The organism is Xanthomonas sp. BRIP62415 (genome assembly GCF_003993515.1).
GTDB lineage: Bacteria > Pseudomonadota > Gammaproteobacteria > Xanthomonadales > Xanthomonadaceae > Xanthomonas > Xanthomonas euroxanthea.
The window spans coordinates 627,238-742,580 of sequence record NZ_QEZH01000023.1 but is presented as its reverse complement, the minus strand read 5'-3'; the positions used below and the strand labels follow the sequence as shown (position 1 = coordinate 742,580).

The 115,343-nt window shown below is 65.9% G+C and carries 90 protein-coding genes, 1 other RNA gene, 1 pseudogene and 1 riboswitch (2 of these 93 only partly in view); of the genes and pseudogenes, 40 read left to right on the top strand and 52 right to left on the bottom strand.

The features are described 5' to 3' along the window. Positions 1 to 937 carry the 3' portion of a N(4)-(beta-N-acetylglucosaminyl)-L-asparaginase gene (locus EO141_RS10980; protein WP_104584712.1) on the top strand. It extends 128 nt beyond the left edge of the window, so the window shows 937 of its 1,065 coding nt (coding positions 129-1,065); its start codon lies off the left edge, out of view; it ends in the stop codon at positions 935 to 937. Then, a complete protein-coding gene (locus EO141_RS10975; protein WP_104584622.1) occupies positions 934 to 1,665 on the top strand; it encodes a copper homeostasis protein CutC in 732 nt (243 codons plus the stop codon). Before EO141_RS10980 ends, EO141_RS10975 begins: the two co-directional genes overlap by 4 nt. 560 nt (positions 1,666 to 2,225) lie before the next feature. Here the strand turns inward: EO141_RS10975 and EO141_RS10965 are convergent. After that, positions 2,226 to 3,338 (bottom strand): sialidase family protein, encoded by a 1,113-nt coding sequence (locus EO141_RS10965; protein ID WP_127169182.1) that lies wholly within the window; start codon positions 3,336 to 3,338, stop codon positions 2,226 to 2,228. A 111-nt stretch (positions 3,339 to 3,449) separates the two neighbouring features. Between EO141_RS10965 and EO141_RS10960 the strand changes: the two genes are divergently transcribed. Next, complete coding sequence (locus tag EO141_RS10960; RefSeq protein WP_127169181.1) at positions 3,450 to 4,829, top strand: alpha-L-fucosidase; 1,380 nt, start codon at positions 3,450 to 3,452, stop codon at positions 4,827 to 4,829. A gap of 300 nt (positions 4,830 to 5,129) precedes the next feature. Here EO141_RS10960 and EO141_RS10955 read toward each other — a convergent pair whose 3' ends face one another. From EO141_RS10955 to EO141_RS10910, 10 genes are all read right to left on the bottom strand, one after another. Then, positions 5,130 to 5,345, bottom strand: a complete 216-nt coding sequence (locus tag EO141_RS10955) for a hypothetical protein (RefSeq protein ID WP_104648211.1) — start codon at positions 5,343 to 5,345, stop codon at positions 5,130 to 5,132. A gap of 317 nt (positions 5,346 to 5,662) precedes the next feature. After that, positions 5,663 to 7,507 (bottom strand): beta-galactosidase family protein, encoded by a 1,845-nt coding sequence (locus tag EO141_RS10950; protein ID WP_127169180.1) that lies wholly within the window; start codon positions 7,505 to 7,507, stop codon positions 5,663 to 5,665. A gap of 351 nt (positions 7,508 to 7,858) precedes the next feature. Continuing rightward, positions 7,859 to 10,201 (bottom strand): GH92 family glycosyl hydrolase, encoded by a 2,343-nt coding sequence (locus EO141_RS10945; protein ID WP_127169179.1) that lies wholly within the window; start codon positions 10,199 to 10,201, stop codon positions 7,859 to 7,861. Between the two features lie 136 nt (positions 10,202 to 10,337). Further along, positions 10,338 to 11,789: a glycoside hydrolase family 125 protein gene (locus EO141_RS10940; RefSeq protein ID WP_115677704.1), complete on the bottom strand. Its 1,452-nt coding sequence runs from the start codon at positions 11,787 to 11,789 to the stop codon at positions 10,338 to 10,340. A gap of 439 nt (positions 11,790 to 12,228) precedes the next feature. Next, entirely contained in the window at positions 12,229 to 14,889 is a 2,661-nt protein-coding gene (locus EO141_RS10935) for a glycoside hydrolase family 3 C-terminal domain-containing protein (protein WP_126969638.1), read from the bottom strand. Positions 14,890 to 15,573: 684 nt separating this feature from the next. After that, positions 15,574 to 18,264, bottom strand: coding sequence for a glycoside hydrolase family 2 protein (locus EO141_RS10930; protein ID WP_164739161.1), 2,691 nt, complete (start codon positions 18,262 to 18,264; stop codon positions 15,574 to 15,576). A 21-nt stretch (positions 18,265 to 18,285) separates the two neighbouring features. Further along, positions 18,286 to 20,775 carry a family 20 glycosylhydrolase gene (locus EO141_RS10925; protein ID WP_241236648.1) on the bottom strand — a complete coding sequence of 830 codons (2,490 nt, stop codon included), beginning with the start codon at positions 20,773 to 20,775 and terminating at the stop codon, positions 18,286 to 18,288. Between the two features lie 243 nt (positions 20,776 to 21,018). Next, on the bottom strand, positions 21,019 to 22,074 hold the full coding sequence (locus tag EO141_RS10920; protein ID WP_127169178.1) for a glycosyl hydrolase family 18 protein: 1,056 nt from the start codon (positions 22,072 to 22,074) through the stop codon (positions 21,019 to 21,021). Between the two features lie 14 nt (positions 22,075 to 22,088). Beyond that, entirely contained in the window at positions 22,089 to 23,774 is a 1,686-nt protein-coding gene (locus EO141_RS10915) for an alpha-L-fucosidase (RefSeq protein WP_127169177.1), read from the bottom strand. A gap of 209 nt (positions 23,775 to 23,983) precedes the next feature. Then, entirely contained in the window at positions 23,984 to 26,662 is a 2,679-nt protein-coding gene (locus EO141_RS10910) for a TonB-dependent receptor (protein WP_115677701.1), read from the bottom strand. Between the two features lie 715 nt (positions 26,663 to 27,377). On the opposite strand from EO141_RS10910, the gene EO141_RS10900 reads away from it, so the two are divergent. Beyond that, entirely contained in the window at positions 27,378 to 28,376 is a 999-nt protein-coding gene (locus EO141_RS10900; RefSeq protein ID WP_206514795.1) for a glucokinase family protein, read from the top strand. A 464-nt stretch (positions 28,377 to 28,840) separates the two neighbouring features. Here EO141_RS10900 and EO141_RS10895 read toward each other — a convergent pair whose 3' ends face one another. Together EO141_RS10895 and bioA are read right to left on the bottom strand one after the other, a co-directional pair. After that, complete coding sequence (locus EO141_RS10895; RefSeq protein WP_127169174.1) at positions 28,841 to 29,575, bottom strand: 16S rRNA (uracil(1498)-N(3))-methyltransferase; 735 nt, start codon at positions 29,573 to 29,575, stop codon at positions 28,841 to 28,843. Next, positions 29,566 to 30,984, bottom strand: a complete 1,419-nt coding sequence (bioA, locus tag EO141_RS10890; protein ID WP_127169173.1) for an adenosylmethionine--8-amino-7-oxononanoate transaminase — start codon at positions 30,982 to 30,984, stop codon at positions 29,566 to 29,568. Before bioA ends, EO141_RS10895 begins: the two co-directional genes overlap by 10 nt. Positions 30,985 to 31,025: 41 nt before the next feature. On the opposite strand from bioA, the gene nudE reads away from it, so the two are divergent. The 7 genes from nudE (at position 31,026) to EO141_RS10850 (ending at position 37,316) form a co-directional block, all read left to right on the top strand. Beyond that, complete coding sequence (nudE, locus tag EO141_RS10885) at positions 31,026 to 31,574, top strand: ADP compounds hydrolase NudE (RefSeq protein ID WP_164739160.1); 549 nt, start codon at positions 31,026 to 31,028, stop codon at positions 31,572 to 31,574. Beyond that, positions 31,571 to 32,371: a 3'(2'),5'-bisphosphate nucleotidase CysQ gene (gene cysQ, locus EO141_RS10880; protein ID WP_127169172.1), complete on the top strand. Its 801-nt coding sequence runs from the start codon at positions 31,571 to 31,573 to the stop codon at positions 32,369 to 32,371. Before nudE ends, cysQ begins: the two co-directional genes overlap by 4 nt. A 173-nt stretch (positions 32,372 to 32,544) precedes the next feature. Next, positions 32,545 to 33,504, top strand: a complete 960-nt coding sequence (gene mazG / locus EO141_RS10875; protein WP_343135021.1) for a nucleoside triphosphate pyrophosphohydrolase — start codon at positions 32,545 to 32,547, stop codon at positions 33,502 to 33,504. Next, positions 33,501 to 33,836 carry a YnfA family protein gene (locus EO141_RS10870; protein WP_104648201.1) on the top strand — a complete coding sequence of 112 codons (336 nt, stop codon included), beginning with the start codon at positions 33,501 to 33,503 and terminating at the stop codon, positions 33,834 to 33,836. The genes mazG and EO141_RS10870 overlap by 4 nt, the downstream gene beginning before the upstream one ends. Positions 33,837 to 34,167: 331 nt before the next feature. Beyond that, entirely contained in the window at positions 34,168 to 35,277 is a 1,110-nt protein-coding gene (gene gcvT, locus EO141_RS10865) for a glycine cleavage system aminomethyltransferase GcvT (RefSeq protein ID WP_127169171.1), read from the top strand. A gap of 144 nt (positions 35,278 to 35,421) precedes the next feature. After that, on the top strand, positions 35,422 to 35,817 hold the full coding sequence (gene gcvH / locus EO141_RS10860; RefSeq protein ID WP_104533961.1) for a glycine cleavage system protein GcvH: 396 nt from the start codon (positions 35,422 to 35,424) through the stop codon (positions 35,815 to 35,817). Between the two features lie 1,019 nt (positions 35,818 to 36,836). Then, entirely contained in the window at positions 36,837 to 37,316 is a 480-nt protein-coding gene (locus EO141_RS10850) for a hypothetical protein (RefSeq protein ID WP_039519650.1), read from the top strand. 131 nt (positions 37,317 to 37,447) lie between these two features. Here EO141_RS10850 and EO141_RS10845 read toward each other — a convergent pair. Next, positions 37,448 to 37,543: pseudogene (locus tag EO141_RS10845) on the bottom strand (pyridoxine 5'-phosphate synthase); the annotation flags it as partial. A 484-nt stretch (positions 37,544 to 38,027) separates the two neighbouring features. After that, positions 38,028 to 39,371 carry a serine hydrolase domain-containing protein gene (locus EO141_RS10840; RefSeq protein ID WP_180496716.1) on the bottom strand — a complete coding sequence of 448 codons (1,344 nt, stop codon included), beginning with the start codon at positions 39,369 to 39,371 and terminating at the stop codon, positions 38,028 to 38,030. A 370-nt stretch (positions 39,372 to 39,741) separates the two neighbouring features. On the opposite strand from EO141_RS10840, the gene EO141_RS10835 reads away from it, so the two are divergent. Together EO141_RS10835 and EO141_RS10830 are read left to right on the top strand one after the other, a co-directional pair. Next, positions 39,742 to 41,103: an MFS transporter gene (locus EO141_RS10835; protein WP_119127735.1), complete on the top strand. Its 1,362-nt coding sequence runs from the start codon at positions 39,742 to 39,744 to the stop codon at positions 41,101 to 41,103. Positions 41,104 to 41,644: 541 nt separating this feature from the next. Continuing rightward, on the top strand, positions 41,645 to 41,998 hold the full coding sequence (locus tag EO141_RS10830) for a DUF1304 domain-containing protein (RefSeq protein WP_127169169.1): 354 nt from the start codon (positions 41,645 to 41,647) through the stop codon (positions 41,996 to 41,998). A 246-nt stretch (positions 41,999 to 42,244) separates the two neighbouring features. On the opposite strand, the gene EO141_RS10825 is transcribed toward EO141_RS10830, so the two are convergent. Together EO141_RS10825 and EO141_RS10820 are read right to left on the bottom strand one after the other, a co-directional pair. After that, on the bottom strand, positions 42,245 to 44,719 hold the full coding sequence (locus EO141_RS10825) for an acyl-CoA dehydrogenase (RefSeq protein WP_104582992.1): 2,475 nt from the start codon (positions 44,717 to 44,719) through the stop codon (positions 42,245 to 42,247). After that, complete coding sequence (locus EO141_RS10820; protein WP_164739159.1) at positions 44,716 to 45,639, bottom strand: alpha/beta hydrolase; 924 nt, start codon at positions 45,637 to 45,639, stop codon at positions 44,716 to 44,718. Before EO141_RS10820 ends, EO141_RS10825 begins: the two co-directional genes overlap by 4 nt. Positions 45,640 to 45,776: 137 nt before the next feature. On the opposite strand from EO141_RS10820, the gene EO141_RS10815 reads away from it, so the two are divergent. Then, positions 45,777 to 46,385, top strand: coding sequence for a TetR/AcrR family transcriptional regulator (locus tag EO141_RS10815; RefSeq protein ID WP_104582993.1), 609 nt, complete (start codon positions 45,777 to 45,779; stop codon positions 46,383 to 46,385). Between the two features lie 104 nt (positions 46,386 to 46,489). Here the strand turns inward: EO141_RS10815 and EO141_RS10810 are convergent, their stop codons facing one another. From EO141_RS10810 to EO141_RS10800, 3 genes are all read right to left on the bottom strand, one after another. After that, positions 46,490 to 49,345 carry a TonB-dependent receptor gene (locus EO141_RS10810; protein ID WP_127169168.1) on the bottom strand — a complete coding sequence of 952 codons (2,856 nt, stop codon included), beginning with the start codon at positions 49,343 to 49,345 and terminating at the stop codon, positions 46,490 to 46,492. Between the two features lie 240 nt (positions 49,346 to 49,585). Then, positions 49,586 to 50,422: a hypothetical protein gene (locus EO141_RS10805; protein WP_180497030.1), complete on the bottom strand. Its 837-nt coding sequence runs from the start codon at positions 50,420 to 50,422 to the stop codon at positions 49,586 to 49,588. Positions 50,423 to 50,574: 152 nt separating this feature from the next. Beyond that, complete coding sequence (locus EO141_RS10800) at positions 50,575 to 51,465, bottom strand: Hsp33 family molecular chaperone HslO (protein ID WP_127169167.1); 891 nt, start codon at positions 51,463 to 51,465, stop codon at positions 50,575 to 50,577. A gap of 74 nt (positions 51,466 to 51,539) precedes the next feature. On the opposite strand from EO141_RS10800, the gene mtgA reads away from it, so the two are divergent. The 3 genes from mtgA to EO141_RS10785 are packed head-to-tail and all read left to right on the top strand — an operon-like array spanning position 51,540 to position 53,717. After that, the gene (gene mtgA, locus EO141_RS10795; RefSeq protein WP_119127739.1) at positions 51,540 to 52,280 is read left to right on the top strand and encodes a monofunctional biosynthetic peptidoglycan transglycosylase; all 741 of its coding nucleotides are present in this window, start codon (positions 51,540 to 51,542) and stop codon (positions 52,278 to 52,280) included. 2 nt (positions 52,281 to 52,282) lie between these two features. Beyond that, a complete protein-coding gene (locus EO141_RS10790; protein ID WP_127169230.1) occupies positions 52,283 to 53,329 on the top strand; it encodes a glycosyltransferase family 2 protein in 1,047 nt (348 codons plus the stop codon). Next, positions 53,289 to 53,717 carry a CBS domain-containing protein gene (locus EO141_RS10785; protein ID WP_119127742.1) on the top strand — a complete coding sequence of 143 codons (429 nt, stop codon included), beginning with the start codon at positions 53,289 to 53,291 and terminating at the stop codon, positions 53,715 to 53,717. Before EO141_RS10790 ends, EO141_RS10785 begins: the two co-directional genes overlap by 41 nt. A 641-nt stretch (positions 53,718 to 54,358) precedes the next feature. Here EO141_RS10785 and EO141_RS10775 read toward each other — a convergent pair. The 4 genes from EO141_RS10775 to EO141_RS10760 form a co-directional block, all read right to left on the bottom strand. Next, positions 54,359 to 56,314: an AsmA family protein gene (locus EO141_RS10775; RefSeq protein ID WP_127169166.1), complete on the bottom strand. Its 1,956-nt coding sequence runs from the start codon at positions 56,312 to 56,314 to the stop codon at positions 54,359 to 54,361. A gap of 58 nt (positions 56,315 to 56,372) precedes the next feature. After that, the gene (locus tag EO141_RS10770) at positions 56,373 to 57,017 is read right to left on the bottom strand and encodes a hemolysin III family protein (RefSeq protein WP_104648195.1); all 645 of its coding nucleotides are present in this window, start codon (positions 57,015 to 57,017) and stop codon (positions 56,373 to 56,375) included. 75 nt (positions 57,018 to 57,092) lie between these two features. Then, entirely contained in the window at positions 57,093 to 58,697 is a 1,605-nt protein-coding gene (locus tag EO141_RS10765; protein WP_104583001.1) for a peptide chain release factor 3, read from the bottom strand. A gap of 136 nt (positions 58,698 to 58,833) precedes the next feature. Next, complete coding sequence (locus tag EO141_RS10760) at positions 58,834 to 59,754, bottom strand: M23 family metallopeptidase (RefSeq protein WP_127169165.1); 921 nt, start codon at positions 59,752 to 59,754, stop codon at positions 58,834 to 58,836. A gap of 128 nt (positions 59,755 to 59,882) precedes the next feature. Further along, a riboswitch (SAM riboswitch) is annotated at positions 59,883 to 60,003 on the top strand. A 71-nt stretch (positions 60,004 to 60,074) separates the two neighbouring features. Between EO141_RS10760 and EO141_RS10755 the strand changes: the two genes are divergently transcribed. From EO141_RS10755 to EO141_RS10745, 3 genes are read left to right on the top strand one after another with little or no spacing between them, the layout of a single operon-like run. Then, the gene (locus EO141_RS10755) at positions 60,075 to 61,106 is read left to right on the top strand and encodes a homoserine O-succinyltransferase (protein WP_127169164.1); all 1,032 of its coding nucleotides are present in this window, start codon (positions 60,075 to 60,077) and stop codon (positions 61,104 to 61,106) included. Then, positions 61,103 to 62,320: an O-succinylhomoserine (thiol)-lyase gene (locus EO141_RS10750; protein ID WP_127169163.1), complete on the top strand. Its 1,218-nt coding sequence runs from the start codon at positions 61,103 to 61,105 to the stop codon at positions 62,318 to 62,320. Before EO141_RS10755 ends, EO141_RS10750 begins: the two co-directional genes overlap by 4 nt. Beyond that, entirely contained in the window at positions 62,317 to 63,405 is a 1,089-nt protein-coding gene (locus EO141_RS10745; RefSeq protein WP_164739158.1) for a homoserine dehydrogenase, read from the top strand. The genes EO141_RS10750 and EO141_RS10745 overlap by 4 nt, the downstream gene beginning before the upstream one ends. 201 nt (positions 63,406 to 63,606) lie before the next feature. On the opposite strand, the gene EO141_RS10740 is transcribed toward EO141_RS10745, so the two are convergent. Together EO141_RS10740 and EO141_RS10735 are read right to left on the bottom strand one after the other, a co-directional pair. Further along, positions 63,607 to 64,602: an alpha/beta hydrolase gene (locus EO141_RS10740; protein WP_127169162.1), complete on the bottom strand. Its 996-nt coding sequence runs from the start codon at positions 64,600 to 64,602 to the stop codon at positions 63,607 to 63,609. 113 nt (positions 64,603 to 64,715) lie between these two features. Then, positions 64,716 to 66,098: an L-serine ammonia-lyase gene (locus EO141_RS10735; RefSeq protein WP_127169161.1), complete on the bottom strand. Its 1,383-nt coding sequence runs from the start codon at positions 66,096 to 66,098 to the stop codon at positions 64,716 to 64,718. An 85-nt stretch (positions 66,099 to 66,183) separates the two neighbouring features. Here EO141_RS10735 and EO141_RS10730 point away from each other — a divergent pair, with 85 nt between their 5' ends. Continuing rightward, a complete protein-coding gene (locus EO141_RS10730; protein ID WP_126945002.1) occupies positions 66,184 to 66,417 on the top strand; it encodes a glutaredoxin family protein in 234 nt (77 codons plus the stop codon). Positions 66,418 to 67,103: 686 nt separating this feature from the next. On the opposite strand, the gene EO141_RS10720 is transcribed toward EO141_RS10730, so the two are convergent. The 3 genes from EO141_RS10720 to EO141_RS10710 are packed head-to-tail and all read right to left on the bottom strand — an operon-like array spanning position 67,104 to position 68,913. After that, positions 67,104 to 67,673, bottom strand: coding sequence for a YceI family protein (locus EO141_RS10720; protein ID WP_119127754.1), 570 nt, complete (start codon positions 67,671 to 67,673; stop codon positions 67,104 to 67,106). A gap of 11 nt (positions 67,674 to 67,684) precedes the next feature. Next, positions 67,685 to 68,248, bottom strand: coding sequence for a cytochrome b (locus EO141_RS10715; protein ID WP_126946414.1), 564 nt, complete (start codon positions 68,246 to 68,248; stop codon positions 67,685 to 67,687). Positions 68,249 to 68,250: 2 nt separating this feature from the next. Further along, the gene (locus EO141_RS10710) at positions 68,251 to 68,913 is read right to left on the bottom strand and encodes a YceI family protein (protein ID WP_127169160.1); all 663 of its coding nucleotides are present in this window, start codon (positions 68,911 to 68,913) and stop codon (positions 68,251 to 68,253) included. 96 nt (positions 68,914 to 69,009) lie between these two features. Here EO141_RS10710 and EO141_RS10705 point away from each other — a divergent pair, with 96 nt between their 5' ends. Beyond that, entirely contained in the window at positions 69,010 to 72,585 is a 3,576-nt protein-coding gene (locus EO141_RS10705) for a hybrid sensor histidine kinase/response regulator (protein WP_127169159.1), read from the top strand. 433 nt (positions 72,586 to 73,018) lie between these two features. Beyond that, on the top strand, positions 73,019 to 76,603 hold the full coding sequence (locus tag EO141_RS10700; RefSeq protein ID WP_127169158.1) for an ATP-binding protein: 3,585 nt from the start codon (positions 73,019 to 73,021) through the stop codon (positions 76,601 to 76,603). A 72-nt stretch (positions 76,604 to 76,675) separates the two neighbouring features. Here EO141_RS10700 and mdtD read toward each other — a convergent pair whose 3' ends face one another. Further along, the gene (mdtD, locus tag EO141_RS10695; protein ID WP_104583133.1) at positions 76,676 to 78,097 is read right to left on the bottom strand and encodes a multidrug transporter subunit MdtD; all 1,422 of its coding nucleotides are present in this window, start codon (positions 78,095 to 78,097) and stop codon (positions 76,676 to 76,678) included. A gap of 445 nt (positions 78,098 to 78,542) precedes the next feature. On the opposite strand from mdtD, the gene EO141_RS10690 reads away from it, so the two are divergent. Then, positions 78,543 to 80,075, top strand: coding sequence for an AraC family transcriptional regulator (locus EO141_RS10690; protein ID WP_127169157.1), 1,533 nt, complete (start codon positions 78,543 to 78,545; stop codon positions 80,073 to 80,075). A gap of 124 nt (positions 80,076 to 80,199) precedes the next feature. Here the strand turns inward: EO141_RS10690 and EO141_RS10685 are convergent, their stop codons facing one another. The 17 genes from EO141_RS10685 to EO141_RS10605 all read right to left on the bottom strand — a co-directional run bounded on the left by EO141_RS10685 (position 80,200) and on the right by EO141_RS10605 (position 91,519). Continuing rightward, positions 80,200 to 80,445, bottom strand: coding sequence for a hypothetical protein (locus EO141_RS10685; RefSeq protein WP_127169156.1), 246 nt, complete (start codon positions 80,443 to 80,445; stop codon positions 80,200 to 80,202). Positions 80,446 to 80,636: 191 nt separating this feature from the next. Further along, entirely contained in the window at positions 80,637 to 81,161 is a 525-nt protein-coding gene (locus EO141_RS10680; RefSeq protein WP_127169155.1) for a hypothetical protein, read from the bottom strand. Positions 81,162 to 81,564: 403 nt separating this feature from the next. Continuing rightward, on the bottom strand, positions 81,565 to 82,251 hold the full coding sequence (locus tag EO141_RS10675; protein WP_127169154.1) for a glycoside hydrolase domain-containing protein: 687 nt from the start codon (positions 82,249 to 82,251) through the stop codon (positions 81,565 to 81,567). A 173-nt stretch (positions 82,252 to 82,424) separates the two neighbouring features. Continuing rightward, positions 82,425 to 83,045 (bottom strand): hypothetical protein, encoded by a 621-nt coding sequence (locus tag EO141_RS10670; protein WP_127169153.1) that lies wholly within the window; start codon positions 83,043 to 83,045, stop codon positions 82,425 to 82,427. Continuing rightward, positions 83,042 to 84,112: a hypothetical protein gene (locus tag EO141_RS10665; protein WP_127169152.1), complete on the bottom strand. Its 1,071-nt coding sequence runs from the start codon at positions 84,110 to 84,112 to the stop codon at positions 83,042 to 83,044. The genes EO141_RS10670 and EO141_RS10665 overlap by 4 nt, the downstream gene beginning before the upstream one ends. A gap of 19 nt (positions 84,113 to 84,131) precedes the next feature. After that, the gene (locus EO141_RS10660) at positions 84,132 to 84,479 is read right to left on the bottom strand and encodes a hypothetical protein (RefSeq protein ID WP_011051981.1); all 348 of its coding nucleotides are present in this window, start codon (positions 84,477 to 84,479) and stop codon (positions 84,132 to 84,134) included. 79 nt (positions 84,480 to 84,558) lie between these two features. Continuing rightward, on the bottom strand, positions 84,559 to 85,221 hold the full coding sequence (locus EO141_RS10655; RefSeq protein ID WP_115677673.1) for a RebB family R body protein: 663 nt from the start codon (positions 85,219 to 85,221) through the stop codon (positions 84,559 to 84,561). Continuing rightward, positions 85,218 to 85,463 carry a RebB family R body protein gene (locus EO141_RS10650; protein WP_104583019.1) on the bottom strand — a complete coding sequence of 82 codons (246 nt, stop codon included), beginning with the start codon at positions 85,461 to 85,463 and terminating at the stop codon, positions 85,218 to 85,220. The genes EO141_RS10655 and EO141_RS10650 overlap by 4 nt, the downstream gene beginning before the upstream one ends. A gap of 23 nt (positions 85,464 to 85,486) precedes the next feature. Next, positions 85,487 to 85,822 carry a hypothetical protein gene (locus EO141_RS10645; RefSeq protein WP_127169151.1) on the bottom strand — a complete coding sequence of 112 codons (336 nt, stop codon included), beginning with the start codon at positions 85,820 to 85,822 and terminating at the stop codon, positions 85,487 to 85,489. 106 nt (positions 85,823 to 85,928) lie between these two features. Further along, positions 85,929 to 86,207, bottom strand: a complete 279-nt coding sequence (locus tag EO141_RS10640; RefSeq protein ID WP_011051978.1) for a RebB family R body protein — start codon at positions 86,205 to 86,207, stop codon at positions 85,929 to 85,931. 52 nt (positions 86,208 to 86,259) lie between these two features. Then, complete coding sequence (locus tag EO141_RS10635; protein WP_011051977.1) at positions 86,260 to 86,526, bottom strand: RebB family R body protein; 267 nt, start codon at positions 86,524 to 86,526, stop codon at positions 86,260 to 86,262. A 30-nt stretch (positions 86,527 to 86,556) separates the two neighbouring features. Then, complete coding sequence (locus EO141_RS10630) at positions 86,557 to 86,826, bottom strand: RebB family R body protein (protein ID WP_011051976.1); 270 nt, start codon at positions 86,824 to 86,826, stop codon at positions 86,557 to 86,559. 22 nt (positions 86,827 to 86,848) lie between these two features. Further along, entirely contained in the window at positions 86,849 to 87,142 is a 294-nt protein-coding gene (locus tag EO141_RS10625; RefSeq protein ID WP_011051975.1) for a RebB family R body protein, read from the bottom strand. A 796-nt stretch (positions 87,143 to 87,938) separates the two neighbouring features. Beyond that, entirely contained in the window at positions 87,939 to 89,003 is a 1,065-nt protein-coding gene (gene hemE / locus EO141_RS10620) for a uroporphyrinogen decarboxylase (RefSeq protein ID WP_127169150.1), read from the bottom strand. Positions 89,004 to 89,017: 14 nt separating this feature from the next. Then, positions 89,018 to 89,269, bottom strand: coding sequence for a WGR domain-containing protein (locus EO141_RS10615; protein ID WP_104533988.1), 252 nt, complete (start codon positions 89,267 to 89,269; stop codon positions 89,018 to 89,020). Between the two features lie 598 nt (positions 89,270 to 89,867). Then, the gene (aroB, locus tag EO141_RS10610) at positions 89,868 to 90,980 is read right to left on the bottom strand and encodes a 3-dehydroquinate synthase (protein WP_127169149.1); all 1,113 of its coding nucleotides are present in this window, start codon (positions 90,978 to 90,980) and stop codon (positions 89,868 to 89,870) included. Beyond that, positions 90,977 to 91,519 (bottom strand): shikimate kinase, encoded by a 543-nt coding sequence (locus tag EO141_RS10605; protein ID WP_047129095.1) that lies wholly within the window; start codon positions 91,517 to 91,519, stop codon positions 90,977 to 90,979. The genes aroB and EO141_RS10605 overlap by 4 nt, the downstream gene beginning before the upstream one ends. Before the next feature lie 342 nt (positions 91,520 to 91,861). Here EO141_RS10605 and pdxH point away from each other — a divergent pair, with 342 nt between their 5' ends. The 9 genes from pdxH (at position 91,862) to EO141_RS10560 (ending at position 98,247) form a co-directional block, all read left to right on the top strand. After that, positions 91,862 to 92,461: a pyridoxamine 5'-phosphate oxidase gene (pdxH, locus tag EO141_RS10600; protein WP_104583021.1), complete on the top strand. Its 600-nt coding sequence runs from the start codon at positions 91,862 to 91,864 to the stop codon at positions 92,459 to 92,461. Further along, the gene (aac(6'), locus tag EO141_RS10595; protein WP_127169148.1) at positions 92,458 to 92,928 is read left to right on the top strand and encodes an aminoglycoside 6'-N-acetyltransferase; all 471 of its coding nucleotides are present in this window, start codon (positions 92,458 to 92,460) and stop codon (positions 92,926 to 92,928) included. The genes pdxH and aac(6') overlap by 4 nt, the downstream gene beginning before the upstream one ends. A gap of 140 nt (positions 92,929 to 93,068) precedes the next feature. Further along, complete coding sequence (locus EO141_RS10590) at positions 93,069 to 93,485, top strand: YjfI family protein (RefSeq protein WP_005995044.1); 417 nt, start codon at positions 93,069 to 93,071, stop codon at positions 93,483 to 93,485. A 12-nt stretch (positions 93,486 to 93,497) separates the two neighbouring features. Beyond that, on the top strand, positions 93,498 to 94,268 hold the full coding sequence (locus EO141_RS10585; protein WP_104583023.1) for a PspA/IM30 family protein: 771 nt from the start codon (positions 93,498 to 93,500) through the stop codon (positions 94,266 to 94,268). 25 nt (positions 94,269 to 94,293) lie between these two features. Further along, entirely contained in the window at positions 94,294 to 95,376 is a 1,083-nt protein-coding gene (locus EO141_RS10580; protein WP_127169147.1) for an ion channel, read from the top strand. Beyond that, the gene (locus EO141_RS10575; RefSeq protein WP_164739157.1) at positions 95,373 to 96,050 is read left to right on the top strand and encodes a YjfK family protein; all 678 of its coding nucleotides are present in this window, start codon (positions 95,373 to 95,375) and stop codon (positions 96,048 to 96,050) included. The genes EO141_RS10580 and EO141_RS10575 overlap by 4 nt, the downstream gene beginning before the upstream one ends. A gap of 37 nt (positions 96,051 to 96,087) precedes the next feature. Then, positions 96,088 to 96,492, top strand: a complete 405-nt coding sequence (locus EO141_RS10570) for a DUF350 domain-containing protein (protein ID WP_047126964.1) — start codon at positions 96,088 to 96,090, stop codon at positions 96,490 to 96,492. 11 nt (positions 96,493 to 96,503) lie between these two features. Further along, positions 96,504 to 97,079 (top strand): DUF1190 domain-containing protein, encoded by a 576-nt coding sequence (locus EO141_RS10565; RefSeq protein WP_104583026.1) that lies wholly within the window; start codon positions 96,504 to 96,506, stop codon positions 97,077 to 97,079. A 1-nt stretch (position 97,080) separates the two neighbouring features. After that, the gene (locus EO141_RS10560) at positions 97,081 to 98,247 is read left to right on the top strand and encodes a glutathionylspermidine synthase family protein (RefSeq protein WP_127169146.1); all 1,167 of its coding nucleotides are present in this window, start codon (positions 97,081 to 97,083) and stop codon (positions 98,245 to 98,247) included. Positions 98,248 to 98,805: 558 nt separating this feature from the next. Here the strand turns inward: EO141_RS10560 and EO141_RS10550 are convergent. Further along, entirely contained in the window at positions 98,806 to 100,176 is a 1,371-nt protein-coding gene (locus EO141_RS10550) for an MFS transporter (protein ID WP_127169145.1), read from the bottom strand. A 99-nt stretch (positions 100,177 to 100,275) separates the two neighbouring features. Here EO141_RS10550 and soxR point away from each other — a divergent pair, with 99 nt between their 5' ends. From soxR to EO141_RS10510, 7 genes are all read left to right on the top strand, one after another. Beyond that, positions 100,276 to 100,722, top strand: a complete 447-nt coding sequence (soxR, locus tag EO141_RS10545; protein ID WP_104583137.1) for a redox-sensitive transcriptional activator SoxR — start codon at positions 100,276 to 100,278, stop codon at positions 100,720 to 100,722. Between the two features lie 211 nt (positions 100,723 to 100,933). Further along, complete coding sequence (locus tag EO141_RS10535) at positions 100,934 to 102,925, top strand: M1 family metallopeptidase (protein ID WP_164739156.1); 1,992 nt, start codon at positions 100,934 to 100,936, stop codon at positions 102,923 to 102,925. Positions 102,926 to 103,712: 787 nt separating this feature from the next. Next, entirely contained in the window at positions 103,713 to 106,871 is a 3,159-nt protein-coding gene (locus tag EO141_RS10530) for a TonB-dependent receptor (RefSeq protein ID WP_164739155.1), read from the top strand. A 199-nt stretch (positions 106,872 to 107,070) separates the two neighbouring features. Further along, on the top strand, positions 107,071 to 107,832 hold the full coding sequence (locus EO141_RS10525; RefSeq protein WP_127169144.1) for a SapC family protein: 762 nt from the start codon (positions 107,071 to 107,073) through the stop codon (positions 107,830 to 107,832). Positions 107,833 to 107,836: 4 nt separating this feature from the next. After that, positions 107,837 to 108,874 (top strand): cupin-like domain-containing protein, encoded by a 1,038-nt coding sequence (locus tag EO141_RS10520; RefSeq protein WP_127169143.1) that lies wholly within the window; start codon positions 107,837 to 107,839, stop codon positions 108,872 to 108,874. Between the two features lie 184 nt (positions 108,875 to 109,058). After that, a complete protein-coding gene (locus tag EO141_RS10515) occupies positions 109,059 to 110,576 on the top strand; it encodes a tryptophan halogenase family protein (protein WP_127169142.1) in 1,518 nt (505 codons plus the stop codon). Between the two features lie 217 nt (positions 110,577 to 110,793). Then, a non-coding RNA gene (locus tag EO141_RS10510) (sX9 sRNA) lies at positions 110,794 to 110,864 on the top strand. Between the two features lie 180 nt (positions 110,865 to 111,044). On the opposite strand, the gene EO141_RS10505 is transcribed toward EO141_RS10510, so the two are convergent. The 4 genes from EO141_RS10505 to EO141_RS10490 all read right to left on the bottom strand — a co-directional run. Then, complete coding sequence (locus tag EO141_RS10505; RefSeq protein ID WP_127169141.1) at positions 111,045 to 112,052, bottom strand: MBL fold metallo-hydrolase; 1,008 nt, start codon at positions 112,050 to 112,052, stop codon at positions 111,045 to 111,047. A 242-nt stretch (positions 112,053 to 112,294) separates the two neighbouring features. Further along, positions 112,295 to 112,699, bottom strand: coding sequence for a hypothetical protein (locus EO141_RS10500; protein ID WP_127169140.1), 405 nt, complete (start codon positions 112,697 to 112,699; stop codon positions 112,295 to 112,297). A 227-nt stretch (positions 112,700 to 112,926) separates the two neighbouring features. Next, positions 112,927 to 114,324: a trypsin-like peptidase domain-containing protein gene (locus EO141_RS10495; protein WP_127169139.1), complete on the bottom strand. Its 1,398-nt coding sequence runs from the start codon at positions 114,322 to 114,324 to the stop codon at positions 112,927 to 112,929. A 437-nt stretch (positions 114,325 to 114,761) separates the two neighbouring features. Then, a protein-coding gene (locus tag EO141_RS10490; protein WP_126946355.1) for an APC family permease crosses the window boundary here: on the bottom strand, positions 114,762 to 115,343 show its 3' end. Its footprint extends 804 nt past the window's final position; the window shows 582 of its 1,386 coding nt (coding positions 805-1,386); its start codon lies off the right edge, out of view — the gene reads right to left on this strand; it ends in the stop codon at positions 114,762 to 114,764.

The window sequence follows — 115,343 nt, the reverse complement described above, 5'->3', positions numbered from 1 at the left end:
GCGCGGCGCGGCGCGGGTGATTTCCACCTGGGATTTCGGCATTGCCGCCAACCAGGCAGCCTGGAACATCCTCGGCAATGGCGGTATCGCACTGGATGCGGTGGAAGCGGGCGTGCGCGTGCCCGAAGCGGACCCGAGCAACCCCACGGTCGGCCTGGGCGGCTATCCGGACCGCGACGGGCGGGTGACGCTGGACGCCTGCATCATGGATCACCTGGGCAATTGCGGCGCGGTGGCATCGCTGGAAGACGTGGTGCACGCGATCTCGGTGGCACGCGCGGTGATGGAAAAGACCCCGCATGTGATGCTGGTTGGCGATGGCGCGCGGCAGTTCGCGCTGGAACAGGGCTTTCCGCAGACCAAGCTGCTCACGCCCAGCTCCGAAGCGGCGTGGAAAGAGTGGTTGAAGACCTCCAAGTATTCGCCGGAAGCCAATATCGAAAACCGCGCCTGGCGTGATGCCAAACTTCCGGGCGGCAAGGACAACCACGACACCATCGGCATGCTGGCGCTGGATGCGCACGGCAACCTGTCCGGCGCGTGCACCACCAGCGGCATGGCGTGGAAGATGCACGGCCGGGTCGGCGACAGCCCGATCATCGGTGCAGGCCTGTACGTGGACAACGAGGTAGGCGGCGCGACCTCGACCGGCGTCGGCGAAGAGGTGATCCGCAATGTCGGCAGTTTTGCGGTGGTGGAAATGATGCGCCAGGGCAAGTCGCCGGCCGATGCGTGCCGCGAGGTGGTGATGCGGCTGATCCGGCGCAAGCCCGAACTCACCCGCACCTTGCAGGTCGGATTTCTGGCGATGAACAAGCGCGGCGAGGTGGGGGCGTTCGCGATCCAGAAGGGTTTCAGTTATGCGGTCTGCGATGCGCAGCGGCAGGACCTGCTGGTGCCCGGCGAAAGCCACTACACCACCGAGCCTGCGGCATGAGCGTGTCGGGGCTGGAGGTGGCCGCCGATTCGGTGGGTTCGGCATTGGCGGCGCAGGAAGGTGGTGCGATGCGGGTCGAACTCTGCGGCGGCCTGGACGGCGGCGGGCTGACGCCCTCGTTCGGCACGCTGGCGGTGGTGCGTGAGCGGTTGCAGATTCCGCTGTATGTGTTGATCCGTCCGCGCGTTGGCGATTTCGTCTTCGATGCGGCGGAGGTCGAGGTGATGCGGCGCGATGTGGAGCAGTGCGTGCGGCTGGGCTGCGATGGCGTGGTGTTGGGCGCGCTGGATCCGCATGGGCAGGTCGACATGGGCACGATGCGGGTGTTGATCGCCGCGGCCGGGTCGCTGGGTGTCACCTTCCACCGTGCGATCGACGTCAGCGCCGATCCGGCGCGTGCGCTGGAAGATGCGATCGCGCTGGGGTGCGAGCGCGTGCTGACCTCCGGTGCGCGTGCGAGCGCGCTGGAAGGGATCGACACCATCGCAGCGCTGGTGCAGCAGGCGGGCGACCGTATCAGCATCATGCCGGGTGCGGGCGTGTCCGAAAGCAACGTGCTTGCGCTGCGTAACGGCACGGGGGCGCGCGAGTTCCATGCCTCCTCACGCGGGCCGGTTGCGGCGCAGGTGCATGCGCCGCATGCGTACATCTCCGACCTGGGTGGCGATTACCAGCGTACCGATGTGGCGCGCGTGCGGCGGATTGTGGGGTTGTTGCAGGAGCTGTGAGGCGCTGTGTCCCGATGGTGGAGCATGTGATCCGGGACCTCCTTGCACGCTGTGGCTGGCAATTCCAGGTGAAGTGAAGGCGTAGCATGGGATCTGTAGTTTGGCTGCCAGGTCCTCGACCAATCAGGCTTTGTTGCGTTGAAACGGCGGCAACGCTCAGGAGCATGTTGTGTTGAGCTTAGACGGGGCACTGTGGAAGAAGCGAGCGCAACGCGTTTGATCTGCTGCTTCGTTGCAGGGCCCTTGCCCGCCCACCATCGCGGGACACGCCGCAAGTACGTCCTTGTAGGCTCCGGCGCGGCATCCATGCCGCTCAGGGTCCCGAGACGGTGAGTGGGCAAGGACCAGCTGAAATGGTCGGTGTTCGTGGACAAGCGCAGAAGCGGCGGTCGGCGAGTTGCTTGTGCAGTTCCATCAGTGCACGACCAACGTAGGAGGCGCGATGTCCTTGCCGGTTCCGGGACCCTTGGCGGCATGGATGCCGCCGCAGAGCCTCCAGGGACGGATTAACGGCGCGTGTCCCGTATGTGATGAGGGCGCCGTGCCCTCGACCGTTCGATCTACTGCGCACTTTCCGGCAATGACTGCGGCGATCTCGTGTCATCTGCCTCGCTGCCAAGGCGTGTCGGATCCAGGACGACATGCTTGATGCGTTGGCGCTTCCAGGTGTAGCTGATATGGACCAGCCCATCGCGGGTCTGGATCACCGCCGGATAGGAGAACTCGTCCTTTGCGCTGTGTTCCAGCGTGAGGGCGCGTTGCCAGTGCACGCCATCGGTTGATAGCGCCACCGCAAGCGTGCCGCGACCGTCCCACCAGTGCTTGCCGGCGATGCCGGGGTTGTAGACCAGCAGGGCGCGGCCGTCGCGCAGCATCACCGCGTCGGTGCCGGCGTTGGGATTCTCCACGTCCAGCAACTGCATCGGTTGCCAGTGCAGGCTGCCGTCATTGGAGAACGTACTGAACACCTTGTCCTGCTGGCTGCGTCCGAGCACCTGTACACGCCCGTCCGCATGTAGCAGGACGCTGGGCTGGATCGCGCCGATCACCGCCGGATCATTGAGCGGCATGCCGCGTTGCCAATGCGCGCCGTCGTCGTCGCTCCATTCCAGATGCGCGCGCCAGCCACGGTCTTCGCTGCTGCTGGGCGAAAGGATGCGTCCGTTCGGCAATTGCACCGGCTTGTTCTTGATCGGGCCGAGGATGCCGTCGGGCAGGCGCTGCGGTGGCGACCAGTGCGCACCGTCATCATCCGAGGTAATGCGCAGGCCCCACCACTGCCGTGGATTGGGGCCGAGCTTGTAGTACAGCTGCACCGGGCCGGCGCTGGACTGGAACAGCACCGGATTCCAGGCCGGCAACGCAGTGCCATCCGCGCCGGCATGCGCGCCGTCGGCGATGCGTCGCGGCGGCTGCCATTGCCGCACGCCGCGCTGCGCGAGCCAGACACCGACATCGGCCGCCCCCTCGTGCGTGCCGCCGAACCAGGCGGCCAGCAGCGTGCCGGCGCGGGTTTCCAGAAGCGTGGAGGCGTGCGCCTGTGGCGTCGGTGCGGGGTCGGCGATGAACTCGCTGAGCACAATGGGCGAGGGCGGCGGCATGCGCGGTTCGGCGTGGACGGCGAAGGCGGCAAGGCTTGCGACCAGGCAGGTCGACAGACGTGACGGATGCATCGTGGTCCAGTCCTGTGCGGATTTTAAAGATACCTATTTATCATCTATTAAATACCATATGCTCTGGTCATCCCAGGCGGCCGTGGTCGCCGACCACTGCGAGGACCCGCGATGTCATCACACCCGCTCTCCCCGTTGCGCTGGCTGGCCGCCCTCGGCCTGACCGCGCTGACCCTGCCCAGCGCCATTGCGCAGAACTTTGCCGAGGTCAAACCCTCGCCGCAGCAGGTGGCCTGGCAGGATCTGGAATTCGGCGTGATCGTGCACTTCAATCCCAATACCTGGCTGGACCAGGAGTGGGGTGACGGGACCGCCAGCGCCAAGACCTTCAACCCGACCAATGTGGATCCGGGCCAGTGGGCGCGCGCGGCCAAGTCGGCCGGTGCGAAGTACGTGATCCTGGTGGCCAAGCACCACGACGGGTTTGCGCTGTGGCCCACCGCCGAGAGCAATTATTCGGTCAAGAACAGTCCGTGGATGGGCGGCAAGGGCGACCTGGTCAAGCTCACCAGCGATGCGGTGCGCAAGGAAGGCATGGGCTTTGGCGTGTACCTGTCGCCGTGGGATCGCCACGAGCCCAAATATGCCGATTCCAAGGCCTACGACAAGTTCTACGCTGCGCAGTTGGTGGAGCTGGCCTCGCAATACGGCCCGATCACCGAATGGTGGCTGGACGGCGCCGGCAGCGCCGGTCATGTGTACAACTTCGACAAGTACATGGAAGAACTGCGCACCTACCAGGCCAACGCGATGGTGTTTGCCGACACCGCCTTGTTCGAGTACGGCGACGTGCGCTGGGTGGGCAACGAGGCCGGCTTCATCGAAGGCGAAAACTGGAACGTGATCGATCGCCACGGCTACCTGCGCTGGCGCCCGGTGGAGGTTGATACGCCGCTGCACAAGCTGCAGTGGTTCTGGCATCCCAACAGCGACCAGACGCTCAAGAGTGTCGACGAGCTGGTGGAGATCTGGGAAAAGAGCGTCGGCCTGGGCGGTCAGCTGGTGCTGGGTCTCGCGCCGGACAAGCGCGGCCTGTTGCCGGAAGCCGACGTCGCACGCCTGCAGGAACTTGGCCAGGCGCTGCAGGCGCGCTACGGCGCAGACAGGAATCTGGTGGCCGGCAACATCAGGAAGACCGACGGCATCGACGCGGCAGTGGACGGCGATCGCGAGACGTTCTGGAGTGCGCCGGCCGGTTCGCATAGCGCGGTGCTGGAGCTGCAGTTCAAGCAGCCGGTGACCTTCGACAGTGCGCTGAGCATGGAGTGGATCAACGACGGCCAGCTGGTGCAGAAATACGCGGTGGAAGCCTGGCAGGACGGCAAGTGGGTGCCGCTGGCGAAGGCGCAGGCGATCGGGCGGATGAAGATCGATCACTTCGCGCCGGTGACCGCATCGCGGGTGCGCCTGAATATCCAGTCCAGTGCGGATGCGGTGCATATCCGCGAGTTCCAGTTGTTCAATACCGGCAAGGGTGCGGCGACGCGCTGAGCGCGGTTGATCGGGTTGTAGGCGCTGGGCAAACGTGCCGATGGCCCGGACCGGCTCCCGACCGGGAGCCGGTTGGCGATGCGTTGACGGGTGGCATCGCACAGCGGTTGCGCGCAGCCACGGTGCGCCGGCGACGCAGATTGCGCACTGGTGTCGCAAGGACTCAGTCGTACGCGCGCAGGCGGTTATCGAGATGACACGCTGTGCAGTGTCTGCATGGGCGACGCGCAGCGCTCGATGCATTCACGTGATCCGGGCCGCTGGCACCGCAGACATGCTGTCGCCGGCGCGCGGCTGGGCTCAGGCGGCGCTGTCGTCGCGTTCCTGTGGCGGCAGCAGGATCTGCGGCTGCCTGGCCGAGTGGGTCTGGCTCAGGAAGGTCATCAGGTGCGCCGCTTCGGTGCTGCCGATCGGCTGGCCGGGGGCGGGCTTGCTGTGGACGTGTTCGGCAAACGCGTGCTGGGTCTGCTCCGGAACCGCGGAGACAGGGTCTTGCGTAACGGTGGACGACGACATGAAACGCTCCTGGAACTCACGAACTGACCGTCGCCCGATGGAACGACGGGAATGCGCCACTGCCTTCCACAACGGCGTGAGCCGGTGATCTTGCCTGGAATGCGATCAGTCCGATACCGCACAGGTAGCAGACCCTATGCGGGCAGTTGACCTCCAGATAGCGGCGGGCGCGCGGTAGTCTGAAGGCCGGCCAGCCCCGGGAGCGCCAGGCGGGGTGCCTGGCGGTTGGTTTGGCCCATCGGCGGACACGCACAGGCGGCCTGCATTGCCAAGCCGGCGGGTGCGCGAGCGTCAGCCGCCGGCCATCCGTCTGCCCTCTACTCCTTCGGCGTGATCCACACCTGCTGCTGCAGGCCGCGCACGCCGGGCTTGGCGGTGCTGTCCAGGTCGAACACCACCACGGTGTTGTCGCCCTTGCGCTGGAACGGGGCCGGGAAATACAACGCCCGCTGCGGGCCGATGGCCCAGTGGCGGCCCAGGTTGACGCCGTTGGCCCAGGTCACGCCCTTGCCGAAGGCGCGCATGTCCAGGTAGGTGTCGGCCGGTGTGCCGATGCGCAGCGTGCCGCGATGGAAGGCGGGGCCTGCGACGGCGTTGCGGGTCCAGCCGCGGATGCTGTCGGGCGAGCGCATCGGCAACGGGAAGGCCTGCCAGCCGGTGAGCTGCCGGTTGTCCAGCAGCACCGGGTCGACCAGCCCGGCGCGGCCGTCGGCCATGCGTGGCCCGTAGTTGATGCGGCCGCTGTTTTCGACCAGGACATCCAGTGTGTGCTGGCCTGCAGGAATATCCACATCGGTGGAGACCTGCTGCAGCCGGCGTTCGACACTGCCGACCGGCTTCTGATCGACATACACCCGCGCGACATCGCGCACCTCGCCCAGGTACAGCGGCCCCTTGCGCGGGCCGGTGACGGTGGTGCGGTAGAGGATGTAGCCGTAGTCCTGGCCGAAGTGCTCCATCGGCTGCGGGGTGTCGATGGCGATCGGTGCGGGCAGGTTGTCCCACAGCGAGGCGGATTCGCGCAGCGGCGTTTCCGGCAGGGCCGCCGTGTCGATCGGTGCCGGCAGTGCCGGCGGCTGCACGCCGGTGACCCGGGCGATGGCCTCGCGCATCAGCGCGAACTTGGGCGTGGGGCGGCCGGCTTCGTCCAGGATGGCGTCGTAGTCGTAGCTGGTGGTCTGCGGCGCGTAATGGTCGCTGGGGTTGCCCTGGAAATTGGCACCATTCATGAAGCCGAAACTGGTGCCGCCGATGAACATGTAGAGATTGGCCGAGTGGCCCTGGCGCAGGATCCACTCCAGCTCTTCGGTCTGTTGCTTGGCATCGGTGCTGGCATGCGGCTTGCCCCAGTGATCGAACCAGCCGGCCCAGTATTCGCCGACCATGCGCGGTTGCCCGGGGCGGAACTTGATCAGTTTGTCGAACGCACTCTTGGCCTCGCCGGGTGCGAAGTTCACCACCGCCAGGGTGTCCGGCAAGGTGCCGTTGGCGAGCATGTCGGCGCCGTCGGAGGTGAACAGCAAGGCGTCGTCGAAGCCGGCCTTGACGTACATGGCGCGGTTGTCGGCCATGTAGGCATGGTCGTCGTCGTAGGAGCCGTACTCGTTCTCGACCTGCACGGCGATGATCGGCCCACCGTTGTGGTTGAGCAACGGACGCACCTGTTGGGACACCGCATCCAGGTAGGCCTGGCTGGCGGCCAGAAAACGCGGGTCGCGGCTGCGCACGCGGATGTTGTCCTTGCCGAACAACCAGGCCGGGTAGCCGCCGGCTTCCCACTCGGCACAGGTGTAGGGGCCGGGACGCAGGATCACGTTGAGGCCTTGCGCGGCGGCTTCGCGCACGAACGCGGCCACGTCGTTGTTGCCGGAAAAATCGAACCGGCCTTGCTGCGGTTCGACCAGGTTCCAGAACACGTAGGTCTCCACCGTGTTCAGGCCCAGTGCGCGCGCCTTCTGCAGGCGGTCCTTCCAGTAGGCGCGCGGGATGCGCTGGAAATGGATGGCGCCGGAGAGCAGTTGATACGGCTTGCCGTCGCGCACGAACTGCGTGCCTTGCGTGCCGAAGCTGGGCCAGGTGTCGGCGTGGGTGTCGGCGGCACTGGCGGCGGGAAGTGCCAGCGCGAGGGCGAGGACGAGGGGGCTGAGGGTGCTACGCAACATGGGCGATTCCCGGCGGTGACGAGTGACTGGTGACGATGGGGGTGGATTGGTTTTTTGCGTGAGGCCGCTTGCGTGTTGGCCCTCATCCGCCCTTCGGGCACCTTCTCCCGCTCGCGGGAGAAGGAAAAGCAAGCCTCCCGCTTGCGGGAGAAGGAAAAGGCAAGCTTCCCGCTTGCGGGAGAAGGAAAAGGCAAGCCTCCCGCTCGCGGGAGAAGGAAAAGCAAGCCTCCCGCTTGCGGGAGAAGGAAAAAGCAAGCTTCCCGCTTGCGGGAGAAGGAAATACAAACCTCCCGCTGCGGGAAAGGGAAGGGCGGCCTCCCATTGCGATTGGCGCGATGCCGGGCACGTACGCTATGCGAACGACGGCGGCAGATCCTCCTTGTTCGCGCCGAAGGCTGGATTCGGCTTGGCGCCCATCGTGAATTCCAGCGTGCCGCCGACGGCCAGATCGGCATGCCGCATCCAGCTGCGGTTGATCGGTTTGCCGTTCCAGGTCAGCGACTGCACATACACGTTCTGCGCGCTGTTGTTGTTGGCCACGATGCGCAGCCTGCGGCCGTTGCCGACATCCAGTTCTGCGCGCTTGAACAGCGGGCTGCCGAGGACGTAGTTGCCGCTGACCGGGTCCACCGCGTACAACCCGAGCGCGCTGAGCACGAACCAGGCGCTCATCTGCCCGCAATCCTCGTTGCCGGACAGGCCATTGCGCGCATCGTGGTACTGCTCGCGCAGCAGCCGGCGCACCATGGCCTGGGTCTTGTACGGCTGGCCCGCGTAGGCGAACAGATAGGCCACATGGTGGCTGGGCTCGTTGCCGTGCGCGTACTGGCCGACCAGGCCGTCGATATCCGGTGGCGCATCGGCCGGCAGCTCGGAACTGGTGGAAAATAGTTCGTCGAGCTTGGCCACGAAGCCGTCGCGGCCGCCGTACAGGTCCATGTAACCGTACAGGTCGTGCTGGTTGAGGAAGGTGGCCTGCCAGGCGTTGGACTCGGTGAAGTCGCGCCATTTGCTGATGTGGCCCATGCCGCGCGGGTCGAACGGGGTGGCCCAGCTGCCGTCTTCCAGCCGCGCCTGCACGAAGCCGCTGTCGCGATTGAACACGTTGCGGTAGTTGCGCGAGCGCTCGCGCAGTGCGCGTGCATCGCCGGTGGCACCGGCGGCCTGTGCCAGGTGCGCGCAGGCCCAGTCGTCATAGGCGTATTCCAGCGTGCGGCTGACCGCTTCGTCCACCTTGTCGGCGGGGATGTAACCGAGTTTGCGGTAGTCCGCCAGGCCGTGGGTGGTGTCGTCCATCGCGCGCTTGCGGTAGGCCGGCCAGGCGGCTGTGTAGTCGATGCCGGTGAAGCCCTTGGCATGCGCTTCGGCCAGCACCACTGCGGAGTGGTAGCCGATCATGCAGCCGGTTTCCACGCCTTGCAGGGGCCAGATGCCCACGCCGTCCGGGCATTCGTTGGCGCCGCGCACCAGGCACTGCACCAGGTCCGGCACGCGCTCGGGTTGCACCAGGGTGAGCAGCGGGTGCGCGGCGCGGTAGGTATCCCACAGCGAATAGGTGCTGTAGTTGTGATAGCCCTTGGGGGCGGTGTGGATCTGCAGGTCCATGCCGCGGTAACGGCCATCCACGTCGCTGAAGAGGGTGGGCGCGAGCAGGCTGTGATACAGGCCGGTGTAGAAGATGCGGCGTTGCGCATCGTCATCGCTGTCGATGCGCACGCGTGCCAGTTCCTTCTCCCAGGCGGCCACGGCCTGCGCATGCACGCGGGCGAAGTCGAAATCGGGCAGCTCGGCATCCAGGTTGGCCAGCGCATTGTCGGCGCTGACGGCGGAGATGCCGACCTTGACCAGCAGCGGTGCGTCGGATGCATCGGGAAAGTGCAACGCGGCCTTGAGGTGGCTACCGTCGCGGCTGCGCGTGCCGGCAGGCAGCGCTTGATCTTCGTCGTACAGCTGCACGCTGGCGAACGGCCGCGACAGCCGCAGGGCAAAGTAGATGTAGCGCCCCTTGGCCCACTGGTGGACGCGGCGCCCGCCTGTGATGGTCTGTGCATCGACCACGCGCAGCTGCGCATCGCTCACGCGGGTGGGGATGCCGGGCTTGTCCTGCATGCCGTGGCACAGGTCCAGCAGCACGTGCGCCGGCTTGCCCCTGGGGAAGTGGTAACGGTGCAGGCCGGCGCGCGTGGTGGCGGTGAGCTCGGCATGCACGCCGCTGTCCTTGAGCCGCACGCGGTAGTAGCCGGGCGAGGCGGCTTCATCGCTGTGGTCGTAGCGCGAGCGGTAGCCGCTGTCCGGCGCATCGAGTGCGCCCGGCACCAGCTTGACCTCGCCGGTGGCCGGCACCAGCAGGACGTCCAGCATGTCGCCGATGCCGGTGCCGGACAGATGCGTGTGCGAAAAGCCCATGATCGAGCCGTCGGACTCGTGGTAGCCGGAGCACGAATCCCAGACCGCGTTGTAGGTGTCCGGGCTCAGCTGCACCATGCCGAACGGCAGCGTCGCGCCGGGAAAGGTGTGGCCATGGCCGCCGGTGCCGATGAACACATCGACATGGCGCGTGAGCTCGGCGCGGGCGCGCGCATCGGCCGGCAGTGCGTAGTTGCCGGCGCGCGCGCGGGCAAGCCCGGGCAGGCCGGTGCTGCCGAACAGGGCTGCTGCGATGGCGCCTTGGAGAAAACCGCGTCGTGTTGCCATGGTGTGGTCTCTGAATTTGCGGGCCGATGCCGGGGCACCCTCATCCGCCCGTCGGGCACCTTCTCCCGGCGGGAGAAGGGAACATCAAGCGCTGCGCCGCGTCTGCCCGGGATGGCAGCTCGCGCGCTTCGAACCATCAGCTACTGCGCAGCAGCTGGGGTTTGCGTTGGTGCAGGTCGATGATCAGTTCGCCGAACAAGGTGTTGGCCCAGGCGAACCAGTCGCGGGTGAAGGTGCTCGGGTTGTCCTTGTCGAAGGCTTCGTGCATGAAGCCGGTGCCGGCATGGGTGGTCTTCAGCCACTGCAGGCATTGGCGCAACTGTGCATCGTCGTCGCTGACCAGCGCGTACTGGATGATCGACATCGGCCAGATCGTGCCCATGCCGCTGTGCGGGCTGCCGACGCCTTCGGCCGCACGGCCGCGCGAGAAGTACGGATTGCGTTCACTCCAGGCCAGCTGGCGGGTGCGCAGGAACACCGGGTCGGCGCGGTCGCAGCAGCCCAGGTAGGCCAGGCTGAGCAGGCCGGGGGCGTTGGCGTCGTCGATGAACAACTGGTTGCCGTAACCGTCCACTTCGAACGCCCAGTACGCCTGGCCGTCGCTGTCGCGCAGTTGGCCGAACTGGCGCGTTGCCGTTTCCACCTCGTCGGCCAGCGCGGTGCAGTCGGCGGCGAACGCGGCATCGCGATGCAAGGCCGTGCTCATCGTCGCCAGCTGCCGCAGCGAGGCCACCGCGAACAGGTTGGCCGGCACGAACAGCGGATACACGCAGGCATCGTCGGAGGGGCGGAACATCGAGTGGATCATGCCGTTGGGCCGGGTCGGCTGGCCGTAGCCTTCCAGCACCAGCGTTTCGGTCGCCAGCGGCGAGGGCCGCTGGAACACGTAAGGGCCGCGGTTGTCCTTGCGCTGCTGCTCGCGGAAGGTCCTGACCACCACGTGCATTGCCGCGCGCCAGTCGTCGTCGAACGGGGCGGCATCGCCGGTGGCGCGCCAGTATTCGTGCGCGATGCGGATCGGGTAGCACAGCGAATCGATTTCCCACTTGCGCTCGCCCACGCCGGGCTTCATCTCGGTGATGTCGTTGAGCGACCACTTCAGGCGTTGGGTCTGGCCATCGGGCAGGAAGGCGTTGGCATACGGGTCGAGCCGGATGCAGGCGGCCTGGCGCTGGATCAGGCCATGGAACATGCGCCGCAACGCAGGGTCGCGCCTGGCCAGCGGCACGTATGGATGCACCTGGGCGGAGGAGTCGCGCAGCCACATCGCGTGGATGTCGCCGGTGATGACGAAGGTGTCCGGCTTGCCGTTGCGGGTGCCGGTTTCCACCGTGGTGTCCAGCGTGTTGGGGTAGCAGTTCTCGAACAGCCAGGCCAGCTCGGGATCGGCGATGCGCGCCTTGATCTGCACGATCTGCTGCTCGACCGCCTTGCTGACGAAGCGGCGCTGCGGCTTGGGTGGGCGCTTGCTGACGAAGGTGCCGGCGGCCGTGGAGGTGCCGGCCGCAAACGCGGGCAGTGCGCCGGCCAGCAAGCCGGCGCCCGCGCTGGCGCCGAGCAGCTGAAGGATGTCGCGGCGGGTGTGCATGAGCTGGAACTCCCTGGATTTCAGCAAGCGGTCGACGCAGCGGACATCGTTCCATCGGCGGCATCACGTGCCCGGCCGATGATGAGACCTATGCATGACCAATTCCCGATGACCATACAACGTGTGCGCCGAATGTGCATAGTGCGTCCGCACAATTCGGCGCCGTATGCGTGGCCTGCGGCAGTGGTGGTGGTGGCTGGTCCACGTCTATTGCGGTCGTACGACATCGCCTGGCTGCCGTGCAACCACGGTCATCGCGGTGGAAACGTGCGGCGGGATCGGCAGGCCGGCACGGCGCCGACCGGCCTGGTAGCGGAGCCTGCGCGTGCCGCCTCGCCTGATCTCGGGCAATGTCGCCGACCGCAACGTCCTTCCGCTGCCCCATGCAACAGGCGCCGGCCCTCACAGCCGACGCCGTTGCCTGACGCACACCCACCGCTCATTTCGGCAATGGCGAACGCCCCGAGATCGAAAACGCTGCCGCCTCGCCGACCGCGCCGGTACCGGGTTGGCCACCGCCGACAAACAGCGTGTAATCGCCGGCTTCCACCGCACGCTGCCCGCTGCGATCCACATCGCTCAGGGCGCGCGCATCGAGGGTGAAGGTGAGCGTGCGCTGCTCGCCCGGCTGCAGGTGCACACGCTGGAAGCCGACCAGGCTGCGCAACGGCGACTGCGGGCGCTGCGGATATTGCAGATACACCTGCGCCACCTCATCGCCGGCGCGCGTGCCGGTGTTGCGCACGGTGGTGGTCACCTGCAACGGACTGCCAGCTTGCAGGGTTGCAGTGGACAGCTGCGGCGCGCTGTAGGCAAAGCTGGTGTAGCTCAAGCCATAGCCGAACGGAAACAGCGGCTCGCCCTTGAAGTAGCGGTAGGTGCGGCCCTTCATGTCGTAGCTGACGTAGGGCGGCAGGTCCTTGGTGGAGCGATAGAAGGTCACCGGCAGGCGCCCGCCGGGGGTGTCGTCGCCGGCCAGCATGCGTGCGATCGCGGTGCCGCCGGACTGGCCCGGGTACCACGCCGCCACGATCGCGTCGGCATGGGCCTTGGCCCAGTTCAATGCCACCGCGCTGCCGCTCATCAGCACCACCACCAGCGGCTTGCCGGAGGCCTTGGCGCGTTCGAGCAGCGCCTGCTGCGGAGCGGGCAGGGCGATGTCGTTGCGGTCGCCGCCATCGAAGCCGGGCACGTCGATGCGCAGTTCCTCGCCTTCCACATCCGGCGACAGGCCGACGAAAGCCACTACCGCATCGGCCTGCGCCACCGCCTGCTCGGCTTCGGCCAGTTGCGCCGCCGCCGGTGCCAGCCACTCCAGGCGCAGGCCCTGGTCCTGGCCGCGGTGCTCCATTTCCAGACGGATCCTGCGCGGGCGGGTGTCGTCGAAGTGCAGCACGGTTTCCACACTGCGGCCATCGGCGTTGTGCATGCCGGCCGGCACGTGCTTGTCTTCGGCATTGCCGGCGACCACCAGCTTGTCGTCGATGTACAGCCGCACCGGATCGTGGCCGGCGCAATCGAAGCAGCGCGCCACCCGCACCGCCAGCGTGTAGTCGCCCGCGCTCGGCGGCAGCAGCTCGCCGCTCCAGCGCACCGCATAGCGATCGGCCGGCACGCCCTTGGCGGGTGTGACCTGGTCCCAGTTGAAACTCACCACACGGTCCTGCCGCACCACGCGCGCAGCACCGGTCATCTCGACGTTGTCGAAATATTCGCCACGCAATCCCGGCTTGCCGTCGCTGCGCAGCGCGGTTTCCGGAATCATGCCCGGCACGCCGGCGGCCAACGGCGCACCTTGCGCATAGCTCACCTGCTGGGTGCCGAAGCGCTGGCGCAGGCCGAGCAAAGGCGTCACCGGCTCGGAGGAGGTGCCCTGATAGTTGGCTTCCAGCGCCGCCAGGGCATCGGCGTTCGGGCCGATCACCGCCAGCCGCGTGCCGGGTTTCAGCGGTAGCGTGCCGGCATCGTTCTTGAGCAATACGATCGATTCGGCGGCAGCCTTCAGCGCCAACGCGCGGTTGGTCGCGTTGTCGATGTCCTTGGCGCCGAGCCTGGCATACGGATCCTTGCGCGGGGCTTCCAGTTCGCCCAGGCGATAGCGCGCCGCGAACAGGCGCACCAATGACTGGTCGAGCAGGGCTTCGTCCACTTCGCCACGTGCGATGGCCGTGCCCAGGGCGCGATACGCGTAGCCGCAGTTGAGATCGTGCCCGGCCTTGAGCGATGCGGCCGAGGAGCCGGCATTGTCCGGGCGGAAGTAATGGAACTGGGTCATGTCGTCCACCGCATCGCAGTCGGACACCACGAAGCCCCTGAAGCCCCAGTCACCACGTACGCGGCCGTTGAGCAGCCAGTCGGCGGCGCAGGCCGGCGTGCCGTGTAGCGAGTTGTATGCGCACATCACCGAGCCGGCCTGGCCGTCGATCAAGGCGGCGCGGAAGGCGGGCGTGTAGGTCGCCTCCACATCGCGCGGCGACACGTCCACGTCGAAGCTGTGCCGGCCCGGCTCCGGGCCGCTGTGCACGGCGATGTGCTTGGGCGTGGCGATGGTGCGCGGGTGACCGAGGTCCTCGCCCTGCAACCCGCGAATGAAGCCCACCGCCAGTTGCCCGGTGAGGAAGGGATCCTCGCCGTAGGTTTCCATGCCACGGCCCCAGCGCGGGTCGCGGAAGATATTGATGTTGGGCGACCAGATGGTCAGGCCCGCATAGCGCTTGTGGTCCTTGCCCGGGCCACCGGCCTGGTTGAACTTGGCGCGCGCCTCGGTCGAGACCACCGTGCCCACCTGCTGCATCAACGCGGTGTTCCAGCTGGCGGCCAGGCCGATCGCCTGCGGAAACACCGTGGCGTAGCCATTGCGCGCGATGCCGTGCAGGCCTTCGCTCCACCATTCGTAGGCGGGGATGCCCAGGCGCGGAATCGCCGGCGCATCGTTCATCGCCTGCGCGACCTTTTCCTCGCGGCTCATCTGCGCCACCAGCGCGGCGGCGCGCTGCTCCGGCGTGCTGCTGCGGTCGGCGGGCGCGGCGTGCGCGATGCAGGGCAGGCCCAGGCTCAGCCCCAGTGCCATGGCAAGACGCGATACAAACACGGATGACATCGATTCACTCCTGCGCAGCGGCGAGATTCGCCCGGCGTCGTTCTGGTGTTGCCGCAGGGGCTGCGGCGGGTTGAGGATCTGGCGGCGTCATGCGCGCCATCGCCCGTGGTGGATGTTGCTGTTACCGCGGCGGGCCCTCATCCGCCCCTGCGGGGCACCTTCTCCCGCCCGCGGGAGAAGGACAGCCAACGCGGGACGAGGCCGCGCGAGGGAGGAGAGGGGCGCGCCTTGGGAGAGGGCACGCACGGCAGGAGATCACGTCATTTTCCTAAGGTGGATGCGATGCAAGGGTGCGAAGAGTGCGTATGACAGGAAACCAAATCTGCGGGAGACGCCATGCGCGCGAAACGCATCCGCGGAACAAGCGCATGCATGAGCGGACAGCCAGTTCTTCTCCCGCCGGGCGGGAGACGCCATGCGCGCGAAACGCATCCGCGGAACAAGCGCATGCATGAACGGACAGCCAGTGCTTCTCCCGCCGGGCGGGAGACGCCATGCGCGCAAAACGCATGCGCGGAACAAGCGCATACACGAGCGGACAGCGAGTCCTTCTTCCGCCGGGCGGGGGGCGCCCTACGCGTGAGATGCAGACGCGGACCAAGCGCATGCATGGACGGAGATCGCGTCCTTCTCCCGCCTGGCGGGAGAAGGTGCCCGAAGGGCGGATGAGGGCCAGCTCGCCGCTCATTTCGCCGCCGCTGCCTCCGGCGGTTCCGGCGGCGCGCCGGCCAGCGTCGATGCCAGGTCGCGCACCTGCAACGCAGACTGCACCTGCGCCATCGGCAGCTTGCTGGACACGTGCAGCGTCAGCGGTTCGCCCGGCAGCAGGTCGAAGGCGTTATCGGCCACGCTGACGTCCAGGTCGCCGAACGACAGCCACACCTCGCGCGCCAGCGTGTCGCTGGACAGCGTCAGCGCATAGCCATCGCCATCGGCGCGCCACTGGCTGTCGATCTTCGCGGTCGGCAAGGCCAGCTGCTTGGCCGGCGCGAAGAACACCACTTCGCGCGACAGCAGCTTGGCGCCGTCGAACAACTCGAACACCGCGTAAGTGCGCTTGGGATCGGCACTGCCCAGCAATTGCTTGTCGCTGAAGTTGCCCACCTGCAGGCTGCTGAGCGGCTTGACGGTGGCCTTTTCCTCGCGCTTGCTCAGCAGCTTGCCGTCCATGCTCATCACCCGCATGCGCCAGCGGGCCGCCAGCGGAGTGGTGCGGTCGGACACCAGCGACACCTCGGTCTGGCCCTTGTCATTACGCAATGCGGCGATCAGCTCGGGCGCATAGAAGCGGCGGGCGTGGTACTGCAGCGCCTTCCAGCGGCCGTAGTAGTCCACGCTGGACCACGACGCACCCGGCCACACATCGTTGAGCTGCCAGTACAACGAGCCCATCGACTGCGGGCGCGCGGCGCGCAGATGCGAGGCGGCCAGGTTGATGCCCTCGGCCTGCATCAGCTGGCTCAGGTAGACGAAGCTCTCGAAATCCTTGGGCTCGCCGAATTCGCGACGGATGTACAGCATCAGCCGCTTGTTGCCGTTGCCCTTGTCGAACTTCTGATGCACGCGCATCACCGGCGATTCCGGGTCCATGTCGCCGGGCTCGGCGAAGGCACGCACGGTGCGCATGTCCGGGAACGACTGCAGGCCGTATTCGGACATGAAACGCGGGGTGACATTGAGATATTCGGTCACCGGCAGCGCGGGGCCGCCCCAGACCTTCCAGTAATGCATGTCGCCATCGGTGGCCTGGTCGGCGGCGCCATCGAAGTTGGTGCCCGGCGAGGTGGACCAGTACGGCACGTCGCTGTCGTAGGTGGCCACCACCTCGCGGAACACGGTGCCGAACAAGGTGGTCATGCCGCGCTCGATGCGGCTGCGTTCTTCCGGGTCCACCGACTGCTTGAACTTGACCCGGTCGCCCCAGTTTTCCCAGCCGGTCTGCACTTCGTTGTTGCCGCACCACAGCACGATGCTGGGATGGTCGCGCAGGCGCTTGACCTGTTCAATTGCTTCTTGCCGGGTGTTCTCGCGGAACTCCACGTCGTACGGCGGCACTGCGCCGCCGAACATGAAGTCCTGCCAGATCATGATGCCCAGCTCGTCGGCCACCTCGTAGAAACGGTCGTCCTGGTAATGCCCGCCGCCCCACATGCGCAGCATGTTCATGTTGGCATCGCGCGCATCCTGCAAGGTGCTGCGCATGCGCTCGGCAGTAACGCGCGCGGGGAAGGCATCCAGCGGGATCAGGTTGGCGCCCTTGGCGAAGATCGGGATGCCGTTGATCACGATCTCCATGCTCTTGCCCCAGGTGTCCTTTTCGCGGCGCAGCTCCACCGAGCGCAGGCCGGTGACGCGCTTGATCTGCTGGCTGTCGCCATCGGCGTCGCGCACGCTGGCCACGAAGGTGTAGCGGTCCTGCGCGCCGTAGCCGGCCGGAAACCAGCGCTTGGGCTTGGCGATACGCACCGGCAGATTGATGCGGTTCTGGCCCGGGTCGACCACCGCCTGCTGGGTGAATTGCCCAACTTTCTGCCCATCCGGTCCCAGCACATCCAGCGTCACCTGCACCGGCCCGCTGCGGCCGGCCTGCAGTTCCAGCTGCGCCTGCAGCTGCGCAGCGTCCGCGTCCACGCGCTGCTGGGCGATATGCAGCCCCTCCACGCGCACCGCATCCCAGGCTTCCACGCGCACGTCCTTCCAGATGCCGGCGTTGACCATGCGCGGGCCCCAGTCCCAGCCGTAGCTATACGGCGCCTTGCGCACGTAGGTGGAGCTGTGGCGCGATTCGGGCTCGTCGCCGAAGGCCGAATCGTAGGCGCCCGGCAGCGCGTACGGCTGCTTGGCCAGCCACGGCTGGATCTTCTTGATCGGCGAGAACAGCTTGACCTCGAGCACGTTGTCGCCGCGCTTGAGCAGCGGTTTGGCATCCACCCGCCACTGCCGGAACATGTTGTCGGCGCTCAGCAGCGGCTTGCCGTTGAGGGTGACCTCGGCAAAGGTGTCCAGGCCGTCGAACACCAGCTCGACATGCGCGCGCTTGAGCGTGGCCGCGTCCACGTTGAAGCGGGTCTGGTATTGCCAGTCGCTCAGGCCCGCCCACTGGATCTTGCCCTCGTTGTCGCGATAGAACGGGTCCGGCACGATCTTGGCGGCGATCAGATCGGTCTGCACCGCGCCCGGCACCTGCGCCGGCAACCAGGCCGCCGCTTTCGGATACGTCCTGGCCTGTTCCTGGCCCGGCACCAACCGCACCTGCCAGCCGCTGTCCAGGGGCGTTGCCGTGGGCGGAGCCGCCCAGGCCTGCGAGATGGCAAAGGCCAGGGCTAGCCCGAGGCGGGCGGGGGCAGGAATGCAACGATGGCGGGACAGGGGCATGGGTGACTCTCCTTGGATGGATCAGCGCGTGGCGGCGGGGGGCGCCTGCGCGGTGGTTTCAATCAACTGGACGGCGCCGATGGCATACAGCGGGCCGCGAATCGGCGCGGTGAAGCGCAGGCACAGATCGTGGATGCCGGTGCGTGCAGGCAGTGCGGTTTCCAGCGTGAACTGTTCGCCCAGCGCGGCGCTGTTGGGCAATTGCACGCTGGCGACCAGCTCGCCCTCGCAGCCCAGGCGCACTTCCAGCTCGCCGCGGCGCGTCTTGGCCGGGTACTGCACCACCTTGGATTGCTCGTGCGCCAGGCCGAAGTTGTTCGGCAGGCGTGCAGCCTCGATGCGGATCGCGCCGATGCCATCCAGGCGCGCCTGCGGATAGAGACGGCAGGCATGGAACAGGTCGACGTTGTAGACCGGCGTGTCGGCGCCGGTCATCTCCGGCAACAACGGCAGGCGCAGGCCGAGCGCACCGGTCTGCACGCAATCGCGCAGGCCCTGGGTGTCCACGCGCAACAGACCGGCACGCTCGAACGTGCGGCTGCGCGTGGCCGCCAGCGCGGTGCCGCCGGCATCGAAGGCGGTGGCCTTGACCGTGGTCGGCAGCTGGATCGTGAACGGCGCCTCGTAGCGCGGCGATGCCGGCGTGGGATCGCTGCCGTCGGTGGTGTAGTGCAGCGTGCCCGCACCGGCCTGGGTGCCGAGTGCCACCTTGGCCGGGCCACCGGCCAGCACCGGGTTGGGGCCGCCTTCCAATGCGATATCGGCGGCGAAGGCGCCGTCGCTGTAGTCGATGCCCAACGCTTTATAGCGCTGCAGCTGGGCCGGCATGCGCGCCAGGAAATCCTTCCAGTTGCGCGCAGCCGCAGGCGACCAGGTGACTTCGGCCACCGCGGACAGCCGCGGAAACAGCGCGTGGTCGATATGCCACCTGGATGGAATGTACTCGGACCACAATGCGCTCTGCGCGCCGAGGACATGCGTGGCCTGCTCGGCAGTCAGTGTGCTCGGCACCGGGTCGAAGGCGTAGACCTTGGACAACGGCAGCACGGTCAGGCGGCCGTTGGGCTCGTCGCTGCGGGCGGTCTGCAGGTTGTCCAGATACAGCCAGTCGCCCGGCGCCAGCACCACGTCGTGGCCTTGCTTGGCCGCAGTGACCGCACCTTCGGTGCCACGCCACGACATCACCGACGCACTCGCCGGCACGCCGCCTTCCAGAATTTCATCCCAGCCGATCATGCGCCGGCCGTGACTGGTGAGGTAGGCCGCAAGCTGTTCGTTGAACCAGCCCTGCATCGCATGCGCGTCCTTGACCCCCAGCTTGCGCATCTGCGCGCGTACCGCAGGCGAGGCTTCCCATTGATCCTTGACCGCCTCGTCGCCACCGATGTGGATATACGCCGACGGGAACAGGGTCAGCACCTCGTCCAGCACATTGGTGATGAAGCGCAGGCTGCGTTCGCTGGTGTTGAACAGGTACGGATTGACGCCCCAATCCACGCCAACCTGGGTGCGCTGGCCGGGCACGCCGACGTCGTCCGGATACGCCGCCACCGCCGCCTGCGCGTGTCCTGGCATGTCCAGCTCCGGCAGCACGGTGATATGCAGGCGTGCCGCGTAGGCGACGATCTCGCTGATCTGCTGCTGCGTATAGAAACCGCCATAGCGCTCCGGCGTGCCGTGCCGGCCCGCGCCCGGCGGGGTGCGCCAGGCGCCCACCTCGGTGAGCTTGGGATAGCGCTTGATCTCGATGCGCCAGCCCTGGTCGTCGGTGAGGTGCCAGTGCAGCACATTGAGCTTGTGTGCGGCCATTGCATCGAGCACATGCTTGACCGTGGCCACGTCGTGGAAGTGGCGGGCCACATCCAGATGCTGGCCGCGCCAGCCGAAACGCGGCCAGTCGCGGATCGCCACCGCCGGCACGGCGACATCGCCCTTGCGCGCGTCCGGCGTCATCAGTTGCCAGGCGCTGATCGCGCCATAGAACAGGCCCGCGCCATCGCGCGCGGCGATGCGGATGCCGTTGCCATCCACGTCCAGGCTATAGCCTTCCTTGTGCGCCACCGGCGCCTGCGGTGTGCGTTCCAGGCGGATGCTGTGCGGTGACGCCGTGGTTTCGGTGCGCACTTCCAGGGTCAGGCCACGGGTGCGTTGCAACAGGCTGGCCAGTGACTCGGCGCTGCGGCGCACCTCGGCGTTGCCGGTGGGGATGGAGATCACCGTGCCGGTGCCGACGCGGAAGCTGCCATTGCCGCGCCTGGCTTCGGCCGGGGCGGGAATCAGCGGCAGCGGTGCGGTGGTCGCAGGCAATGTCGAGGTGGTGCGGGGGTGGTCCGCAGCCGGCGCGGTCGCCGTCTGGCGCTGGCCACACCCCGCCAACAGCACCGCCGCAAACGTCACTGCAAGCAGGCGCCAGGAACGTGGCCGCGCTGACAGCGGGCGCGACGACACGCTGCCCGGCAACGGCCGCTTGGAGAATGGTGAGCGCAGGTTCGGTGCGGAGTTCGACATCATGCAATCACATCCCGGTGTGGCGGGGGAGACACGGCAGCCACGCACAGTAGCAAAGCCATGCCGGATGACGCAGGGACTGGCGCACGCTTCGTCGGGGTGCGTGCGCTGTTTTGCGGGAACCACGCATCCGCATCGTTCGCTGCAGGACGGGCCCGGGGAGTATGCACATCGGCTTGGGGTGGACGCATTCCGATGCGGACACCGCCCGCGCCCGCCAGGCACTGCAGCAGTGCGATGGCGCGTTTAGCGCTGCGCAGTCGGCAACTCGTCCCACACCTTCGGGTCTTCGGCGCCCAGCACCCAGCAGCTGAAACCTTCCAGGCCGTACTGCTTGACCAGGTCGTAGCGTGCCTTGAAGCTGCGTGCGTCCGGGCGGAACACCCACTCGCGCATGTCGTCGCGGTAGAAGTAGAACCACGATTCCTGCTCGACCGGATCCCACTGCACGGTGGCGTTCTGTTCGATCGCCAGCGGGAAGGATTCGTCGGCATCGATATACGTGGCCGAAATATTCGACGCTTCGGTGCCGTCTTCCTTGACCGGATTACCGGTGTACCAGCGGTAGCCGTAGGTGGCGATGCCAAGCGAGAGCTTGTCCTTCGGCACCTGGGTGATGGCGTAGTCCAGATGCTTCTTCATCCACACCATGCCGTCGACCGGGCCCGGCGTGGTCCAGCGGGTGTGCTGGTCGTAGGTCATGATGCTGACCAGGTCCGCGGCCTGGCCCAACGCCTTCAGGTCGTACGCACCACGCCAGTATTCCCACATCCACTTGGAGAACTGGCCACCTTCGGCATGGCCCGGTGCATTGGGCACCACCGCCACCGACATCTTGAAGCCGGCCTTGTGCAGTGCATCGGCGGTCTGCTTGACCATCAGCGTATAGGCGTCGCGGTCGGTCCAGGCGATGTTCTCGAAATCGAACTGGAAGCCGTAGTACTTGTGCTGCTTGCCGTGGATCAGCAGCGATTCGATCATGCGCTTCTTGGCGGCTTCGTCGTGCATCAGCTTGTGGAAGCCGTCGCGGCCGGTGGTCATCGACAGGATCGGCATTACCCGCAGGTTCTTCTGCTTGGCGATGTCGTACAGGTACATGTTGGGCGTGCCGTTGACCAGGCCGTTCTGGTCAACGCCGTACCAGGTGGGCACCACCACGTCGATCTTGTCGACATTGGTCAGGAACGAGTTGGTCGATTTCTGCGTGTTCATCAGATAGAACAACGCGGTGGGGGTTTTGGCCAAGGCCGGCGCGCAGACCAGCGCCAGCGCCAGCAGGATCCAGGTCAATCGCTTGCTCATGAAAACAGCATCCGTCAGGGAGTGGAGGAAGAAGAAAGATCGATGCGAAACACGTACGCGCTCTCGCCGACCGGCTTGGCCGGCAATTTCAAGTGCAGGCCGTCGGCGCGTTGTTCGAACGGTATCTTTTTGCCGTTGGCCAGCAGCGTCACGCCGCGCACGCCATCGGCGGCGTTGAGCGAGCGGATCACCGCCTGACCACCGGCCGGCCAGCCGAGCTCGATCGCATACAGCGCGCCATCACGTGTGGTGAAGCGGAAATCTTCGGCGGTGTAGGGCTTGGTCTTGACGTCCTGGAAGGTGCCGCCGACCACTTCGGTCGGGCCTTCGCCGTACACGCGCCACGGCTTGCTGTCGTAGATCGCGCCGCCGTTGGTCTTGAGCCACTTGCCGATCGCCAGCAGGATGCCGCGCTCGGTATCGGGGATCGAGCCATCGGCCCGCGGGCCGATGTTGAGCATCAGGTTGCCGTTCTTGGCCACCACGTCGGCCAGCATGTGGATGATGAAGGTCGGCGACTTGTAGGTGTCGTTCTCGATGTAGCCCCACGACGCATTGCTGACCGAGGTATCGGTCTGCCAGTGGGTGGGATGGATGCCGGTGAGCTGGCCGCGCTCGATGTCCAGCGTGCCGGCGCCTTCCGGGAAGGCGCCGAGCTTGTAGTTCACCACCACGCCGCGATCGGCCTCGGTGCGTGCCGCGCCCTGGTTGTAGTAATACGCCAGCATGGTCGGCAGGCTGCTGCGGAAGGTGGGGTGGGCAATCCACCAGTCGAAATAGATCAGGTCCGGCTGATAGGTATCGATCAGCTCGGTGGTGCGCGCCAGCCAGTCATCCAGCCAGGCCTGCGACACCGGCGTCCAGTCGTTGGCCACATCGGCATCGTCCTTGCCCGGCAGGCGTACCTGCGCCGGGCCGTACAGCGCGGCATAGCGCGGGTCGTTGACGTCCGAGTCGAAGGTGCGCCCGCCGTCGAAGAACCAGTTGTGCTCGGCGCGGTGCGAGGACAGGCCGAAGTGCAGCCCCTGCGCGCGGATCGACCTGGACAACTCGCCCAGCAGATCGCGTTTTGGCCCCATCTTGACCGCGGTCCAGTCCGACAACTTGGAGTCGTACAGCGCAAAGCCGTCATGGTGCTCGGCCACCGGCACCACATAGCGGGCGCCGGAGTCACGGAACAGCTTGGCCCAGCCATTGGGGTCGAACTTGGGCGCGGTGAACTTTGGAATCAGATCCTTGTAGCCGGAGCTCGCCTGCGGCCCGTAGGTCGCCACGTGATGGGCGAACTCCTTGGAGCCTTGCAGATACATGTTGCGCGAATACCACTCGCTGCCGAACGCCGGCACCGAGAACACGCCCCAATGAATGAAGATGCCGAACTTGGCATTGTCGTACCACGCCGGCGATTGATAGGCCTTTAGTGCCGCCCAGTCGGGGCGGAACGGGCCTTTGCGCGCGCCCTGTTCGGCTTCGCGTACCAGCCGTTCGCGTTCGGGTGCGTACTTGGCGGTGGCATTGAGCCACTGCTGGTCGATCTGTTCCGGACTGAGCGTGGTGGCGGTCGGCGCGGTGGGCGATTGCGCGTGCAACGACAGCACCGGGCATGCCACCAGCAGAGCGAGCGCGAGCGCACGACTCCTGGGTACAGCTCCGGCGTGGCGGCGGGATGGAGCCGCAAACACGCGGCTATCGGTCGTCATGGGAACTGCACTCCTGTTGAGCAAGACGCGCCGGCAGTGCTGCAGCCGTGCGTGGATGGCAAAAGCGGGACTGGCCATGCTCCCTCAGCGGCGAAGGGGCGTGGCCAGTACCACTGTTTGGTGCATGCAACGACCTGCCGCCGCAGCGCGCAGGGCAAGTCCAAAAAAAGCGCGCCACCGTGGAGGGGCGGTGGCGCGCCGGTGCTACATCAGAACTTGAAGTTCAGCTGGGCCTGATAACCGCGGCCGTTCTTGTAGAACGCCGTGGGGGTATCGCGGGTGTTGCTGAAGACCCGGTAGGTGGAATCGAGCAGGTTGGTCGCGCCGAAGGTGATGCCCATGTAATCGGTGATCTGGTACGAGGCATTCAGATCCAGCTGCTTGTAGGCATCGGCGAAGTCACGCGATTCCAGCCGGCCGATCTGAGTGAAGTACTTGGAGCGATAGCTGTAGTTCACGCGTACCGTCCAGTCGCCATGTTCCCAGTACGGGATCACGTTGTAGGTGTCGCGCGACAGGTAGGGCAGGTTCAAGCCCGAGCTGGAATCGGATTCGGCGAACGTGTAGTTCGCCTGCAGGCCAAAGCCCAGACCGAAAGTCTGCTGGTAGTTGACCGACACGCCCTTGACCTTGGCATCGGACACATTGACCGGCGTGGTGACCTGATACAGACCGGCAATGGCCGGGGGGGCCGGATTCAGCTGCTGGGAAGTGGTGGTGCTGACGATGTAGGAGCTGATGTCGCGGTAGAACACTTCACCGGACAACATGCTGGACGGAGCGAAATACCACTCGGCTGCCAGATCGTAGTTGGTGGATTCGTACGGCTTCAGATCCGGGTTGCCGCCGTTGGCGGTCAGGTCACCGGTACCGCTGTTGATGGTGAAGGTGCCGGCCAGATCGGCGTAGCGCGGACGTGCGATGACCTTGGCCGCCGAGAAGCGCAGCACGGTGTCGTCGGTGATGTCGTAGGCGATGTTGAAGCTCGGCAGTGCCTTGCGATAGTCGTTGGTCTCGGCGACACGGTCGAAGTTAGTGCCGCCGTCGTTGCTCTGCCAGAACTCGGACTTGTCGGTGGTGTCGACCAGGCGCACGCCGACGTTACCGCGCCACTGGCCGGACTCGAAGTTCAACTGCGTATAGACGTTCTGGGTGATTTCCTTGACCTGGAACGAGGCACCGAAATCGGTGCGGTACGGACCCTGCGGCTGCGACAACAGATAGTTGCGCACGGCATTGAGGCTGGCGGTCGGCCAGGTGGTCAGGTCGCCGCTGGCGCCCAGGCCGTCGTACAGGCTGCTGGGCGTGCTGCCCGGGTTGAACTGTGTCAGCGAGACCGCGTCGGTGGAGTTGATGCGGTTGCCGCGCGCGTCCACGCCATTGTTGTGGTTGATGTACTTGTAGCCGAACTGCAGCTTGGTGAACGGGCCCCACTCAAGGTCGCGCGAGGCGTCCCACTGGAAGTACTTTTCCTCGTCCTTGCTCTTCTGGTACGCGATACCGCCGGCTTGCATGATGCCGGTGTTGGTGCCGGGGATGTTCCCCTGCTGGCCCGGTGCCAGGCCTGCGGGATTACCCGGCAACACCCAGTTCGAGGCGCCGCCGTTGTCGTAGTTCACCGCGGTGTTCTGGCCGTCGAAGGCGTAGTTGTAGCCGCCGTCCTGCATCAGGAACTTCATCAGGTATTCGGGGTTCTTGCCACCTGTGGCCTGCGTGCTGCCGACCTGGCTGGTGAACACCCACTTCTCGCCGGACCAGTCGTGACGCAGGTTCAGGCTCTTGGTGGTGACGGTGCTTTCGCGATAGTTCGCATCCAGCTGCGCGTACGGTTGCCCGGCGGCGCCATCGCTGACCGTGGCCGAGGTCACTACGCCGTTTTCCACGTTGGCGCTGGTGATCTTCTGGCGGTCGTCATTACATGCCGGGCACACATACCGCGCCTGGCTGAAGTTGTTGTACTTGCCCTTGATGTACAGGCCGGTCAGGTTGAACTCGTTCTGCTCATTGGGCTTCCACTGCAACGCACCCTGCAGGCCGCTGCGCTCGCGGGTCTGCTGGAAGAACGCGCTGCTGATGCCGGCCGGCACGCGGGCGGTGGCCACATCGCTGCCGTCGCCGGTGATGGTGGCGCTGGCCGGAATGCCTTCGCCGGTGGTGTAGCCGAAGTATTCGATACCGGCGCGCGCCAGGTCCTGCTTGTCATGCGTGGCGGAGATCAACGCGCCGAAGGTCTCGTCGTCGTTCTTCCAGCTCCACAGCGCCGAGCCGCGCGGATTGCCTTCTTCCGAACGGTCGTTGTAGTTGTAGCCGACCGAGCCGCGGATGGTGTTCTTGGGCAGGTCCAGCGGCTTGCGGGTGTGTACGATCACGGTGCCGCCGATCGAGCCTTCGTCGATGCGCGCTTCCGGGGTCTTGTAGACCTCCATCAGGCCGATGATTTCCGGCGACAGCAGGGTGTAGTTGAAGGTACGGCCGCTGGTGTCGGTCGGGTTGCCGCCCCAGTCGCCCGAGGCGATGGTCTGGCCATTGAGCAGCACGCGGTTCAAGGCCGGGTCGGTGCCGTTGATGCTGACCTTTTCGCCTTCGCCGAACTGGCGATCGACGCTGATGCCCGGCAGGTGCGACAGCGATTCGGCGGCGTTGATGTCCGGGAACTTGCCGATGTCTTCGGCGCTGATCGCATCGACGATCGAGTTGGCCGAGCGCTTGACCGACTGGCTCTTCTCCAGCGATGCGCGGTAGCCGGTGACGGTGATGGTGTCCAGCTCAGTGGTCGCCGACGGTGTGGCGGCAGGAGCCTGTTGGTCTTGTCCGGCAGCCATTGCAGAGCCGGAGCAGTACAGAGCGGCGGTGATACAGAGTGCTAACGTCGTGGTGCGGCTGTGCATGGCTAAACCTCGTTGGTTAGTGCTGTGAGCGCGCCGCCTCTGGAAGGCGTCACGCGCTCGGCGTGGCCGGCAAAACAACACGCCCTTACCGATCGCGGTGACCGCACTGGCGCGCGCCATGAGAGGCGGGTCCAGGTGATTCGCGTGGTAGAGGAGGTGTCCCCCGTGTGGTGAAGCGGTGGAGCGGATGCGACTTCAGCGAGCGAACATCGGGTGATGCCCACTCACGAATCTGGAATGCGCCGACGAGGGAGTCGCCCGTTCTTGAGTACCGAACAGTCCATGGCCCCTCCTGCCAGAACCCCGATTTGGATCGAGTCTCGCGTAGCGTTGACAGCGTTGTCAACACATCGTCACAGATCTCTGAAGCTGCTGCGATTGCGCTGCAATGCAGCATTTCCCGGCGATGCCGCGCAGGGTGCCGCCGCGACCGCGCAGCGCAGCAATGCTGTGCCTGCGGTGCGATCGGCTGTTTCTATGTGGAATGGCGCACAGGCCGATACGTCGCCTCGATTTGTGCTGAAATCGTTGCTCGGGATGCAGATTTTCAGTGGATGATGAAATTGGCGGCATCCTGTTCAAATCGTGATCGCCACGGTTGCGTTACAAGGCGATTACTGACAACGTTGTCTATCCGTGACCGTTCGTCGGATAACGGAAGATGACGCCAGCCCGCGACCACTTATCAGGAGAATGCGTGAGCGCAAGCAGTCCAATGGAAGCGGTGGCCTTTCCACGCCCCGAAACCTTCGTTGCCGCAGACGTTGGCGGGACGCATGTACGCCTGGCGCTGGTGTGCGAAGGCGTCGATCCACGCCAACCGGTCACGGTGCTGGACTATCGCAAGTACCGATGCGCCGACTATCCGGGCCTGGCCGAGATCATGGCCGCGTTCTTTGCGGAGCTGGGCTGCGCACCGGTGATGCGCGGCGTCATCGCCAGTGCCGGTTATGCGCTGGAAGACGGCAGCGTGATCACCGCCAATTTGCCGTGGGTACTGTCGCCGGAGCAGATCCGTCGCCAGCTCGGCATGCAGGCGTTGCATCTGGTCAACGATTTCGAAGCGGTGGCGCATGCGGCCAACTACATGACCGGCAATCAGGTCATGCAGTTGTCCGGCCCGCCGCAGGGCGCGCCGGGTCCGGCGCTGATACTCGGTCCCGGCACCGGCCTGGGCGCGGCGTTGTGGATTCCCAATGGCGCCAACCCGGTGGTGTTGCCGACCGAGGCCGGCCACGCCGCGCTTGCGGCAGCCAGCGATCTGGAAGTGGCCCTGCTGCAGGAGCTACGTCGCACGCGCACGCACGTGGCCACCGAGCATCTGCTGTCCGGCCCGGGCCTGTTGAATCTCTACACCGCCCTGGCCGCGCTGCGTGGCGTGCCGGTGGTGCACGCCAGCCCGGCCGACGTCACCACCGCGGCACTGGCTGGCGAGGACATGCTGGCACGCGACGCGCTACAGGCGTTTTGCGGCTTCATGGGGAGCGTGGTCGGCGACATGATGTTGCTCTACGGCGTGCGCAGCGGCGTCTATCTGGCGGGTGGCTTCCTGCCGCAGATCGCCGCGTTCGTGGCCGCAAGCGATTTCGTCGCACGTCTGCTCGACAAGGGCCCGTTGCGTCCGGCGCTGGAGCAGGTGCCGGTCAGCATCGTCGAGCACGGCCAGCTCGGTGTGATCGGCGCGGCCAGCTGGTTCCTGCAGCACGGCCGCTGAGTCCTGCGCATCGCCAGGTGCAGCAAGCCGGCTGCACGGAACCGATCAATTCCGCATTCCCGTAGGAGCGCACCCGGGCGCGACGAGGCGCGCCCGATAACGCCCCGTCGCGCCCAGGTGCGCTCCTACGAGTCAACGGGGGTGCCGGACCGGCACGCGGTGGACGGGGCCTTCAAGACAAGCACGCAGTGGAGGCGGCAATGTCGATCGACTCTGCATTCCCGTAGGAGCGCACCCGGGCGCGACGAGGCATTCCCGATAACACCCCGTCGCGCCCAGGTGCGCTCTTACGAGTCAACGGGTGTGCCGGACCGGCACGCGGTGGACGGGGCTTTCAAGACAAGCACGCAGTGGAGGCGGCAATGTCGATCGACTCCGCATTCCCGTAGGAGCGCACCCGGGCGCGACGAGGCATTCCCGATAACGCCCGGTCGCGCCCAGGTGCGCTCCTACGAGTCAGCGCGCTATAGATCCCCGAACCGCGACTGCAGCGCCGCAATCGCCGCCAGCCCCGCGGTTTCGGTGCGCAAGATGCGCGGTCCCAGTTGCAGGCCGCTGAAACCGGCCTCGGCGAGGGTCGTGCGATCGCGCGGCGACCAGCCGCCTTCCGGGCCGATCGCCACGATCACATGCGGTTGCGTGCCCAGCACCAGGCTGCCCAGGCGATGCTCGCCTTGCGGGTCCAGCGTCAGCCGTAGCGCCTGCGGGTCGCTGGCTCGGGCCGCCTCCTGCAGGCCGTGCGGCGCCGCGATCGTGGGAACGCGTGCACGCCCGGATTGTTCGCAGGCCGACACCACCACGCTGCGCCAATGCGCCAGGCGTTTTTCCATGCGCGCCGGGTCCAGCTTGACCTCGGTGCGCTCGGCGTTGACCGGTACCACCGCCGTCACCCCCAGCTCGGTGGCCTTCTGCAGGATCAGGTCCATCTTCTCGCCGCGCGCGATGCCCTGGATCAGGGTGATCGACAACGGCGATTCGTTGCACAGCGGCTCGACCCGGTCCACCACTGCGCGCGCCTCGCGTTTGCCGGCCAGGGTGATGCGCGCGTGGTAGTCGCTGCCGTCGCCGTTGAACAGGACGCAGGCATCGCCCTCGCGCAGCCGCAGCACGCGCAGCAGGTGATTGGCCGAGGCTTCCGGCAGCGTCAGCTCCTGGTCGCAGTGCAGCGGCAGTGCCACATGGGAACGGGTCAGGCGCATGCAACGGCCTCCTCGATGGCGTGGCGGGTGGTCGCCGCCAACAGCGCAAGTTGCGCGTCGTCCACGCAGTACGGCGGCATCCAGTACAGCACGTCGCCGAGTGGGCGCAGCACCACGCCCTTGTCCAGTGCGGCGCGATAGGCCTTCAGGCCCACCCGTGCCGCAGACGGGAACGGCGTGCGCTTGTCGCCGCCCTGCGTGAGCTCGAAGGCCACGATCATGCCGGCCTGGCGCACGTCCGCCACCGCGGGGTGTTCGCCGATCTGCGCCGCAAGCGCGCTCATGTGCGCGGCGGTGCGCTGGTTGCGTGCAATCACGTCGTCGTCTGCAAAGATCTGCAGGGTCGCCAACGCGGCCGCGCACGCCAGCGGATTGCCGGTGTAGCTATGCGAATGCAGGAACGCGCGCTCGCGCGAGTCGTCCAGGAATGCGTCGTACAACTGCTGCGTGGCCAGTACCGCCGACAACGGCAGGAACCCGCCGGTCAGCCCCTTGGACAGGCACAACAGGTCGGGCATGATTCCGGCCTGTTCGCAGGCGAACAGGCTGCCGGTGCGGCCGAAGCCGGTGGCGATCTCGTCGGCGATCAGGAACGCGCCATGCGCATCGCACAGTTCGCGCGCACGGCGCAGGTAGGCCGGGTGATACATGCGCATGCCGCCTGCGCACTGCACGCGCGGCTCCAGGATCAGTGCGCAGATTTCCCCGGGTGATCGTTCGAACACCCCCTGCAGCGCGTCGGCTGCCTGCAGTGCGTAGTCCTCCGCGCTCTGCCCAGGTTCGGCCAGGTAGGCATCGGGCGAGGGCGCAAAGATCGATTCCAGCAGCAACGGCGCATACACGCGCCGATACAACGGAATGTCGCCGACCGACAGCGCGCCGATGGTCTCGCCGTGGTAGCCGTTTTCCAGCGCGACGAACCGCGTGCGGCGATGCTCGCCGCGGTTGTGGAAATAATGGAAGGCCATCTTCAAGGCCACTTCCACGCCGGCCGAGCCGTTGTCGGCATAGAACACCTTGGACAACGGCGCGCGGCCGGCCTGGCGCGGCGCGATCGCCAGCAGGCGCTCGGCCAGCTGCACGGCGGGCGCATGGGTGAAGCCGGCCAGCATCACCTGCTCCAGTTCGCCAGCCTGGCGCGCGATGGCCGCGCCGATGCGCGGCTCGCTATGGCCGAACAGGTTGGTCCACCAACTGCTGACCGCGTCCAGGTAGTGGCGACCGTCGTGGCCGATCAGCCACGCACCATCGCCACGCGCGATCGGCACCAGTGGCAGTGTGTGCGGGTGTTCGCGCATCTGCGTGCAGGGGTGCCACAGCACCTGAAGATCGCGTTGTCGCCAATGTTCGTCAGCTTGGGAGGCTGCCGGGTCTGCTAGGATTTCGGGTTCATGAACATGTCGATGCATACGCCTATTCTATCGGTCGGCTCCGCCGCTGCGTGCTGCGCATGAGCCCGCGCCTGCCGACCATCCACAAGATCACCGATCTGGGTGACGGGCCGTTCCGTCGCCAGCAGCTGGATCTGGAGTTTTCCAACGGCGAGCGTCGCCTCTACGAGCGCCAACTCAGCCAGGGCCATGGCGCGGTGGTGGTGGTGCCGATGCTGGATGCGCAGACCGTGTTGCTGGTGCGCGAGTACGCCGCCGGCGTGCATCGCTACGAGCTGGGTCTGGTCAAGGGCCGCATCGATGCCGGCGAAACGCCGGAGCAGGCCGCCGACCGCGAACTCAAGGAAGAAGCCGGCTACGGCGCGCGCCAGGTGCAGGTGTTGCGTGCGATGACGCTCGCTCCTACTTATATGAGTCACCAATCCTGGTTGGTGCTGGCGCGCGACCTCTATCCCGAGCGCCTGGTCGGCGACGAGCCGGAAGAGATGGAAGTGGTGCCCTGGCCGATCGCCCGTCTGGACGACTTGATGCTGCGCGACGATTTTTCCGAAGGCCGCTCGCTGGCCGCCTTGTTCATTGCGCGCGAGTGGCTGGAGCGCAATCCATGATCCGCATCCCGATGGAACTGCGCGAAACCGTGATCGCCATTGCCCGCGAGGCGGGGGCGGCGATCATGGATGTCTATGCGCAGGATTTCGCGGTGGAGCTCAAGGACGACGCCAGCCCGTTGACCCAGGCCGACCTGGCCGCCAATCGTGTCATCGTCGACGGCTTGCGCCGGGTCACCCCGGATGTGCCGGTGCTGTCGGAAGAATCCGCGCACGTGGCCTGGGAAGACCGGCAGTTCTGGACCAGCTACTGGCTGGTGGATCCGCTCGACGGGACCCGCGAGTTCGTCAAGCGCAACGGCGAGTTCAGCGTCAACATCGCACTGATCCACATGGGCGCGCCGGTGCTCGGCGTGGTGCAGGCGCCGGTCGATGGCCGGGTCTGGTATGCCGCCCGGGGCGAGAACGCCTACCGCCGCGATGGCGATCGCGACGAGATGCTGCATACGCGCACGCCGGCGGCCATGCCGCTGCGGGTCGCCGCCAGTCGCTCGCATCGCGACGCGCGCACCGCCGCCGCGCTGGAGCGCATGGGCCAGATCGACGTGGTCGCGCAAGGGTCGTCGTTGAAGTTCTGCCGCATCGCCGAGGGCGACCTGGACGTGTATCCGCGCTTCGGCCCCACCTCCGAGTGGGACACCGCGGCCGGCCAGTGCGTGCTGCATGCCGCCGGCGGTGTGCTGCTGGCCGGCGGCACCGGCAAACCGTTCCGTTACAACCGCCGCGACACCTTGCTCAATGGCGATTTCATCGCGCTGGGCGATCCCAATCTGCCGTGGCGCAGCTGGCTGGTGTGAGCAGCGCTGGCGGCCTGCGCGCTCGCCGGATGGTCCGGTGGCGGCGCTTAGTGCCAACGCCGTCATGTCCAGCGCAGTGCTTCCCCATCGCCTGCCATCAGCTGCTACGGCACGTGCCGGCGGCATCGCCTTGGCACGCCACTCAGCTGCACCACACCTATCAGGAAGACACCATGTCCGAGTCCCCGCCGACCGGCGACATCCAGCGCCTGCTGCAACTGATGGCGCGTCTGCGCGATCCTGAGCATGGCTGCCCGTGGGATGTGGCGCAGACCTTCGCCAGCATCGCCCCGTACACCATCGAGGAAGCCTACGAAGTCGCCGACGCCATCGACCGTAACGACCTTGCGGGTCTGCGCGACGAGTTGGGCGACCTGCTGCTGCAAGTAGTCTTCCATTCGCAGATGGCCGCCGAGCAGGGCGCATTCGGATTCGCCGAGGTGGTCGCCACGCTCAGCGACAAGCTGGTGCGCCGCCATCCGCATGTCTTCGCCGAACAGCGCGCCGACGACGCGCAGGCGGTGAGCGCCAACTGGGAGCAGATCAAGCGTGCCGAACGTCGCGCAGCGGGCCATCAGGACGACTCCGCACTCGCCGGCATCGCACGCGGCCTGCCGGAATGGCAGCGCTCCACCAAGCTGCAATCGCGCGCGGCACGGGTCGGCTTCGATTGGCCCGGCCCGGCACCGGTGCTGGAGAAATTGCAGGAAGAAATCGAAGAGCTGCGCGTGGAGTTCGCCCGTGGTGCGGTCGCCGACAACCAGGCACGGCTGGAAGACGAACTCGGCGATGTGTTGTTCGTCTGCGCCAACCTGGCGCGCCATGCCAAGGTCGACGTGGGGGCGGCGCTGCGACATGCCAATCTCAAGTTCGAGCGCCGCTTCCGCGCCATGGAGGCGCAGGCACAGGCGGATGGCACCGCGCTGGCCGCGCTATCGCTGCACGAGCAGGAAGCGCTGTGGCAACAGGTCAAGCGCGGCGAGCGCGGCAGCGCTCCATCCACTCCCGACCAACCGGGCGCCGCGACGCCTGTCACTGCCACGCCGGTGCGCAGCGATCGGGCACCCGACCTCTCGGCGCAGCAACAGGCCGATGTCGACACGCAGGGCCTGGACAGGTCAGGCCGCGCGTGAATTTCGCACCGACCACGCTGCTGCTGTTCGCCGCCACCGCGGTCGCCGAGCTGGTCGGCTGCTACCTTCCTTATCTGTGGCTGCGCAAAGGCGGCAGCATCTGGTTGCTGCTGCCGACGGCATTGAGCCTGGCCATCTTCGTCTGGTTGTTGAGCCTGCATCCCGATGCCAGTGGGCGGGTGTACGCCGCCTATGGCGGGGTCTATATCGCCAGCGCACTGCTGTGGCTGTGGTGGGTGGACGGAGTGACGCCGACGCGTTGGGATCTGCTGGGCGCCGCCTGCTGCCTGCTTGGCATGGCGATCATCATGTTCTCGCCGCGCAGCGCCTGAGTGCGTACGTGCGCCGGCGTCTGCGCGGCGCAAACCACGGCTGCCTGCTCGGTGCGGTGGGACGCAATGAAGACCAGGTGCCCGGGGTGGCGAGCCACCGCGGCACTTGCGTGGCCGCGACCGTAGACGCCGACGGTCGCGCGCGACGGACAGGCGGGCAGGCGGACAACTGCTTCATCGCACGCAATAGGTGGGGGCGTTCAAGGCGTTGGTCACCACGGCCAACCGACAGGGCGCGGCCGCGCACTGCCGCGTACTGCCGCGCGCTGCGCCGTTCCCCCAAGCGCGGCCGGGCGGCGATAATGGACCTCTTTCCCTTGGACCGGTGCGCATGACCCAGAAGACCATCCTCAACGACACCCATCGTGCGCTTGGCGCCAAGATGGTCGACTTCGGCGGTTGGGACATGCCGATCCACTACGGCTCGCAGCTGGACGAGCACCATCAGGTGCGTCGCGACGCCGGCATGTTCGACGTCAGCCACATGACCGTGGTCGACCTGCACGGTCCACGCGTGCGCGCGTTCCTGCGCTACCTGCTCGCCAATTCGGTGGACAAGCTCAAGATCTCCGGCAAGGCGCTGTACACCTGCATGCTCAATCCGCAGGGCGGGGTGATCGACGATCTGATCGTCTACTTCCTGCGCGAGGATTTCTTCCGCCTGGTGGTCAACGCCGCCACCCGCGAAAAGGACCTGAAGTGGATCGGCGAGCAGGCTGCCCGCTTCGAGGTGCGTGTGGAAGAGCGCGGCGACTTTGCGATGATCGCCGTGCAAGGCCCCAACGCACGCGCCAAGGTCATCGCGCTGGTGGATCCGGCCGATACCGCAGCGGCCAGCAAGCTCGGCCGTTTCGCAGCGCTGCAGACGCGCTCGCGCGAGGGCGTGGAGCTGTTCCTGGCGCGTACCGGCTACACCGGCGAAGACGGTTTCGAAATCGTGTTGCCGCAGGAGGCCGCAGTGGGGTTCTGGAACGCGCTGCTCGCGCAGGGCGTCAAGCCGGCCGGCCTGGGCGCACGCGATACCTTGCGCCTGGAAGCCGGCATGAATCTCTACGGCCAGGACATGGACGACACGGTCAGTCCATACGAGGCCGCGCTGGCCTGGACGATCGCCCTGGACGAAGGCCGCGACTTCGTCGGTCGCGCCGTGCTCGAGTCGCAGAAAGCGCAGGGCGCACCGCGTCAGCTGATCGGTGTGGTGATGGATGAGAAGGGCGTGCTGCGGCATGGCCAGACCGTGCTCAGTGCCAGCGGCGAAGGCGAGATCCTGTCCGGCACGTTCTCGCCCACCCTCGGCAAGGCGATCGCATTCGCGCGCGTGCCGGCCGGCAGCATCGACGACTTGCGTGTGGACATCCGTGGCAAGCAGGTGCCGTTGCGCGCGGTGAAGTTTCCGTTCGTGCGCGACGGCCAGGCGCAGCCCGGCGTCCTAGGCGACTGAGTCAAACGCTGCCGGGCAGGTCAACGTCCGGCAGCGTGCAGCATCCATCGCCGCCAATCGGCCGGCACGCGCGTGCACCTGTGTTGTCGTGCGGTCTAAACTAGCCACCTGTCCCCAACCCATCAGTTTCCCCGGAGCACACCCATGAGCGAGATCCCTGGCGACCTCAAGTTCCTCAAATCCCACGAGTGGGCCCGCGTCGAAAGCAGCGGCCGCGTGACCGTCGGCATCTCCGACCATGCGCAGGGCCTGCTGGGCGACTTGGTCTACGTCGAACTGCCGGGCGTCGGCGACACCGTGCAGGTCGGCAATGGCGCAGCGGTGGTGGAGTCGGTCAAGGCCGCCTCGGACGTCTACAGCCCGGTCAGCGGTACCGTCGTCGAGGTCAACAGCGCACTCACCGACAAGCCGGAAACCATCAACGAGGACGCCTACGGCGATGGCTGGATCTTCGTGGTCGAACTCGACGACAAGGAAGAGCTCAACGACCTGCTGTCGCCGGACGACTACGCCGAGCTGCTGGAAGACGACGCGCACTGACCTCGCTTCGCACGTCGCACCAAAAAATCCGGATGGCCGCTCGTTGGAGCGGCCATTTTTTTTGCCTGCGCGGCGGTGGCAGCACGCCGTCCCCGCCTGGCGATGGCGTGCGCGTTGCCGATCGGCGTGCAACCGGCCAGCGACGGCCGTCGATCGCAGTCCAGGTGTTTGTCGATGTTCGACAGCGACGACCTCGCCGGGAACATGCGCACGCCACATCGTCGAGCACGACGCGGCTGTCGCGGTGTCGGATTTCTGGCGTGAGCCAGTCGTGAGGAGAGGGCGTGCAGCCGGTGAAAAACGGTTGCCGCATCGCGTGCATCCAACCTCGGACACGGTGTGCATCGCATGCCGTTGGCAGCGCATGCCGATGCACATACGGGGCGAGAACGGCGCAAGAAGTTTGCGCATTTCTGCTTGTGCGACGCCTTGAGCAAGGTTGGCGGATAAAAAATTTTCAGCTGGCGGACAGGCGGCGCACTCTGCGGCGACCACGCCTGCGCCGCGACGTCGGTGCAGTGGGGAGCATCGCGCTTGTTTGCCTCGCTAAAAAAAAACAGCACAAAAGAAGTGCTTTTTTGAAAACGTCGTTGCACCACTGCATGCGAAGGCCAGCTGCGCGTGCCATCGCGCGGCGTCTTGGGACCACCTCGCTAGGACACATCGCCACCAGCTGTCGAAAAAAAAATGCAAAAGAGTGTTGACAGTAAAAAAAAGCGTGATTAGGTTTCGCCCAGCAGACGTTGCTGCGAAAGAGAGTGAGCAGAATCGACATCAAGCCGACACGCTTGTTCCCGATGTCCACCAAAGCGTTATCCACGGTGGAGTTGGGTCCGCTTCTCTCCAAGAAAGCAGCAGTCGCTCCGATCACGCACCCGCGTCGCTGTCTGATGCGGGTGTTTCTGTATCCGTCCCGTCGCGCATTACCTGCGGACGGTTCCCGACGACGGCGTGCCGTTGCGGGGTTTGCTTCAACTGGGCGTTTCACCTCCATAGTTCACTGACGAGGAGCCAATTACATGGCCACTGCAAAAGCTGCGAAAAAGAAACCCACTGCCAAGAAGGCAGTGAAGAAGACTGCCGCCAAGAAGGCAGTCAAGAAGGTCGCCAAAAAGGCAACCGCCAAGAAGGCAGTGAAGAAGACTGCTGCCAAGAAGGCCGTCAAGAAGACTGCAAAGAAGGCAACCGCCAAGAAGGCAGTGAAGAAGACTGCAAAGAAGGCAACCAAGAAGACTGCCGCCAAGAAGGCAGTGAAGAAGACTGCAAAGAAGGCGACCAAGAAGACTGCTGCCAAGAAGGCCGTCAAGAAGACCGCCAAGAAGGCAGTCAAGAAGACCGCGAAGAAGGCAGTTGCCAAGAAGGCGACCAAGAAGTCCGCCACCAAGAAGACTGCCGCCAAGAAGCCTGCTGTGAAGAAGGTCGCCAAGAAGAAGCCGGCCGTTCGCAAGAAGAAGGCCGCTCCGGTCGCGCTGCCCGCAACCCCGGCGCCGCTGATCTGATCTGCAGTACCCGATCGCCGTAGATATCGAGCTCTCTCCCCGACGCCCAGCGGGGAGGGAGCTTTTTTATTGGCTCCCCCACGGCGGCCATGATCCGGTGAATGTCGATCGCGCGCAGACAGTCGTAGTCGATCGCCATCCAGTACCAGGGTGACCTGCTCGGGCCGCGTGGCACGGCATAACGCCAGCAGACCTGGATAACCGTCCCGCGGTGGCGCAAACGCATTGCGATCGCCACCCAACGCATCGCGCGCTGCTTGGCGGGATGTCAGGCCGGGTAACTGTGCCTATCGCCGCACTGGCGCCACTGGCCATTCTCCACTCGCTACTCGCCACTCGCTTTCCCGGGTCCAGTGCTGCTGGTGGGCTCGGCTGCTGCGCCGCCCACGCAACGGGCCATCGTCTGTCCCGACCGGTAGTGCCGCCATCTCTTGGTGTCGCGCTGATGTGTCGGTCAGTGCGAAGCGGGAGAGATGCACTCGGTCGCATCGCGCGGAGGGTGAGTTGTCCGCTCGCTTCTTGGCTAGCTCCTTTGCGCGCACGCGACAAGGTTGTCCAGGCATGCGTTGGCCATGACCGGTAGCCATGGCGATGGAGCGATGGTTAGCCTGCCGGCCACCGATGTCGAAACACTCGACCCGGTCCCGCTGCGGGCCAGAAACAACACAGGCGGCCGAAGCCGCCTGTGTGCGAGAGCGCAGCAAGCTCCGCTTAGCGCGGCGATGCCACCGACTTGCCGGACGAGGCACCCTTGCCGGCAGGATCGGGACGCTCGGCCAGCATGTTCTCGCTACCGAAGTCGCCATCCACGTCGATATCCAGCCAACGCTTGGCAGGCAGGCCCAGCGCACGGTCCAGGATGGTCGGCAACATGCCGGAGGGCAGGCCGCTCTCGCCGTTCCACATGATCGCGATGCCGAGATCGCGCTCGGGCAGCAGCGCGACCAGGCCGCGGTAGCCCTGCACCGCGCCGGCATGGAAGACGACCTGGTGGCCGGCGTAGTCGAACACGCGCCAGCCCAGCGCGTAGCTGGCAGCGTCCACACGCTCGTGGCGCCAACCCGAGCGCATCTCCCCTGGCGTGGAGATCAGCGGCGCGTGCAGCGTCGCCAGCAGCGGCGCAGGCAGCACGTCGGTGCGGTGGCCGGTGTGCGCGAGCAGCCACTGCGCCATATCGCTGGCGCTGGCATTGACGCCGGCAGCGGGAGCAAGACGGTAGTAGGTCGGCTTGGGCGTCAGTGACACCCAGCCGTTGCGGCTGCGCACGTGCGGGCGCGCCCAGCGCGGGCTGGCCTGGATACCGGCCAGTCCCATGCTCGCATCGTTCATGCCCAGCGGCTTGAAGATGCGGCGCTCCACCGACTGCTCGTAGAAGCTGCCCGATGCAGCGAACACCACATCCCCGACCAGGCTGAAGGCCACGTTCTGGTATGCATAGCAATCGCCCGGGGCGCAGCGCAGCGGCGCGGCAGCCAGCTTGTGGCTGAGCGAGTAGTAGTCGACGTTGGATTCGATATCGTTGTCGTAGGCATTGCGGGTCAGCCCGACGCGGTGGCTGAGCACCTCGGCGACGGTGAGTTGCCGGGTGGCGACGTTATTGCTGAGCTGGAAGCCGGGGACGTAGTCCACCACCTTGCTGTCCCAACGCAGCACACCGTCGTTGACCAGCAACCCGGCCATGGTGCCGGCAAACGCCTTGGATAGCGATGCAAGACGGAACACGGTGTGGGCATCGACCGGCTGCGGGTGATTGACGTCGGTGACGCCGTAGCCGCGCGCGCTGAGCACCTTGCCGCCCTGCACGATGGCCATCGCCATGCCGGGCAGGCGATTGCCGTAGGTCAACTGGTTGGCCATCGATTCGAACGCGGCCACGTCGAAACCGGCCGCCGGGGCAAGCACCTGGCTGGCCGGGAGCGATGCACGGTATTGCAGCGGAGCGGTGGGCGACTGCACGATGGCGGCCGGCTGCAGCGCAGAGGCAGCGGGCGCGGGTGTCTGTGCGGTGGAAGAGAGGGCCAGAGGCAATAACGCCCCGAGCAGCCCGATGGCCAACGGTCGGAACCGTCGGCGCCTGCGCATTTGAGTCATGGTTGTCCCGCCTGTTCCGCTGCCTCCGATGATTCTAGCGCCGCGCTTCGCAATAGCACAAACTGCCGGAAGATGAATGGGCATCATATTGATCCTATTGACGATTTTAGGTTCATAAATCGGCCTGCGCGGCGCCTTTCCAGCGCCACTGGGAGCCCGTGCGGAAGCAACTGCAAGCAGCGTGCCTGCTCCAGCCGCGATCGATTTGCTGCGTCCTGCCCGCTGCTGCTGGTGATGCAGCGCGGCATCGGCTAACTTGCGCGCTTGTTTCGCGGGGTGCTGCCGCTGCCATGTCCTTGCTGTCGCGCCCGTTGATGCGAGCGAGCTTCACCCTATGACCAGTCCATCTTCGCCGCGCTCGGCGGCTGGCCGCTTGAACGCGGCGCTGCGCAGCTCGCCGCCGCTGGCATGGTCGTTCCTGTACTTCTTCTGCCTGCTCAGCGGTTACTACGTGCTGCGCCCGGTGCGCGAGGCGATGAGCGCGTCGGCGGATGTGGAAGCGATCTTCCCCACCGGCATGATCGCCTTCTTCGCCGCGCACGGCATGCCGCTCAAGGACTTCACCCTGCAGGTGCTGTTCACCTGCACCTTCCTGATCATGGTGCTGCTGCAGCCGGTCTACGGCGCGCTGGTCAGCCGCTATCCGCGCCGGGTGTTCCTGCCGGCGGTCTATGGCTTCTTCATCGCGACCCTGCTGCTGTTCTATGTGTTGTTCGACAGTGGCGTGCCCGGGCGCGGCATGGCGTTCTTCTTGTGGGTGACCGTCTTCAACCTGTTTGCGGTGGCGGTGTTCTGGAGCTTCATGGCCGACGTCTTCAGCAATGCCGAAGCGCGCAGCTACTACGGTTATATCGGTGCGGCCGGCACGCTGGGTGCGTTTCTCGGGCCGATCCTCACCCGCACCCTGGTCGAACGCATCGGCATCGCGCATCTGATGCTGGTGTCGGCCGGCTTTCTGGCGGTGTGCGTGGTCTGCGTGCTGCGCCTGCGCTTGTGGGCGGTTGCGCGCGAGCAGCAGCGACAGCTGGGCTCCGGCGAAGTGCCCATGGGCGGCGATGTGCTGGGCGGGCTCAAGTTGATCGTGCGCGAGCCGTTGCTGCGCTGGCTGGCCTTCATGGTGTTGTTCGGTGTGGGCGTCGGCACCTTGCTCTACAACGAGCAGGCGGCGCTGGTACGGCGGCTTTACAGCGACGCGGCGGCGGCCACCGCCTATTACGCGAGCATCGACCTGGCAATCAATGCGCTTACCCTGGTGCTGCAGCTGCTGGTGACGCGCGCGCTGTTGTCGCGTTTCGGCATCGCGCCGGCACTGCTGATTCCGGGCGTGGCGATCACGCTGGGCTATGCCGTGCTGACGGCCTCGCCGTTGCCGATGATGCTTGCGATCGTGCAGGTGATCACCCGCTCCAGCGAGTTCGCCCTCGCCAAGCCGGCGCGCGAGACCTTGTACACGCGGGTGGATCGGCAGTGGCGCTACAAGGCCGGTGCGGCGATCGACACCGTGATCTACCGCGGTGGCGATCTCACCTTCGTCTGGGTGCACAAGCTGGTGTCGGCCTTCGGCTCCAGCGCAGTGTTCGGTGTCGGCCTGCTGGTGGCCTCGTGCATGACCCTGGGCGCGTTCGGCCTGCTGCGCGAGGCGCGCAAACTGCCCGCAGAGCGCGATGCGGAGACTGGCAATCAGGTCTCCGACTAGGAGCGGTCAACACGCGGCCTGGCTGCGGGGCCCTTGCCCGCCCACCCTCGCGGGACACGCCGCAAGTACGTCCTTGTAGGCTCTTACGCGGCATCCATGCCGCGTAAGGTCCCGCGACGGTGGGCGGGCAAGGACCGGTCGAGATGGTCGGTGCGCACAGGCAAGCAGGGCATGAACGGCGTGTCCCGCAACCGGAGAGGGCACTGCGTGCTCGGCTGACTGAGCTTTTGACCTTGGCGGCGGGCTGCACCTAAGCGATGCCGCTGTTTGAACTAGCCGCGTTTGCCTTTGGGCGAGCGTGGCGAGCAGATAGATCAGGTGTAGAGCGCTTGATCTGCACCTTGGCTGCAGCAACTTGTGCCCGCGCAACAACCATCGCAGGACACGCCGCCGATGTCCGCAGCCGCGACGCTCCGATCATGCATGCAGGTCCTGCACATCCCCCGTCTCTTGCCGGCGCGCCGGGTTCCGCCGCCTGTTCCGAGTAGCACGGCCGCAATCGCGGCTATGCTGGCCGCCACATCCACCATGCCGGTCTGCCATGTCCCTGTTCGCCGTCGTCGCCGGTCTGTGTGTCGCTCTGCTGCACGTCTACATCATGGTGTTGGAGATGGTGCTGTGGACGCGGCCGCTGGGCCTGAAGACCTTTCGTAATACCTTCGAGAAGGCCCAGGCCACGCGCGTGCTGGCAGCCAACCAGGGGCTGTACAACGGCTTCCTGGCTGCGGGACTGTTCTGGGGTGCGTTGCAGGCCCGGGCCGATGTGCTTGGCTTCTTTCTGGGCTGTGTCGTCGTGGCAGGCTGCTACGGCGCCTACAGCGTCAACCGTCGCATCTTCGTCGTGCAGGCGTTGCCCGCGCTGATTGCCCTGGCCTTGCTGTGGTTGCCGCGCTGAGGCGGCGTCCCAGCCTTCTGTAGGAGCGGACCTGGCCGCGACGGGGCGTCACCGGTAATGCCTCATCGCGGCCAGGTCCGCTCCTACCTTGGCAGCACGCTGAGGCTGCAGGCGCGGTGAACTGGCCGAAGACCACGGCGACAGGCAGGCAGCCGCGAGATGGTCGGTCTCCACACCAGCCGGTCTCCACACACGACAACGGCGGGCCGAAGCCCGCCGTCGTCTGCTGTCACCTTGCCCCGCGCCTTACGCTGCTTCGCGCGGTTGCTGGGCCTGCGGCTTGTCGTAGTAGCTGGCCGCACGCAACTCGTGCGGCTCGAAGTCGTCCACGGTAATGGTGTCCATCATCATCTCGCGCAACTCTTCCAGCTGCCTGCGCTCGTCGCCGGTGATCACGCCTTCGGCCACTGCCTCGTCCAGCTGTGCGGTGAAACCCAGCGCTTCGATGCCCTTGGTCTTGAGCGCCTTGAGGAACTTGCGCTCCACCGGCTCGGCCAGCACGGCCTTGGCCAGATAGCTGGCGATACGCCCGCCCGGATTGTTGGCACAGGGGGTCAGGAACACGCCCTGGGCCAGGCGGTCGCGCGCTTCGTTCGGCGTCATCAGGATCGATGCCACGCGGTGCCCCAGGCGGTCGCCCGGCGCTTCGGCACGACGGCCCAGCGGGAAGATCAGCAGCCACATCAACCAGCCCACCGGCCGGATCGGGAAGTTGCGCAGCGCCGCCGACAGCGCGGTTTCGATCTTGTGCACGCTGTCATGGAACGCCCATGCCAGCAGCGGCTGATCGGTCGCCGGCGCGCCTTCGTCGTGATAGCGCTTGAGCATCGCGCTGGTCAGGTAGATGTGGCTCAGCACATCGCCCAGCCGGCCGGATAGGGATTCCTTGAACTTGAGCTTGCCGCCGAGCATCAGCATCGACACATCGGCCATCAACGCCAGGTTGGCGGAATAACGATCCAGCTTGCGGAAGAAGCGACGCGTGTACGCATCGCCCGGCGCTGCACCGATGCGTGCGCCGGTCAGCCCGAACCAGAACGAACGCACCGCGTTGGAGATACCGAAGCGGATATGCCCGAACAGGCTCTGGTCGAACGCTTCCAGACCACGGCGCGTATCCGGATCCTGCGCCGCCTGCATTTCCTTCATCACCCACGGATGGCACAGGATCGCGCCCTGGCCGAAGATCAGCAGGCTGCGGGTCATGATGTTGGCGCCTTCCACGGTCACGCCGATCGGCGCCGCCTGCCAGGCACGGCCGGCGAAGTTGCGCGGCCCCAGGATGATGCCCTTGCCGCCGATCACATCCATCATGTCGCTGACCACTTCGCGGCCCATGGTGGTGCAGTGGTACTTGGCGATCGCCGACGGCACCGACGGCACATCGCCACGGTCCACCGCCGCGGCAGTGGCCTGCGACAACGCACTGATCGCATACGCCTTGCCACCGATCCGTGCGAGCGCTTCTTCCACGCCTTCGAAGCGGCCGATCGACAGACCGAACTGCTTGCGAATGCGCGCATACGCACCGGTGACCACCGCGGCGTACTTGCCGCCACCGCTGGCCGTGGAGGGCAGGGTGATCGAGCGGCCCACTGCCAGGCACTCGTTGAGCATGTTCCAGCCCTTGCCGACCATTTCCACGCCGCCAATCAACTGGCTCAGCGGGATGAACACTTCCTCGCCATGGATCGGGCCGTTCTGGAACGGCGAATTGAGCGGGAAATGGCGACGGCCGATTTCCACGCCGGGAGTCTCGCGCGGCAGCAGCGCCAGGGTGATGCCGATGTCCTTCTTGTCGCCGATCAGGCCATCCGGATCGTAGGCGCGGAACGCCAGGCCGATCAGCGAGGCGACCGGCGCCAGGGTGATGTAGCGCTTGTCGAAGGTGAGCTTGACGCCGAGCACGTTGGCGCCGTTCCACTCGCCCTTGCAGACGATGCCGTAGTCGGGGATCGAGGTCGCATCGGAGCCGGCGAACGGGCCGGTCAGGCCGAAGCACGGCACCTCGGCACCCACCGCCAGACGCGGCAGGTAATAGTCCTTCTGTTCCGGCGTGCCGTAATGCAGCAACAGCTCACCCGGCCCGAGCGAGTTGGGCACGCCGACGGTGGAGCTGACCACGCTGGAGATCGAGGACAGCTTCTGGATCACCTTGTGATGCGCCAGCGCACTGAAGCCCAGGCCGCCGTACTGCTTGGGAATGATCATGCCGAAGAACTTGTTCTTCTTGATGTACTCCCACAGCTCCGGCGGCAGGTCGGCGTGGACATGGGTGATCTCCCAGTCGTTGACCATCTTGCACAGCTCTTCGACCGGGCCGTCCAGGAATGCCTGCTCTTCGGCGGTCAATTGCGGCTTGGGGTAGTTGAGCAGCTTCTGCCAATCCGGGTCGCCGGTGAACAGCTCGCCTTCAAAGCCCACCGAGCCGGTTTCCAGTGCGATGCGTTCGGTCTGCGACAACGGCGGCAGTACCTTGCGGAAGAAACCCATCAACGGCGTGGTCAGCAGCGGCTTGCGCAGGAACGGCAACAGCACCGGCGCGGAGACCAGCACCACCAGCACGGCAGCGACGATGGTCGCGGTGAGATTGGCCCCCAGCAACCAGCAGGCCACCAGCACACAGGCGCTCAGCGCAACCCAGGTGGCAAGGCGCATGCGGTGATAGGCAGCGATGCCCGCCGCCAGGATGACGAAGAGAAACGGTGCAACGATGCTCATGGTCTTGCTCCAGTGACATGCTCGGTAATGTTGGACGCTGCGATGGTGCCAACCGGGGGCAGTGCGTCCAGATAATGCAACACGGTTGCGGTAAACGTGGTGTTGTCGTCGCCGGCCAGCATGTGCGTGGCATCGGGCAAATGCACGTGCTGCGCATGCGGCGCGATCGACAGGAATTCGCTGATGGTGTCCGGCGTGACCAGATCGCTGCGCCCGCCGCTGATCAGCAGGAGCGGGCAACGCACCTGCGCGGCGGCGTCCAGCAAAGTCTGCTGCTGTGCGTGCGGGTCCTGGCCTGCCAGCTCATCGACCAGCCGCGGATCCCAATGCCAGTGCCACCTGTTGTCCGCCCGCTGCCTCAGCAAGGCCTGCAGCTGCTCGGCCGTCTTGCGCGGGCGTTGCGGCAGATACGCGGCAATTGCGTCGGCAGCGGCATCCAGCGATGCGAAACCCTCCGGATGCGCGGTCATGAAACGCAGGATGCGCTCCACGCCTGCGGTATCCCAGCGCGGCGTGATGTCGACCAGGACGATCGCGCGAAACAGGCCGGGCCAGCGCGCCTCCGCAAGCAGGCCGAACAAGCCGCCCATTGATGCGGCGACCAGCACCGGCGGCGCGGCCTGCTCGCCCGCCAGCACAATCAAGTCATCGGTGAATTGCGTTGCCGAGTAGGGCAGGCCCACGCCGTTGAAGCCGGAGTCGCCATGACCGCGCGCGTCGTAGGCCAGCGCCCGGTAGCCAGCGTCGGCCAGTCGAGCTGCAGTGCTTTCCCAGGCGTACCGGGTCTGTCCAAACCCATGTGCCAGCAGCACCGTCGCTGCATTGCCCGCGCCTCGCTCCGACACCGCAAGCGAGGTATCGCCAGCAGTGATGCGAATGCTGGACGTACTGTGGGCAAGGCTAGAAGGAGAGGAAACCATACCTCATGGTATGGACCTGCCCAGGCTGCTGTCAATACTGCCTGGTATGGACGGTTAAGCCATTGAATCGTGGCAGTTGTGTGTCCGTTATGTGATGCATACTGCAACTGACGCAAGCGTATGGTTAAATCGCGTCAATGAATGACATCCCCGACCCGAGCCTCACCACGCCCCGCGCCACGTCCGGTCGCGGCAACCGCCTCAGTGCGGACGATTGGGCGCAGGCCGCACTGGACCTGATCGCCGAACAAGGCGTGGGCGCCGTCGCAGTGGAGCCACTGGCACGCCGTCTCGGCGTGACCAAGGGCAGCTTCTATTGGCACTTCCCCTCCCGCGATGCCTTGCTGCAGGCGGCGCTCGAACGCTGGGAGATCTTCGAACAGAAGGAGGTGTTCGGCAGCCTGGAAGACGTGCCGGACCCCAGCGCACGCTTGCGCGCGCTGTTCCAGCTGGTCGCGCACGAAGTCAAACCGCATGTCATCTACAGCGAACTGCTCAAGGCACTCGACCACCCGGCCGTGCGTCCGGTCATCGACCGCGTCTCGCAGCGCCGTCTCGACTACCTGATCGCCTCGTTCCGCCAAGCCGGCCTGAGCCGCACCGACGCCCAACACCGTGCGCGCCTGGCCTACGCCGCCTACGTCGGTTTCCTGCAACTCTCGCTGCAGTTGCAGCAGCCCAAGCAAGCCCGCGAAGACTTCGAAGCCTACGTCGAGCATGTGATCCAGACATTGATTCCGGGCTAGGTTTCGGGCGTACGGCATACGTCGATGTCTGATCGTTGAGCAAAGAAAAACCGCGACTCTTTCGAGCCGCGGTTTTGGTTACGCATTACATAAGCAGCCGATTATCAGAACTTCTGGGTGTAACGCATGTAGTAGAAGCGACCCGGGATTTCGTACTGCGGGTCAAAGCTATTGGCAAATGCCGTGGCAGCCTGCGGCGGATCGCGGTCGAAGGCGTTATTCACGCCGACGGTGACGCGTGCGTTCCACGGAGCCTTCCAGTACGCGGCCAGATCGGTGTAAGTCACGCTGGGAACATGATTGCGCGGCGCTGCACCTGCAGCGGTCACACGATCCGGATCCGAGCATAGCAGTGCCACGTTTGCAGGAGTCGCCACGTTGGCGCCGGTGCAGTTTTCGACCTGCGAGCTGTAGTAGCGCATGGATGCCGAGCCGCCGACGTCGCCCAATTCCCAATTGAGCATCAGGTTGGAGCGGATGCGCCAGTTGTTGTCCTGTGCCGAGCCGCCACGATACAAGCCAACGCGGGTTTCGGGATCCTGCAGCGGCTTCTCAACCACGAACTTGCTCATGTAGGTCGAGTCCCACACAACGCTGAAGCTGCCCCACGCGGTGTCCGGCAAACGATAGCCTACGGTCAGGTCGTAACCTTCAGCCTCGATCTTCGCAATGTTGTTCGGCACTGCCAGCAGATTCGACACTTCGCCAGTTGGCTCGCGCTGGATCAGCGAACAAGCATTGGCGATGCCTGCCAGATAGCAGCTATCCAGGGTCTCCTGCACGGTCTGCGTGTCGATTGCATCTTCGATCTCGATGTTCCACCAGTCCAGCGAGATATCCAGGCCAGTGACCCAGCTCGGGCTGAACACAAAGCCCAAGGTCTTGGACGTCGAAGTTTCCGGCTGCAGGTTGGGGTTACCGCCAGTGGCGGTACGTACCTGCGGGTTGGCCTGCGCATAGGCTGGCACTGCGCCGCACGAACCTGGACGCGTTCCGTTGACGGAGCCATCGCTGAAGGAGCCTGCGCAAGGATCGCGCACGTCTTCGAAGGTATCGCTTACGCCCTGAAACAGCTCATTGATCGACGGTGCGCGGAAGCCTTGCGACCAGTTACCACGGATCATCAAATCAGTGATCGGCTTCCAGCGGAAACCGAACTTGCTGTTGGTGGTGTCGCCGAAGTTGCTGTAGTCCGAATAACGCGTGGCCAGGCTGAAGTCCAGCAACTGGGCGCCCGGCAGGTCAGCCAGCAAAGGCACGGCGAGTTCGAGATAGGCTTCGTCCAGCTTGTAGCCGCCGTTGGTCGCAGTACGTGCGTTGCCGGTGGTGTCGCCAGAGTTGATCAGCGCGTCCGGATCGTCAAAGCCCGACTCTTCACGGTGTTCAGCACCAAAGGAGAATGCAAGCGCACCTCCCTGCAGGTCGAACAGCTCGCCGCCGATGTTGCCGAAATAAGTCTTCTGCTCGTATCCATAGAGGTCATGTGCATTGAAGCCAGCATAACCCAGCATTTCCGGGGTCAACGAGCCCGGGCCGCTCAACATGTTCATCGGCACGCAGCCGTCGATCGTGCTGGCTGCGGTACCGCAGCGCGCTACACCGCCAGCGTCGACGAACGAAGGGCCAAGTGCGTTACGCAGTGCGGAGATATTGAACAGGCCGGTGGTGCGATCGGTCTGGTCATTCTTGCCGTAGAACATGCCGGCTTCCCAGCTGAAGAAACGCTGGCCAACTTCGAAATCACCCTCGAATGCGCCGCTGAACCCGAACGTCTTGACGTTCTGGGTGAAGATGCGACCGCCGGTCTCTTCAGCGCGGTACTGGATGTAGTCGATATCACGGCCGGTGTTGTTGTAGATATTACTTGCCGAAATAACGATATCTGCGCCGTTGGTGCCGGGCGCGGAGCGACCAAGAACGATCGGCATCGGTGCCAGGATCTGGCTCGACTCGCGCTCGTTGTAGGTCACCGTGGTCTTGAAGCGCACATTGTCCGTGATCGACAAGCCAGCGTCGGCGAATACCGACTTGCGCTCCTGCGGGGTTACCAGATAGTTGGCCGGCGCAAAGTTGTAGCTATCGGCTGCAGTGTAGTTGCGCGAGGTGGTACCACCGTCATTGGTGATGGAGAACCCAGGCGTTCCGTTGAAACGTGTTGCACCGAATGTAGGAGCGCCAGTGGTGGGGTCTGGGCCAGTCGAGCCGAAAATACCAAAACGTCCACCCGGAATCGTTGTGCTATTGCCCGTGCCTCGAACTGCACCGAACACCGGGACCGACGAGATTTCGCGATCACCTGCCCAGACTGGCTCTTCCTTGACGTAGCCAACGCCCAACGTGGCGTGCCAACGATCGCCAGTGGAGCCGATCGTGAAGTCGTAGGACTCACGGCTGCCGTCGCCCTTGTCGTACTGACCGAAGTACGCATTCGCTTCGGCGCCATCGAAGTTCTGACGCAAAATAATGTTGACCACGCCGGAGATGGCGTCGGAGCCGTAAATCGTGGAAGCGCCATCCTTCAGGACTTCGATGCGCTCGACGGCAGCAGTCGGAATCGTGTTGAGATCGACCGCGCCGCCCAATCCGGTGCCGCCGACCCAGCGACGGCCATTGACCAGCACCAGAGTGCGATTGGAGCCGAGGTTACGCAGGTTGACGCGGGTTTCGCCGTTGCCGCCATTGTTGACATTGCTGTTGAGCGCCGAACCGCCCGAGCTAATGTTCTGGATCACGTCGCCAATCGAGGTCAAGCCTTGCGATTCGATCTGCTGACGGCTCATGGTGAAGACAGGCTGCGACGTTTCAACGTCGGCGCGCTTGATGCGCGAACCGGTCACCTCGATCTTGTCGAGGTTAGTGGTGCCGCCGGCTTCCTGAGCGATGGCGGTACCGGTACCGCCGACGCCCACGACAAGCGCGAGGACGACTGCATCGCGCAGCTTGTTGGACTTGCAATTCATTAGCTCTCTCTCCAAGTGATCTTGGGTACTGCCAAGGGTTGTTTGCCTGTCGGGGGGTCCGAAGAAGCGGATCCAAAACGTCAGGGTGAACCGATGGTATATGCGTTATGCGAGAAATTAAAGTCCCGTTAACGAAAAAGAAGAAAGGCGTGAAAGGCGGCGTGGGGCACATGGCCAGAACGAAAAAAGCCACCGGCTGCGGGCCGATGGCGTCACGTTAAATCATTTCAAATCAATGACTTAGAGATCTTGCTCGTACCGAACATACGGAATCGTACCGTCGCTGTTGCTCTCGTTGCTCGGCGCAAACGGGTTCTTGCCACGGGAAATCACGTTCTCGGCGCCGACCGTCAACTGGCCGCTCCAGGGGGTACGCCAGGTCAGGCCCAGGCCCAGGCCTTCCCACTTTTCCGGCTGGCCGGGGACATCGACGACGCGGCCGATGACGTTGGCGCTGAAGGCGCCGTAGCCGCCACCGACGCTCAGGGTCTTGCTGTCCCACTGGTCGGCGATCGCCGGCGAAACGTCGGCCAGCGGCACCAGGCGCGCGCGCGCATAGGTCCCGCCGATCGAGACGAAGCCCTCGCGGCCAATGTTCTTCTGCCCGAATACGGTCAGGTCGTTCTGTTCGACGCGGGTCAGCGGTGCCTTGCCAGCGCCGATCAACCAGGCCGGCAGGGTGTCGCGGCCAGTGCCGGCGGTGACGCCGGCGCGGGCGCCAGCGCGGTTGAAGCCCAGCGTGGCCGAGACGCGGCGCGATGCTGCGGCGCTGTCTTCCTCGTCGTCGCCGATGCCTGCAAGCAGACAGTGGCTGGCGAGTCCGTTGATGTTGGTGCCGCGGCTGCTGTTGCAGATCAGGCCCAGCGAATCGCCGGAGGTCAGGCCGAAGGCCGCGTCCAGCGAGTTGCGACCGAAGTGCCAGCGTGCGCCAGCCTTCTGCTCGCCAGTGGGCTCCAGGTACAGAAAGGCTTCGACCTTTCCGCTCCCCTTGTTCCACACCGGCAGGATGGTGCTCTCGCGCAACTGCTGGGATGCCGACTGCGCGTGCGCACCCGTGGCTGCCGCGAGGGCAACCAGCAAAGCGAGCGGAAGGCGAAGAAGGTGTCGCATACCAGAGTTCAGACCCAGGGGCGGTTGTTAAGTTCCCGAGAGCGGGCAATCAGAATGCTAGGGCGTTTATGATTATTTAACAAGTAGCCGCGTTCCCCGGAATGCAGCACCAACGCTATCTATTGCAACCTTTCCGGCGCGTCCAATGACGGCTGCGCCTCGCTGAAAAGTACGTCCAGCGCGGTCAACGGAAAGTGATACTCACGCCCGCAGAACTCGCAGCGGACCTCGACCTCGCCAGTCGCCTCGGCAGCGGCACGCGCCTCGTCTTCGCCGAGGGACTGCAGCATCGAGGCGACCCGCTCGCGCGAACAGGAGCAGCCGAAGCTGAGCGGCTTGCTGCCCAGCAACTGGGTGTCTTCCTCGTGGAACAACCGGTGCAGCAGGTCCTCGCTGGCGACCGAGAGCAGTTCCGGTGCGCCCAGGGTGTCGAACAGGGCGCCGATGCGGGTCCAGCCATCGTTGTCGCCTTCGTCGCCAGGCAACTTTTGCAGCAACAGGCCGGCGGCCTGGTCCGGGCCTGCGGCCAGCAGCAGCCGGGTCGGCAGCTGCTCGGACTGATGGAAATAGGTTTCGAAGGCTTCGGCCAGGTCCGGCGCCTGCATGCCGACCAGGCTCTGGTAGCGCTGTGGTTCACGCGGGTCCAGGCCGGGGTTCTCGATGGTGATCGCCAGCAGCGCGGCCTCGCCCAGTTCGCGCAGGTCCGCGGGCGCATCGGCACCGTCGGCCAGCTGCACGATGCCGCGCAAGGTGCCGGCTGCAGTGCATTCGGCGAACAGGGTGCGCAGGCTCTGGTTGCCGCGCAGTTGCACCGACAGGCGCCCGTCGACCTTGGTGTGTCCGGTGAACAAGGCTGAGGCCACCGCTGCTTCGCCGAGCAACTGGCGGGCGGCGGGCGGGTAGTTGGCCGCCCCCTGGATGTCGTGCCAGGCCTGGGTCAGGCGCACATGGACGCCGCGCACGCCAGCGGCAGGCAGCAGGAAACGGGAAAGCTGATCGTGATCGGTCATGGGGACATCGGACGTAAGGGACGCCGGTTGCCGGATAATGCAACGAGCATCGGAATGAAAGGTCGTAGCGAACAATGGGGACGGATGCATTGGATGGCAAGCAGGTGGCGCCAGCGCGGCGCGCGGGGCGCTGGCTGCGCTGGCTGTTGGCGGCCCCGCTGCTGTTCGCTGCCGCGAGCGTGCTGCAGGTGCTGGTGCTGCGGGTGATCGATCCGCCGGTCAGCAGCATGATGGTGGGGCGCTATCTGGAAGCCTGGGGCGAGGGCGACTGGCGTTTTTCGCTGCACCAGCAATGGCGCGACTACGACAGGATCGCCGCCAGCCTGCCGATTTCGGTGGTGGCTGCGGAGGATCAGCAGTTTCCGCTGCATCACGGCTTCGATCTGCAGGCGATCGAAAAGGCGCGCGACCACAATGCGCGCGGCGGACGCGTGCGCGGGGCCAGCACGATCAGCCAGCAGGTCGCCAAGAACGTGTTCCTGTGGCAGGGCCGCAGTTGGCTGCGCAAGGGCCTGGAGGCCTGGTACACGGTGCTGATCGAGTTGTTGTGGCCGAAGCAGCGCATTCTGGAGATGTATCTCAACGTGGCCGAGTTCGGCGACGGGGTGTACGGCGCGCAGGCCGCTGCCCGGCAGTTCTGGGGCAAGGATGCGGCGGGGCTGTCGCCGGGCGAATCGGCGCGTCTGGCAGCGGTCCTGCCTTCGCCACGCCGCTATGACGCACGTCGTCCCGGCGCCTATGTGCAACGGCGGACGGCGTGGATCCAGCGGCAGGCGCGCCAGCTGGGCGGCCCCGCGTATCTGCAGGCACCATGAGCATGCAGACGTCCGGCCCCGCCCAGCTGCCGTTGGCAGCAGACCGCCTGACGGTGGTGATTGCGGCCTATAACGAGGAGACCAGCATTCCGCAGCTGCATCCGCGCCTGTGCGCGGTGCTGGCGGGCTTGCATGGCGTGCAGACGCATGTGCTGTATGTCGATGATGGCAGCAGCGACGGCACCTGGAGCGTGTTGCAGGCGCTTGCCGATGCCGACCCGCAGGTGAGCGCGGTGCGGCTGTCGCGTAATTTCGGCAAGGAAGTGGCCATTTCTGCCGGCCTGGACCATGTGTTGCCCGGTGCGGTGGTGCTGCTCGATGCCGATGGACAGGACCCGCCGGAGCTGATTCCCGAATTCGTCGCGCTGTGGCGCGCCGGTTACGACAACATCTTCGGCACGCGGATTTTTCGCGAGGGCGAGAGCTGGTTGAAGCGCAGCGCGGCGCATGCGTTCTATCGGGTGATCCGGCAGTTGTCGCGCACGCCGATTCCCGCCGATACCGGGGATTTCAGACTGCTGTCGCCGCGGGTGGTGGAGGCCTTGCAGCAGCTGCGCGAGCGCCACCGTTTCATGAAGGGGCTGTTTGGCTGGGTCGGGTTTCGCCAGGTGGCGCTGCCGTATCGGCGTGCGCCGCGGCTGTCGGGGCGCAGCAAGTTCACGGTGTGGCGGCTGTGGAACTTCGCGCTGGATGGCATCACCAGTTTTTCCACCGTGCCACTGCGCGCGGCGACCTATCTGGGCTTGCTTACCGCGCTGGTGGCATTCCTGTTTGGCGGCTGGGTGGTGATCAAGGCGGCGCTGATGGGCGACCCGGTGGCCGGCTGGCCGACCATGATGTCGGTGATCCTGTTCCTTGGCGGCATCCAGCTGATTGCCCTGGGCCTGATCGGCGAATACCTGGGCCGGTTGTATGACGAGGCCAAGCAGCGTCCGCTGTACCTGGTCGATACCCACCGCGGCGTGGTGGGAGTAGTCTGCGACCACCAGACCAAGCGCGGAGCGGGCCATGCAGACCGTACGACAGCTATTGGGGACCAAACAGGTTGAGGTATTCGCCGTGGCGGCAGACGCTGCAGTGATCGAGGCGATCCGGATGATGGCCGAGAAAGGCATCGGCGCGGTATTGGTGATGGACGGACCACGGCTGGTCGGCATCGTGTCCGAGCGCGATTACGCGCGCAAGGTGGTGTTGCGCGACCGCGCTTCATCGACCACCAGCGTTGCCGAGATCATGAGCACCCAGGTGGTGACGGTGTCGCCGTCGGACACGGTGGAGCGCTGCATGCAGTTGATGACCGACGGACGCTTTCGGCATCTGCCGGTGCTGGACGGGGGGCGCGTGCAGGGCGTGATTTCCATCGGCGATCTGGTCAAGGCGGTGATTGAGCGCCAGCAGCACGATATCGATCAATTGCAGCGTTACATCGCCAGCTAGAGCCGTGCCGGCTGGGTTCCCCTGCGTCTTGCCTTGAACGGCGCTTCTGCCCGGGCTGGCTTGATGAGTGTGGCGGGCAGAGAGATGAGTGTCAGGGGGTTTGATCTGCAGCCTATTGCAGGGCCCTTGCCCGCCCATCATCGCAGGACACGCCGCAAGTACGTCCTTGTAGGCTCTTACGCGGCATCCATGCCGCGTAAGGTCCCGCGACGGTGGGCGGGCAAGGACCTGTCGAGATATTCGGTGTGCATAGTCCAAGCAATGCACGATGCATTCGTTCGATAGCGACGCGGATCAACGTCGATCCCGTTCGTGCTATCAGAAGCTTTTTCACGTGGCCATCGACCGACTTTTTGGTGCGGTGTCTTCGCCGATTGCAGGACCGAGTAGCGGAAGGGATGCCGCCACCGAGCTTCCAGGGACGAATTCACGGCGCGTCCTGCGAGCGGTGAGGTGCCGCGCACGACTCACCGAGGTTTGCCTGAGCATCCTGACTGCAAGAACCGATGACGCTGTTCGCCATCGCTGCGTGTGCCTGTTGAGAAGTGCACCCGTCAAAGAAAATGCATACGCTCAACACGTAGCCACCATCGCTGCAGCGTTTGGCAGATTTGCTGGTCGCCCAAGGTCTTGCCGCGAGCTTACTTCGCGAACTTGCCACCGCAGTCGCTGTCCTTGCCCGGACCCGGTTCGAAGGTCGCGAGCAAGGCGGCGGGCGGGGCGATCATGCCCAGGCCGACTGCAAGTGCGCCACGCAGGCCCAACGCCTTGAAGTCGGGACGGAAGGTCGGGTCCTTGAAGCTGCCGCTGATCCGCAACGGCGAGCGCAGACTCAGGATGCTGCGGTCTTTCGGGCGCGGGCGCAGCAGCAGGTCCAGCGTCTCGTCCTTCAAGCTGATGCTGCCTTCGCCAACGATGATGGTGTCGGTGCTGTCGAAGGCCAGCGCACGCGATTGCATCAGGCCGTCCTGCACCCCGAAGTCGCCGAAGATGCAGCGCACCGGAATCTGACGGTCCTTGGTAACCAGATATTTCAGCGACTCGGCGATATCCAGCCCGGCCAGTTCCATGATCAGGTTGCCGACATGCCCACGGCCCATGCCGACGCCGATCGTGCCGTCGGCGGTACCGAGCATCGCGCCGATCGAGTTGCCGCGGCCACGCAGATCGAACTCGCCGCCGATGGCACCCGAGGCCTGCTTGGCAAGCGTCGTGTCGGGGAACAGCTGATCCAGCCGGATGCCGCGAAGGCCGGCCTTGAGCTGCGTGGTGATCACCTCGTTGCGCGCATCCATGCGGATGGTGGAGCGGATGTCGCCGCCCGCAACGCCGAAGTTGAGCGGATCCAGCTGCAGCAGACCGTCCTTCAAGGTCAGTGAGGCGTCCATGTCATCCAGCGGCCACGACGGCGCATTGATGCGCTGCGCGCGCCAGCGCACCTGCGCATCCATCGCACGCAGCTTGGACAGGTCATAAGGCGTGCTGGGCAGCACGCGGGCGCTGGCTGCGAGTTGTGCGGCCTGCTTTTTCTGTTCGGCGTTTGCCGACTCGTTCGCGCCGGTCTTCGGCGGTGCGCCGACAAAGCCTGCCAGGTCGTCGAAATCCAGGCGTTTGGACGCCAGATCCGCCCGCAGGAACGGACGCTTGTTGCGCAGGTCCACTTCCGCGGTACCTGACAGATCGCTATCGCCGGCGGTGCCGGTGAACTTTTCGTAGCGCCAGAGCTGGCCGTTGCGGCGCAGATGACCATCGAGCTTATACGGCGGCGTCGACGGCATGGCTACGCCGGTCAGCGGATACAGATCCTGCATGTCCTGACCGCTGAGTGCCATTTGCAGATCGAAGACCTGAAACTGGAACGGGTTGGTCAAGGTGCCGCGCACGTGCGTGCGGGTGGCGCCGGCGCTGCCGCGCAGATCGATACGGAACGGGTGCTCGCTCTGACTCAGCTCCAGCGGCGAGGCGGTGTTGCCTTTGAGCGTGAAGGGATAGCCCTTCCAGCGGCCCTTGCCATCGATGCCGATGGGCGCCGCACGCTGGTCGCTGCTCGGCGGGGCGAGGCTGTTGATTGCCACGTCCACATCCGAGCGATTGGCTGCATCGATGTATTGCAGGCGCCCGTTGTTCACCAGCAGGCGGCCAAGGCGCGGCATCGTCCCATCGCCATCGTCCTGATCAAAGACCCAGTTGCCGGGATGGGTGTCGTCGCCTGCTTCCAGCAGGACGGTCGGGTGATCCAGACGGATTTCCGGCAGACGCAGCTTGCCGCGCAGCAGCGGCCACAACTCGACATCGATCTCGGCCGAGTTGAGCTCGGCCATCGGCCCGCGCTTTGACCATGCTGCATTGGCCAGGCTAAGCCGATTGCCGCTCACCGTGGTCGTGCGTCCCAGCTTTACATCCAGATAGCCGAGGTGGAATTCGCGACCGGTCTTGGCACTGACCAGGCGCTCGACCGGGCCACGTAGCCAGTTCCACTGGAACAGCAGCACGAAGACCACCACGATGGCGGCGACGATGGCGAACCCGGCCAGCCAGCGTCGACGACGTGGCGTGGGGGAAGGAGATGCAGCTGAGGTGTCGGTCACGTTGTTCACGCGGGCCATGGTTGGCGATGGCTCGTGCACGGCGCGCGAACGCGCCGCAGATCGTGCCTCACATGACCTGCGCAATCACCGCAACGAAGTGGCAAGCGCTGCCGGCCAGCACGAACAGGTGCCAGATTGCATGGAAATAGCGCTGGGTGTCGCGCTGGTAGAAATACGTGCCCAGCGTATAGAAGAGTCCGCCGGCCAGCAGCCAGCACAGAGACCAGGTATCGACAGAGCGCAGTAAGGGCTGGATCGCCACGACGATCAGCCAGCCCATCGCCAGATACAGCACCGTCGACAACAGGCGGAAACGACCGGTGAAGAACAGTTTGAAGATCACCCCGGCGGCGGCAATCGTCCAGATTGCGGCAAACAGTGCCCAGCCCCAGGAGTCACGCAGATTGATCAGCGTGAACGGGGTATAGGTCCCGGCGATCAACAGATAGATCGCGCAGTGATCGAGCACCTGCAGGCGCGCCTTGGCGCCCGGATGCGGAATGGCATGAAACAGCGTGGAGGCGACGTACAGCAGTACCAGGGTGGCGCTGAAGACGATGGAGGTGGCCAGTTGCCAGCCATCGCCATAGATGGCTGCCAGCGTGATCAGCACCGAGCCGCCAGCCAATGCAGCAATGGCACCCAGGCCGTGGGTCACGGCGCTGGCTATCTCGTCGCGCAGGTCGGTCGAGGGGGAGGCGTCTGCGTTCATGCCAAAAAGGTACCGCAATTGCGAGCAATTCGCATCGCCGGCAGGTGCGGTTGCGCGCCTTGGTTCAAGCCGCGGTCAATCGATCGCCCTGGCATGCGCATGCTCGCGCGTGGCAGAGAAACGTACGTCCGGCGCGCGTTCCTGCGCCAGCTGCAGGTTCACCCGCGTCGGGGCGAGATAGACCAGCTGGCCGGCGGCGTCGATGCCCAGATTGCCGGCATTTTTCTCGCGGAACTCTTCCAGCTTCCTGGCGTTGTCGCAATGCACCCAACGCGCGGTGGTGACGCTCACCGGTTCGAAGATCGCGTCCACGCCGTATTCGTCCTTGAGCCGGTAGGCCACCACGTCGAACTGCAGCACACCCACTGCGCCCAGGATCAGGTCGTTGCTCATCAACGGGCGGAAGAACTGCGTGGCGCCTTCTTCGGACAGCTGCGCCAGGCCCTTTTGCAACTGCTTGAGCTTGAGCGGGTCGCGCAGGCGTGCACGCCGGAACAGTTCCGGTGCGAAGTTGGGAATGCCGGTGAACGACAGCGATTCGCCTTCGGTGAAGGTGTCGCCGATGGAGATGGTGCCGTGGTTGTGGATGCCGATGACATCGCCCGGCCAGGCTTCGGCGGCGATCTCGCGGTCGGAGGCCATGAAGGTCAGCGCATTGGCCAGCTTGACGTCCTTGCCGCTGCGCACGTGCAATGCCTTCATGCCGGCGGTGAACTTGCCCGAGCACACGCGCATGAAGGCCACGCGGTCGCGATGCTGCGGGTCCATGTTGGCCTGGATCTTGAAGACGAAGCCGCTGAGCTTGGCCTCGGTCGCCTCGACCCGGCGGCCGGTGGTGTCGCGCGCCTGCGGTGGCGGTGCGTGCTCGACGAAGAAATCCAGCAGCGGTTGCACGCCGAAGTTGTTGACGCCCGAGCCGAAGAACACCGGCGTCTGCTGGCCGGCGCGGTACGCCTGCAGGTCGAACGGATTGCTGGCGCCTTGCACCAGTTCCAGTTCGTCGCGCAGTTCGGCCAGCATCTGTGCGCCGATCTTTTCGGCCAGGCCCGGGGCATCCAGCGACGGGAAGATGGTCGAATCCTGGCGGGTGAAGTTGCGGCCCTGTTCGTACAGGTGCACCTCGCCGGTGATCAGGTGCACCACGCCCTTCAGGCGCTGGCCCATGCCGATCGGCCAGGTGACCGGGGCGCACTGGATGCCGAGCACGGTTTCGACTTCATCCAGCAGGTCGATCGGGTTCTTGCCCTCGCGATCGAGCTTGTTGATGAAGGTCATGATGGGGGTGTCGCGCAGGCGGCAGACTTCCATCAGCTTGATGGTGCGTTCTTCCACGCCCTTGGCGACGTCGATGACCATCAGCGCAGAGTCCACGGCGGTCAGCACCCGGTAGGTGTCCTCGCCGAAGTCGGCGTGGCCGGGTGTGTCGAGCAGATTGACGATCTTGCCCTCGTACGGGAACTGCATCACCGAGGAGGTGACCGAGATGCCGCGCTCCTTTTCCAGCGCCATCCAGTCCGAGGTGGCGTGACGGGCGGCCTTGCGGCCCTTGACCGAGCCGGCCATCTGGATCGCACCCCCGAACAGCAGCAGCTTTTCGGTCAGCGTGGTCTTGCCCGCATCGGGGTGGGAAATGATGGCGAATGTGCGGCGGCGCGCGGCTTCGTTGGAGACGTCGGACATGGGCTGAGCGCGCCCGGTCGGACGCCTGCGGAAACTGAGGAAGCCGGTGATTATAGCGGCTTCGCCGCGGCGGGCCTCTGTGGCCCTGGCCTGGCCTTCCCGGCCGGTAGCCCGGCGCTTGCCGGGCGGCCGTCACTCACGGTGCCGGCGAGGGGAACTGCAACTCGCCCTGGGGGCCCAGCATCCGGAACGGCAACGCGATCAGGCGCAGGTCCGCATTGCGCTGGAGCGCGAAATGCAGGTGCGGGGCGGTGCTGTAGCCGGTATTGCCAGAGGCGCCCAGGCGCTCGCCGGTGCGCACTGCCTGGCCCGGGCGCACCGCCACGCCATCGGGCGCCAGATGGGCATAGATGGTCATGCTGCCGTCGGCATGTAGCACCCGCACCAGGTTGCCGCCGCTGGCGGCCTGGTCCTGCGGGCCGCCTTCGATGACATCCTGCCGCACTTCCATCACCACGCCCTCGCGCGCTGCCAGCACCGGCGTGCCCTGCGGCAGCGCGAAGTCCACCGCGTACCAGTTGGGCGCATCGGCATGGCTGAAGGCCCCGCCGAAGCCCTGGTCCACGCGTATCGGTGCATCGCGGAACGGGAGCCGGTAGCGCACCTGCTGCTGCGGGCGGGCCTGCGGATCGCCGGGCACCATATCGAGTGTGAGTCCCAGGCCGGCCAGGCTGCGCTGGTTGCTGGCCGGATACAGCCGGGCGAGCAGCCGGCGCTCGTGTGCCGCCAGTTGCACCGTCAGCGGCAATGCCGGCACGGCGCGATAGTCCTCGCTGGGCGGTGCGCTCAGCTGCACCTGTGCGGGTCCGGCCAGCGGGTTGCTGACCCAGGCCAGGTAAGCCGGAGCCTGCCACTCCAGTTGCAGTGACGGGCCGATGTCGGCCGATGCAGCCGCAGTCTGCGCAGCTGCGACCGCTGGCGAGCTCGCAGGCGTGTTCGCGGCACCGGGCCAATGCCAGCGCTGCTGCGCGTTGGCCGGCGCGATACACGCCAGGGCCGCAATGATGAAAGACCGGGCGAGGGCGGTCGGGGTGCTGCGAGACACGTGGTGGGGCACGTGGTCGGCTCAACTCAAGGGGCCTCAAGTATGCAGTCCATCACAGGCCGGAGTGGTATCGGATGAAAATATATCTTTCCATCCGCATGAAGAGATTGACATCGCAAAAAAGCGGTGGCATCTTGGCTCCACCATCGAGACCGGCGGAGGGACAGGCCCTTTGATGCCGGGGCAGCCAGCGGAGCGCGCAAGCGCCCGCGTTTGGTGCCAAATCCTGCGGGGACCACCGCGTCCGCCGAAAGATGGTTCGAATCGTGCCTTGCGCACGTCGAACGCGAGCTCCCGCGAAGCTCGATGGCCGATCCACCCCGGATATCGCCATGAGCCTCGTGAATACAGCATCGCCGTCCACACCCGATGACACCGATACATCTGCCGCCACCGATGACGGCGTGCTTGCCGTGCGCGGCGAACTGGTCATTGCCCTGCCGATGCGCCATGCCGGCATGCGCGAGCTGCGGCTGCGCTATGAACTGGTCGGCGCCGCCAATGCACCGGTGGTGTTCGTGGCCGGCGGGATTTCTGCGCATCGCCATCTGGCCGCCAGCGGCCTGTTCCCCGAGAAGGGCTGGGTGGATGGCCTGGTTGGTGCCGGCCGCGCGCTGGATCCGGCCTCGCGCCGCCTGTTGTCGTTCGATTTTCTCGGCGCCGACGGCACGCTGGATGCGCCGATCGATACTGCCGACCAGGCCGATGCGATCGCCGCGTTGCTGGATGCGCTGGGTATCGCGCGGTTGCACGGCTTCGTCGGCTACTCGTATGGCGCGCTGGTCGGCCTGCAGTTCGCCAGCCGCCATGCCGCCCGCGTCGGCACCCTGGTTGCGGTCAGTGGTGCGCATCGCGCGCATCCGTATGCCGCCGCCTGGCGCGCACTGCAACGCCGTGCGGTGGCGCTGGGCCAGCTGCAATGCGCCGAAAATCATGGGCTGGCACTGGCACGGCAGTTCGCCATGCTCAGCTACCGCACCCCGGAAGAATTCAGCGAGCGCTTCGACGCGCCGCCGGAAGTGATCAATGGCCGCGTGCGCGTGGCCGCCGAAGACTACCTGGATGCCGCCGGCGCGCAGTACGTCGCGCGTACACCGGTGACCGCCTACCTGCGGCTGTCCGAATCCATCGACCTGCACCGCATCGACCCGGCGCAGGTACGCGTGCCCACCGTCGTCGTTGCGGTGGAGGGCGACCGCCTGGTGCCGCTGGCCGACCTGGTCAGCCTGGTCGAAGGCCTGGGGCCGCGCGGCAGCCTGCGCGTATTGCGCTCGCCGTACGGCCACGACGCCTTCCTGAAAGAAATCGATCGCATCGACGCGATCCTCGCCACTGCCCTTCGCCTCACCGGAGAAACCGCATGAGCTTTCGTGACCCCGCCGACGCCCCCTGTACCGCTGCCACCGCTGCCGTCCGCGCCGGCATTGACCGCGACACTGCCTATGGCGCGGTGACGCCGCCGATCGTGCTGTCGTCGAACTTCTCCTTCGATGGCTTCGGCAACAAGCGCCAGTACGACTACACCCGCAGCGGCAACCCGACCCGCGATCTGCTCGGCGAAGCGCTGGCCGAGCTGGAAGGTGGCGCCGGCGGGGTGATCACCTCCACCGGCATGGGCGCGATCAACCTGGTGCTCAATGCGTTGCTGCAGCCGGGCGACACCCTGGTGGTGCCGCACGATGCCTACGGCGGCAGCTGGCGGCTGTTCAATGCGCTGGCCAAGAAGGGCCACTTTGCGTTGGTCACCGCCGATCTGACCGACCCGCGTTCGCTGGCCGACGCGCTGGCGCAGTCGCCCAGGCTGGTGCTGATTGAAACCCCGTCCAACCCGTTGTTGCGCATCACCGATCTGCGCTTCGTCATCGAGGCGGCAAAGAAGGTGGGCGCGCTGACCGTGGTGGACAACACCTTCCTGTCGCCGGCGCTGCAGAAGCCACTGGAGTTCGGCGCGGACCTGGTGCTGCATTCCACCACCAAGTACATCAACGGGCACAGCGATGTGGTGGGCGGTGCGGTGGTCGCGCGCAATGCCGAGCTGCACCAGCAACTGGTGTGGTGGGCCAATGCGCTGGGCCTGACCGGGTCGCCGTTCGATGCCTTCCTCACCTTGCGCGGCCTGCGCACGCTGGATGCGCGCCTGCGCGTGCACCAGGAAAACGCCGACGCGATCGCCGAGCTGCTGGACGGCCATGCGGTGGTCAATCAGGTGTATTTCCCCGGCCTGGCTGCGCATCCGGGTCATGCGCTGGCCGCGCGCCAGCAGAAGGGCTTCGGCGCGATGATGAGTTTCGAGCTCGATGGTGGCGAAGCTGCGGTGCGCGCGTTCGTCGATGGCCTGCGTTACTTCACCCTGGCCGAGTCGCTGGGCGGTGTGGAAAGCCTGATCGCGCATCCGGCCTCGATGACGCATGCGGCGATGACCGCCGAAGCACGCGCTGCCGCCGGCATTTCCGATGGCCTGCTGCGGCTGTCGATCGGGATCGAATCGGCCGAGGATCTGTTGATCGACCTGCGCGCCGGCCTGGCGCGTGCCGAAGCAACGCTGACCACCGCAAGCCGCAAACAGGTCGACGCGTGAGCACCGTGCTGCCTGTTTCGCGCCGCGCTTCGGCGGCAGCGGTGACGCCGACACCACGGCTGGCCCTGCTGGGCACCGGGACGGTGGGGCGCGCGTTCGTGGCGCGCTATACCGCGCTGCAGGAGCGCCAGCTGCAGTTGCCGCGCTTCGACTGGCTGGCCAATTCGCGGATTGCCCACGATTGCGGCACCAGCGCCGCGCAGGCCTTGCAACAGGCCAACGCCGCCCCGCGTGGCCAGGCCGTGCTGCAACCCTGGGCAGAGACCACCGCCTTGCGTGCCGGCGATCTGCTGGTGGACGCGACCGCCAGCGACGTCGTTGCCGATTGGCACGTGGAATGGCTGCTGCGTGGCGTGCACGTGGTCACTGCCAACAAGCTGGGCCAGGGCACCGCGTTGTCGCGCGCGCAGGCCTTGCACGCGGCACGTCACGCCAGTGGTGCGCACTACGGCGACAGCGCCACCGTCGGGGCGGGGCTGCCGGTGTTGAGCAGCGTGCGCGCGCTGGTGGCGGGCGGCGACCATATCCATTCGATCGAAGGCGTGTTGTCCGGGTCGCTGGCCTGGCTGTTCCATCGCTACGACGGCAATGGTGCGTTTTCCGATTGCGTGCGTGAGGCGATGGCGGCCGGCTATACCGAGCCGGATCCGCGCATCGACCTGTCGGGTGAGGACGTGCGGCGCAAGTTGCTGATCCTGGCACGCGCGGCGGGCTGGCAGCTGGAAGCCGACCAGGTGCATGTGGAATCGCTGGTGCCCGCGCGCATTGCGCGGCTGCCGCTTGACGCATTGGATGCGCAGCTGGGTGCGCTGGATGAGGTCGTCGGCGCGCGCTGGCAGCAGGCGCGCGCTGCAGGACGCTGCCTGCGCTTTGTGGGCCGCGTGGATGCGCATGGCGCCAGCGTCGGCTTGCGCGAGCTGGCGCTGGATCACCCGCTCGCCGGTGGCGCCGGTACCGATAACCGTGTCGCCATCAGCAGTGATCGCTATCGCCAGCAGCCCCTGCTGATCCAGGGGCCGGGCGCGGGCGCGGAGGTGACTGCGGCCGCGTTGCTGGATGACGTGTTGCGGATTGTGGCCGGCTAATAGGGGAAGAACGCGGACAGGCGCTGCCTCCGCCTGAGGGCAGCTGCCGGTGCGCATGCAGTCGGTGGCATCATCGGCTGCACGGCTGGTCCGCTGTCCGTTCTGTACGTTGCAAACGCATCGCAGCTGCAGCTCGCCCGTTCGCGGGCTGCAGCTTCACAGATGCGTTGGTCATGCCGATCGCTTTGCCGTCGGCACTGCTTACTGCGCGATCGCCTTCAACAACGCGGCATTGAAACGTGTCGGGTCCTGCACCTGCGGCGAGTGGCCGAGGTCGGCGAACTCAACCAGCGTCGCGTTCGGGATCGCTTCCGCTGCGCGCTTGCCCAGCTTGGTGTAATCGCCAACCCGTGCCTTGACCTCGGGCGGCGCGGTGTCCTTGCCGATCGCGGTGCGGTCCTTGAGGCCGATGAACAAGGTGGTGGGCACGGCCAGCCTGGGCAGTTCGTAGACCACCGGTTGGTTGAACACCATGTCGTAGGTCAGCGCCTGGTTCCAGGCGACCGCCTGCCTGCCGTTGCCCAGTGACATGCCGGCCTGCATGCGCGCCCAGCGTTCGAACTCGGGCTTCCATTGGCCGGCGTAATAGACCTCCATCTGATACTTCTTGATGCGTTCGAAACTGATCTTCAGTTCGTTGTCGTACCACGCATCGACGCTGCGCCACGGAATGCCTTCGGCCTTCCAGTCTTCCAGGCCGATCGGGTCGACCAATGCCAGGTGCTCGGTGGCCTGCGGATACATCAGTGCATAGCGGATGGCGAGCATGCCGCCCATTGAATGACCGACCACCACGGCACGTTCGATGCCCAGCTTCTTCAGCAGTGCCTGCGTGTTGTCGGCCAGCTGCGCGAAGGAAAACTGATAGGCGGCCGGCTTGCTGGATTTGCAGAAGCCGACCTGGTCCGGCGCGATGACGCGGTAGCCGGCCTTGCTCAGTGCGGCAATGCTCTGCTCCCAGGTGGCGGCGCAGAAGTTCTTGCCGTGCAGCAGTACGGCGGTACGCCCGTTGGGCTTGCCGGTGGGCGCGGCATCCAGGTATGCCATTTCCAGCGGCTGCTGTTGCGAGGTGAACGCGAAGGTCTTGACCGGGTAGGGGTAGTCGAAGCCCTCCAGGCGTGGGCCATAGCGGGTTTCCTGCGCCATCAGGGGGCCGCAGGCAAGGGCAAGGGCGAGAGTGCAGGCAAGCTGTCGCATCGCGATCTCCGTCGGAATCCAGCGTCAGACGGTACACGGGGAAATGTCGTGGGGACGTACAGCGTCGCTGCGCCGGGTGGACAGGCATGGCGCGGCCCAGGGCCGCGCCCGGCTCAGCATTCGATGACGTTCACCGCCAGCCCGCCGCGGCTGGTTTCCTTGTACTTGTCCTGCATGTCGCGGCCGGTGTCGCGCATGGTCTTGATGACCTTGTCCAGCGACACCTTGTGCTTGCCGTCGCCGCGCATGGCCATGCGGCTGGCGTTGATCGCCTTGACCGCGCCCATTGCGTTGCGTTCGATGCACGGGATCTGCACCAGGCCGCCGATCGGGTCGCAGGTCAGGCCCAGGTTGTGTTCCATGCCAATCTCCGCGGCATTCTCGATCTGCCCGGGATTACCGCCCAGCGCGGCGACCAGGCCACCGGCCGCCATCGAGCAGGCCACGCCAACTTCGCCCTGGCAGCCGACCTCGGCGCCGGAAATGGAGGCGTTCTCTTTGTAGAGAATGCCGATGGCCGCAGCGGTGAGCAGGAAGTCGAAGATGCGCTGCTCGGACGCGCCGGGGCAGAAACGGTCGAAGTAATGCAGCACCGCCGGGATGATGCCGGCCGCGCCGTTGGTGGGCGCGGTGACCACACGGCCACCAGCCGCGTTTTCTTCGTTGACGGCCAGGGCGTACAGGTTGACCCAGTCCAGCGTGGTCAGCGGATCGCGCATCGCCGCTTCCGGTTTGGAGGAGAGCTCGCGATACAGGGCCGGCGCGCGCCGCGAGACGTTCAGGCCGCCGGGCAGTGTGCCTTCCTGGCGGATGCCGCGCTCCACGCAGGACTGCATTGCCGCCCACAGCTCGCGCAGGCCGGCGCGAATCTCGTCCTCGCTGCGCCAGCTCTTTTCGTTTTCGAACATCAGCGCGGCGATGCTCAGGCCACTGCGCGCGCATTGCGCGAGCAGTTCGTCGCCACTGAGGAAGGGGTAGGGCAGCGGCGTTTCGTCGGCCACGATGCGGTCGTCGGCGGCATCGTCCTGGTTGACCACAAAACCGCCACCGACCGAGTAGTAATCGCGCGTGGCGATCACCGCCTCATCGGCGTCGTAGGCGGTAAAGCGCATGCCGTTGGTGTGGTACGGCAGCTTCTGCCGCTTGTTCATCGGCAGGTCGCGCTTTTCGTCGAAGGCGATGACGTGCTGGCCCATCAGGTTGATGCGCTTGCTCGCGCGGATGCGCTCCAGCGTGGTCGGGATGATGTCCGGATCGATCAGGTTGGGGCGGTGGCCCTCCAGGCCAAGCAGCACTGCCTTGTCGGTGCCATGGCCGCGGCCGGTCAGGGCCAGCGAGCCGAAGACTTCGGCGCGGATGCGCACCGTATCGGGCAGGCGGCCGGCGTCGAGCAGCCAGCGATGCACGAAGCGCTCGGCCGCGCGCATCGGCCCCACGGTGTGGGAGGAACTCGGACCGATGCCGATCTTGAACAGGTCGAACGTGCTGACAGCCATGCTTGCCGGAGAGGTGAGCGTAAAGGCGGCTATTCTAGTCGGTAGGCGATTGCGGCACGGCTGCAGCGCAGCATGAGACCTCCCGATGGCCTTGATCCTGTACCAGCGCGACGACTGCCACCTGTGCGACCAGGCCGTGGAAGTGCTGGCGCAGGCACGCGCTGGCGAGTTCAGCAGCGTCTTCATCGACGGCGATGCGGCGCTTGAGGCCGCTTATGGGGAGCGTGTGCCGGTGCTGTGCGATGCGGATGGGCGCGAGCTGGACTGGCCATTCGACAGCCGGCGGTTGCGCGAGTGGTTGGATGCCGGCACGCGATGATGCGGCGTGCGCGCACTCGGCACGCGCCAGATGTGGATTCTGAGCGGCTGAAAACGACGTCGCGCCGGTCTGGTGTGGAGCGGATGATCTGGGCCTTCGCTGCAAGTGGGCCGATCTGCTGCTTGGCTGCCGGGGCTCTGCCCGCCCACCATCGCGGGACACGCCGCAAGTACGTCCTTGTAGGCTCTTACGCGGCATCCATGCCGCGTAAGGTCCCGCGCCGGCGGGCGGACAGGACCTGTCAAGAACGTCGGTGCGCATGGTTTTCAACAGAGCCATCGGCAAAGTTTCTGGTGCGGTGTCTTCGCCGGTTGCGGGACCGTGTGGCGGCACGGATGCCGCCACCGAGGCCCAGGGACGGGTTCACGGCGTGTCCCGCGAGCGGTGAGGGCGCCGCGCCCTCGACCGATTTCGCCTGAACTTCGAGCTGTCGATGCTGTTCCGCGACCAGGCGGCCGCGGCTGAACTGGCCGGCTTCAGCGTTTGACCTCGGCTTTTGATTGCACCCAACAAGATGGGGCCAACAAACTCATTTTGTCGGCTTCCAGTTCGAGTTGTCAGCCACACCCGGGGGGATGCCGAGTCTGGCTGTCGCGCGGTGTCATCCGGCCCCAGGCATAAAAAAACGGCGGACCCGACGAGGTAGTCCGCCGTTCAATGGCCGCGTCCGGTTGCGGCCGGTGGCGTTACTTCGCCTTGAACACGACCTTGGTGCTGATCGCGGTTTCATTGGGGATGGTCTTGGTGTCGGCCCAGTCGCCGCCGCCGACGCCGAAGTCCAGGCGCTTGACCGTCGCCTTGCCGGCCAGCACCGGCTGCGCGCCCGGGGTCCAGGTGAAGGTCAGCGTGACCGGCTTGCTGACGCCGCGCAGCTCCAGAGTGCCGTCGGCAGCGTACTGGTTGCCGCCCAGTGCGCGGAATTTGTCGGCGCGGTAGCGTGCGGTGGCGAACTTGGCGACGTTGAAGAAATCCGGGCCCTGCAGGGTCGAATCACGGTCGTTGTTGCCGCTGACGGCGCTGGCCAGCGGGATGCGCACATCGAGCTTGGCGCCGGCCAGGTTGGCCGGGTCGAAATGCAGCGTGGTGTCGAAACCGGGGAACTTGCCGGTGAAGACTTCGCCGTCGTACTTGCTGGCAAACACCAGCGACGAGCCGGGCGCCTGCACGTAGTCGGCAGCGAGGACCGGGGCGGCGGCGAACGTGGCCACCAGGGAGGCGGCGACCAGCAGGGGAGAGGCGAACAACCTGGACGACATTGGGGAATCCTTTAAGGTTTGGAAGAGAGCCAACCGCGCGGCAGCATCCGCACCAGGGTGGCGTCACGCTGGAACAGGTGGTGGTAGAGCGCTGCGCCGGCATGCGCCAGCACCACGGCAATCAACAACCAGAAGCCCCACTCGTGGATGAAGTGCGCAATCGCGCGCAATTGTTCGTCCGGCGGGCTGAGCTTGGGGACGGCAAACAGGCCGAACCAGCGGAACGGGCGCAGGCCGCTGGTGGAGTCGTACAACCAGCCCGACAGCGGCATTGCGAAGATCATCGCGTACAGCAGCCAGTGCGTCAGCCCGGCGATGCGTTCCTGCCAGCGCGGGGTGCCGGCCACCGGCGGCGGCGCGCCCGCGTAGACGCGCCAGCCCAGCCGGACGACCACCAGTGCCAGCACGGTCAGGCCCACCGATTTGTGCGCGGTGTAGACCCAGAAGTATTTCGGCGTCTTGGGCAATTCGCCCATGGTCAGGCCGACGATGCCCAGCACCAGGATCAGCAGTGCGATCAGCCAGTGCAGGGTCTGGCTGACACCGCCCCAGCGTTCGACGTTCTTCAGGGTCATGCTCAGGATTCCGGGCTGGGCGCAGCGTCAGGGGCGGCGGGTGCGTTTTGTGGCTGCGGCTGCGGCGCGTCGTCGTCGGCGCGGCCTTCGCGCACGGCTTCGGCTTCGATGCGCAGTTCCACCGTATCGCCGATCATCGATTTCCACGCGTCGATGCCGAACTCCGCACGGCTCAGCGTGGCCGTGGCCGAGAACCCGGCGGTGCGCCGGAACGGCGGCAGCGGATGGCGCTTGAGCGCATTGAGGGTGACATCCAGGGTGACCGGGCGGGTGACCCCGTGCAGGGTCAGATTGCCGGTGACCCTGGCGTGGTTCTGCCCGCTGGCTTCCACCTGCGTGGAGACGAAATGCGCGTCGGGAAACCGCTCGGCGTCGAGTAGGTTGCGTGCCAGCGTGGCCTCGTTCCACTTGGCATCGCCCAGGTCGGCGCGGTGCAGGGGCACGGTGACGTCCAGGCGCGCCGCAGCCCAGTCGTCCGGGTCGAACACCAGCGTGCCGCTGCTTCCGGAAACGGTGCCCAGTGCCCTGGAAAAGCCGGCGTGTTCGACCGCGAACAGCACCCGCGTGTGCACCGGATCCAGCGCGTAACGTACCGGCGCGGCGGTTGCGGCAAGGCTGGTCACGGCCAGGGCGGGAAGCAGCAACAGGCGGGCGAGGGTTGTCATGGGCGGATTCTAGACATATCCCGCTGCAGCGCGCTTGGCTTGCGCTCGCAACGATCCGTTGCGAGCATGCGGGCTGGACGTGGAAAGGATGCCCACATGCGTGCGCTTGTTGTTTTGCTGGTCTTGCTGCTGGGTGCAATGCCCTGTGTGGCGAAGATTCCCGAGATTCCGCGTTTCCGGATCGTGGGTCCCAGCGACGGACTCCCATCGACCATGGTGGTTGCGATCCACCAGGATCGCGCCGGTTATCTGTGGCTTGGCACCCTGGATGGTCTGGTGCGGTACGACGGCGCAGGATTCAGGACCTGGCGACATGATCCTTCCGACCCGGCATCGTTGCCCTGCAACGCGATCCAGGCGCTGCACATCGACGCGCTTGACAGGATATGGATCGGCTGCGGCAAGACGCTGAGCGTCATGGATGCCGGGCGAGGCCATTTCCGGCACTACCGCACGGTCGACTATCCGTTGATGAAGGACGGCGAGATCTACAGCATCACCGCGTTCGACGGCGATATCTGGGCCGGAACCACGACCGGCGCGCTGATTCGCATCGATACCTCTGGGGCGATGTCGTCGGTGGATCTGGGTGCGGTCGATGGCGACCTTGACCAGGCCATGGTCATGAATCTTGCGGCGGACAACCGGCAGCGGCTGTGGATCGGAACCAGCAGTGGATTGGCGTACTACGACGGAAAACGTCTGCACCGCGTCTATGTCCCGGACGAACCGAACCGTCAGTCTGCCATCTTCGGTCTGCAATGGGCGGGGGACCGTCTGTGGCTGGGGAGCGAGTCGGGGTTGCACGTCATGGGTCCGGACGATCAGTGGCCGCCGCTGCCCTGGGGGACGATGTTCGGCACCGGCAACGAGTTCTGGGGTGCAGTGGCTGCCCCGGACGGCGAATTCTGGTTGGGAAGTGGACGCGGTCTGTGGCGGACCCGCGGCGAGCGTCCACCGGTCCCTGCCTTCAGCGGAGAGGGGGCATTGTCACGCCGTAATGTCATTGGCCTGCTTGGAGCCGCTGATGGCGGGCTATGGGTTCCGATGCATGGCACCGGCCTTGGGTATTTGCCGGCAGACTGGAAGCGCACAGCCGTGCTCAAACCGGCGGTGCCGACGGGTGATGCCATTTATTGCAACCTGGCCCCGGCCACACGTTCTGGTGGCTTGTGGCAGGTCGATGCGGAAGGTCGCTTGTTGCGCGTCGATCCAAGCACTGGCGACACGTTTCAGACAGGCTTGCAGTCGTCGCAACTCAAGGACATGGAGTTGGTGTCGGCGCTGGAGGATCGCCTGCAACGTGTCTGGCTGGGCAATCTGAGCTTTGGCCTTTCCCGCATGGACCTGCGTACCGGTGAATTCATCCACTGGCCGTCCGATGGCCCTGAACCGGCGTCGGCGCTATCGGCGCCTGACTGGATCATCGAGGATGGCGATACGGTGTGGATGGCCTTCATCGACATGCTGCAGCAGCGTGATTTGCGTAGCGGGCGTGTCTTGCAGCGCATCACGCAGCAGGACTTGCACGGCTTGCGCGATATCGCCGTACAGCAGCTGGAGCAAGGCCCGGACGGACGTGTCTGGGTTGCAGGCGAAGGCGGCATGTTTGCCTGGGACGAAGCGTCACACCAGTTCGTGCCGGTTGCAGGGCTGGAAGGGACGCAGATCCAGGCGTTTGCCAGCCAATCGCCGGAGATGGTGTGGGTGTATCGGGCCGTCGGTGCAGAACAATGGAAGAAAACCGCAACACGCTGGGTGCGCGTGCGTCAGGTGGGCCAGGCCGACGGCCTGACCGGGTTCGACGCGTCCGCAATGCGGATCGACCCGCGAGGCAGGGTCTGGATTTCCAGCTTGCGCGGGCTATGGCGGATCGACCCTTCGGTGACGCCTGCACGCCTACGCAACATCGGTACACGCGATGGATTGACCAGCCAGGAGTTCATTCAGCATTGTCTGCTGATGGCGGGCGATACGCTGATCGGCGCGACCAGCGATGGCTCTACCGTGCTGCTGGATACCGCAATGCCCGATATCGCACCGTTTGTTCCAGCACTGCAGCTGGAACATGTCAGCGTGCTACGCAATGGCGCCCGCATCGCGTTGCCAATGGATCGCCCGTTTCAGCTGGGACCTGGAGATCGGCAGTTGCAGATCGTCAGCCGTCTGCTGTCGTACAGCGACCCGTTGTCCAATCGTTACCGCAGTTTCTTGAAAGGCTTCGACACCGAATGGCAGACCTCGGGCAACGCGGGAATCCGAGAATTCGCCAGCTTGCCTGCCGGTAACTACGAGCTCACGCTGCAGGGGGTGGACCCGCTGGGCAATCGCTCACAGATGCGCTCTCTGCGGTTCTCGGTCAATCCACCATGGTGGCGCAGTGACGCAGGCATCGCGCTCATTTTCCTGCTCGTGCTGCTGCTGGGCGCATTGCTTGCGGCTGCCTATCGCCGCCGTGTGCGCATGCGCGCGCAATGGCAGCTGGCCCAGCACAAACGCGAGCTGGCCGAACAGGCCTCGTTGGCCAAGACGCGCTTTCTGGCGACCCTCGGGCATGAGGTGCGCACGCCGATGACCGGTGTGCTGGGCATGAGCGAGTTGCTGCTGCAGACGCCATTGGACGGACGTCAGCAGGGCTATGCCAGCGCGATCCAGTCGGCAGGCAAGCATCTGCTGCGGCTGGTCAACGATGCGCTGGATCTGGCGCGGATCGAGGCCGGCAAGCTGCCGCTGGATTACCGCGACTTCGATCTGCGTCAGCTGATCGGGCAGGTGGCCGAGCTGGTGCGCCCGAGCGCCGAGCAGAAGCGGCTGGCCTTCGCCTGCGAGCTGGATGACGCGCTGCCGCCGGCATTGCATGGCGATGCCAGCCGGGTGCAACAGATCCTGCTCAACCTGTTGTTCAACGCGGTCAAGTTCACCGAGCGTGGCAGCGTCAGCCTGCGTGTGGGGGTGGTGCCGCAAAGCCACGGGCAAGGCATCCGGATCGAAGTGTGCGACACCGGCCCGGGCATGAGTGCAGAACAGCGCGGGCGCCTGTTCCAGCGCTTCGAGCAGGCCGAAGGCGCCGTGACGCTGGCCCGGCATGGCGGCAGCGGCCTGGGCCTGGCGATCTGCCGCGAACTGGCAGCGGCGATGGGCGGTGCGGTGACGGTCAGCAGTGAACTGGGGCAGGGCGCGTGTTTTGTGGTCGAGCTGCCGCTGCGCTGGGTGAGTGCGCTGCCCGCGGTGCCTGCGTCTGCCCGCGCAACCTCGCCGCAGGCCCAGGCGCCATTGCAGTTGCTGCTGGTCGAAGACGACCCGACCGTGGCGCAGGTGATCGTTGGCCTGTTGCAGACGCGTGGCCATCAGGTCACCCATGTCCTGCATGGTCTGGCGGCGTTGGCCGAGGTGAGTACGCGCCGCTTCGACGCGGGGCTGTGCGATCTGGACCTTCCGGGCATCGACGGTGCGGCGCTGGTGGCGCAGTTGCGCGCGCGCGGCGTGCGCTTTCCGATCGTCGCGGTCACCGCACGTGCCGATGCCGACGCAGAACCGCAGGCGATGGCCGCCGGCTGCAATGGCTTCCTGCGCAAGCCGGTCACCGGCGAGTTGCTGGCACAGGCACTGGCAGGTGTGCTGGCAGATGCCGCCGATGCGCGCGCCGCCCGGCTGGCGACTCACGGCGGCTAACGAAACGTGGCAAGCGCGCGGCAGCTGATTGGGGCCGGCGCGCCCAGCGCCGGAGCATACGCGTGGCACACGCGGGTTCCGAGCACCGCCGCGGCCCCCTGGCGGCGGCGCAGCGGTTTCGTCGGCCGCTCCGAGGTCATTCCGAGGCCACCTGCCGTGGAGCGGGAACGGTGCGGTCCCGTCAGGGAGTCCGCGCGGCCGCGCAGGCGGCGATGGGGAGGGCCGAGCATGGAGGACGTGCTGCTCTCGTCGCTTGCCCCGTCGCACCGTTGCTGCTTGGCGCGCATGCAGCAGCGGTAAACCAGATCGACCCCGTGCAGGTGCCGGTTCGGCCTCGGGGTGAAAACGGATGCGCGGCGTGGCAAGCTCGCTCGGGCTTGCTCGCACCGCGCGTGGCCCGCACTATGCGGCGACTTGTCGTGAAACCTGTCCAGTGCGCCTTTTTTTGTGTTTTTCCTATTGGTTGATCGCGGCAGCGTCGCTGTGTCTGTGCGCCACGCTGCAGCCTGCATGGGCGAGCTCGCGCGCGCTGCTGACGCCGGTCCCCAGCCAGATCACGGTTGCCGACGGGCTGCCCTCGGACACCGTCAGCGAGCTTGCCGAAGACCAGCAGGGCTATCTCTGGATCGCCAGCGATGACGGATTGGCCAGATTCGATGGACGCAACTACCGCATCTGGCGGATGGAAGAAGGGCTGACCAGCAACGCGATCTGGACCATCTGCGTCGATCGCGACAATCGGGTGTGGATGGGTTTCGAGAACGGCGGTGCCGGTTTTCTGGAGCCCAAGACACGCGCGTTCAGGCGGCTGGAGAGCCCGCAGTTTCCGGAGCTGCGCGAGATCACGGTGTGGGCGCTGGCCCACACGCCAAACGGCGATGTCTGGCTTGGCACGGCCGCCCACGGGCTGTATCGGCGGCGTCCCGACGGCAGCATGCAGCGATTTTCCAACGTGCCAGGCGACCCGACCAGCCTGCCGTCCGACAGCGTGATCGGGTTCGCGGTCGCGCCTGACGGAACGTTGTGGATCGGCACCCATGGCGGGCTGGCTCGCTGGGACGGCGCGCACTTCCAGCGGGTGCCGCTGCCTGGAACCACGCAGGCGGTCAATCGGCTGTACATGGAACGCAATGGCGGCACCTTGTGGGTATCGGATGTCGTCGGCGATGCGTTTGGTGTGGACGCCAATGGCCAGGCGCGGCCCCAGCCGTGGCAGAAGGCGGTGAGCAAGCGGCGGGTCATGGGTGTGCTGCTGCATGATCGCAACGGGCGCTATTGGCTGGACACCGACGGCGGCCTGGGCCTGTCCACTGCAGGAACCGACATCAGCAGCGTGCCGGTCTACAGCCTGTCGGCGCACGGCCTGGTCCGGCGGAACTGGATTGCGGCCTACGAGGATCGGGAGGGCGGGCTGTGGTTTGCAGCGCTCGAAGGCGGCCTGTGGCACCTGCCGCCGCATTGGGACACTTTTGCGGTCGTGGCCTCCCACGGCGGCGATCCACAGTCGCTGACCAACCCGTCCGTGCTGGCGACGGCGCCGTCGGCTGCGGGCGGCGTCTGGCTGGCCGGCTCACGGCACGTGCTGGAATATCTCGATACGGTGACCGGCCAACTGCAGACCCACCTGGCCAACATCGACGCCCGTCCGCCCGACTCCATGCTCGAAAGCCGGCGCGGCTTGGTCTGGATCGCCGTCGAAGGAACATTGATTCGCTATGACCCGCAGACCCGGCAGGCCAGACGCTGGCAGTTGCGCGAGGATGTCGAGCCCGATCCCGACGGTGCCGCGGACCGACCGGGCTGGATGGCAGAGGACGCGCAGGGCCGGCTGTGGGTGACGGTGCTGGAATACGGCCTGCAGATCCGCAACCAGGAGGGGCAACTGCTGCGGACCATCGTCCATGGCAGCCATGGACTGGAGCCATTGACCATCCTGGACATACGGCTTGGCCCCGATGGTCAGATATGGCTGAGCAATAACGCCGGTCTACGGCGCTGGGACCCCGCTGCCGACCGCTTCGTCCCCGTCGACGGCACGCCGTCCCTGCCGACGTACCTGTTTCGGCTTGGAGAGGGCGGCGTGGTCTGGACCGGGTTGGCTGGCGAGATCCGGCGCTATCTGTGGGACGGAAAGCGGCTCAAGCACCTGGATACGGTCGGAAAAGAGCAGGAGTTTCCGATGGTGGCGCCCAATGGCCTGGTGGTCGACGCCAGGGGCGTGGCCTGGGTGTCCAGCCAGCGCGGCCTGATCCGGATCGATCCCGGCAGCCGACTGGTGCGTGTGTATGGGGTGCACGACGGGCTCCCCAACCAGCAGCTGCAGATCAATACCCTGGTGCAGGCCGGCAGCGGGCGGGTCGTGGCTGCATCGCCCGACGGCGTGGTGGTGTTCGATCCGGCCACGATGCGCCCCAGCACACGCCGGCCGCCGTTGATCATCGAACGCGTGGGCTTGCGGCGCGGGGAGCGTGGCCTGGATATCACCGGGCAAGAGCCGCTGACGATGCAGGACGACGATCGCGACCTGCACATCGTCGCGCGCCTGCTCAGTCTGGCCGATTCGGAGTCCAACAGTTACCGCTTCCGCCTGAGTGGCTACGACCCGGACTGGATCGATGTCGGACCCAGTGGCGAACGGCTGTTTTCGCGACTGCCCGCAGGGCATTACACGCTGGAAGTGCAGGGCCGCACCGCCGATGGAATCTGGTCGGCCAGCCAGACGCTGCGCTTCCAGGTATTGCCGCCGTGGTGGCTGGCGCCGTGGGGGCTGGTCCTGCTGGGCGTGCTCGCCCTGTGCATCGTTGCCGCGGCGGTGCTGTTGTATCGCCGCCGCCTGCGGCGCTTGAATGCCTGGCAACTGGCGGTGCACAAGCAGGAACTGGCCGAGCAGGCGTCGTTGGCCAAGACGCGTTTCCTGGCCACGCTCGGCCATGAGGTGCGTACGCCGATGACCGGTGTGCTGGGCATGAGCGAGCTGTTGCTCAAGACCTCGCTGGACAACAAGCAGCGCAGCTATACCGAATCGATCCGCCGCGCCGGCGCGCATCTGCTGCGCCTGGTCAACGATGCGCTGGACCTGGCGCGGATCGAATCCGGACGCCTGGAACTGGACCTGGAGCCCTTCTCGGTACGCCAGCTGGTTGCCGAGGTGGAGGGCTTGATGGCGCCGCTGGCGCAGGAACGCGGCCTGCGTTTCAGCCTGGAAGTGGGGCTGCTTGGCGACATCACCGCCAGCGGCGATGTCACCCGCATCCGCCAGATCCTGCTCAACCTGCTCAGCAATGCGATCAAGTTCACCGAGCGCGGGGTGGTGGGGCTCAAGCTGACCACGCTGGGGTCGTACCAGGGGCTGCGTTTCGAGGTGGCCGATACCGGGCCGGGCATCAACGCCGATCAGAAAGCACGCCTGTTCCAGCGCTTCGAACAAGGCGACGGCGCCAAGACCACCTCGCGCTACGGCGGCAGCGGTCTGGGCCTGGCCATCTGCCAGGAACTGGCGATGGCGATGGGCGGGCATATCGAGGTGATCAGCCGGTTGGGCGCCGGCACGCGCTTCGTGGTCGATCTGCCGCTGCGCTGGGTCGCCTCCAACGCCACGCTTGGCGGCGAGGTGGCACGCACCGGAGGCGCAGTCGCCCCGCAGCGCATCCTGCTGGTCGAAGACGACCCCACCATCGCCGAGGTCATCGTCGGCCTGCTGCGTTCGCAGGGGCACTCGGTGGTGCATGCACCGCACGGGCTGGCCGCGCTGACCGAAGCGGCCGACAACCCCTTCGACCTGGCCTTGCTGGACCTGGATCTTCCCGGGCTGGACGGCTTTGCGCTGGCGCGGCAGCTGCGCGTGTTCGGTTACGACATGCCGTTGATCGCGGTGACCGCACGCTCGGACGAAGAGGCCGAGCCCACCGCGCAGGACGCCGGCTTCGACAGTTTCCTGCGCAAGCCGCTGACCGGCGACATGCTGGCCGACACCATTGCCGAGGCGCTGCAGCGCGAACGCCCGCGTGATCAGATATAGCGCCATGTACCGCGGCCGGGATCGCATACGCCATTGACCCGCGCCGCGCTAGGCGATGTCGCCCAGCCATCGCTATTCGGCAACTTCCTCCACCTGCCTGGGATGCGGCCGCGTCTCGGCCAGTTGCCAGAAGATCAGCGTCGAGGACAAGGTGATGCCGCCGACGCACAGGAAGGTCGCATGCAGCGCCGCCGTGGCGCCGTGGCTGTCGCCCAGATGCGTGTTGAAGGCGGCCAGCAGGCTGCCCGCTGCCGCCGCGCCGAAACCGGTGGCCAGCATCATCACCATCGACAACAAGCTGTTGCCGGGGCTGGCCTGCTCGCGATCCAGGTCGCGCAGGGTGACGGTATTCATGACGGTGAACTGCAGCGAGTTCACCGCGCCAAAGCAGGCCAGCTGCAGCAGCCGCAGCCATAGCGGCTGGCCGACATCGACCAAGGCGAAACTGGCCATCGCCAGGCCCACCAGCACGGTATTGAGCATCAACACGCGGCGGTAGCCGAAGCGGCCGACCAGCTTCACGGCGGCCCGCTTGGCGGCCATTCCGGCCAGCGCTACCGGCACCATCATCAGCCCGGCATTCATCGGGCTCATGCCCAGGCCAACCTGCAGCAGCAGCGGAATCAGGAACGGCATCGAGCCACTGCCCACCCGCGCGAACAGGTTGCCCAGGATGCCGATGCGATAGCTGGCCACCTTGAACAAGGCCAGCGGAAACAATGCCGCCGGCGTACTGGCCGCATGCAGCCAGTAACCGGCTAGCGCAGCAAGTCCGCCGATTGCCAGCAGCATGACGAAGGCGTGGCGCAGGCCGAGTTCGGAGATGCCGTCCAACGCCAACGACAGTGCCACCATGCCGAACGCCAGCATCAGATAGCCGATCAGATCGAAGCGCTGGCGCGCATCGCCGTAGTGGTCGGGCATGATCTTCAGCGCGGCAATGAAACCGATCACGCCAATCGGCAGGTTGATCAGGAACACCCAATGCCAGGAGGCGACTTCGACCAGGTAGCCACCCAAGGTGGGGCCGATCAGCGGTCCGATCAGCGCCGGGATCGCGATGAAGCTCATTGCGCGCAGGAAGTCGGCGCGCGCCACGGTCTTGAGCACTGCCAGCCGGCCCACCGGCAGCAGCATCGCCCCACCGATGCCTTGCACCACGCGCGCGGCCACCAGTTGCGGCAGCTGTTGCGCGGCTGCGCACAGCAGCGAGCCCAGCGTGAACACGATGATCGCCGCCAGGAAGGTGCGCCGCGTGCCGAAGCGGTCGGCAATCCAGCCCGAGGCGGGGATGAACATCGCCACCGCCAACGCATAGCTGAAGACCACCGACTGCATCTGCAGCGGGCTTTCGTGCAGGCTGCGCGCCATCGACGGCAACGCCGTATTGACGATGGTCGCATCCAGCATCTGCATGAAGATCGCCAGCGACACCAGCCACAGCAGCGGCTTGATGGTGTCGTAGGCGCGCAAGGTGGGCACGGGCTGGGACATGAGCATCGCCATCGGGAAGACAGCGCATTATCCCTGCGCGCGCGTGCAGAACGTCGCAACACTATATACGACGCCATTGCTTGAGCCCGTCGCAGCGTCGCATCGCCGTAGCGGCAACGAGTGAGACGCGCCGCACCCAATCCAATTGCGGACAAGCCCGATGCTACGAATCGTCGGGAACGGGCTGTGGCGGCGTGCTAATGCCAGATCTGGCTTGCACCAAGCGGTTGTTTTGCTGGCGAATCGTTTTGCGCCTGCCACCGTCCAGTCACCGCAAGCGAGCGTTGTCTCACATCAGGGTGGATCGACCGAGGGCGGGCGAGGGGAGCGTTCGTAGAAAAAGCGGAATGCACGCTTGGAGCTTTGCCGACGGTCTGGTCAGGGATGGCGCGACTTGGGTCTGGCCGCCTTCCGAGCGCGCCAGTAGATCAGGTCGAAAGCATCCATGGAAAAGCAAGTCTTTGATGTAGTGCAGCGCGCCTATTTCCCAGGCGATCCCTTGGAAAAAATGTTGGGAAAGATCGCTGCACAACTGTCGCAGAGCGCGATCACGAACGGCGCGGTATGTAAGTTTGTCGCGGTGGAGCATCACGGTCCACCGGGTCCGGTTCTGGCAGAAACCCAGCCCCCGCCCACGCAGTGTTTTCCCGTCCAGCACGGCCGGCAAGTGCTCGGCACACTGAATGTCACGCCGGCTCAAGAACGAATGACCCCGGAGGCGATGACGCTGTGTCAGCAGATCGCAAAGTATTGTGCGTACCTGATCAAGCGCGATGCCGCGCGGGCGTTCGCGCAAGACCGGTTTGGTCGCGCCCTGTCGATCGTGGGCGTGAGCGAAGAGGTCTTGACGATCGACGAATTTGTCGAGCACGCCGCATACAGTCGCTTGCCGGTCATCGTGCGCGGCGAGTTCGGAACCGAGAAGGAAGAGGTGGCCGTTTTGCTGCATGCAGCTGCACCCTGGCGGGAGGAGCCGTTCGTTGCGATCGACTGCGCCGCTCCCGGCGACGCACCGGCAGCATGGTTCAAGCGCGGGGCCGGGGGAACGCTGTTCCTGCAGAGCGTGGACGAGCTCGACGACGCGCTACAGCGCCAGTTGGCCGGGCAGCTTTGTGGCCTCGGCGGGCCATGGTCCGCCGTGGACGGCGAGGACTCGCCACGCGTGGTCGCCTCCACGACCGCTGATCTGTCGCGCCGCGTACGTGCCGGACGCTTCTCGCGGGCGCTGCTGTCGCAACTGGATGTCCTGTCGATCGAACTTACCCCGTTGCGCAAGCGACGGACAGATATCGGCTTTCACGTCGAGCACGTGCTGGATCGGCATGGCCTGGATCACGGCCAGGTGGTCACCGAAGTGCTGATGGACGCCCTGATTTACTACCCTTGGCCGGAAAACCTCCAGGAGCTGGAGCGGGTGGCGCTACGTCTGGCGGTCATGACCGCCTGCAGGCCGGTCGGCAGCGCCGACATCCAGCGCCACGCACCGCGTCTGTTGGAAGGCCGGGTGCAGGGAGCGCAGCACGATGCATGCGCGACGATGTCGCAACCGGCCGATCTTCCGGCTGAGCCTACGCAGCCGGAAACGCCGGTCGACTGGATCGCCGGCCTTCCGCATCGCCCCGGCCAGCGACTCGCCAGCCTGCACGACGCGCTGCGGCGCGCCCTGGTGCATCTGGGCGAGCACTATGCCGAGCCGCTGACCCTGGGCGATCTGGCCCGGCAGGCGCACGTCAGCCAGTCGCATCTGGGCTTTCTGTTCCGCGACGAACTCGGCACCCCGTTCAAACCGATGTTGCAGCAGCTACGGATCGAAAAGGCCAAGGAGCTTTTGCATCAGCAGCGTAAGCTGCGCATCACCGAAGTGGCGCTGAAGGTCGGTTTCGGTGACCTGAGCCATTTCGAAAAGAGCTTCCGACGGCTGGTTGGGGTGAGCCCGCGTGTGTTCCGTAACGCCGGCACAACCGGTGGGATCGACTGACCCGAGTAGTCGGGTTCTTAGCGCTTCGTGCCGGGCCCCTTGCGGATGGCCCAGCACGAAGTTCTATTGCGATAAATCCGATGGGCTCATGCCCTTCGCTGGCACGAGCATCCACGTGCAACTTTCAAGTTTGCTGCTGGAAGGTGGCAGTTTGCATTCCACCGCCCGGCGCGCCTACCAGCTCTACGACAATCCCGGCCGCATGATTCGGGTCTGAGATGTTATAGGTGTTGCCGACGATCAGATCGTCATTGGGATAAGGCGTGATTTGCGCGACGAGATACTGTGTAGAGTTACCTGGCTGGACCTGTATATTGTTGCCGGTCGCGACGGTGTTGAAGCCAGGCACTTCTTTCACTGTGGTAGTCATGAGGCATGTCCTTCAATGCTGCGAGGCAAGATGGGCGGCCTCGTGACGCCTTTGGGCTTGTCGATAAGTTCACGCAGTCGTGTCCAGCGTGGACCAACGCAAAGGGGCGGATTTGCTCGCGATGCGCAAGCTTTTGAGACTGCAGTGGCTACCGGCAGCAAGAAATAACTCTGGCACCTGGGTATTTTTTCTCAGCTTTTCTGGTCCGGGAGCCAATCGGCCGCATCCTCCTTATATGTCAAGGCCGGCGGATAATCCTTGATGTCGCCCCATGTTCTTCTCCCATTTGCGATATCTTTCATCAGTGGATACAGATCTTCAGTATTTGACAGGTGATAGCCTCTACCGGATTCTGCCAGATGGGTGATGATTGCCAACTCAAGCAGTTGCTGAGGGAGATCCGTCAAAAGGATGTCATCCCCAATAGCCCATAAAAGAAATTGCCTAGCAAGATCTCTGCCCTGACTTGGCTGCCCCCAGGCCCAATCCGCGATGGCTACATAACTGGATGGCTTGCGTCCCTTTACTCTGATCACGGGGTCGTAATCTTGCCACCCTCGACCAAGCGTGAACCCTATCGGGTCTAACTGAGTGTTGACATGCTCTATCAATTCCTGTCGATATTGGTTTCTTTTTATTTCGTCGGCACCTCCCCATACGTTGATCCACCAATAGCGGCCATAGTCCGTCAACAGTTTTGCCTCTCTCTTGCTCATTGCCAATTACCTCTTTGGTGATGAGGGTGGTGGGTTTGAGATAATCCCGAGTGTGCTTTTTTTCTGGTCCGGGAAAATGACGAGTGATGAAGTTTAATTATGTTCTGTCAACTTGGATAAACGGGTGCCTTTTTTTAAAGGCTATTGAAACAAGGGTATGTAAAGTATTTCCTGGCTCAATGTCGGCCAATTTGCGACAAGTTGGTCTTCAGTGATATCGAGCTTTGCGACGCGTTACACCACGTGCGCCACTGTCTTGATGGCCGCAGAGCGGATTTGGGATAGTTCCCGGCGTTGCGTATCAGTTCGGTGAGCAGCCGGACGGTGGTGCGGAATTTTTTAGTGCGATTGCTGGAAATCTTCGGTGCTGGCGCTTCTTCAACAAGCGGACGAGCGTGCGCAGTCACTGCACGCTTGGATCGGGAAGATTCGAGTAGCTGAGGTCGAGTTCCAAGCCATCGCACGGCGTGCCGGGAAGCGACAGCACCGCATCCTGTTCGTATTGCCAGAGCATGGCCTGGGAATAGCCGCAGCCGGCCGGATCGGAGGGCTGGACGTGCCGGATGTCGCCGGCGTAGAGGTGACGCCCTGCCGTGGAGACCCGCCAGGCCCAGACGCGCGGGGAGGGACCGGGGCCGATCCGCGACAGCAGTTCCACTGCGCGCGCGTGCGAGCAGTACAGGCCGGGCGAAAAACCATTGCCCAACAGCGCGGCGATCCACATACGGATGTAGTCGATGGCTGCCTGTGGCGGGCTGCCGCCATCTTCCCAGTCGAGATAGACCACCGCGCCATCGGGAAAGCCTTCGGCGCGTGCCAGCGCTGCGGCCTGTGCACCATCGAGGCTGCCCTGCCGGGCGGTGACGTCGTGCGAACCGGGGCCGATCGTCTGCTGACCAAGGTAGACGGGCGCCAGGCCCCAGCCTTGCGCGGTCAGTGCGTCGTGTTGGCCCATCCAGCCGGTGTCGGCATGGCTTGGCGCCGGTGCCATGTAGTAGCCGCACCACGCCAGGTCGGCCTGGGTCTTGAGCCAGTCGAGGGCGGGCAATCCGGGGAATTGATCGGTATCGAAGCCTGTGTAGAAGGTCATGTCGGAATTCCTTCGGATCGGGCATTGGCTGGGCCGAGGCGAGATGGCCGCGGCAAGTGGGGCTGCGCTGCTGGATCAACGTGGCGGCGGGGAGCCGGCAGACCGGCGCCAATGGGACCGGACGGGTTCATCGCGAGACCGGCTTCATCGCAACGCCGAAACGCATCGCTCCGTCAGCTGGCTATTCCGTCGTCGGCGTTCGGAGTGGCCGGCGACGTCGCCGCCATTGCCTGCTCGGTCTGCTGCTGCGCGGCGGCCACCGCCGCAGTGGCGGCCTGTTCGGCCTGCTGCAGTGCCTGGTTTGCGCTATCGATCGCCTGGTCATTGCCAGCTGCGGCGGTCGCGGCGGTTGCGGCCTGCATCGCCGCCTGCACTGCCCTATCGCTGGCCGCCATCGCCTGATCGATCTGGGCTTGCGCCGCTTTCAGCGCCGCTTCGATCTGCGAGGATCCTGACGATTGCGCAGTGGAGGCTGGTGTCTGGTTTGGGGGCGTGGGCTGGATATCGTCGGACATGCTGGTATCTCCTGAAGTGGACGCGGAATGGAGCGGGGTGACGGCATCGGCACGCGATGGCCGCATCGGCGCGGCGAGTGGCGCGGTTTCGGTTGGACGCTGCGCTGCAAGCGCGCGCAGCCTCTCGCCCAGTGCGTGTTCGGCCTGCGCCATGCCCTGGCGTGCGGCCGCCAGGGCAGCGGCGCGACCTGCATGCACCGCTTCACGCGCCGCGTCGGCGGCGCTGGCCGCAGGCGGGGCCTGGTCGCCGGCCGCAGCAGGCGGGGGCGGTGCGCTCACTGCGTGGCCTCCGCATCCGTGTCTTGCGAGGTGGTGGGTGATGCAGGTGCGGCACCGAAGTCGCGGAGCGAGATGATGCCGCCGTTGACCTGCAGCAGTGCAGCCAGGGCGTCGTTCTGCATGGTGAACACGCAGCTGCTGCCATCCTGGCCCAGCACGCCACGGCTGGGCCGGTTGGCCGCCAGAAATGCCTGCGCAGACTGCAAATAGAGGCGGATCGCATCGCTGGCCGCCTGGTCGCCGCCGTCGCCTCGGTAGCGGGTGTGCTGGACGATCTGCTGGGCCGCCAGCGATAGCCGCGCGAAGCCGATCTGGCGACCGCGTGCCAGCCATTCGGCAACGCTGCGTTCGACCTCGTTGGGCGAGGGCAGTCCCTGGACCTGCGGGCAATCCAGGGTGGTGAACAGCTGCGGCAGCAGCGTCTGCAGCGCCGAGGCCGCCGCATGCGCACGTTCGTCCTCAGCGGCGATGGTGGCGGTGCAGGCCAGGTAGAAGCGGTAGTAGTCGCAGAATTCCAGCGGCGTGCGCGCCTGCTCGATGGCAAATGCCGCCGCTTCCTGCTGCAGTGCCGGCGTCACGTTGTCCGGCGGCGCGTCGGCGGCCAGCTGGCGGAGTGCCAGGCTTTCTTCCATGTCCAACGACTGGAACACGCCGGCGCCATCGACCTTCAACTGTGTCAGCAGGCTGCGGCCTGCGGCCAGGTCGCTTGCGGTGTACAGGGCGTTGTCGCGGAAGATACGCTGCAGCTGCGCCTTGACCACCGAGCCAGTGTCTCCGGCTTCGGCCTGCGCCAGCGTGCCCAGGTCGGTCGAGCTCAAGGTCATCAGCTTGACCGGGCTGACCCTCAGCTCAAGCTGCGGCAGCAACGCCAGACGCGAGCCGTGCAAGCCTTGCTGCACCTCGTCGAGCAAGCTGCTCTCGTCGGGAAAGTCGTAGCGCACACCGGGCGCCTGGATCGCCCATGCCAGCCACTGGGTGCCTCCATCGATGAAGGCCAGGCACTGCCTGCCCAGCGTCGAGAGCATCGTCGGCATCGAGATGAGGCGGCCTGCGATCGAAACGGACATTGCATGACTCCTTGTGAGTTTAACCAGCGGGGAAATTCTTCAGCACCAGGCCGGCCGCCGAACCGATCCTGGCGAAGTCGTCGGTGGCGCCCTGCATCAGCGCCTGCGCCTGGTTGAGTGCAGTGACGTACTTGTCATCGCCGGTGGCCAGGTACTGCGCCATCGCCACGCCAACGGCCGTGGTGGCGATCGTGGAGACGTTGCGTAGCGCGTCGGTGGCGTCCTGCACCGCAATGGCGGTGGACTGCGCCACCGATTGGTAGGCTTTGCCGGCTCCGCTGGTCAGCACGACCTGCGGGCTCATGGTCGCCAGTTGCACCTGGTTGATGACATCGATGACCTGCGCATTGACCTTTGTCGGTTCCATCTTGGTTCCCATGGAATGATCGGCCGCCTTTCAATGAGGCCTGGTGGTAGGGGGAGCTGACCTCATCTCTGCAGACGCCCTATGACTGAGCAGGCGGCGCAGGTGCAGGTGCAGAGCTAGATGCAGATGCAGGTGCAACAGGAGCAGCAGGTGCAGATGCAGCAGCGACAGGGGGGGTGCCTGTAGCTGCAGCTGCGGGTGAAGTTGCGGCTGCAGCAGCAGGAGCATCAGAAGTGGCAGCATGATCGAGGCCGGCACCGGAAGCGGGGGGAGTGGCGGGCAGGGGCGGCGGTACGCTCAGCGCATGCACTTCCATGAGGTCGGCGGTTGCGGTCGCGGCATCTGCCGAGGCGCCTTGTGCTTGCGTCTTCAGCACATCGACGGCCACCTTGGCTTCGGCCGCGGCGGCGGCGATGAGCGCTGCAGGCGGGGGCGGTACGGGGGGAGGACCTGGCAATGGCGCGACCGTCGGTGGTGGTCCGGGTGGTGCAGGCGGTGGTGGCGGCGGAACCGGGAACGGTGCCGAGATCATCTTGGCGCAGGCGGCGGTGATCGCTGCTGCATTGATCATGCCGGCGCCTTGCTGCCGATTGACGGCGTTGTGCATTGCCATGCCCAGCGTCTCCAGCATCACGGCATCGAGCATGCCGAGCGCCTGTGCCGGTGCCTGACCGGTGGTCAGCGTCACGATGCTGCTCACCGCATCGACGATCTGGCTGTTCACGCTACTGTCGTCGATCATGACGAAGTCGCTCCCTTCTGGATGATTAAGGCAAGGATTTGAGTAAGGGCTGCATCGGCGAGCACCTGTCCGCGCTGCTGGTTGGCGACCGCGTTTTCCATTGCGAGCGCGATGGAATCCGACAGCGCCAGATAGGTCGCCCCCATCGCGAAGGCCGGCGCCTGGCCGATCGCCATCGCTGCACCTGTAGCGGCGGTACCGATCAGGCTGGCGACGTTTGCGGCCTGCGCGCTTGGCTCCATGACGGGGCACTGGCATCAGTGTCCTAGGCCAACGACGGCCTGCGCTGTTCAACGCCAGCCGACGCCGAGAACAGCACGGTGTTCTGTGGTTTGTGTCTGCACGCGTACTGCAAGGCCACGCCATCGGGCACGCGTTCCAGGAATGCAAAATTGCCCTGCGGCACGTCGATCATGTTGCCCAGCTTCTGGCGATAGACCAACGGCTGCGCTCCGGGAATCACAGGCAGGATGCCGTCGAACTCGACGTTGATCACTGCCTTTTGATGCGGCGCGAATGTCGCCACGATGGTGCGGCCCCGGATCAGTCTGACGGCGACATCCAGGGTGTTGGACGTAGGGATATGACGTAGTTGCAGCATGAGGCGTCCTTTCTCGATTCGGCCAGCGAACTGCGTGGTGGTTGCAAAGGCTTCGCGTATCGAACCAGGCGCCGCTCGTGCGGCAGCAGCGACGCCTGGTGGCCGATTAAGTCAACCCGGCGCTGAGGATTTCCCGGGTGGCGACACCATCGGACGCGGTATCGATCGAATACAGCGTGGACACGCCCTGAGTCGTCGACGCCTGCATCGTCACGTAGGACTGCTGCTGATTGTTGGTGGCGTTGTGGGCGGCGTTGGACAGCGCCTGGCTGGTGGCAACGAACAGGTTGCCCATTGCAATCGCCGGCGCATCGCCGAGGACCTTGGTGTTGACCTGGGAAACGGAATCGGTGATCTGGCTGTTGACGGCGGTCGGAAAGGCCATGGTGATAGCTCCTTGAGGTAGTGAATGAACGAAGACGCTGCGGCGTTAGCGGTTAGCCGAACATCTTCTTGGTGGCGGCACCCGTGGCGCCGGTATCGAGCGAATACAGCAGCGAAACGCCCATGGTGGTTGCTGCCTGTGCGGTGACATACATCTGTTGTTGCGCGAGTGTTGCGTTGTGTGCCGCGTTCGCCAGCGCCTGCGCGGTGGCCTGGTACAGATTGCCCATGGCTGCGGCAGGGGAGCTTCCCAGTACCTGCAGGTTGGCCTGGGTGACCGAGTCGGTGATCTGGTCGTTGACGGCGGTGGGAAATGCCATTGGCGAATGTCCTTGGCGTTAGCCGGGCCGTCAGACGCCCAGGATCTGCTTGGTGACCACGCCGGTACTGGCGGTGTCGATCGAGTACAGGGTGGCCACGCCCATGGTGGTGGCCGATTGCGCAGTGACGTAGCTCTGCTGCTGCGCGTTGGTCGCGTTGTGGGCGGCATTGGCCAGCGCCTGCGCGGTGGCCTGATACAGGTTGCCCATGGCGATGGCGGGAGCGTCGCCCAGCACCTTGGTATTGACCTGGGTAACGGAATCGGTGATCTGGTTATTGACGGCGGTCGGAAATGCCATTTTCTTCTCCTAAAGATGTGAGTTAGCGCGACACGAGTCCGGGCACGCCGGTGCTTAGAATCTGCTTGGTGGCTACGCCGGTGGTGGCGGTGTCGATGGAGTAGAGCGTGGCCACGCCCATGGTGGTGGCCGACTGTGCGGTGACGTAGCTCTGCTGCTGTGCGTTGGTCGCGTTGTGGGCGGCATTGGCCAGCGCCTGCGCGGTGGCCTGGTACAGATTGCCCATGGCGATGGCCGGGGCGTCGCCCAGTACCTTGGTGTTGGCTTGGGTGACGGAGTCGGTGATCTGGTCGTTGACGGCGGTTGGAAATGCCATGCTTTTCTCCCTGTTTCTCGAATGAGTGGAGCGCTTGAGCGAATGTGACGATGTCGAGGTTCGGCAGGCGGCCTGCCTGTCCGGAGATGTGTTGCAGTGGCACCGCATCACCGTGGAGAAACAGTAAATCTCCTTGGTCCGGGAAAATTGGTTTAAACGACGGCAATGCCGGGCTTATCGACGTGAAACCCGATCCGCTTTAGAGCGGTATGCGATGTAAAGACGCGTTTTGGAACGGCGTGCGGGGAATGTCGTGGTGAATCGCAAAGGCAGTTACAGAAGGACCATGCAGAACAGGCGAGCACAGGCTGCTCCTGACGCAAAGGCAGCAAAGCTCGCGTCCGCTTGGCGACTCTCTGCGGCAAGTTAATGGGCAGCCGGTACGCTGTCGGTGCCTTGCGAAACCGGAGCCCACGCGCGTGGATGATTGACCGCGTTGCGGTTGAGCTCGGCGCGCATCACGTCGCAGTGACGTCGGCAGGGCGCTCACTGCCGCACATCACTGGAGTGGCGAGATCACGTTCAACGGAACGAGGCGGGAGGGCCGTGTTTGGAGTGGATGCAGGCTTGATGCGGGTGACGGCATGGAGGCTGGCCTTGCTATCGCTGAAGACTGCCTTCGTCACTATGCCGCGTGCCTGGGGCGGCCTGGCAGCATCCCATAAGTATCGGCGGTGCTGCCGATCTATTGCTGATGCAGCCACCGCCCGTCATCACGCTCAGCGTGCACTCCCCGGGCGCGCGCGCTGAGCGGCGGTCGACAGCACACCGGTGCGCTGTCGACCCGTGCCTTGGATTACCGCTTGCTCAGCGTCTGCACCGCGTCCACCAGCACGCCCACGTGCTCCGGATTCATATCCGGCGACATGCCGTGGCCGAGGTTGAAGACATGGCCTTCGCGCGAGCCGCCATTGCCCTGGGCGTAGCTGTCCAGGGTCTTGCCGACTTCGGCGCGGATCGCCTCGGGCGAGCCGTACAGGGTGGCCGGGTCCAGGTTGCCCTGCAGCGCGACGCGGCCACCGGCGCGCTGGGCGGCGTCGGCCAGCGCGATGGTCCAGTCCACGCCTACCGCTTCGGCGCCGCTGGCCGCCAGCTCGCTGACGTAGGCACCGTTGCCCTTGCCGAACAACACCAGCGGGGTGCGCTCGGCACCGTCGCCGCGTTCCAGCTCGCGCGCGATGCGGGTGAGGTAGGGCAGCGAAAACTCGCGGTACATCGCCGGCGACAGCACGCCGCCCCAGGTGTCGAATACCTGCAGTGCCTGCGCGCCGGCCGCGCGTTGCGCCGACAGGTAGGCGATCACCGCATCGGTGACGGTGCCGAGCAGGTGATGCAGCACCTCCGGCGCATTGAAGGCCATGGCCTTGATGCGCGCGTATTCCTTGCTGCCGCCGCCTTCGATCATGTAGCAGGCCAGCGTCCACGGGCTGCCGGAGAAGCCGATCAGCGGCACCGCGCCATCGAGCTCACTGCGGATCAGGCGCACCGCATCCATCACGTAACGCAGCTCGGTTTCCATGTCCGGTACGCCCAGCCGATGGATCGCGGCCGCATCGCGCACCGGGTGGCGGAACTTGGGGCCTTCGCCTTCGACGAAGTACAGCTCCAGGCCCATCGCATCGGGAATGGTCAGGATGTCGGAGAACAGGATCGCCGCGTCCAGCGGGAAGCGTTGCAGCGGTTGCAGCGTCACTTCGCAGGCGATCTCGGGGTTCTTGGCCATGCCCAGGAAACTGCCGGCGCGCGCGCGGGTGGCGCGGTATTCCGGCAGGTAGCGGCCGGCCTGGCGCATCAGCCAAACGGGGGTGCGGTCCACGGGCTGGCGGTTGAGGGCGCGCAGCAGGCGATCGTTCTTGAGCATGGGGAGAGATGTCCTCAAAGCGGCGCGTCGGCGCCGCCGGTGATGAGTTGGAAGCCGCGTTTGAGGTGGGTGTCGCGCGCCTTGTCGAAGGCCCGGTCCGCTTCGTCCTGCAGCAGGTATTGGTCGCGTCGCAACTGCGAGCGTCCACCGATCTCGCCGCTCTCGCGCAGCAGCTCCCAGCCGCCGAACAGATCCGGTTGCAGGGTCAGCTGGACGTAGCGAAGCGGCGCGTTGCCGCCAGGATCGTGTTGCAAGTGGATGCGCATGGCGCCGATTGTAGCCGGGCGGTGCTGAAGGCTGGGAGGCAGTGGGCGCGCCGGGTTGCTCCGGGTGCGAAGGTCCAGTGGGCAGCGGTGGCAATCGGCGCGGTGGATGTCCGCCGGCCGGCGCGTCGAGTGGCGGCTCTCCGCCGCGCTGGGGAAAGGCGGGCGGCGCGGTGGCGGATGGGCGCTCTGCTTGGTCCGTGCAGGCGATCGGCAGGCAGGCATTGCGTAGGAGCGCCCCTGGGCGCGATGGGGATTTATCGGGAAGGCCCTGTCGCGCCCGGGGGCGCTCCTACGAAGAGCTAAGGATCGTGCGACCGACGGCAGCTGGGTGCGGCTGTCCAGCATTCCGTGTCTGGCCGGCCGGCCTCACCCGCCGGCAGGGGCCGCGCGTGCCACCAGGCTCCTGCGTGGGCGACGTTCCGCCTCATCTGCGCAGGTGATCGGCGGGCAGGTATTGCGTAGGAGCGCACCTGGGCGCGATGGGGATTTATCGGGAAGGCCCCATCGCGCCCGGGGGCGCTCCTACGAAGAGCTGAGGGTCGGGCGGTCGACGGCAGCGGGGTGCGGCCATCCAGCGTTGAGTGCGTGCCGGCCGGCCTCAGCCCGCGAGGATCTCCAGCACTGCTGCCTCGTCGACGTCGGGCACCACCTCGGCCTTGCCGATGCCGCGCCACAACACCAGCCGCAGGCGGCCGGCGATGTTCTTCTTGTCCAGCCGCATGCGCCCCAGCAGGGCCTGTGGCGACAGGCCGGCCGGAATGTCGGTGGGCAGGTCGAAGTCGCGCAGCAGGGCGCGCAGCGCCTCGGTGTCCTGTGCATCGCTCATGCCCAGCGCAGCCGACAGCCGCGCGGCCAGCACCATGCCCACCGCGACCGCTTCGCCATGGTTGAGGTTGTCGTTGCCGGGCGCGCCGTAGCCTTGTTCGGTCTCGATCGCATGGCCGAAGGTGTGGCCCAGGTTGAGCAGGGCACGCTCGCCCTTTTCCAGCGGATCGCGCGCCACGATGTCGGCCTTGTGCTCGCAACTGCGTGCGATCGCCTGTGCGAGGGCGTCGGCATCGCCCTCCAGCAACGCCCGGCGTTCGGCATGCAGCCACTGGAAGAACAGCGGGTCGCGGATGGCGCCGTACTTGATCACCTCGGCCAGCCCGGCGCGCAGCTCGCGCGCGGGCAGGGTGTGCAAGGTGTCGGTATCGGCGATCACCGCGCGCGGCGGATGGAACGCGCCGACCAGGTTCTTGCCCTGCGGGATGTCCACCGCGGTCTTGCCGCCGACCGAGGAATCCACCATTGCCAGCAGGCTGGTGGGCAGTTGCACGCAGTCCACCCCGCGCATCCAGCAGGCGGCCGCGAACCCGGCCAGGTCGCCGACCACGCCGCCGCCGAGCGCGAACACGCAGGCGTCGCGGGTGGCGCCCAGTTCGGCCAACGCCGCAATCGCGGCACCGAAATTGTCCAGTGTCTTGGAGGCTTCGCCGGCGGCGATCACCAGCTCGCCCAGCTGCAGGTCCGGGCGCGCCTGCAACAGGGCCTCGCGCACCCCGGCGGCGTAATGCGGGGCCACCTGCGAGTCGCTGAGCAGCAGCACGTGGCGGCCGCGCACATGGCTGGCCAGGCGTGCGCCGTCGGCCAGCAGGCCGGGCGCGATGGTGATGGTGTACGGCTGCGCGCCGTCGACATCGACGCTGCGCGAAGAACGGGGGAGTGTCATGCGGGGGTACTCGACATGCGCCATTGCGCGGCCAGGCGCAGCACCAGCTGCGCGGTGGCCTCGGCGGGGGAGAAGTGATCGGTTTCCAGGCTGAGGTCGGCGACCTCCTGGTACAGCGGGGTGCGCTGCGCGGCCATCGCGTGCAGCACCTGCTCGCGGTCGGCGCGTTGCAACAGCGGCCGGTTGCGGTCGCGTGCCAGCCGGGTGAGCTGTGCCGGCACGCTGACATGCAGGTACACCACGAACCCACGCGCGCGGATGCGCTGGCGGTTGAGCGGGTCCAGTACCGCGCCACCGCCGGTGGAAATGAGCTTGTTGTCCTGCTCCAGCAGCGTCTGCAGGGTCTGGACCTCGTGCTGCCGGAATCGCGCTTCGCCGTGCTGTTCGAAAATGGCCGGGATGCTGCTGCCGACCTGCTCGACGATGGCCTGATCCACATCGACGAACTCCAGCCCGAAGCGCTCGGCCAGGCGGCGGCCGATGCAGCTTTTTCCGGCGCCCATCGGGCCGACCATCACGAGATTGGGAGCGGGGTTCATGCGCAGGGATCGTAGCATTCAGGCCCGTGCATCGGGCTGGTCGGCATGGACTGAAACCATTTCCGCGGGCGCGCGTCGGCTGCGCGCCGCAGCTTCGACACCCCGCTGGGGGGAGATCGACCGCAGCCATGGCTGGCGATTGATCGGCGGCGCGCACCGCGTGGCGAGCGCCTGGCGGCAGGCGTCTGTGGTGCGAAGACGCCGGGAAACACGCGCCCGACGTGCCTTGCCGGCGTCAGCCGCAGCCCTGGCGGCGGGCACGCCGCTGTCGGCCGCCGCACATAGGCGAAGCAGGCGCGATGCGCCCACAATAGGCGCCAATCTTGCTGCCCTCGCACCGTCATGACCGATCTGTATGCAGAAGCCCTTGCCACCTTTACCGCGCTGTACGCCGAGGCGCACGCCGGCGCCGAGCTCGAAGCCAGCGCAATGACCGTGGCCACCGCCAGCGTCGACGGCCGGCCGAGCGCACGCACCGTCTTGCTCAAGGCCTTCGATGCGCGCGGGTTCGTGTTCTACACCCATCTGGACAGCGCCAAGGGCCGCGACCTGCAGACCCATCCGCAGGCCGCGCTGCTGTTCCTGTGGCGCAGCCTGCGCGAGGCCGGCATCCAGGTGCGCATCGAAGGCGGCGTGCAGCTGGTCGGTGCAGAGGAGGCCGATGCCTACTTCGCCTCGCGCCCGCGCATGAGCCAGATCGGTGCCTGGGCCTCGCTGCAGTCGCAGACGCTGGGCTCGCGCGAGGAGTTCGACGCGGCCATCGCCAAGGTGGAAGCCACCTTCGAAGGCCGCGAGGTGCCGCGTCCGGATGGCTGGGGCGGGTTCCGGGTGGTGCCGCAGGCGTTCGAGTTCTGGTATGGCGCCAGGTTCCGCCTGCACGAGCGCTGGCGGTACGAGGCCGATGCGGCCAGCCACTGGAGCAAGCGGATGCTGTATCCGTGAGTACGCCGGCCGGGTGGCGGGTGCGCGCGGCGGTGGGCGCCGATGCGCAGGCCTTGCTGGCCTTGCGCCAGGCCTTGTGGCCGGATGCCGAGGACAGCGTTGCCGACGATGGCGTCGCCGAACTGCAGGCCGCGCTGGCGCGTGCAGACGCCAGCCATCTGCTGGTGGTGGACGAGGCGGATGCGGCGCTCGGGTTTGCCGAGGTGTCGGTGCGCCACGACTACGTCAATGGCACCGAAAGCACGCCGGTGGGTTTTCTGGAAGGCTGGTATGTGGCTCCGGCCTGGCGCGGTCGCGGGCTCGGTCGCGCGCTGGTGGCGGCGGCAGTGGAGTGGACACGCGATCGGGGTTGCACGGAGCTGGCCTCCGATGCGCAGCTGGACGACGGCGGCGCCCAGGCGGCGCATGCGGCGTGCGGCTTCGAGCCAACTGAACGGGTGGTCTACTACCGCCTGCAGCTGGCCTGACCGGCTGACTTCCGGCCCTTTCTGCCGGTCGCGGACAGTCTGTAGTATGTCCGCCCATTGCACGCATGTTGCTGCATCACCGCAGCTCCATCACCGCAGTTGCTTCACCACCGCCGCATGACCAAAGGACAGGACATCGTATGACGCAGTACACCACTGTCGAATTGCACGGCCTGCTGGCCGAGCGCTACCGCGACCAGCCGATCGAGGTCGAGCTGATCGATGGGCTGGAACCGGCCATCAACCTCACCCTGGCCGACCATGGCGACATGCAGATCCAGGTCGCCGCCTCCGGCTCGCAGGTGTTCGTTTCCACATTGCTGGCCAACGCCGACCAGGTCAGCGACCGCGCGGCGTTCAACGACGCCTGCCTGCGGCTCAACCCGCTCAATCCCTTGTCCAACCTGGGCCTGGTGCAGGTTGACGGCAAGGATAGCTACGTGGTCTTCGGCGAACTGTCGGCGTCGTCCACGCTGGACCAGATCGACGAGGAAATCCAGACCCTGGCGGCCAATACGCTGGATGCCGCCGAATCTCTCAAGCCGTTCTTTTCCTAAAGGCGTGTTGTCATGAGTATCTTTTCAAAGCTGATCACGCTGCTGCGTGGCACTGCACACGAAACCGGCCAGAAGGCGGTCGACGCCAACGCGCTGCGCATCCTGGACCAGGAAATGCGCGATGCCGGCGCCCAGCTCACGCGTTCGCGCGAAGAGCTGACCAAGCTGATGGCCCAGAGCAAACTCGCCCAGCAGAAGATCGACGCGCGCGCCGGCAAGATGGCCGAATACACGCGCTATATCGAAGGTGCGCTGGCCAAGGGCGACGAATCGCTGGCCCATGATGTGGCGACCAAACTGGCCGCGCTGGAAAGCGAGGATGCCGGCGACAAGGCCTCCAAGACATCGCTGGACCAGTCGGTGGTGACGCTCAAGGCCACCATCCAGAAGACCGAGAACCAGCTGCGCGGCATGCGCCAGCAGATCGACACGGTCAAGGCCACCGACGCAGTGCAGAAGGCGCAGGCGGCGATTGCCGCGCGCCATTCCGGCGCCAGCAGCAAGATGGGCTCGGCACTGGAATCGCTGGAGCGGATCAAGGCGCGTCAGGCCGAAACCTCCGCACGCATCGAATCGGCCGAAGAGCTGGAAGCATCCAGCGGCGATGGCGATCTGAACCGGCGCCTGGCCGCGGCCGGCCTGATGGAGGGCGAATCCAACGCCGCCGCGGTGCTGGCACGCTTCAAGAAGCCGGCCCAGCTCGGCCACGACAGCGCCGGCGGCAGCGCGCCGCTGATCGGCCAGGTGCGCGACGTGCAGCAGGTTCCGCGCAGCGACAGCTGACCGGCCGCACGGCACAGGACGCGCCATGATCATCGTCGGAAAGCTGTTGCGGGTGGTGCGGCGCCACGTGCGCCGCGTCAGCTGGGGCATGGTGGCGCTGGCATTGCTGGCGCACATGGGGCTGAGCTGGGTATTGCTGCTGCTGGCCGGCGAGCAAAAGCTCGTTGGCCTGGACGCGTTTCCGTACTACTACATGACCACCGCCACCACCATCGGCTACGGCGACCTGTCGCCGGGTTCGGTGGCCGGGCGCTACATCGCCGCGTTCGTGTTGATGCCGGGCGCAGTGGCACTGTTTGCCACGGTGCTGGCCAAGACCAGCGGCGTGCTCATCACCTTCTGGAGGCGCCACCACATGGGCAAGATGGCTTACGCCGATCTGCGCGGGCACACCATCCTGATCGGCTGGCAGGGCGCCGCGTCCACGCGCTTGCTGGAGCTGCTGCTGTCCGACACCGCCACCGACGACGAAGGCGTGGTGCTGATCGCCGAGGGCGTGGCCGAGAACCCGATGCCTGACCACATGCGCTTCATCGCCGCCGAGTCGTACACGCACACCGAGGTCTACCTGCGTGCGGGTATCGCGGGTGCGGCGCGGGTGATCGTCAACCCGCCCTCGGACGACCAGACCCTGGCAGCGGTGTTCGCGCTGATGGCACATGCGCCGCGTGCGCACATCGTGGCGCACTTCGCCTCGGCCAGCGCGGCGCGGCTGGTTGGTTGCCACTATCCGGCGATCGAATGCACACGGCCGATGACTGCCGAGATCCTGGCGCGCGCTGCGCAGGACCCGGGCAGCGCGGCGATCACCGCCGAGCTGCTGTCGGTGGACGATGGTCCGACCCAGTTCGGCCTGGCGGTTCCTGCGGATGTCGATCCGCTGGAGTACCGCGTGCTGGCCGCCGATTTCGGCCAGCGTGGCGCCCTGCTGCTGGGCCTGCGCGCGCCCGACGGCGCGCTGCGCTTGAACCCGCCCGCACACACCGCCGTGCCGGCCGGTGCCATGCTGTATTACCTGGCCGAGCAGCGCGTGCCCGTGCATGCCATCGCATGGCAGGCCCTGCGCACTGCGGCCGTGTCCCGTTCCCCATCGCCACAAGGTGCATGACGATGAGTTTTTTCAGCAAGTTGTTCGGTCAACCACAACCGCCGCCGTTGCCCAGCTCCGGCACCGGCGCCATCGGTCACGCGCTGCCGCTGGGGCTGCGCGTGGGTGGGCAGCTGGAGATCGATACCACGTTGTACCGCATGGCACCGGAGGCCATGACCGCCGAGTTGCCGGGCGGGCATCAAGGCATTCCGTGCTACGGCCACGTCAATCTGGGCGATGGCTATTCCCTGCATCGGTTCTACCTGGACGATGACGCGTTCCTGCAGGTCACCACCGTGGGCGGCGATCTGGAGGCGATGAAGGCCTTCGTGTATTGCGAGACGGTCAATCCGCCCAGCAAGCAGGCGTTTCAGGAGTTCGTGATGCAGCATCCGCATCTGGGTGCGGCGCAGATCGACTACGCCGGCAAGCGCTGGCAACGCGCCACGCAGTCCACCGACGATGCCGCGCGGATTCCGCCGATCGCCTACGACGAGGTGCTGTACCGCTATCAGCCGCCGCGCCGCGATGGCGATCTGACCCATTACGCCATGCTCTACAGCCGCGATGTGCCGGAGTTGCAGCGTGAGGAATTCCTGCTGGTCACCGGCGAGGATTCCGGCCCCAATGAATTCTGCGTCACCTATGCGGTCGGCATCGATGTCACCGTTGCCGATCTGGATATCACCTGAGCGTGCGCGCTCGTCCTCCACTTACCCTGGTCCTGTCATGAACCCGATCAACCTGCAGAGTTTTCTCGCGTTTCTTTCCTACTTCGGCACCGGCCTGGGCGTGTTGATCGTGGCGGTGGTGCTGGTGACCCTGGTCACCCCGCACAAGGACTTCACCCTGCTGCGGCAGGGCAACGTGGCGGCGGCCACCGCCCTGGCCGGCAACCTGATCGGTGTGGCATTGCCGCTGCATTCGGCCATCACCCATTCGGTGAGCCTGGTCGATGCGCTGATCTGGGGCGCGGTCGCCTGCGGCATCCAGATCGTGGCGTACCTGCTGGCCAACCTGGTGGCCGGGCGCATCTCGCGGCAGATCACCGACAACGTCACCGCCGCCGGCATCTTCTCGGCCGGCGTGTCGATCGCGGTCGGGCTGATCAATGCCGCGGCGATCACGCCGTAACGGAGGCAGGCATGAAGCGATCACGCAACCTCAAGCTCACCTTGATGGCCGCATTGCCGGCCGCCCTCGTCACCGGCTGCGGTTCCGAACCGGAGACAGGGGTGGTACTGCAGTCGGCCTCCGACTGCTACCAGATCAAGCAGGAACAGACCGACATCCAGCAATGCCTCAAGGCCTATGACGAGGCGGTGGCCAAGCATCAGCAGGCCGCGCCGCGCTTCAGTACGCGCTACGAGTGCGACGAGCAGTTCGGCAGTTGCACGGCGGTGCAGACGGCGCAGGGCCAGCAGAGCTGGATCCCGCCGATGGGCGGGTTCCTGCTGGGTTACGCGTTGGGCAACATGACCGGTGGTGGCGGTTACCGCTATGGCGGCGCGATGCCGCTGTACCGCGATTACCGCAGCGGCGGGTACTACAAGCCCAATGGCGATCTGGCCAGCAACCGCGTCGGCACCGTGCGCGGGCGCAGCGGCGCCATCGACATGCCGTCGCGGGCGATCACCGTGTCGCGCTCGGGTTTCGGCTCCAGTGCGGCCGCGCGCAGTTCGTTCGGCAGCGGCGGGCGCAGCTCCGGGTACGGCGGCTGACATGCAACGGATCGCAATCGCCGAGCGCCCGGACTGGCGCGAACAGGCCGAATCGCTCGGTTTCCATTTCCACACCATCGACGGCGAGCGCTACTGGGACGAAAGCGCGTACTACGCGTTTACGCTGCAGCAGATCGAGGACGACATCGAAGCGCCCACGCAGGAACTGCACGACATGGCGATGCAGTTGGTGGACGAGGTGGTGGGCTCGGAACAGCTGATGACGCAGCTGGCGATTCCGCCGTTCTACTGGGACTGGGTCGCCACCTCGTGGAAGAACCGCGACCCGCATCTATACGGCCGCATGGACCTGGCCTATGCCGGCAACGGCCCGGCCAAGTTGTACGAGCTCAACTACGACACGCCGACCTCGCTGTACGAATCGGCGTATTTCCAGTGGCTGTGGCTGGAACAGCAGATTGCCGCCGGTGCGTTGCCCAAGGGCACCGATCAGTACAACCTGATCCAGGACCTGCTGTGCGAAACCCTGGGCGCGTTGGCGGCCGATGGCGCGCTTGGCGCGCAGATGCATTTTTCCGCGGTGCGCGACTCGCTGGAAGACCGCGCCACGGTGCGCTACCTGCGCGACTGCGCGCATCAGGTGGGCATCAGCACCGAGGAAGTGGCCATCGAGGACATCGGCCTGAGCGCCGATGGCTGGTTCACCGATGAGCAGGACCGGGTGATCCACACGCTGTTCAAGCTCTACCCGCTGGAATTCATGATGGAAGAACGCTTCGGCCCGGCATTGATTGCCAACCGTGTGCGCCTGATCGAGCCGGCATGGAAATCGGTGCTGAGCAACAAGGGCATCCTGCCGCTGTTGTGGGAGCGGCATCAGGGCCATCCCAATCTGCTGCCGGCGCGCTTTGCGCAAACCGGCCAGGCACCGACGGCAGGCTGGGTACGCAAGCCGCTGCTGTCGCGCGAGGGTGCCAATATTTCCCTCGTCAGCGCACAGGGCGAGGCGGCGCACACAGACGGCCCGTATGTGGACGGGCCGGCGATCCTGCAGGCGCACCATCCGTTGCCGGTATTCGATGGCCGGCACGCCCTGGTCGGCAGCTGGGTGGTGGCCGATCGTCCTGCCGGGCTGGGCATGCGCGACGACGATGGCCCGATCACCCGCGACACCTCGCGCTTCGTGCCGCACGTGATCGTGGACTGACGCAGCAAAGGGTGTGCGTCGCCACTGCGAGGTGGCGGTGCCGTGTGGCGCGATCGCCTTGCCTCGTGATGCGTGGGGTTGGTCTGGGGCGCAGCTGCGTTGGACGCCACGTGCGCGCTCTGTGGCGCAACTGCCGCTCCGCACTGCCTGACACACGCCGCGATGGCACGCAAGCCCCGCGCGGCCTGCCGGGCAGCGCAGGTTTTCCACACCCCCTGTGGATGGAAGTTGCACAAGGCTGTGGACAAGTGGGCGCAGGCCCCGGCCTGCAACGCTGTCAAGATGGGTGGTGAAAAAATGACCAGCCGTTCGCGGGCCGGGTGGTTCCCTCGCGATCGCAGCGATCCCGGTAGGATCGGCAAAGTCGCGTGCGCCCCGATCGCTGCGATGCGCTGGCCTGCAGTGCGCCCTGCCAACGCGCGGTGCTGAGCATGCGAATCGTGCAGGGCGCACGTGCGGTGCATGCAAGGCGCACGATACGCAGCGACCGACCGCGATGCGCCTGCGCTTGCGACCAGTGCGCGCCTGCGGCGACAGCTTGCGCACACCGCGCAGCCATCACACCCGCCGCGCCACGAAAAAGCCCGCCACGGCGAGCAGCCACGCCAGGGCGAACACGCTCAGGTACGCGGCCGAGGTCGCGGAGGCCAGCAGCGCGGCAAACAGCGCGCCGGCCAGCGCCAGCATGCCGGCCACCGCGATCGCCTCGCTCAACTGCAGCGCCGAACTGTTGGCGCCTTGCTGCGCCGGCGGTGACAGCGACAACGTCAACACCGACAGGCTCGGATACAGCAGGCCCATGCCCAGGCCGGTCAGCGCCCAGCCGGCAATCGCCACCGGCACCGGGATGACCGGCCACACCGCACCTGCGCTGATCACGATGCCCAGCGACATGAAGCACGCACCGGTCTTGAGCAGGCGTGGCCGCGACCAGCCGGCGCGGCTATGGCCCTGGTACCAGGAGCCACTGAACCAGCCCAGCGCACCGACGCTCAGCGTCACGCCGGCCAGCAGCGGCGACAGGCCACGTTCGCGCGACAGCAGCAACGGCAGGAACGCCTCGAACCCGAAGAAGGCCGCCGCTGCGATACCGCGCAGCGCGATCACGCTGGGCAGGCCACGCGCAAGCCGCAGCGTGCCGGTCGGCAACAGCCGCCAGGCGCAGCACACGCTGAGCAGCAGTGCCGGCAGCATCGCCAGCAACGCGACCGGGCCGTGCAGCTGCCCGCCCAGATACACGCCGAGCACACCCAGGGCCGCACCGATCGCCCAGCGCAACGCGGAATGCGATGCGTCGGTGGTGTCGCTCGACCAGCTGCGCCCGCGGATCGCCGGCCACAGCATCAACCCGGCCGGGATCGCCAGCAGCGGCACCGACAGGAACACCCAGCGCCAGCCCACGTGCTGCACGATCAACCCGCTGATGCCCGGCCCGATCAACGAGGGCACCACCCAGCCGGCCGAAAACGCGGCGAACACGCGCGGCCGCAAGGCGTCCGGATACAGGCGCCCGACGATCACGTACAGCGCCACCGAATACGCGCCGGCGCCCAGGCCCTGCAGCAGGCGCCCGGCAATCAGCACGGGCATGCTCGGTGCCAGCCCTGCCACCAGCAGGCCGATCACAAAACACAGCAGGCCGTAAGCCAGCGCGCCACCCGGGCCGCGACGGTCGCTCCAGCGCCCGGCAGCCGTCATGCCGACCACACTGGTCGCCAAGGTGCCGCCAAATGCCAGCGCGTACAGTGGCAAGCCGTTCAATGCGCGCGCAACGGTGGGCATGGCGGCGGCCACCGCCAGCGATTCGAAGGCGTTGAGCGACACCAGCGCCACCATGCCCAGCGTCGCCGCGCGATACGGAGCGGCCAGGATGGAGGTGGGGCGGGTGTCGCCAGGCGAGGCGGCGGATAGGGCGGTATCGGTAGTCATCGAACATCCAGGACGGCAGTGTGTAGAACCATGAGCACGGTGCTTGCACCGCTCGTGGCCGCGCAGCATCCTGCCTCAACCAAGGTTGAGGTCAAGGCAATGCAGCGTGAGTTGTCGGTGGGTGAGGTGGCCAGGCGTAGTGGCGTGGCGGTGTCGGCATTGCATTTTTACGAGCGCAAAGGCCTGATCCAAAGCCTGCGCACGGCAGGAAACCAGCGCCGCTATGCGCGCGATGTGCTGCGACGCATCGCCGTGATCCGCGTCGCGCAACGGCTCGGCGTGCCGTTGCAGCAGGTGCTGGACGCGTTCTCGGTGCTGCCGGACCAGCGCACGCCCACCCGTGCGGAATGGGCACGCATGTCGGCGCGTTGGCGTGGGCAGCTGGATGCGCGCATCGCCGAGCTGCAGGCCTTGCGCGACCAGCTCACCGACTGCATTGGCTGCGGCTGTCTGTCGCTGCGCCGCTGCCGGTTGAGCAATCCGGGCGACACGCTGGCCGAAGGTGGGGATGGTGCCTTGCGATTGTCGCGGCTTGCTGCCGACTGAGGAGGAGCGCGCCGGCTGCGCTGCCTGACGGCAGCGCGGGCGCGATCGGCATCTGCAGGCCATGCGCGGGCCGCAGCTGCTGCGCCGCTTGCATGCCCCGGGCGCGACTGTCGCCGTCCCGGGTTACAGCCGCAACCGGGACCAATGGCAGTGCCGTGAGGGGCGAAGGCGACTTTAGGATGGGGGTTCCCTCCGCCGCAGGACCTTACGCATGTTCCCCACCTTGCGCCGATCACTCGCCGTTGCGCTGTCGCTGGCGTGCATCACCGCCAACGCGCAGGCCGCGCCTGCAACCAACGCCACCGCGCCGGCGAGCACGTTCGATCCGCTGGCCCTGTTCGCACCGCTGCAACTGCCCGACGCACCCAACGCCTACCGCAGCGGCAGCGGCGTGCCTGGCCCGTTGTTCTGGCAGAACCGCGCCGACTACAGCCTCGACGCCAGCATCGACCCGGCAACGCATACGCTCACGGGCGAGGCGGCGATCCACTACACCAACCGCAGCCCGGACACGCTGGACGTGCTGTGGCTGCAGCTGGACCAGAACATCTACCGCGCCGATGCGCGTGCTGCCGCCAGCCGGCCGTCGCGCCGGACCCAGTTCACCGACGGCGTGCAGATCGCCAGTGTCGAGATCGACGACGGCGGGCGTCGCCAGCCTGCGCACTTCGTCGTCGACGACACCCGCATGCGGGTGGACCTGCCGCAGCCGTTGGCGGGGCAGGGCAAGGCGCTGACCGTGCATATCCGCTACCGCTACACGATCCCGGGCACCTGGGGCGGGCGTACCGCGGTCAGTGCCAGCAAGCAGGGCGAGATCTACGAGATTGCGCAGTGGTATCCGCGCATGGCCGTGTACGACGATCTGCGCGGCTGGGACACGCAGCCTTACCTGGGCTCGGAGTTCTATCTGGAGTACGGCGACTTCGACTATGCGGTGACCGTGCCGGAGGGCTTCCTGGTGGCCGGCTCCGGCGCACTGACCAATCCGGCCGAGGTGCTCAGCCGCACCGAACAACAACGCCTGCAACAGGCGCGTGGCAGCGATCGCACGGTGCTGATCCGCACGCCCGAGGAAGTGGGCGCGCGCGCTGCCAGGCCAGCGGGGAGCAGCACGCGCACCTGGCGCTTCCATATGGACAACACCCGCGATGTGGCGTTTGCCGCCTCGCCTGCGTTTGTATGGGATGCCGCACGCATCAAGTTGCCGGGCGGCAAGCAGTCGCTGGCGATGTCGGTGTACCCGCTGGAAGGCGTGGGCGCGGACAAGTGGAACCGCTCCACCGAATACGTCAAAGGCGCGATCGAACATTTCTCGCAGTGGTACCCGTATCCGTGGCCGGCCGCGATCAACCTGGGCGGCTACGGCGCGGGCATGGAGTATCCCGGCATCGTCTTTGACGGTTTCGAAGATGGCGGCAAGGAGCTGTTCTGGATCACCGCGCACGAGATCGGCCACACCTGGTTCCCGATGATCGTCGGCTCCAATGAGCGCCGGCATGCATTCATGGACGAAGGCTTCAATACCTTCATCGATGTCTATGCGTCCGATGCCTTCAACAAGGGCGAGTACGCACCCAAGCGCGACTCGGAATATGCGCCCAAGGGCGGCAACCCGGTCGATGAAATCCTGCCGTTGCTGGCCGATACCCGCGCGCCGACGTTGATGGACAATGCCGATTCCACCAGCGAGACCTACCGCCATCCACTGACCTATTTCAAGGGCGCATTGGGGCTGGTGCTGTTGCGCGAGCAGATCCTCGGGCCGGAACGCTTCGATCCGGCCTTTCGCAAATACATCGCAACCTGGGCCTACAAGCACCCCACGCCATCGGATTTCTTCCGGCTGATGGAAAGCGAGAGTGGCGAGAATCTGGCCTGGTGGTGGCGCGGTTGGTATCTCAACAACTGGCAGCTGGATATGGGCATCAGCGAGGCCCATTACATCGATCACGATCCTGCCAAGGGCCTGCAACTCACGCTGCGCAGCAGCCAGAAGCTGGTGATGCCGGTCACCGTGCGGGTGGATCTGGCCGACGGCAGCCATCTGGACCGTCGCGTGCCGGTGGAAACCTGGCTGCAGACCACCGCACCCAAGCTGACGCTGCCGACCACGCAGAAAGTGCTGCATGTGACGCTGGATCCGGACCATGTATTGCCCGATGCCCAGCGTGGCGACAACCAGGTAAACACGATCGGCTAGCGGCTGCCGATGCATGCATCGGCGCTGCAATGGCGCAGCTGTTGCAGGCTTGCGGCACACGCGTCTCATCGTAGCCAACGGCGCAATCGATTGCAGCGATTGCGCCGTTTTTCGTGGCGGCGTGCGGCCGATGTCATGCGCAGACGCGCCGCGATGCACGCGCATCGGCGCCAGCTGCCAGGTGCACGCGTCGCCGAGCGCATCGCCACTGAAGGCTGCCGCGTTGCGATCACCGCGACGCTTTGCGCAACGGTTCCATGCCGTGTCCGCGCTGCGCGGCAATGAGATGCGGCAACGCCATTGCGGCGCAATTTTTGCGGTCGCCCGCTGGTAACGCTTACAGCCACGCTGCGTCTGCATCCGGGCTGCGGACTCAAGCGCGCGCGGTGTTTCGTGCCTGCGTGTGGCCTTGTGTGTTTGCTGCAACGCACGGTGACAAGCCCCGGCACGCGTGACTAGGCTGCGCCGCGTGTTAGCGCTATCAGTCCTGCATCGCGTGCTGGCACGGGGTTGCGTGCAGGGGCGCTCATGGCACGCGGGGCGCAGGCGTACCGATTGGGAAGGCAGTCGCAGGTGCTGTACAGGTCGAGGCGCAGGCCGCGTTCGTCAGGAACGTGGCACGCACGGCTGGCATCAAGGGGGATCTGCCGGCGTTCGAGGCGGCGGGTCGGATGAAGTGCTGCAGGCAGACAGGTCGTGTGCCGTCCAAGGTGCGTGGCCAGGCAAGCGCCGCGTCGCATTCCGCGACCACGGCCGTGGGTGTTGGACCAGACCCGAGGATAGATCGATGCGTCGTACGTTGAGCAATGTGAAGTCGAAGGCCATGTTCACCTTTGTCGGTGGCATCCTGGTGATCAATCCGGCCTTCGCGCAGGAGGCTCCTGCGCAGCAGGTGTCGCCGCCGCAGTCCAGCGCACAAACTGCCACCACCCTGGATGCGGTCAACGTGACCGGCATCCGCAGCAGCCTGGACCAGTCGATGGGCATCAAGCGCGATGCTGCCGGCGTGGTGGATGCGATCAGCGCCGAAGACATCGGCAAATTTCCCGACACCAATCTGGCCGAGTCGCTGCAACGCATCACCGGCATCTCGATCGAGCGCCGCGACGGCGAAGGCGCGCAGGTCACCGCACGCGGCTTCGGCCCGCAGTTCAATACGGTCACCCTCAACGGCCGCCTGATTCCCGGCGCCGATGCATTCGGCGCGCCTGGCCAGACCCCGATCGGGGGTGTGGATGTGGGCACGCGTGCATTCAATTTCGCCCAGCTCGCCTCCGAGGCCATCACCGGGATCGAGGTCTACAAGACCAGCCGCGCCACCGCACCCAGCGGGGGGATCGGCGCCACCATCAACATCCAGACCGACAAGCCGTTCAACCATTCCGGCGTGGTGGCCAATGCCGGCGCCAAGATGGTGTCGGATCGTTCACAGCCGTTCGGCGATTCGCTCACCCCCGAAGTCTCCGGCATCTTCAGCTACACCAATCCCGACAAGACCTTCGGTATCGGCTTGAGCGGCAGCTATCAGAAGCGCCACGGCGGCTCGGTGCAGGCCACCGAAAACACCTGGAACATCCAGCGCTGGACCGGCACCGATCCGGCCTTGCGTCCGGATGCGGTGGTGACCAACGCCCCGGCGATCGGCCAGTTGTACGGCATGCCCAACGACCTGCGCTATGCCTTCGCCGACTTCCAGCGCGAGCGCACTAACGGCCAGGCGGTGATGCAGTTCGCCCCCAGCGACAGCCTGACCCTGACCCTGGACTACACCTATTCGTCCAACGAGATCCGCGAAGAGCGCGGCGAGCAGGGCATCTGGCTGCAGCGTGCCAACAGCTTCACCGATCTGACCTTCGATACCGGCCAGGCGGTGGCCACCCCGGTGTATCTGCGCGATGTGCCCAACGGTGCCAAGGACTTCGGCATGGAGCAGCAGCGCAACGAGCAGAAGTACACGCTCGGCTCGCTCGGCTTCAATGCCGATTGGCAGGTGAACGACCGCTTCCAGCTGTCCTTCGATGCGCACAACTCCAAGACCAAGAGCCTGCCCAACGACCCGGTCACCGGCGGCAGCGCCACGTATTTCAGTTTCGCCGGCACCAACAACTGCAGCAACGGCCCGTCCTGTGGCGGCCAGTGGGGGCAGGAGCTGCGCTTCAATGGCGGGCTGCCGATCGGCGCGCGCACCTGGTATCCCACCGCGGCCGATTCCCTGGCCGGCACCAACGGCGTGCTCAACCCGGACTTCACCCCCGCCGAACTCGGCTCGCAGGTCCTGCGCATCTTCTATCAATCGCAGGTCACCGAGATCAAGGAAGGCCGCATGGACGGCACCTTCGACTTCGAGGACGGGCGCTTCCAGTTCGGCGTGAGTACCGCCAATACCACCATGAACCGGCTTACCAGCGACACCAACTCCACGCTGGGCGACTGGGGCGTGGCCAACGCCGGCAACGAGCCCGGCATGCAGGCGCTGCTGCGGCCGGTGAGCATCACCGGCATGTTCAAGGACTTCAACGCCAACGGCGCCGCGCCCAATGCATGGCGCGGCGATGCCGATCAGCTGGCGCTGTGGGGTGGCAGCCAGTACGGCGCCACGACCCGCTACAACCCGCAGTACAGCGCCGATAACCAGGTGGAAGAGAAGACCCGCGCCGCCTACGTGCAGCTGGAACTGAAGGGCGACATCTCCGGCATGACCACCAATACCCGGCTGGGCCTGCGCTACGAGCGTACCGATGTGGAATCCACCTCGCAGGTGGCCACGCCCACGGCGTTGCTGTGGCAGGCCAACAACGACTTCCAGCTGTTGCGTTCCACCGAGCAGCAGCCCTTCAGCGAAAAGACCAGCTACAACTACATCCTGCCCAATCTGGACTTCAGCATCGACATCTCCGATCAGCTGAAGGGGCGCGCCTCGTTCGGCCAGACCATCGCACGGGCGCCCTACAACAACCTGATCGCCGGCCCGACGCCGAATACGCCCAATGGCTCGATCCTGATCAATCCCTCCAACCGGGCTGGCGGCAGCGCGCAGAATCCGCAGCTGGATCCGCTGGAATCGGACAACCTCGACCTGGCGCTGGAGTGGTACTTCGCCGATGCCAGCTACGTGTCGGCCACGTTCTGGAACAAGCGCGTCAGCAACTTCATCGGCAATACGGTCTCGCGCGAATCCCTGTACGGGCTGAGCGATCCCACCTCCGGCCCGGATGCACAGTCAGCGCTGGCGTTCCTGCAGAGCGGGGCCTGCGCAGCGCAAGTGGGTGCCTCGGGCAACGACGTCGCCGCTGCGTGCTCGGCCAACGACACCTCGCTGTTTGCGGCGATGGCCTTGCTGCGCAACGCCGCAGCCACCGGCGGGCTGGCTGCCTACAACGGCAGCTCCGCGCAGAGCCTGGCACTGGAGAACGCCTACGACATCGTCGGCAATGCCTCCGACCCGTTGTATCAGTTCGATGTGTCGCGCCCGGTCAACCAGAACAAGGCCAATATCCACGGCTGGGAACTGGGCGGGCAGTACTTCTTCGACACCACCGGCTTCGGCATCTATGCCAACTACACCATCGTCGAAGGCGATGTGGGCTTCGACAATACCGTGATCGATCGCGACCAGTTCGCGCTGCTCGGCCTGAGCGACACCGCCAATGTGATGCTGATGTACGAAAAATACGGCTGGAGCGCGCGTCTGGCCTGGAACTGGCGCGACGAATACCTGATCGCCGCCAACCAGGACAATGCCAACCGCAATCCGTACTACGTCGAGGCCTACCAGCAGTGGGATCTCAGCGTCAGCTACAGCTTCAGCAAGCAGCTTTCCGTGGGCTTTGAGGCGATCAACCTGACCGGCGAAGACGTGCGTTGGCATGGGCGCTCGGACAAGCAGATCATCCGCCTGATCGACCAGCAGCCGCGCTACACGCTGGGTGTGCGTTACGCGTTCTGACAGGCCGGCTGCGCTCAGCTCACCCCGCAATGGGCGCAGCGACGCGGCTTGCGGCAGGGCTGGCTCCGATGCTGCTGTGCCGCTTGCCGGCCTGTCGCTTTTTGGCAATGCTCGCCACGGCAGGCGCGGCACCGGGCGGCGCGATCGACGCATTCCTCGTAATGCGGTGCTCCATCGCGGAGCACCGTGGGAGTTTCAGATGACGCGGTACGCAGTGCTCAACAACGTGGCGCATCACGATCTGCGCGTCATCCTGCGCTTTGGTGCCGAGTTCGGCGACGCGCTCGGCCTGGTGCCGGCCTTTGTCACCGAGTACGCCGAGCTGCAGCGCGAGTATCCGTTGTTCTTTCGCAAGGATGCTGCCGCCGGCGGCTACCAGTCGGTCGCGCTGCTGGGCTTTGCGCAGGACGAGAACCTGTTCCTGCAGGAGGGGCGCTGGGCAGCGAGCTATCTGCCGGGCATCGTGGCCAAGGGGCCATTTTTGATCGGCTTCCAGGAGCAGCGCATCGATGGCGTGTTGGCACAGGCGCCGGTGATCCATGTCGATCTGGAGCATCCACGCGTCAGCCGCCATGAAGGCGAGGCGGTGTTTCTGCCGCAGGGCGGCCACAGCCCGTATCTGGAGCATGTCATCGATGTGCTGCGCGGCATTCACGACGGTGTGGATGCCGGCCAGGCGATGGCGGCCGCCTTCGACACCTTGGGGCTGATCCAGCCGGTGCAGCTGGATGTCACGCTGGATGCCACCCACGCCACCACGCTGGAAGGCCTGTTCGTCATCGACCGCGAGCGGCTTGCTGCACTCGATGCGTCGTCGTTGCAGCAATTGCACCGGGCCGGCCATCTGGAGGCTGCGTTCCTGATGCTGGCCTCGCTGCACAACGTGCGCCGGCTGATGGCCGAAAAGCAGCGCCGCCTGCAGCAGGTGCACGCTGCATCTGCGACCGCCGCATTCGCCTGAGCGCATGACGACCGGCGCAGCCATTTCCTCCATCGCGCCCATCGCCGAGTGCCGCGATTGCCATCCCGGCGCGCTGCCGCTTGCTGCGCTGTGCGAGGCGGCCGAGCCGGTGGTGCTGCGTGGCATCGCACGCCATTGGTCGCTGGTGCAGGCCGGGCTGCGCAGCGCCGACGAGGCGATGGCGCTGCTGCGCGCGCACGATGGCGGGCGCGCCTTGCAGTATTCCCATGGCGGCCCGGAGATTGCGAGCCGCCCGTTCTACAGCGACGATTGCAGCGCGCTGAATTTCGATGTGCAGCGTGGCAGCCTGAGCAGCTTGCTGGAGGCCATTGTCACGCATCGCGATGACCCGCAGCCGCCCACCTACTACCTGGCGTCGTTGCCGATCGACGACAACCTGCCGGGCTTGCGCGCGGGCAATGATCTGGATGTGGCCGCCAGCGGCATCGCGGTGCAGCCGAGCATCTGGATCGGCAATCGCGTCATCGCCTCCTGCCATTACGATGTCCCCAACAACCTGGCGTGCTGCGCGGTGGGGCAACGTCGCTTCACGTTGTTTCCGCCCGCGCAGGTGGCCAACCTGTATCCCGGCCCGCTGGATCCCACGCCGGGCGGGCAGGTCGTCAGCATGGTGGATATCGCCAACCCGGATCTGCTGCGGTATCCACGCTTTGCCCAGGCGCTGGCGCAGGCACGCACCGCCGTGCTGGAGCCGGGCGATGCCCTGTTCATTCCCGGCATGTGGTGGCATCACGTGCACTCGCTGCAGCCATTCAACGTGCTGGTCAACTACTGGTGGAACAGCGTGCCTGCGCACCTGCCGGCGCCGATGCCGGCGCTGTATCACGCGCTGTGGTCCATCCGCGACCGCCCGGCAGCGGAAAAAGCGGCATGGCGCGCCCTGTTCGACTACTACGTGTTCGGTCCGGCCGAGCGCGCGGGCGAGCACCTGCCCGAGCAGGCGCGGCATGCGTTGGGCCCGATCGATCCCACCCTCGCGCGACAGCTGCGCGCGATGTTGATCGGCAGGCTCAACCGCTGATGTGCGCGATCGGCGTCCAGGCGACTGGCCGGACCACTGCGCAGCTGCGCCGTCCGGCGCGACCGGTGTGCGGCATCCGCGTAGGCCACCCGGACGATCGGTCACTGTGTGGCTTCTGCGTCACCCACACGTTCGAGCACGATGCTGTGCCTGCCAACCGACATCCACCCCACAGGAGCGCGCAGTGAGCCAGGCCCCGATTCGCAAGGTCGTCATTGCCGGTGGCGGCACCGCCGGCTGGATTGCCGCCTGCGCGCTGTCGCATCAGTTCCGCGACCTGCTGGAGATCACCCTGGTCGAGTCCGAGCAGATCGGCACCGTGGGCGTGGGCGAATCCACGGTGCCGCCGATCCGCAGCTTCCATCGCTTCCTGCAGATCGACGAGCAGGAATTCCTGCGCGCGGTTGCCGGCACCTTCAAGTTGTCGATCTCCTTCGAGCATTGGCGCCGCCAGGGCGAGCGCTATATCCATCCGTTCGGCATCACCGGGCAAAGCACGCTGGTGTGCGCCTTCCACCATCTGTGGCTGGAAAGCCAGCGCCGCGGCATGCCGGGCAGCTTTGGCGATTACTGCCTGGAAACCGTGGCCTCGCGCCTGGATCGCTTCGCACTGCTGCGCGAGCCCGCGGTCAATTACGCCTATCACCTGGATGCCGCGCTGTATGCCAGGTTCCTGCGCACGCGCAGCGAGGCCCGCGGTGTCAGGCGCATCGAAGGCAGGATCCAGCAGGTGGCACTGCAACCGGACAGTGGCGATGTCGCCAGCCTGGTGCTGGAAGACGGGCAGGTGCTCGAGGGCGACCTGTTCATCGATTGCAGCGGCTTTCGCGGCCTGCTGATCGAACAGGCGCTGCACACCGGTTACGAAGACTGGAGCCATTGGTTGCCCTGCGATCGCGCCGTGGCGGTGCAGACCCAGGCGCTTGGCCCGCCGGTGCCGTACACCCGTGCCATCGCGCACGAAGCCGGATGGCGCTGGCAGATTCCATTGCAGCATCGGGTGGGAAACGGCCTGGTGTTTTCCAGCAAGCACCTGTCCGACGACGAAGCGCATGCCAGGCTGCTGCGCGATGTGGCCGCGCCAGCGCTGAAGGATCCCTGGCTGGTGCCGTTCCGCACCGGACGCCGGCGCAAGGCCTGGAACCGGAACGTGGTGTCGCTGGGCCTGGCCAGCGGCTTCATCGAACCGCTGGAATCCACCAGCATCCATCTCACCATTGCCGCGGTGGTGCGGCTGATCACCCTGTTCCCGGCAGACGGCATCGCGCCCTCGCAGGTGGACCTGTTCAACGACATCAGCCGCACCGAGATGGAGCACGTGCGCGACTTCATCATCCTGCACTACCACGCCACCCAGCGCGACGAGCCGCTGTGGCGCCAGTGCCGCGCGATGGAGCTGCCCGCATCGCTCGCGTTGCGCCTGCGCGCCTGGCGCGAACGCGCACATGCCTGGCAAGCGGCCGATGAACTGTTCCGCGTGGACTCCTGGACCCACGTCTTGATGGGGCAGGGCATCGTGCCCGCGCAGCATCACCCGCTGGCGCGCGCGATGTCCGATCACGATCTGCGTCGCCTGCTCGACGGCATTGCCCAGCCGATCCGGCACGCGGTGGACCAGATGCCGTCGCAGCAGGCGTTTATCGACGCGTATTGCAAGGCAGGTGCGGGCGTGTGGGGCCTACGCAGTCCGGTGGTGACGTAGAGCGGCTGGCAACGCTGGGGCGCCGCCGGCAGGCAGGCGCAGCCGCTGCCCACAACTGGCACGGCGCCAGCACGTCCTGGCCTGGCTCGGCAACGCGACACGGCACGGGCGGCATGCTCCATGCAGTCGGTAAGGCAGGCCGGTACGGGCAGTCGGCACGGGCCAGACCAATGTAGGAGCGCGCTCGCGCGCGATTGAGCATCACCGGAAACGCTCGTTGCGCCCTTCCACCCCGGTTCCGAGCGCGCCGTCCACGTCCACCTGGCGACTGCTTGCTACGTGTTAGCCGCTCTTGGACACACAAGACCACAGATGCAGTGTCGCGTGCTGTGCCATGCCCGCTCTACGCGGTGTTTGGAGATTGCGTGCCGCTTTGATAGCGGTTGGCGACATCACCGCCGGCTACAGGTCGAGTGCGCTGATGACAGTGCGCAGCCGGATCCATCGCTACAGTGCCCAACTGCTTCGCTACAAGCGCATCAGATCCTTGCCGACCACAATCGGCCCGGCATAGTGCTTGCGCGCGCCCTCGCTCCACATCGCATCGGTGATCGTCGGGTCGCCGCCAGGCACAAAGTGATTGAGCACCAGCATCCTTGCGTTGGCTGCTGAAGCGATCTTGCCCACTTCTTCGCTGGTGGAATGGCTCTTGAGCAGATGGTCGAGCAAGGTCGGTGCGTTGTCGTTGGTCTTGAGCATCTTTTCCAGCGCGGGCAGATACATCACCTCGTGCACCAGGATGTCGGTGTCCTTCGCGAATTCGGCCAGTGCGGGCAGGTAACGCGTATCGCCGGAGAACACCACCGTGCGGTCGCGCGCGGCAAAACGATAGGCGAACGCCGGCTTGAGCGTGTAGTGATCCACCAGCGTCGCGGTGACGGTGACCTGGTCGTTCTGCAGCACCGTGCCGGGCTGGTCGAATTCGTGCACATGGATCAGCTGCTTGAACGGCGGGCGGCCTTCTTCGCGGATGCGCGCATCGATGTCGATGGCATTCATCTCGACAAAGGCATCCACCATCCTGGCGATACCGGGCGGGCCGTACAAATGCACCGGCGTCTGCAGTCCGCTGGCCCACGCCAGCCAGACCACGTTGAGCAGGTCGGCGTTGTGGTCGGAGTGGTGATGGGTCAGGAAGATGTCGCGCAGCGCGGGCAGGCGGATGCCGGCCCTGGCCAGCTGCTGTGCAACGCCATTGCCGCAGTCGATCAGATAGGGCTGCCCGTCGATGACCAGCGCATTGGCGGCTGCGGCGCGCAGCGGTGAGGGCGTGGGGCCGCCCTTGGTGCCGAGCAGGACCAGCACGCTGCCGTTGGCCGGGAAGGGCGCTGGCGATGCCGGGTCCGCTGCCGCAATGGCGTCCTTCGGCTCGCGCCGGAGTGCGGCACCCAGCGGGCTCGCCACGCCCAGCGTGCCCGCGGCCAGCGCGAGGCGCAGCAGCTGGCGGCGGGAAGTGCGTGGAGAAGATGCGGACATGACGGCTCCTGTCGAAGCATGGGGAGGATGTGCCAGGCGGCGAGCGGCGCTGCGTCAGACGATTGCGAGGTGGTCGGGCCTGCGACTGCGTCACGCAAATCCCGGCACGGATGTCTGCGCGCCCGGAGACCGGAGACCGGAGACCGGCAGCCGCGCCGTACGCTGCGGGCGGGGGAGCTGCGCTGGATCGGTCGTGCCGATCCATCCGCCGCGCTCGAACGGTGAGCTTGCCGCAATGGCCGTCAGAGCTTGTGCGCGATGAACTCGTTCAACGCGGGCGAACGATAGAACGCCATGCATTGCGCGAAGATCCTGTTGAACGGACCGCGGCGGGCTTCGTCCTTCATCGGCACTTCGGCGCGATGGAAGTCTGCCGTCTGCTCGGCCACGAAACGGTGCAGGCGGTCGGTGGCACCGGTCTTGGCATTGTCGAGCGCGTAGGTCGTCAGCAGATACGAGCGATCGCGCAGCTGGTCGGAGGTGTATTTGCCGCTACGCTCATAGTTGTTGTCCAGGCACAGCTGCAGCGCGTAGGCCTTGACGTCGTCGCGATTGGCGGGCTTGCCGGCTGCATGGGCGGTGACCTGTAGCGACAAGGCCAGGAGGGCAGCTGCGGCGATGACAAAAGGAGTGCGTTGAACGGGCATGCCGATCCAGGTGAAGGACGAGCTGCCAAGTCTGCATCATCCGGGCACTGCAGATGAAGTGCATGACGACTGACGCGCTTGACCGATGGGGTCCAAGGGGCAGCGCACAAAACATCAACCCGCACAGATCGATCCACACAGCACATCAAACAATCGACCACACTCTGCACAGGCCAAGCGCAGTCGCACGTGGCAGGCGCTACCCGCCTGCCACGCGCATCACCCGCTTACTGGCCGAAGTAGGTGGAAATGCTGGAATACACGTCCGAGAAGCGCGAGTAGTAATCCGGATCGGTCTGCGCGGTGCAGTACGAGTAGCCGCCGTACAGGCCGCCGCGCAGCTGGTACGCGCCACCGCTGGCGACGGTGAACAGGCCCGAGCCGGACGAGCCGCCCTCGGTGACGCCATCGTTCCACACCACCCGATACAGCGGACTCTTGCCGTCGATGCTGGTGCTCAATCCATTGACGGAGCCCAGCGAATACTTCTTGACGTCGCCGGAGGGGTGGTGGATGCCGACGATCGACGTGCCGGTCGCGCCGATCGCCGCGCTGTTCCATGCCGCGTAGAACGCGCCGCTTGGCGGTGCGGTCTTCAGCTCCAGCAATGCGGTGTCACGCGTGGTGTTGGCGTGGCGCAGGAACGCACCGCCGGTCAAGGTGGTGGCCTGCGCGCTGGCGGTGTTGCCGTTGCAGCTGGCCGCATCGTAGAACCAGTACGTCTGCAGTGTGTTGGCGACGGTCTGCGTGCTGATGCAATGTGCCGCGGTCCAGAACAGGTTGCGCTTGGGCGAGTTGGTGTTGTTGAGCAGCGTGCCGGTGCACAGGAACGAGCCCTGGCTGGTGGTGAACACCATGCGCGCCACCGCCTTTGCGGCATTGGTGAAACCGGCGGTGGGATTGGCGCGGCAGACGACGTCGTTCTGGCAGGAATCGCTCTCGCCGATGGCAATGGTCATCATGTCGCGTGGGTTGGCGGTGGGGCTGATGTCCAGATGCGACAGCTGCGGGATGCTCAGGCTGAAGTTCTCCGGATACTGGCCGGCCGGCAGCGACAGTTCCACCAGCAGGTTCTCGCCGCTGACGGTGGGCGACCAGCCGATCGCATCGCCGCCGGCGGCGAAGCTGGCACCGGATTGTTCGAACACCCGGCCGTCGTCGCCGGCAAAGCGCAGCGTCACCTTGGACGGATCACCCGGGGTGGCGCCGGCGCCACGCAGGATCAGCGACGCACGCAGCGAGGCCGCCTGCGCGGAGCCGACCTTCAGGGTCGCCACGCGCGAGCCATCCTTGGCCATCTGCCAGTCAAGCGTGGCCAGGTTGACCAGGGGCTTGGCGACCGTGCGCGAAAAACCGATCTGCAAGGGCTGCCCATGTTTGACCTGTGCGATGCGGCGCTCACGCACGCGACTGATCTCGGTACCGGTGGGCGCAGTGAGTTGCACCACACGCGTGGGCAGGATGCCGCCACGCAGACTTGCCGACTGCAATGTCGCCGCACCAAGTTTGGCCGCTTGCGGCGCGGTGTTCACCGGCGCTGCGTCCATTTCGGTCGGCGGCGCTGCCAGTGCGGAGCCGGAAACGGCGGAAAACAGCGCCAGGTACAACGCATTCTTGCGATTCATGGGTAGTCCTTCTCGTCAGGGAACGGCAGGCTGCGGCGGGGGCCACGTCCTGCGGGCGCCATCGTTGGCGCCGAACGAGACTAGCGAATGTTTAAAGCTGAATATGTGCTGAAAATCTCGTTCAGAGATTGGCAGTCCACAAAAAGATAATCGCGTTCTGCGCGCAACTCCACGCGGGCACGCGCAGCCATCTTGCCTTGCACACGCGTGAGGCGCTGCAGCGCAAGCGCGCCTTAAACGTTTGCACCACGTACACCGCCATACAGGCAGCAGCGCGATCGTGCACTGCATCTGCAGCGACGCCTGGATCGAGCCGTCAGGCGATACAGGCAGGCCGCATGCGGGAGGGCCTGCGGCCCTCTCCGCGCAGGACTGAAGGTGGCGTGCGCTACCCGGATGTCGGCACGGGTAGTGCCTGTAGGCGAAGGCGCTGCAGGTTATTCCAGCGCGTCGCTGGCGCGGAAGTCGGTCGAGCGGCCGCTGGCCTTCAAGAACGCCAGGACCGCAAGGCCGATCACCATCCAGGCGGTACCGCCAAGTTGCGCATGCCGGTCGGCATTGATCAGCACGTAGGCCAGGATGAGGATGCCGATCAACGGCGTCGCAACATGCAACAGCAGGCTGCGGCCCCGTCCGCGAAAATGCCACAGCACCGCCACGTGCAACAGGATGAAGGCGGTCAGTGCGCCGACGTTGCACAGCGAGGACAGCAGCGCGATCTGTCCGACGAAGACTTCGCCCAGCACCATGCTCAAGCCTGCCACCAGCAGGATGGCGCGCTGCGGTACGCCGGTGCGTGGATGGATGTAGCGCAGGAAGGCGGGCAGCTGGCGGTCGCGTGCCATGGCGAACAGCAGCCGCGAGGTGGCGGCCTGCGCCACCAGTGAATTGGCGATCGCCGCACTGATTGCCACCGTGAGCGCAATGACGACCTGCAACCACGGCCCGGCGATCAGGCGCCCGATCTCGAAGAAGGCATCGTTGGAGGCCTGCGCGCTGGGATAGCGTTGCAAGGTGGG

Coding starts and splice junctions, on each gene's coding strand:
- EO141_RS10975 (WP_104584622.1), top strand. CDS start 934: ATGAGCGTGTCGGGGCTGGAGGTGGCCGCCGATTCGGTGGGTTCGGCA.
- EO141_RS10965 (WP_127169182.1), bottom strand. CDS start 3,338: ATGCATCCGTCACGTCTGTCGACCTGCCTGGTCGCAAGCCTTGCCGCC.
- EO141_RS10960 (WP_127169181.1), top strand. CDS start 3,450: ATGTCATCACACCCGCTCTCCCCGTTGCGCTGGCTGGCCGCCCTCGGC.
- EO141_RS10955 (WP_104648211.1), bottom strand. CDS start 5,345: ATGTCGTCGTCCACCGTTACGCAAGACCCTGTCTCCGCGGTTCCGGAG.
- EO141_RS10950 (WP_127169180.1), bottom strand. CDS start 7,507: ATGTTGCGTAGCACCCTCAGCCCCCTCGTCCTCGCCCTCGCGCTGGCA.
- EO141_RS10945 (WP_127169179.1), bottom strand. CDS start 10,201: ATGGCAACACGACGCGGTTTTCTCCAAGGCGCCATCGCAGCAGCCCTG.
- EO141_RS10940 (WP_115677704.1), bottom strand. CDS start 11,789: ATGCACACCCGCCGCGACATCCTTCAGCTGCTCGGCGCCAGCGCGGGC.
- EO141_RS10935 (WP_126969638.1), bottom strand. CDS start 14,889: ATGTCATCCGTGTTTGTATCGCGTCTTGCCATGGCACTGGGGCTGAGC.
- EO141_RS10930 (WP_164739161.1), bottom strand. CDS start 18,264: ATGCCCCTGTCCCGCCATCGTTGCATTCCTGCCCCCGCCCGCCTCGGG.
- EO141_RS10925 (WP_241236648.1), bottom strand. CDS start 20,775: ATGATGTCGAACTCCGCACCGAACCTGCGCTCACCATTCTCCAAGCGG.
- EO141_RS10920 (WP_127169178.1), bottom strand. CDS start 22,074: ATGAGCAAGCGATTGACCTGGATCCTGCTGGCGCTGGCGCTGGTCTGC.
- EO141_RS10915 (WP_127169177.1), bottom strand. CDS start 23,774: ATGACGACCGATAGCCGCGTGTTTGCGGCTCCATCCCGCCGCCACGCC.
- EO141_RS10910 (WP_115677701.1), bottom strand. CDS start 26,662: ATGCACAGCCGCACCACGACGTTAGCACTCTGTATCACCGCCGCTCTG.
- EO141_RS10900 (WP_206514795.1), top strand. CDS start 27,378: ATGGAAGCGGTGGCCTTTCCACGCCCCGAAACCTTCGTTGCCGCAGAC.
- EO141_RS10895 (WP_127169174.1), bottom strand. CDS start 29,575: ATGCGCCTGACCCGTTCCCATGTGGCACTGCCGCTGCACTGCGACCAG.
- bioA (WP_127169173.1), bottom strand. CDS start 30,984: ATGCATCGACATGTTCATGAACCCGAAATCCTAGCAGACCCGGCAGCC.
- nudE (WP_164739160.1), top strand. CDS start 31,026: ATGAGCCCGCGCCTGCCGACCATCCACAAGATCACCGATCTGGGTGAC.
- cysQ (WP_127169172.1), top strand. CDS start 31,571: ATGATCCGCATCCCGATGGAACTGCGCGAAACCGTGATCGCCATTGCC.
- mazG (WP_343135021.1), top strand. CDS start 32,545: ATGTCCGAGTCCCCGCCGACCGGCGACATCCAGCGCCTGCTGCAACTG.
- gcvT (WP_127169171.1), top strand. CDS start 34,168: ATGACCCAGAAGACCATCCTCAACGACACCCATCGTGCGCTTGGCGCC.
- gcvH (WP_104533961.1), top strand. CDS start 35,422: ATGAGCGAGATCCCTGGCGACCTCAAGTTCCTCAAATCCCACGAGTGG.
- EO141_RS10850 (WP_039519650.1), top strand. CDS start 36,837: ATGGCCACTGCAAAAGCTGCGAAAAAGAAACCCACTGCCAAGAAGGCA.
- EO141_RS10835 (WP_119127735.1), top strand. CDS start 39,742: ATGACCAGTCCATCTTCGCCGCGCTCGGCGGCTGGCCGCTTGAACGCG.
- EO141_RS10830 (WP_127169169.1), top strand. CDS start 41,645: ATGTCCCTGTTCGCCGTCGTCGCCGGTCTGTGTGTCGCTCTGCTGCAC.
- EO141_RS10825 (WP_104582992.1), bottom strand. CDS start 44,719: ATGAGCATCGTTGCACCGTTTCTCTTCGTCATCCTGGCGGCGGGCATC.
- EO141_RS10820 (WP_164739159.1), bottom strand. CDS start 45,639: ATGGTTTCCTCTCCTTCTAGCCTTGCCCACAGTACGTCCAGCATTCGC.
- EO141_RS10815 (WP_104582993.1), top strand. CDS start 45,777: ATGAATGACATCCCCGACCCGAGCCTCACCACGCCCCGCGCCACGTCC.
- EO141_RS10810 (WP_127169168.1), bottom strand. CDS start 49,345: ATGAATTGCAAGTCCAACAAGCTGCGCGATGCAGTCGTCCTCGCGCTT.
- EO141_RS10800 (WP_127169167.1), bottom strand. CDS start 51,465: ATGACCGATCACGATCAGCTTTCCCGTTTCCTGCTGCCTGCCGCTGGC.
- mtgA (WP_119127739.1), top strand. CDS start 51,540: ATGGGGACGGATGCATTGGATGGCAAGCAGGTGGCGCCAGCGCGGCGC.
- EO141_RS10790 (WP_127169230.1), top strand. CDS start 52,283: ATGCAGACGTCCGGCCCCGCCCAGCTGCCGTTGGCAGCAGACCGCCTG.
- EO141_RS10785 (WP_119127742.1), top strand. CDS start 53,289: ATGCAGACCGTACGACAGCTATTGGGGACCAAACAGGTTGAGGTATTC.
- EO141_RS10770 (WP_104648195.1), bottom strand. CDS start 57,017: ATGAACGCAGACGCCTCCCCCTCGACCGACCTGCGCGACGAGATAGCC.
- EO141_RS10765 (WP_104583001.1), bottom strand. CDS start 58,697: ATGTCCGACGTCTCCAACGAAGCCGCGCGCCGCCGCACATTCGCCATC.
- EO141_RS10755 (WP_127169164.1), top strand. CDS start 60,075: ATGAGCCTCGTGAATACAGCATCGCCGTCCACACCCGATGACACCGAT.
- EO141_RS10750 (WP_127169163.1), top strand. CDS start 61,103: ATGAGCTTTCGTGACCCCGCCGACGCCCCCTGTACCGCTGCCACCGCT.
- EO141_RS10740 (WP_127169162.1), bottom strand. CDS start 64,602: ATGCGACAGCTTGCCTGCACTCTCGCCCTTGCCCTTGCCTGCGGCCCC.
- EO141_RS10735 (WP_127169161.1), bottom strand. CDS start 66,098: ATGGCTGTCAGCACGTTCGACCTGTTCAAGATCGGCATCGGTCCGAGT.
- EO141_RS10730 (WP_126945002.1), top strand. CDS start 66,184: ATGGCCTTGATCCTGTACCAGCGCGACGACTGCCACCTGTGCGACCAG.
- EO141_RS10720 (WP_119127754.1), bottom strand. CDS start 67,673: ATGTCGTCCAGGTTGTTCGCCTCTCCCCTGCTGGTCGCCGCCTCCCTG.
- EO141_RS10715 (WP_126946414.1), bottom strand. CDS start 68,248: ATGACCCTGAAGAACGTCGAACGCTGGGGCGGTGTCAGCCAGACCCTG.
- EO141_RS10710 (WP_127169160.1), bottom strand. CDS start 68,913: ATGACAACCCTCGCCCGCCTGTTGCTGCTTCCCGCCCTGGCCGTGACC.
- EO141_RS10705 (WP_127169159.1), top strand. CDS start 69,010: ATGCGTGCGCTTGTTGTTTTGCTGGTCTTGCTGCTGGGTGCAATGCCC.
- mdtD (WP_104583133.1), bottom strand. CDS start 78,097: ATGTCCCAGCCCGTGCCCACCTTGCGCGCCTACGACACCATCAAGCCG.
- EO141_RS10690 (WP_127169157.1), top strand. CDS start 78,543: ATGGAAAAGCAAGTCTTTGATGTAGTGCAGCGCGCCTATTTCCCAGGC.
- EO141_RS10685 (WP_127169156.1), bottom strand. CDS start 80,445: ATGACTACCACAGTGAAAGAAGTGCCTGGCTTCAACACCGTCGCGACC.
- EO141_RS10680 (WP_127169155.1), bottom strand. CDS start 81,161: ATGAGCAAGAGAGAGGCAAAACTGTTGACGGACTATGGCCGCTATTGG.
- EO141_RS10675 (WP_127169154.1), bottom strand. CDS start 82,251: ATGACCTTCTACACAGGCTTCGATACCGATCAATTCCCCGGATTGCCC.
- EO141_RS10665 (WP_127169152.1), bottom strand. CDS start 84,112: ATGTCCGTTTCGATCGCAGGCCGCCTCATCTCGATGCCGACGATGCTC.
- EO141_RS10660 (WP_011051981.1), bottom strand. CDS start 84,479: ATGGAACCGACAAAGGTCAATGCGCAGGTCATCGATGTCATCAACCAG.
- EO141_RS10655 (WP_115677673.1), bottom strand. CDS start 85,221: ATGATCGACGACAGTAGCGTGAACAGCCAGATCGTCGATGCGGTGAGC.
- EO141_RS10650 (WP_104583019.1), bottom strand. CDS start 85,463: ATGGAGCCAAGCGCGCAGGCCGCAAACGTCGCCAGCCTGATCGGTACC.
- EO141_RS10645 (WP_127169151.1), bottom strand. CDS start 85,822: ATGCTGCAACTACGTCATATCCCTACGTCCAACACCCTGGATGTCGCC.
- EO141_RS10640 (WP_011051978.1), bottom strand. CDS start 86,207: ATGGCCTTTCCGACCGCCGTCAACAGCCAGATCACCGATTCCGTTTCC.
- EO141_RS10635 (WP_011051977.1), bottom strand. CDS start 86,526: ATGGCATTTCCCACCGCCGTCAACGACCAGATCACCGACTCGGTCACC.
- EO141_RS10630 (WP_011051976.1), bottom strand. CDS start 86,826: ATGGCATTTCCGACCGCCGTCAATAACCAGATCACCGATTCCGTTACC.
- EO141_RS10625 (WP_011051975.1), bottom strand. CDS start 87,142: ATGGCATTTCCAACCGCCGTCAACGACCAGATCACCGACTCCGTCACC.
- hemE (WP_127169150.1), bottom strand. CDS start 89,003: ATGCTCAAGAACGATCGCCTGCTGCGCGCCCTCAACCGCCAGCCCGTG.
- EO141_RS10615 (WP_104533988.1), bottom strand. CDS start 89,269: ATGCGCATCCACTTGCAACACGATCCTGGCGGCAACGCGCCGCTTCGC.
- aroB (WP_127169149.1), bottom strand. CDS start 90,980: ATGACACTCCCCCGTTCTTCGCGCAGCGTCGATGTCGACGGCGCGCAG.
- EO141_RS10605 (WP_047129095.1), bottom strand. CDS start 91,519: ATGAACCCCGCTCCCAATCTCGTGATGGTCGGCCCGATGGGCGCCGGA.
- pdxH (WP_104583021.1), top strand. CDS start 91,862: ATGACCGATCTGTATGCAGAAGCCCTTGCCACCTTTACCGCGCTGTAC.
- EO141_RS10590 (WP_005995044.1), top strand. CDS start 93,069: ATGACGCAGTACACCACTGTCGAATTGCACGGCCTGCTGGCCGAGCGC.
- EO141_RS10585 (WP_104583023.1), top strand. CDS start 93,498: ATGAGTATCTTTTCAAAGCTGATCACGCTGCTGCGTGGCACTGCACAC.
- EO141_RS10580 (WP_127169147.1), top strand. CDS start 94,294: ATGATCATCGTCGGAAAGCTGTTGCGGGTGGTGCGGCGCCACGTGCGC.
- EO141_RS10575 (WP_164739157.1), top strand. CDS start 95,373: ATGACGATGAGTTTTTTCAGCAAGTTGTTCGGTCAACCACAACCGCCG.
- EO141_RS10570 (WP_047126964.1), top strand. CDS start 96,088: ATGAACCCGATCAACCTGCAGAGTTTTCTCGCGTTTCTTTCCTACTTC.
- EO141_RS10565 (WP_104583026.1), top strand. CDS start 96,504: ATGAAGCGATCACGCAACCTCAAGCTCACCTTGATGGCCGCATTGCCG.
- EO141_RS10560 (WP_127169146.1), top strand. CDS start 97,081: ATGCAACGGATCGCAATCGCCGAGCGCCCGGACTGGCGCGAACAGGCC.
- EO141_RS10550 (WP_127169145.1), bottom strand. CDS start 100,176: ATGACTACCGATACCGCCCTATCCGCCGCCTCGCCTGGCGACACCCGC.
- soxR (WP_104583137.1), top strand. CDS start 100,276: ATGCAGCGTGAGTTGTCGGTGGGTGAGGTGGCCAGGCGTAGTGGCGTG.
- EO141_RS10535 (WP_164739156.1), top strand. CDS start 100,934: ATGTTCCCCACCTTGCGCCGATCACTCGCCGTTGCGCTGTCGCTGGCG.
- EO141_RS10530 (WP_164739155.1), top strand. CDS start 103,713: ATGCGTCGTACGTTGAGCAATGTGAAGTCGAAGGCCATGTTCACCTTT.
- EO141_RS10525 (WP_127169144.1), top strand. CDS start 107,071: ATGACGCGGTACGCAGTGCTCAACAACGTGGCGCATCACGATCTGCGC.
- EO141_RS10520 (WP_127169143.1), top strand. CDS start 107,837: ATGACGACCGGCGCAGCCATTTCCTCCATCGCGCCCATCGCCGAGTGC.
- EO141_RS10505 (WP_127169141.1), bottom strand. CDS start 112,052: ATGTCCGCATCTTCTCCACGCACTTCCCGCCGCCAGCTGCTGCGCCTC.
- EO141_RS10500 (WP_127169140.1), bottom strand. CDS start 112,699: ATGCCCGTTCAACGCACTCCTTTTGTCATCGCCGCAGCTGCCCTCCTG.
- EO141_RS10495 (WP_127169139.1), bottom strand. CDS start 114,324: ATGAATCGCAAGAATGCGTTGTACCTGGCGCTGTTTTCCGCCGTTTCC.